Here is an 85,445-nt window from a genome sequence, read left to right as displayed (position 1 = left end):
AGATTCATGCACGTGTAGCAGTCCTCAACAGATTTACGGAATTAGGTCGACCAGTTACCCAAGTTACGCCTTAAATTTGGCTCAATTAGGGGCGCTTTGCATTTCAAATCTTTGTGCAACAAAGCCCAGTCGCACCTACAAAAATGATGATGCCACGTTTGGTCATCGCCAAATCTTTGAGAATAGGTGGCAGTTTCAAGTCATCCATGGTCGGGATTTTGGTTTCAATCCGACGCAGTACCATGCCCGGCTCATCACGTTGTTGGAATGCGCTGACACGGAAACGTGCTGTTTTTTCACGGTTGGTAATCGCAAAGTTACATTCACGGGTTTCGGCAAATTCCTTGCGCTGTTTTTCACTCATAATTGAGTTAAGCAGCTGACCGACAATTTCACCTGTAAGTTTACTTTTGGCTACAGGCACAATTTGTCCATGAATTTTCATGGAAGGTTCAACATCGGCTGTAATAAACAAGTCTGATGCTTGTTGCTGAATCATTAAATTCAGTAAATCATTAAAGTCCATCGCGTATCTCGAATTTTAAACTTATAAGAATGATTCAGGCTGTTTTGCAACCGTACGAGCCGTTTGTGGGCTAATCACACCGCGCGATACCAAGTTTTTCAAACTCTGGTCAAGGGTGGTCATACCGTAGTTGGCACCAGTCTGAATTGCCGAGTACATTTGAGCTACTTTGTTTTCACGAATCAGGTTACGCACTGCAGGAATACCAATCATGATTTCATGCGCAGCTACACGACCACCACCATTTTTCTTGAGCAGGGATTGTGAAATGACGGCTTGTAAAGATTCAGACAACATGGCACGTACCATGTCTTTTTCTTCGGCAGGGAATACGTCAATCACACGGTCAATGGTTTTTGCTGCAGAGGTGGTGTGTAGCGTACCAAATACCAAGTGACCCGTTTCAGCAGCAGTCAGTGCCAAACGAATGGTTTCTAAGTCACGCATCTCACCCACTAGAATAATGTCAGGGTCTTCACGCAGTGCCGAACGTAATGCTTCGTTAAAGCCATGCGTATCACGGTGTACTTCTCGTTGGTTAACCAAACATTTTTTAGATTGGTGTACAAATTCGATTGGGTCTTCGACGGTCAGAATATGGTCGTAGCGATTGTCATTAATAAAGTCAATCATCGCGGCAAGTGTGGTTGATTTACCTGAACCCGTTGGGCCTGTCACCAATACCAAACCACGTGGATATTCACAAATATCTTTAAAGATTTGTCCCATGCCTAAATCTTCAAGGGTCAAAACTTTAGAAGGAATGGTACGGAATACTGCACCTGCACCACGGTTTTGGTTAAATGCGTTCACACGGAAACGAGCCACGCCTGGGACTTCAAAAGAAAAGTCCGTTTCTAGATTTTCTTCATAATCACGACGTTGTTTATCATTCATAATGTCGTACACTAATTTGTGTACTTCTTTATGTTCTAATGCTGGTAAGTTAATTCGACGAACTTCACCATCCACACGAATCAGTGGTGGCATGCCCGCAGATAAGTGTAAATCCGAAGCGCCGTTTTTAGCGGAGAACGCCAATAATTCTGTAATATCCATGAAAGTCCCCGAGATCAATTAAATCTTAATTATTTTGATAGAATAATACGGCTTTCCATCAGCTTAACCAACTGTTAGTTGCTGGACAAGGTAAAAAAAGATGAATGAAATGAGAAATGCATCAATGAATAATCTGCAGCTTATGCGCACTCAGGTTTTGCAACAAATTCAACAGGCATGCCAGTTGGCACAGCGCGAGCCAAATACGGTGCAATTGTTGGCAGTGTCTAAGACTCATCCGAGTGAAGCCTTGCGTGAAATGTATGCGACAGGGCAGCGCGCTTTTGGCGAAAATTATTTGCAAGAAGCTTTGGATAAAATGCAGGCCCTGAGTGATTTAGAAATTGAATGGCACTTTATTGGGCATGTGCAGCGCAATAAAACCAAACATTTGGCAGAAAAATTTGCATGGGTGCATGGGGTAGATCGTTTGATTATTGCCGAGCGTTTATCGAATCAGCGCGATGCTCAACAAGTGCCCCTGAATATTTGTTTACAAGTAAATATTGATGCGCAAGACACGAAGGATGGTTGTCAGCCGAGCGAAGTTGCAGAATTAGTCCGACAGATCAGCCAATTACCGCATTTAAAACTACGCGGTTTGATGGTGATTCCTGCACCTGATCATCCTCAAGCTTTTCAAGATGCCAAACAATTGTTTGATGCAGTGAAAGCACAACATGCACAACCTGAAGATTGGGATACTTTGAGTATGGGGATGTCGGGCGATTTAAATGCCGCAATTGCAGCAGGTTCAACTATGGTACGGATTGGTACAGCATTGTTTGGCGCACGTGACTATTCCAAGGCTTAATTGCTAGATGAACAAAGAATCTGCCAAGATTTTGCAAACATTATCTTGTACGTTTTGGCTGACATGAAATGCGGAATTTTGCGGCTAGTGCTGAAGGTTGGATTTTCTTAATATGAACTTATCGGGAAACAGGGAGTTTCCTAAATAAGAAGAATAAGAAATAGAACAACACGGAAGTGCTTGGTACGACAGGAGTTATACCAAAAACTGAATCTAGAAAGCCTCGACAGGATGTCGAGGCTTTTTTAGTTATGTATGCTGTAAAGCTGTCAAAGTTTTGGCTTGTGTAGATTATTTTTAATAACCTTCACTATTTTTAGAAAGCGCCACTCCCGTCCAGTAAATAGGTGAAGTAGACATTCAAGATTTATTTTCTATCCAGATTCGAATACGGGCAATCAGTAAAAATAGCAAAAAACAGAACTGAAAGAAGCCTGTGAAAATGATGGTCCAACCGCTATTTCCAGGTGTTTTTCTTGCATCCAACTCAATGACTAAAGTGCAGACGGTGAGAATGATTTCAAAAATTAAAACCGCTTTAAAAACCCAAGGTTTAGGGAAACGTATTAACCATGTGAGAAAAATAATACTTAAACTGGGCAATACAGCAAAGAGAATAATCGTTTTTATATCCATAAAATTAAGTACTTAAAGTGTGGGTGATTTTAAAATAAATTCAATACAACTTCATGGAAGCCTAAAATCTGAAATCTCACAGTCATTTCAATAATTCTTCAATCGACAAATAATCTTCAGATTTTAGGCAGTATTGGCTTTAACCCACCACATTGACTTCACTTGCCCCTGCACCCACTGGTTTGACTTGAATTTGCACAGGAATTCGTTCGTGCATTTCCTGAATATGCGAAATCAGCACCACTTTACGTCCCTGACTTTGCAGATGGTCTAAGGCATTCATCACCATGTGCAAGGAAGTCGGGTCGAGAGTGCCAAAGCCTTCATCAATAAATAGCGATTCCAGTTTCATTGAGCCAGATGCCATATTGGCAATTGCCAGTGCCAAAGCTAAAGAAACCAAAAAGGTTTCGCCACCCGATAAAGACAGAACAGGGCGAATTTCACTGTTCATATCTAAATCAATAATCGCCAACCCCAAACTGTCAGGAATACGATGCAACTGATAACGCGAACTCAGTGGCAGCAATTGCTGATTGGCGTATTCCACCAAAATATCCAAGTGATGTTCTTGAGCAATTTTCTTAAATTTCGTACCTTCTTTATGCCCAATTAAATCGTAAATACGTCCCCAGCGGTATTCTTCAGCTTTGATACTTTCAATTTGAGTTTGATAGGTAGCAAAAATCCCTTGATTGGTGCTATTCAGGCGTAGCTGTGCCTCAATCTCATTATAGTTTTGCTGTTGTTTGGCTTTCTCTGTTTGCAGCGCTGCCAGTTGCGTGGTGACCTCGTCAAAACTCAGTTGTGGCTGTTGCTTTAAGTGTTTTTGATATTGCTCTTCCAATGTTTGCCAAGCCGTTTTAGCACTCTCCAAACTGTTTTGTTGTTGCTGCAGCATGTTGCGTATTTGCTGATGTTCGGCATAAGAAATCTGTAAACATTTATCAATGATGCTGGCTTGAAAATGCGTGTGTGTCGCTTGCCACGTTGCAATGTGTTGCTGACATTCAGTGTGTTGCTGCATGCGCTGTTGAATTCTACTATCCAAACCATGTTTTTGCAGTTGTAAGTCTTTTAACACCTGTTCTGCTTGATTAAGTACAGTTCGTTGTGTGCTAAGTGCAAGATTGAGTTGCTGTTGTTGCTGATCTAAAGCCTGCTGCCATTCTTGATAGGTCTGATATTCACATCCCGCATGAGTTCTTGTAAGCTGCTTAATTTGATCACGCAGCTCACTTCCTGCAGTTTTAATCTGCTGCAGTTGTAGGGTTTTCTCTGCATGTTGCTGTTGTAAAAATAGCAACTTTTCTTGCACTTGCTGCTGTTGTTGAGTCAGTTGTTCAATCGTTTTGCTCAGTTGAACTTGCTGCTGCTGCAAGTGATGACGTTGCTCTAACTGTTGTAAGGCATTTTGATAGTATTCAATCGGTTGATTGAGCCAAGCGTGTCTTTGTTCTGCATCTAAAAGCGACAAAATAGGCTGTAAACGCTGAGCGAGGTCTTGGCGTTGTTGAATAGCATATTTGAGTTGTTCTGCCTGCTGTGCAGCATTGCGCCATTGTTTCAGGGTATCGTTTGCTTGTTGAATACTCTGCTGCAAGTGTTGAGTGGATTGATGTGTTGTTGCCCAATGTTGCTGTACGTGTTCAATTTGCTTTGCAACAGGCAGCGCTGCATCCAAATCTAAAGATAAGGATGTTGCAAGCTGTTGCACCAATGTCTGTTGTTGTTCAAGTTGCTGTTGCAGTTCAAGACTGCGTTGTTGTTGTTGATGATAAGTTGCATCGTATTGACTGCGAGCACGCTCCAATTGTTGTAGCTGTTTTTGCGCATGCTCAAATTCAGTTTTGGCCTGCTGCAATTGCTGATCCTGCAATTGGTTTAAAGCGTCACTGAGTAAATTTTCATGCTGAATAAACGGATGTTCATGGCTGCCGCAGACCATACAGGCTTCATTCGGTTTTAATTGGGCACGTAAATCCTGCACACTTTGATGCTGCAATAAACGCTGCTGTTCAAAAATCTGCTGTAATTGTTGCAAGGCTTGTTCAGTAATTTGCACTTGCTGCTGTTGGGTTTGAATTTGAGTCTGTGTCTGCTGTTGCAGACTTAAAGTTTCTTGCTGACGCTGTTGTAACTGCTCAAATAGGGTGGTCTGTTGTTGCCATTGTTCAAGTGCCTGTTGCAAGCGCTCTAAAACATGCACACTCTTTAAAGCATGTTGTAATTGCTGTTGCTCTGCCGTGAGTTGCTGCTCAAGTTGTTCAGGATGTTGATATTGTTTTTCCCAAACCAACAGTTGTTGCTGTGTATGTTGTTGTTGCTCAATTAAAGTATCTAATGCAGATTGGAACAGCGTAGGGTTTTGCTGACGTAGCTGCTGTTCAAGCTGCAAATAATCTTGCAGACGTTGCAACGTAAGGGCTAAATTATCATCAAAATTTGCCCATGCCGCAGTCTGTTTGAATTGCTGTTGTAAATGTTGCTGTTGTTGTTGCTCGGTTGCAAGTTGAGTCGTCAGTTGCTTCAAATTATTTTGCACAGGCTGAATTTGCTGCTCTGCAAATAATTTTTGTGCAGCATCCAAAGCGGTATATTGTTGAAGTTTGCTAGAAATTTCATGTTGTAACTGTGCCGCAATTTCAAGTTGTGGTTTCAATTGTTCAACATGCTGCTGCCATGCCTGAAGGTCTTTTTCCGCTTGCTGTTGCTGACTAATCGCTTGCTGTTGTGCGTATTCCGCTTGTTGCAAGTTTGGTTCAAATTTCAAAAGCTGCTGATTCAGATTTTTTAGCTCGGTATCTGCTTGCTGACGCAAGACAAATTGCTCGCGGATGGTTTGAAATTCATCTAAATGTTTGAGCAATTGTTTTTGAGAGGCGAGTTTAAGATCGGCATCGACTTGAACATCATATATTTCTTTTTTAGCTTGGGTGCTGGCATAGAGTTCATGGCAATCTTTGTGCCATTTCACATCATTTTCATACAGTTTTTCGGTTTGGGTCAGCAAAGCTAATTGTTGACTTAGGTCATGTTGTTGGGTTTCTAAGTCTTTTAGTGTTTCATCGCTGAGGAGCACCACATGCCCCATGACATTTTCAAGATCTGTTCGCTTTTGTTTAATTTCACTAAATTTAACGGCTGCACGTTTACTGACTTCGGTAAAAATTTGCGAATTGGTTAAATATTCAAGTAAATCTGCCCGTTCATGGTCTTTGGCTTTTAAAAATGCCCCAACTTCCGATTGTGCCAATAATACTGCGCGTGTGAATTGCTCAAAACTAAGACCAATCAGTTGTTCTACAATCGGCGTAGCTTCAGAAATTTTTTGATTTAAAATCCGTTGTTCATCTAAGCAGGTGATGGCACGTCCAACTTTTAAGTTCCCATCCACTTTATTGTGCGCACGGCGAATTTGCCAACGTGCCGAATAGCGTTTTTGATCAAGCGCGATAAATTCAAGTTCTGCAAAGCCAGAAGTCGTACCACGACGTAAAATATGTTTAGAATCTTTTAAGGAAATTTCTTTGCCTGCGGTATCGGTCAGGCTGCCTGTTGCACCTTTCAAACGTGGAATTTCGTCATAAAGTGCCAAACACATGGCATCCAGCAAAGTCGATTTGCCTGCACCAGTTTTGCCCGTAATTGCAATTAAACCTGCCTGTGCCAGTGGCTCATCTTCAAAATTGATGACATGCGTGCCTGCCAAAGATGCCAAATTATTTAAACTTAAACGTAAAATTTTCATGGCAAATCCTTAAGCTTTATTCTGATCAAGTTCTTGTTGGGCTTCGGCCAAAAGCTGTAAAAAATCTTGGCTCACTTCTGGGTCAGGTTGATAGCCCATTTTTTCCCATAAATCTAAAAATAATTTTTCAGGCGTAGGCGGCTCTAAATCAATTTTTGATTGTTGCACGTTCGAGTTTTCACAGTTTTGAAAGCGTCGTGCAATGCGCAGTAAACGATAGCGGTTGGCAGGCAGTGCTTGTTCAATTTGTTGGCGTAAATCAATGGGTGGCGGGGCATCGCTGATATATTCAATTTCTAAAAAATGCCGTGCGCAAACTTCTGCAATTTCATCTTTTGGCAATTTATTCAGTTCGGTGATTAATTCAGAAAGTTCACAGCGAATCCGAAGCAGCTCTACCGTACGTGGAATAAGCAAGCTTTCATATTGGAAACGCTGTGCATCTGCCTGTAATGGATCAATCCTAACTTCAAGGACTTGGTGTTTATAATTCAGCTCGCTAAATGATAAAGGGATGGGTGAGCCGCTATAGCGAATGTGTGGCTGTCCGACCTGTTGCGGTTTGTGTAAGTGTCCGAGTGCGACATAGTCAATCACCTCATCAAACAGCGCAGTCGATAAGGCTTCTTCATTCCCCACTACAATTGGGCGTTCTGAGTCGGAAGTTTCGCCACCTTGCATGTGTGCATGTGACATTAAAATCAGGGCTTGATCGGGTTGTTTACGGGCTTTGGCTTCTGCAATCAGTTGTTGATGTAAGTAAGCAACCGCAGATTGATTGTCACTGCTATGTTCATTTAAACCTGTAATTTCTGCACTGCGTAAATAGGGCAGGGTCAGACACCATGCCACAATATTTTGCGCAGCGTCATAAATAGGCACTAGGAGTTTATCTAAATCTAATTTTTGCTCGGCTGTTTTACCAATCACGCCCACAGCTTTGGCGTTGAAGCGGTCTAAAAAGGGTTCAACTTGCTCAATGCGATACCCAGAGTCATGATTGCCTGCAATCATTAAGGTTTGCATGTGTGGAGCAAGCACATGCGCATCGGTAAGGAATTGATAGAGTTGTTTCTGAGCGCTCGAAGCAGGATTGACCACATCAAAAATATCGCCTGCTATGAGCAGGGCATTCGGCTGTTTGCTTTTAATTTGAGTTAAGAGCCAATTTAAAAATTCAGTATGTTCATATTCACGTTCATGGTGATGGAAAAATTGCCCCAAATGCCAATCAGACGTATGTAAAAAATGAACAGCCATGCGTGTTCCAATCTTGATGTTGAATTATGGGATAACTTAACATAACTGAGCGCAACACTGCGGCAAAAAACCAGTTTTCTGCTTTTAAAGCGACAATTTAGGTCGCAGAGATTTTAAAGAGAAGGGAAAGTAAAATCTGTCGTGATCTGTATAGAAAAATATAGAGAGTTAAAATACTGATGTTAGAAAGGCTAAAAAAAGACCTTAAAAAATAAAGACCGACGATTCGAGTGATGATGAAATCGTCGGTCAAAGAAAAACTTGCGATACAGTAAAGCTTTGGCTGCTGTTCAAAGCATGACTGTATGCGATTTATTGCTTTAGTCAGGTCACTGAAAATATTGTGGATGCCATACACATTAACGGTTGTTGTGACCTTGTAGCCTATATAACGTCAGGCTTTTGTATTCGGTTGACAATTTCATGAAAAAAAAATCAATTTTTTTTATACTAGGCTGAATCTTTTGTCTGAGTCATCTTTATGGTATCGCTAAGCCGTTATTTTATCTGGTTTTTCTTGTATTGCTTTGTGATGACCTGTATTTGTGGCGTATTGGCTGCATTATTACCTGCGGGTGTAGGCGGGATTTTAACTGCGGTGCCTTATTTGGTTGCCATGATTTTAGTGCTGTATAAGTTTTTAAAACAACAACGCCGTGCGCCGAATGACAAGGAACGCAAGACATTTACTTTAGGATTTAGCCTGATTTTTTGGGGCTATAACTTGGCGTTTTTATTATTAGGTTTGGCGATATTTTCTCGCCAAAACCCAAGCATTTGGCAAGATTTTTTACAGTATTTGCAACAGCCACAATTTATGAGTGTGGTGGTGATCATGTTCTTGTTGATCGCAATTCCATTGTATCTGCTGACCTATTGGTTTTATGGTAAACAGGCACAGCGTATGGCAGTTAAAATGTTTGGCTGATAAAAGAAGTTGTTAATATCTGATTTTCTTCAAATATACATGATCAGTTATGTGATGATGATTTGCTTAGACTTGAACATTCAGTCTAAATCACGTATAGCTAAAACTATATTTTTCATCATGCTGAGATTGGAAGATGCATAAACCTTTGGTACTGGTAACAGGGGCAAGTGGTTTTATTGGTTCACAATTGTTGCCGTTTTTATTGCAACAGGATTATCGGGTGGTGGGGCTAACCCGACAGCCCAATCGAGTATCCAAACATCCACAATTACGCTGGATTCAGCAGTTAGATGAACTCGACACCGACCAAATTGATTATGTGATTAATTTGGCGGGAGAAAGTATTGGGCAGGGCAGATGGACAGCAGCACGCAAACAAAAATTGCTTGATAGTCGAGTTCAGACCACACTGCACTTATATCAATATCTTGAAAAGCGCCGTATTTTCCCCAAGTGTATTATTTCAGGCTCGGCAGTGGGGTATTACGGAATTGACCCGCAGGAACAATGGTCAGCAGTATGTACCGAACACAGTGCAGCACAAGATATTTTTATGTCGCAGTTGTGCCAGCAATGGGAACAGGCTGCGTTAAGCTTCAGCCAGCAAAATACTAAAATTATGCGCTTGGGCGTGGTGTTTGGGCGCGGTGGTGGCATTTTACCGCAAATGTTATTATCAATTCGTTTAAATGCCGTCGGGCGGATTGGGCATGGACGGCAGCCTGTTGCATGGGTGCATATACAAGATGTTTTACAGGCCATTCACTGGTTAATGACGCAACCTGTAGACGCCAAAATTTTGAATGTGGTTGCACCTGAAAAAACCAGTCAGCAAGACTTTGCCGAAACCGCAGCTCGGCTTTTAAAACGTCGTCCATTTTTGGTGTTACCTGCTTTTGTCTTGCGTTGGTTATTGGGCGAGCAATCGCAATTGGTGCTGAATGGGCAATATGTTAAACCACAAGCGTTAGAACAAGCAGGCTATTGCTTTCAATATCCAAAACTTGAACAGGCGCTAGCGGCTTGTCTGGGTGCATCATCCTCTACTTAAACAGAGGATGCTGCTGAGTGTTATGCACAGATTGAGGTGGGCTGTAACTGCTTTGGATCATAAGCGGCAGGATCAACAATCGTTTCTTGCCCAAGCATGAGCTGTCTTAATAACTGCGCTGAAGCAGTGCCCATACATAAGCCATTACGGAAGTGTCCGAAATTCATCCATACATTATTTAGGCTTGGCACTTTGCCGATATACGGCACACCTGTAGGCGAGCCTGGACGTAAACCAGCCCATTGTTTCACAATGGGGAACTGTGCCAATTCAGGCACCATTTCAAAACAAGCCGTTAAAATATCTTGTTGGGTTTGCGGGTTTGGTGTGGTGTCAAAACCAACGTGACGCATACTGGAACCGCATAGCACATGCCCATCTTGACGTGGAATCAAGTACATCACCTTGTTCATGCACATGCTTGGCAACCATTGTGCAGGGGTTTTAAATAACACAATTTGCCCTTGTACAGGCTGTACAGGAATCTCTAAACCCAGTTGTGCCGCCCACTGCTGTGACCATGCACCTGTCGCAAGCACGATATGATCTGCACGATGCAAGCGACCATCGGCAGATTGAATGGCTTGAATACGATCTTCAGTGATCTGAAATTGCTGAATTGGGCAGTGTTCAAAAAATCGCACGCGCGGATGTTGTTTCAAATATTGCGTGAGCGATTGTAATAAACGCGGATTGCGCACATTGGCAAGTTGTGAGAAATACAGGGCTTGTTTAAATTTGGGATGGATATGCGGGTTAATTTGTTCGAGTTGTTCCCGATTCAGATATTCAGCTTGCTGCATCGGTTCATGATGACGTTCGGCATAATTTAAACCAATCTCAAAATCATCTTCATCAAAAATCAACATGCCTGTTTCATGGATTTCAAAATCAATGCCTGTAATAGGTTTGAGTTTTTCATTCCATGCTTGGTACTGCGGTTTGGCAAATTGGGCTAAGTCATTGACCGCTTGAGGATAACGCCACGGATACATGGGAGAAAGAATTCCACCACCTGCCCATGATGCCGCTTGTGCTGCTTGTTGTTGATCAAAAATACTGATAGAGCAGCCCTGCTCTACCAGTTCGAGTGCAGACAACAAACCGCTGATGCCTGCACCAATGATTGCGATGTGCATGAAAGTCGCCTGTTTATGCCATATCTTTAAGTTTGAGTGCTGCTTCTTCGGCAAAATATGTCCAAATACCATCTGCACCTGCACGGCGGCAACTCATTAGCGATTCAATAATCACACTGTCCGACAACCAGCCATTTTGAATCGCGGCAGCAAGCATGGCGTATTCACCACTCACTTGATAGACAAAGGTTGGCACACCAAAGTTATCTTTCACTTCACGTACAATGTCTAAATAAGGCATGCCTGGTTTTACAATCACCATGTCTGCACCTTCTTGAATATCCAGTGCAATTTCATGCAAGGCTTCGGCACGGTTGCCAATATCCATTTGATAATTGTATTTGTTGCCGCCTTTTAGGTTGCTGGCAGAACCGACTGCATCACGGAAAGGACCGTAAAAGCTAGAGGCATATTTGGCTGAATAAGCCATGATAGAGGTATAGATATGCCCGTTGCTTTCCAACGCCTGACGAATCGCACCAATACGGCCATCCATCATGTCACTTGGCGCAACCACATCTGCACCCGCTTCGGCATGGCTTAAAGCCTGTTTAATTAGACATTCAACCGTTTCATCATTCAGGACATAGCCTGTGTCATCAATAATGCCATCTTGACCATGAGTGGTGTACGGGTCGAGTGCGCCATCGGTAATAAGTACCATCTCTGGCAATTCTTTTTTCAGCAGGCGTAGTGTGTTTTGCACCAAGCCATCTTCACGCCATGCTGCTTCTGCGGTCAGGCTTTTGTCTTCTTGTGGTGTGACTGGAAATAATGCCAGTTTAGACACGCCCAACTGCATTAAACGCTCGGCTTTTTTGAGTAATAAGTCTGCCGATAAACGCTGAATATTCGGCATGCTTGGAATATCTTGGGTTTGATTTTGTCCCGGTAAAACAAATACAGGATAAATCAAGTGATCTGTGGTTAAGTGAGTTTCGCGAACCATGGCGCGTAATTGATCATTTTTACGGATACGACGCATACGAGTGGCAGGAAATGCAGGGCGATTGAACGTATAGGTCATAAAAATCTCACTGATCAGTATTAAACTAGACGACTATTGTAGCCCCTTAAATTTCATTTGGGCATACATTGGCTGTTTTTATTGTTGGTAAATTGAGTTGTTTGGACTTTTGGGCACGTTATGAGTAATGCAGAGAAAAATTGGACTGGGAATATACATTTAGGCGCGAAAGTCGATATTGATGTCGTGCTAAGACAATTGGTCAATGCATTTAATGGATCGCCATTTTTTCAACACAATGGCATGAGCATGCGTGTGGTAGATGGTCAAATTGAAGCCTATATTGAGATGCAACCGTATATGGTGGGCAACGTGGCTTTCCAAATTTTACATGGTGGTGTTGCTGCAACCATTTTGGACAGTGTGGGCGGTATTGTGGCAATGGGGGAGTTATATAAAAGAACTGAACCTGACGATTTGCCCGATACCATTAAAAAAGTCACCCGTTTGGCTACCATAGATATGCGAGTGGATTATTTAGCACCGGGACGCGGCAAGTATTTTATTGCCCGTGCGGAAACTTTGCGTTTAGGGCGTAAAGGCTGCACCATGCGTATGACGATGGTCAATGATGAAGATAAACCAATTGCAACGGCAATTGCGTCTTATGCCTATTAAAATCTAAGGTAGGGCGCGAACAATTGTGTTTTGCATAATTGGATGACTGTTTATTTTTGATTAGTTTATTGTTTTAAACATATAAGGAGTTGAGTGATCATCTCCTTTTTTTGTGTGCATGAAGAGTTTTTTGAATTGTGACAGTTTGTAGCGATTTAAGTTTTCTTTAAGTTTAGATTTCTATCTTGAGCATTGAGTTATTTTCTATCCAATGTGATGCACATGATCAAATTTAATTTTGATGCTCAATCATCCAGTCAAACGCATTTTCTGGATGCGAATTTTCATCAGAAAAAAAATAAAAAACAATTCAACGGGTATGCATCTGTAGCGCAGCCGTATAAACCACAAACGAACCCAAAACAGTTGAACCTAGAACAGCCACATTTAGATGTATTACACAGCTATGCCTCGGTGATTCAAGCACACACAACAGCACAACATTTAAATGTGACAACTGTGACCCAAGATGCTAGCGAACAACGCTTGGCATTAGAGCATTTTATTCGAGATAAATACCAAAAAGTCCATCAGGCATCCATAAATACTTTTTCAGATACCTTGTTTGCAGGCTATGTAAACCACGACATGCAAGTGGTGATTGGCATGCAACCATTGGGCGCAAACCAAGCCTTTTTGGAACAGTATTTAGGTGCACCCATTGAAACCATTTTAACCCAATTGAGCCAAGTGCCTGTAACGCGCGCGCAGATTGTTGAAATTGGCAACTTGGCAGCGCAAGACATGAGCAAAGCCAAATTGATGGTGGCTTTTTTGGTCTTTCACTTATCGCAGAACAATGTGTCGTGGGCAGTTTGCACAGGAACAGCAGCAGTGCGCTATGTGTTACAGCAAATGGGTTTGCATTTTCAGGTACTAGAAAAAGCCAACCCCGAAGCCTTGGGCGATGCACAGCATCAATGGGGCAGTTATTACCAACAGAAGCCTTATGTACTGGCGATTGACGTTGCAGCAGCGTTGGCGGTCACGCAACAGCAATATTGTTTTTATGCCTAAGGCCATGCAGAAAGGCGGAAATTGAAAGATGAATGAGTTATTTGAAAACCTGAATCACTATGCCCAAACAGACCCTGAGCGTGAAGCAATTGTGACGGCACAAACCACACTGAGTTATGCCACATTACAGCAACGGGTTGAGTTGCTCAGTGCAGAATTGGCAACTTATCAAGTACAGCGTTTGGCGTTGTGGGGTGTAAACCAGGCCGATTGGATTGTGGTCGATTTAGCCGCACGTAAAGCTGCAATGACAGTCATTCCTGTGCCATTATTTTTTACTGCTGCACAAGTGCAACATTTACTGCAAGACAGCCAAGCGGAGTTGCTGTGTATTTTGACGGATACTGCACAAAGCGATACTCCGTCCAATGTTAACTCGGCTATTGGAAATACTGCTATTCCAGAAGCTTTGTTGGAGATGATTGATGCAGTTCAGGCACAGGTTTTGCCACCATCAGATTTATATCAAGGGCAGTTGTTTCGTCTAAGCGTTGAAACAGCACAACCGCATTTATCCCCAAATTCTGCTGAGCAGCCTACAAAAATTACTTATACCTCGGGCAGTACGGGTACTCCCAAAGGTGTGTGTTTGGCAGAAGCCACCATTAATTCAATTACGTACTCTTTAAGTCAGGCATTGCAAAGCAGCCAGCTTGGGCGGCATTTGTGTCTAATTCCATTTGCAACATTGCTTGAAAATATCGCAGGCGTGTATGTGCCTTTTCACATGGGACGTGCAGTGGTGGTGGGTGAAGTCAGCCAGTTCGGTTTGCTGTCCAACCATGAGTTTGATGTTTCACGCTTTGTCGATGCCGTGCAGCAATATCGCATTGAAAGCGTGATTTTATTGCCGCAAATGCTCAAAGCGATTGTGGAATATATCCATCAACACGGCGATTTGGGCTTGCGCACTTTGAAGTTTATTGCCGTGGGTGGTGGCAAGGTGTCTGCAGATTTACTCAAGCAGTGTCAGCAATTCAATTTACCTGTTTATGAAGGTTATGGTCTGTCTGAATGTGCATCGGTCGTGAGTTTAAACCTGCCTGAAGCTCGCAGAATTGGCAGTGTTGGCCGCGTATTGCCGCATGTTCAAGTCGAAATTGCTGCCAATCAAGAAGTGGTGGTCAAGGGCAATGCCATGTTGGGATATATGCATGAACTTGGGCGTGAGCAGGATGCGGTATCAGCCGATATTCACACAGGCGATGCAGGTTATTTTGATGAAGATGGCTATTTATATATCACGGGGCGTATCAAGCAAATTATTGTCAGCAGTTTTGGGCGCAATATTTCACCAGAATGGGTTGAATCGAACAGTTTGAGTGAGCCTGAAATTCAACAGATTGCCGTGTTTGGTGAAGCGCAGCCGTCATTATCTGCAGTGATTTATGCCGAGGAACATCGTTCAGATGCGCAATTGGCAGCCGCGATTTATCGTGCCAATACCCGTATGCCTGATTATGCCCAAATTAAACACTGGTGCCGTGCTGAACAACCTTTTTCTTTAAATAATCAGATGTTAACCGATAACGGAAAATTGCGTAGAGCAGTCATTCAGCAACAGTATCAGACAGCTTTGGCACATCCTACAACGTATTAAATGGCTGATCTTGGAGATGTTTCACAGATAGACATACCTGTCAGTCATCAATAGAGATAGAGAGAAATCACATGAATATTGCACAACAGCAATTCAAACATTCCCCACAACAAATTAAAGATCGTTTGGTGGAACACGGTTGGGTTTTACTTAGAAATGAACATTATGATGTGAATGCGTTTAGTGGGCTGATGAGCAATATTTGCCAAAAGCTGACCTATGACCCTGCACGTGAAAATGTGACCCGACAATCGCAAAAAGTAGATGCAGGTACGCAGGCAATGGGGCTGCATATAGAAAATGGTTCAACCCCAATGCCGCCTGATATTATTGCTTTTTTTAGTGAAAAAAGTGCTTCGCGTGGTTCGCAGACCACCTTATGTGATGGACATGAGGTATGGAAAAAACTGCCTGATACACTGAAACAGAAATTTGCTGAACCGATGACCATCAGCCGTTACTTACCTAAAGTAATGTGGCAAAAGTATGTGGCAACTGCACTCAATATTGCCGATGCTGCACAGGTCGGGCAGCGGGAACTCGCTCATTTTATTGCGATGATTCCTAGACAACGGATTCGCCCTGCGCATGATGAAGGCGTACAGTACGATTTAAGCATGCCGATGATTCGCCATGACAATTTAAAAGCTGTGCCTGCCTTTGCCAATACCTTGTTGGGGCCTTCTTATAATTACGAAAAGCCGCGTTTTTACTTTGCCGATGGCAGCGAAATCCAAGCGGAATTATTGGAAGAGTTGGCAGAGCGATGCGAGCGTGAAACCTCAGAAATTGACTGGCAAGATGGTGATGTGGTGCTCATTGATAACAAGCGCTTTATGCATGGCAGACGTGAAATATTGGTGCCATTAGAAGATCGTAAACTCTATATTTGTATGGGCTTGGGACTGAATCTTGCATTTTTATAATTGAGTTGTATCGAATATCTTAAAATTGAGAGTATCTTTTATGTCAAATTTAACTGCGGTGATTTTCGGGGCAACAGGCGGGATTGGTCATGCGATTGCGCATCATTTTGCTGAAAAAGGCTTAAACTTAATTTTGGTTGGGCGTAAGCAAGACACCTTGCAACAACTAGAGCAAAGTCTGGCGCAGCAGTATCCTCAGTTGCAATTACACAGTCTGCGTTGTGATTTAATTGATGCCAGCAGTCGTCATGATTTTATTCAGGCACTTGCCGCATTAAAACAGCCGATTCATTACTATATTAACAATGCAGGCATGAATGATTTTCGTCTGTTTGCGCAGCAATCACAGGATACCATTGAGCAAATGATGTTGGTCAATGTGGCTTATCCGCTGCAACTGATTCAGGATGTGATTCCATATATGTCGGACAGTCAGCCGAGTCAGATCATCAATATTGGCTCGACTTTTGGCAGCATCGGCTATCCTGGCTATGTGAGTTATTGCGCCAGTAAGTTTGCCTTGCGTGGTGCAACTGAAGCGTTGGCGCGAGAGTATTGTCAGACTGCCATTCGTTTTAGATATTTCTCCCCACGCGCGACCAATACCAGTATGAATAATCCCGATGTGATTGAAATGAATATCAAAATGGGTACAAAAGTGGATTCACCTGAATTTGTGGCACAAGAACTGTATCAATTTTTACAAACAGACCGTCAATCCTATCAGGTCGGTTATCCTGAAAAAGTCTTTGTAAAACTTAATCAGTTGATGCCTAGCCGAGTCGCAGCTGCCATTCAAAAAGATTTAGACACCATTTATGAATATGCAGATCAAAGCAAAGCGTCCTTTATTCAGCAAACTTCCGCCTCATAAATGATATTTTTTTCGATAACGCCATAAGGTGGTTCGGCTAATGCCCAAGGCTTGTGCCACCAATTCAGTTTGCCCCTGATATTTTTCCAGTAAATCCTGCAGTGTGTCTTTATCTACTTTATTGTTGGTTTTGATGGGCAGCTCAATAGGTTGTGGCGTTGGGGGAGCTGTGGCGAGTTTCAAACTAGCATGCACAATTTCATCGGGTAAATCGTGTTGATCAATTTCCGTTTTACCTGCTGACATGGTCAATGCATACAGCAAGGTATTTTTTAATTCACGCACGTTGCCCGGCCAGTCGTAATTGATTAATACCTTCAGTGCTTGCTCGGTCAAATGTGGCGTGACCTGAAACTGGGCTTGTTGTTGCAAAATAAATGCTGCAATTTTAGGGATATCTTGTTTACGTTCACGTAGTGGTGGCACAAAAATTGGAATCACCCGTAAACGATAAAGTAAATCTTGGCGAAATCTGCCTAAACGCGCTTCTTCACGTAAAGCGCGATGGGTTGCGGTAATAATTCTGACATTCGATTTAATCGCTTTTTCACCGCCCAAAGGGGTGAATTCGCCCGTTTCTAATACTCGCAATAATTTGGCTTGCAGTTCCAGTGGAATTTCTGCAATTTCATCTAAAAATAAAGTACCACCTGCAGCACGTTCAAACACACCTTTATGCTCACGAATTGCGCCTGTAAATGCACCTTTCACATGCCCAAACAATTCACTTTCTAAAATATTGGCATTTAAAGCCGCGCAGTTAATCGCAATAAAGACTTGTGCATGCCGTTGGCTGCGTGCATGTACTGCTTGCGCCACCAACTCTTTACCACTACCAGATTCACCACGCACCAAAACAGGAAACTCAGTAATCGCTACCCGCTCAATAATGGAATACATATGCTGCATTTGTGGCGAATCACTATGGAAAAACTCCGCCAAACTATTTTGTGCTTGGGCAGATGGGGTGAGTGTTTGTGATGACACTGTTGCAACGCTAGGCTGCAGAAAGAATAAACATCCTGTGAAATCGGCTGTATGGACACGAATATTTAAGCTGTGGTAGTGCCATGCCTTAGCACTATTCGGGAGTTGCAGCAGACCTGTCTGTGGTTGTGATGCTGATTGTGATTGTAGTTTTAATTTCAATAATTGGTTTTTTAATGTTTTACCCGTAGCTGCAGAAACAGAAGCATCTTGTGCATATTCATAAATCCATGTTTGAGCAATGTCGTCATAAACATAGAGCAAACTGTCTGGACAAAGTTGTTGTAAATGAAACAAAAAGCTTTCAAGACTGGCTTGTTGTTCAAAGTCATGTATCGCATTCATGATGTTTCATCTTTTGTTTCATTATTGATTCAATTGAAACACAAAATGCAACAGATGTGAAACATGGAGGATGATCTAAATTAAACAATATCTCTTAATATATTGTATTTTATTAATATATTTAAAAGAGATTAAGTTGGCACTATATTTGCAAAATTAAGAATAACAAAATATAAAACTCAGTATCTATCTCATGATCTTTCATCAATTTTTTGAAGCTGACAGCTCGACCTATACTTACTTATTGGCATCTGAACAAACCCGTGAAGCGGTGCTGATTGACCCTGTAATTTCAGAGGTTGAGCAATATGCTGCTTTTCTAGAACAGCATGATTTGCAATTGGTGTATAGCTTAGATACGCACGTACACGCTGACCATATTACTGCTGCCAACGAACTCAGAACACGTTTTGGTTGTAAAACTGTATTACATCGTAATTCAGGTGTGGTGTGTGGCGATATTTTCATTACCGATGGCAGCGCCATTCGTGTGGGTGAATTGTTGATTGAAGCACGTTATACCCCGGGTCATACCAACGCCTGTACCAGCTATGTGGTCAATGGCATGGTATTCACTGGCGATGCGTTGTTAATTGATGGTTGTGGTCGTACTGATTTTCAGGAAGGCAACCCAGCGACTTTATATGACAGCATTCATCTACAAATTTTTAGCTTACCTGATGACACTTTGGTGTACCCAGGGCATGACTACAAAGGGCGTGTGTCTTCTACCGTTGGGCAGGAAAAACGCAATAACTCGCGTTTAGGACAAGGGCGCACCAAAGCGGAATTTATTACCCTCATGCAGAATTTAAACCTGCCTTATCCAAAACATATTGATGTGGCTTTGCCTGCCAACAAAGTTTGTGGCAAGTGATGTTTGCACAGCACAACATAGTGATGGAATAGGGGGAAATACGCATGTGGATGTTAATCCTAGAAGGCTTGGCGATTGGTACTTTGCTGGGTTTAACTGGGGCAGGGGGCGGTATTCTTGCCGTTCCTGCACTTATGGCAAGTCAGGGCTGGACTGTGGCGCAGGCTGCACCTGTCGGTTTATTGGCAGTCACTTTGGCGGCTTTGGTTGGCACAGTTGAAGGCTTGTTCAAACGTATTGTACGTTATCGTGCTGCATTGTGGATTGCCCTAATCAGTATTCCATCTGCGCGTTATGGGGTGCATTTGGCAGGTATTGTGCCGCCCATGTGGTTAACACTGGCGTTCAGTCTGGTCATGTTTATTGTGGCGTATCGTATTTTCTTTAATAAGGTCAACGACCAAACTAATCCACCGTGTAAGGTAAACCAAAACACAGGACGCTTAATTTGGAATGTTAAAACGGCGTCTTTGCTTGGTGGTGTGGGTGTAATTGCAGGCTTGCTGACGGGTTTGTTGGGTGTGGGCGGTGGTTTTATTATTGTGCCGTTATTGCGTAAATTTACCGATTTGGATATGCGCAGTATCGTCGCAACCTCTTTGATGATTATTTTCCTGATTGGTGGCGTGAGTATTTCAGCACACGTTTTAGATGGCTTTCAGTACCCAATGGCAGTCACCATCACCTTTGTTCTGGCGTGTATTGTCGGGATGTTACTTGGACGTACTTTGGTACATCGCATGAATAGCAATACTGTACAAAAGGTATTTGCTACAACAGTCATTGGTGTTGCGTTCTACCTCATTTATACAGCGATTATGGCTTAAGTCTAATATTTGGATACTAGGTTTTTACTTTGAACTGCAGTATTGTGAATAGGTAACGTATTGTTAAGTGTAAGAAAAAGCACTAGACCTAGACCAAATTAAAGATTAGCTTAGTTGTATAAGATGACAAGGAGCCAAGAATGAAAAAACATTTATTTTGTGTGGGTGTCGAGTTCCGCAAAGCATCCGATGAAACAGGCTCTTATGCGTATTTGACCGCATATTTAGGCGCAGATGACTTACATGAAGCGATTGATCGCGTTCAGAAACAACTGGAGCAAGAAGGCAATAAAGTATTGTTCGTTCGTGGTTGCTGGGTTGTCGATGCCGATTGTGATGATGGTTTCTGCCCAACTGAAGAAAGTAATGCTGCCTCTAAAGCAGACCTACTGTTCAACGATGAAATCTATTATGGCAAATTGCAGCAATGGTCAATCAACAATGGCTATGAATACTGAGTAAAATGTTGGCTGAATAAGATGCCGATGGGTTCAGTTTACTGACCTGTGAATATTTAAAAAACCGCGTTTGAATGATTTAAGCGCGGTTTTTTTATTCTTCATCAACCAAATGAACAAGTACATATTTTTCAAACCAGATCGGAAACTCTCCTTTAAAATCTGGATTAATGATCAATGTATCTCCGTTAGTCACTTCACAGATATAAGAAGCCATATTCTTGGTCGCATTACTTGAATTATCAAATAAATACGCTCGGTCAGATACTTCAATCGCATCAATCAACATGTGCATAGTGCGGAAATAGCGTTCACGGATTTTAATTTCTTCGACTGGATGACCACCATTTTTCACACGTTGTTTAACTCGGTCCACATTAATATCAGGGTCCTCAGTCGTCACAAAGTATAAATAGGTACGATAGCCTTGCGTTTTAGCATCTCGCAAAAACTCGATTTTACTCTCATGAGACATTACGGTTTCAAATGTAAATCCAACCTTAAGCGTAAGTAACTCTTTACGGATGACATCAAGAATTCGGGCTGCGAGGTAGGAATCAATCGTGTTCCCGCTTAAGTCGATTAAGCTTCCATCAATCACAGGATCTACTGAGAGGAGAGGACTTTTGCTTAGAGTACCATCTGCATTTTTTAGTGGTCGACTTGCTTGAGTAAGATAATCAACCAATATGTTTGCATTAATGCGTATATCAAATTGACTTAGATCAAGAATGGGTGTGGCTTTAAGATCGCGCTCAAGGTTGTCAGCATTCAAAAACAATTTAGATAAACGGCTATCTAAACCATTAATCATCGTACTTTTGCCCGATCCATTTGGACCCGCAAACATTCTGATTCGAGGTGTTTTTGGCAACATAAATTATTCTGCAGTAGCCTCTATGTTACGTTTTCTAATTTTAAAGGTTCTGCGACCATTAAACTGGCGGGCTAGATCAGGGTTCCGACCAGATAACTGTTTGATTAAAACTGGTTTGCCATTCGGGGTTTTGCTGACTAAGGCATCATTTTCCACATAAAGTACTCGATCACTGTGAGCTACTGCAATGAAGCGTTCACGCAAAACGTCAGCTGCAGCTGTAGCGATTTCACTTTCATTGGTTCGGTTTCTAGTTGACATATCTAAAACCTCTAGGTGATTAAGTTTCATGGTTAGCGCGTCAATTCTTGGATTAAGAATAAATTGCTCTATTTAATCAATATATGCGTATTTTGATTAAATTCCAAGAACAGTATGAAGCTAGTAAGTATTATATTTTTGCATTTCTGATGCTATCAGAATACCACATCAACCGTTTTTTAGCATTGTGTCGCATGTAACTTGAAATGCAGATATTTTATTGCTTTTGATATTGAGCTAAAACATCAGTTTCCAGCGCTGAAAACTTTAGAGCCTACTTAAAAGGACGTCCTTCGCCTTGTTCTTCATAAGTCACACCATCTCGAATGTGGTACAAGCGTTTAAAGGTAGGGATGATTTTATCGTCATGTGTGACTACAATAATTGCAGTTTGAAATTTTTCTGCCATTTCGTGTAATAAGCGAATCACGGTCATCGCGCGTACACTATCCAATGGTGCAGTGGGTTCATCGGCTAAAATCACAGGCGGTTGATTAATCAAACCACGTGCAATGGCGACACGCTGTTGTTCACCACCAGACAATTGCCCAGGCATGGCATGTACCCGATGCTGCACATCGAGCGCCGTTAAAATTTCCAATGCGCGGGCGCGGGCAATGTCATTGGCTACGCCTGCTAACATCGGCAGCAGCGCTACATTATCCAAAACATTTAAAAAAGGAATTAAGTACGGGGTTTGGAACATAAAACCAATTTTATCGCGGCGTAAGGCACTTAAGTCTTTGACTAACCAACGTTGATCAAAAATCACCTCATCGCCCAAAGTCATGCGTCCTTCGGTAGGATCAATCACGGCACCTAAACATTTGAGCAAGGTGCTTTTACCCGAACCTGAGGGGCCAATCAGCCCAACCACTTCACCGGGTGCAACCTGCATTTTGACATCTTTTAAGGCATAAAAGGCATTGTCACCTTGTCCAAAACGCTTTTTTAAACCTTCAATTAAAATGCCGTGTGTCATGTTATCCCCCAATTGCTTCGGCAGGGTCAATGCGCAGTGCCATCCGAATTGCAACCAAACTGGCTAACATGCAAATCAGCATCACCGCAATAAATCCAAAAATAGAATCTTGCGGAACCAATAAGACATATTTCGGGAAATATGGTGCGGCAAAGGTTGAACTGATTTTACCAACAGCAAACCCAATTAATCCAAGCGCGAGTGCTTGTTGCAAGATCATCCAAGCGATTGTGCGATTGCGTGTGCCAATTAATTTTAAGACCGCAATTTCACGAATTTTGTCCATAGTCAGGGTATAAATAATAAATGCCACAATCGCGGCGCTGACCAAGGCCAAAATCACCAAAAACATGGCAATTTGTTTGGCGGATGTGGCAATCATTTTGCTGATTAAAATGTGTTCCATCTGCGGGCGGGTATAGACTGTTAGTTGTTGCCAACGCTGAATATGTGCTGCTGTTTCTTCAGCTGAAGCACCTGCATTTAAACGGACTAAAATAGCATTCACATAACGGTTGCTACTTTGTGCATTGAGTACGCTTTCAAGCAAGTCAGGATAAGCAGGGCGGTTATAAATTGGGTTTACTGCAATTCGTCTACGGTCTTGTAAAATGGCAGCATTGTCCTTTTGGAATTGCGCCTGTTGTGCATCTTTCAGCGGAATAAAAATCATCGGGTCACCACCCGAAGACACCATGCGTCGGGTTAAACCCACCACGGTAAAGGTGTTACGACGGATTTTAATACGATCACCCAACTTTAATCCCGTACTCATGTCGGCTACGGCTTCATAGTGCCCGCGGGTCAATTGACGTCCTGCCAATAAATGTGGCGGCCACCCCAAGTTATTCCACGCATGTTCACCTGTTTGAATCCCGACCACCATCGAGCGAATATCTTTATCTTGATGATGCACTTGCATGGTTAAATAAGTAATATTTGAAGCATGCGCCACCCCGGGCATATTCATCACGCTGCGATATAAATCATCACGCACACTTGAAGGTTCTGCATAAGGGCCAAGTGTATCTTGCTGCACTACCCATAGGTCAGCACCACTGTTATTCAGCAGGGCTTTGGCATCATCTACCATGCCGCGATACACGCCAGCCATAATTAAGGTCACACCAATCAGCAAGCCGAGTCCAAAGCCAGTAAATACAAATTTACCCCATGAATGGAAAATATCACGACCTGCCAGACTAATCATTTAGCTGCTCCTGCAAGTTGCTTGACAACCCGTAAACGGTTTTTGGCATGTAGGGGTTTTTCACTATACAGCACCACTTGATCATTTTCGGATAAGCCTGCGAGCACTTGCACATCGCCCGCTAAATTTGAACGTCCTAATTGAACTTCAACAAATTGCGGCTTTTCGGCCACAACTTTCCACACGCCTACTTGGTTATTGATACGGTGAACTGCCGCATTGGGAATGGTTAAGCTGCGTGCCAATGGTGCGAGGCTGATGGTGACTTCTGCTAACTCACCCAAAGGCGGAAGAGGCGTTGGAGGTTGATTAAAAACCACTTTAGCTAAAATTTCTTCGGTAATGGCATCGGCACGAGGTTCTACCCATAACACATGACCTGCCAAAGCATTATTTTGCCGTGAACGTAAATGAATTTGAGCTGGTAAGTCAGCAGCTAAACCAATCGCACTGGATTGATCGAAACGGGCATTCATCCAAATGGAGTTAGGATCGACAATTTCTAGTACGGTTTGACCTGCTACCACCGTTGAACCCGGTTCTGCATAACGTGCAGTGACGACACCTGCAGCTGTGGCCACTAAATTTAAATTATCACGCTGTGCTTGTAAGGTATTCAGGTCTGCACGTGCTTTATTGAGTTCTTGTTGCATCGCGCTGAGTGCCGCCGTTGCCAAATCGAGCTCTTGTTGTTTAATGGCTAAAGATTCTTGGCTGGTGGCATTGATTTTAGCTAGTTGTTGATAACGATTGACTTGTTGCTGCGCAAAATTTTGACGGATTTGAGTGTCTTGTTGCTGAGCGGTAATTTTTTGGATTATCGCACGTTGAGCCAATAAACGATCTTCCAAATCGACAGGATCCATTTCGCCTAACAGTTGTCCTGCTTGTACGTTATCGCCAATATCTACTTTTAAGTTTTTTAAGCGACCTGCTGCAGTTGGGCCAATTTTATAGTTATAACGCGCTTCAACGGTAGCTATGCCAAACAGGCTAGGTTGAATGGATTGATATTTGGCTTGCGTGAGGGTGACGTTGACAGGGGCAAATGGGCCTGTGCGTAAGACTACGTAAATTAACAATAAAACCAAAGCTACAATGACCACAATCACGGAAATCGTTCGCTTGCCTAAGGGAAATACCTGCATGTGTACTCCGCATAATTTTTTATCAATTAAGGAGAATATAATCTATTTTGTTATTGTGCGGGAGAGTTATTCGGTTTGGGGGATGAAAGCGAAAAATGTTTGGAGATGAATAAACCGTCCAATAAAAAGGCTTAAATCCTAAAAGTGGATTTGAACCTAGATCGCTTGGTAATACCCCCATTTTTAATTGAATTAATGGGTAGAAAAGAGGGCGTTCAAAATTCTGTCGCTTGCGTTCTTGTTTGGTAATGATTGGATTATCGCCGTGTGAAATATCCTTGATAATTTCTCTCGCTTTTTTTCTTGCACCTGCACCCGATAAATCAGGATATGTACCAATGCCCAACCATGACCATTTGCCATCAGCTTTTTTATATCTGAATAGCCATGCTTTTTTACCATCAGGCTTTACACGGAAATATAAGCCATCGCCGTCTAGCTCCCGATATTCTTTTGATTCAGGCTCTAGGTTAGCTAGTACGGTATCTGATAAAGGTCTACGTTTTATTTCTGTTCTTTTCATGGCTTGTACACCAACGGATTCAATAAATCTTGCAATGTACATGGTGGTGTACACGGCGTATGTACACTGTAGCTAGTTATATTTAGTTATGTTTAGGCAAGAAAAAAGGCTCAATCCCTTTAGAATCAAGCCTTTATCTTTTAAAACTTGGCATGTTTTGCCATGTTTTGTTAGGTATATGGTGGAGGTGGCGGGAGTTGAACCCGCGTCCGCCAACACTACACTCGAGAATACTACATGCTTAGATATCGTCTATTGTTTTAACACTCTAAGACCCGACGAACAGGGTTCAAAGTGCGATCCTCTAAGTTTGGTATAAAGTCCCGAGGCTCAACTCTATACGGACTTGTGTGCGTGCGCTTCAGTCGGGTTCACTGACCACAAGTATTCAGTGAAGCGGACAAGCGGCCCTTAGGCAGCTAGAGCGTAAGATTCGTCGTTTGCGACTATTTTAATGCAAATTTGATTTACGAGAGAAAATGCGCTCTCGGCATGCATCTATGAGCTTCATCATCAGCGTCGAAGCCAATAACACCCCCATATCACAGCGCAATCATAGCATAGCTGGCAAAAATTACGATGTATTTTCTGCACAATTACACATTTCGATGCGCTTAGTTACATAATTGCGCTAATATTTTATTTTTCAAGTCAAACACAATAAAAAATATGAGTTATTTACTGGCACTCGATCAAGGCACATCTTCTAGTCGCGCCATCATCTTCAATGAACACGGACAAGTTCAGGCAACGGCACAACGAGAAACCCATATTCAGACCCCACATTCAGGTTGGGTGGAACAAGATGCCAAAGAAATCTGGTCAAATCAAATTGCAGTGGTGCAACAGGCATTGGCAACTGCAGATATTTTGGCCAAAGACATTTGCGCAATTGGAGTAACCAATCAACGTGAAACCACAGTAGTGTGGGATAAACGCACAGGCAAACCTCTAGCGCCCGCAATAATTTGGCAAGATCGTCGTGCTGCAGATTGGTGTCATCACCTGATTCAAAATAACCAGATGCAATTGATTCAACAAAAAACAGGTCTGCGTATCGATCCGTATTTTAGTGCAGGCAAACTGGTGTGGCTGCTTGAGCATGTCGATGGATTAAAAGCATTGGCACAGCAGGGGCATGTGGCTTTTGGCACCATCGACAGTTGGTTAATCTGGAATTTGACCCAAGGCGCAGAGCATGTCATTGAAGCGAGTAATGCTTCAAGAACGATGTTGATGAATTTACATCACCAAACTTGGGATGAAGAATTGCTGGAATTATTTCAAATTTCCGCATCAGTTTTACCTAAAATTATTGCATCCGACAGCTATATTGCAGATACCGCAACGGGTTTATTGGGGGCGAATATCCCAATTACAGGTATTTTAGGCGATCAGCAGGCGGCGTTGTTTGGGCAATCGTGCTTTGAAGTTGGTACAGCAAAAAATACCTACGGCACAGGCTGTTTTATGTTGTTTAATACAGGCAATCAGGTGCAATTTAGCCAAAATAAGTTACTCACTACTTTGGCGTGGCAATGTCAAAATCAAACCCATTTTGCCCTTGAAGGCAGTGTTTTTATGGCAGGTGCTGTAGTGCAATGGCTGCGCGATGGTTTGGGTATTATCCAAAAAAGCAGCGATGTGGAACAACTTGCCAATAGTGTAACTTCTAGCGATGGTGTAGTGCTAGTTCCTGCATTTACAGGGCTTGGTGCGCCACATTGGGACAGTGAAGCGCGAGCGCTTTTATGTGGAATGTCACGTGGCACCAACAAGGCACATATTGCCCGTGCTGCCTTGGAATCCATTGCATTTCAGGTGTCGGATGTACTCACTGCGATGCAATCCGATTTAGATCATCCACTGAAAGAGCTTCGAGTCGATGGTGGTGCTAGTCAAAATGATATGTTGATGCAATTCCAAGCCGATATTTTAAATGTGCCTGTGTTACGTCCTAAAATGTTGGAATCAACCGCTTGGGGAGCAGCAGCTATGGCAGGTTTAAAGGCGGGTGTATTTTCTGACTTATCTGAAATTTCAGCATCTTGGCAGTTAGATCGGGTATTTGAACCCCAAATGAATGAAGCAGAGCGTGCAGAACATTTAGCGCGTTGGCAACAAGCCTTAAAACGTGCTAAGTCAGACTTATAATCAGCGCTATTTCTAAAATAACGCTAAGTTGAAATAAATCTTTAAACCACAAGCCTCATCAGCAAAACTTTTGAGGCTTGTAGCTGTTTTTTCGTTACTTTGATCTTTTAGATTACGCCTTACATTGCCTCACGTTGAGCTTCATCTTCTAGATAACTTTCCAAAGAATCATCTAGTGCATAAAGCCATGGTGTGTGATGCGGTTTAGCCATTTTTCCTGTCATCACTGAGCGATAAACTTTATCTCTAAAGCCCATAATATTTTCTTTTTTATGCTTTTTCCATTGCATGAAAATATCGTGTACTGCATCAATATTGAAAGATGGATAGTCGGTCTGCGCAATCAGGCGTTTGATGTAATCCCCTTGAAAACGTGCAGATTGTTCATCGCTCATTAAGCGTTGTTCTTTTTCATGCAAGGTTTGGGTATGGCTTTGCATTTCCTCTATGCTTGGCAACGCAATTTTGCCCAAAATCACATCGCGGACAAACCATGCCTGCGCATCGAACATATTGAAGGTGTACCATTGATCTTGCATACCCAAATAGAACAAACGTGGATTCTTTTCCCAAACCACACCTTGATATAAACCTAGTGGATAAAGGCAGTTATGCGTTCTGAGGCGCAAGCCATCTTCAATAAACGGGAAGTGGTGTAAATAGCCCGTACATAAAATAATGGCATCAATTTTGGCCGATGTTCCATCACCAAAATAAGCAGTATTTTCATCTACACGCAGTAATTGTGGTTTTTCAGACCAGTTTTTGGGCCACTTAAAGCCCATGGCTTTACTGCGATAGCAACTGTAAATTTGTTTGGCGCCGTATTTATAACATTGCGAACCAATGTCTTCGGCAGAGTAGCTGCTGCCCACCAACAGCACTGATTTACCTTTAAATTCCAGTGCATCACGGAAATCATGCGCGTGTAAAATACGACCATGGAATTGATCAAAGCCTTCATAAACAGGGACACGCGGGGTAGAAAAGTGCCCAGAGGCCACCACAACATAATCAAACTGTTCTGAATAATGACGTTGCTGTGCGTAATCTTCGACATCAACCGTAAATTTTTGCGTCGCATCATCATAATGAATATGCTGAACGGCGGTATTAAAGCGGACTAAGTCTTTCACCTGTGCTTTTTCTGCACGACCTTGAATATAATCCCACAACACTGCGCGTGGCGGATAAGACGCGATTGGTTTTTTGAAGTGTTCATCAAAAGTATAATCGGCAAATTCTAGCGCTTCTTTAGGGCCATTTGACCATAAATAACGGTACATACTGCCGTGGACAGGTTCGCCATGTTCATCTATACCTGTGCGCCAAGTATAGTTCCAGAGTCCACCCCAATCATTTTGTTTTTCGAAACATACAATTTCAGGAACTTGTAGACCTTTGGCCTTTGCTGACTGAAACGCTCTTAATTGGGCCATGCCGCTTGGGCCAGCGCCAATAATTGCAATTCGATCCATTGCTATCTCCATTAGTTTTTGAGTTCTTAATTACTTCTCCAATTTTGAGTGACACAATTCAGGATTTTAAATATCCGCATTATAAAAATAAGCAAATACAATCCTAAATTTAGAGATCAAGTAGATCTTGTCAAAATAGGATGTGAATTAAAAAAATAGAAAAAATAAAACACACTAAAGACAGTAAAAATTGCTTAAGCAACTCATCTTTATAAAAAAATGTGTTTTACAAGAAGCATGATCTTATCATAATTTTTGATTAATTTTGGTTTTGCTTAGTTGTAAAAGTGAATTTAAAGTCATTGCTGTTGTTGTTTTGGTTTGATCAATTGGTATATTTTATTGATTTTTATAGAGAAAATAAGATGAAAATTTAAAGCTAATTTTTATCTCATTTTGCCCAATATAAAGGTGATTTTGATGAGATTGTTGCAAAATCTACAATGATATACAGAGGATTGAAAACTGAATCTTAGGCAACATTTTCAGAGAGCCATACCCGAAGTGGACTTCTAAAAATTAAAAGGATGCTGTGATTGATAGGTGTAATGAAAGTTTAGTTTTTATAAGCCATGAAAGCAGTAGCGTATTTATCAAGCTTTATCTAATGATTGAATGTGCTTTGCGTACATTCAATCATTAAAGTTTGTGGCGACTCAGTAATTAAAGTTTACGCCACACCTTATTTTCATCTTCTAAAGAGACAGTAAAGTTAAATTCGTCGTCTACGGTAACCAAGTAGGAGTTAGGATTAACCAATAAAACTTTTAAAATTGTACCTTGCTCGAATTCAATTGGTGCGCAGTTTTCTTTACGTAGAACAATAGGTTCAAGTAGCTCAATAGCAATGTTTTCTGTTGGAGATTCCATACCGCACCCTAAATGAGTTATTTTTAATCAACTGTATTATATAGTAAATTGATGAATAATCTACACAAAATCGTAAATTTGTGTCGGGTTTAAATATTTTGTACTTGAATTGTTGGTCAAAAAATCGCAATAAATTTGCCCAATACTTCATAATTTGACATTTTAAAAATATAAGAAATTGAAATTTGATGTAATTTCTTAGATGAATGGCAAATGAACAGCGCAGTAAAATATAGCCGATTGATGAAATTTACAGTTTTCAGTATAAAAATAAAATTATTGCTGAAAAAACAGCGTATAAAGTATAAAAGTTAAAGTATCCATTCACGCTTTTTTAAGTGGTGAAGGCACTGGATTTTACATTCCAATTTAAAAAATAAAGGCTTTTTGTCTGCATGTTTAAGTCATTTTTTCCAAATCCAAAGTGGTTTTTTATTTCATTGCTTGTTTGGTTCGCCATTAATCTGGCTTTGTGGTATTCAGGCGGTAGCGCATGGGGCAGTTGGATTGGCTTCCCACAAGGTTATGCCGAAGCAACATTACCCATTGATGTCAGTCGTTTTTGGTCACCTGCATTTTTATGGTTTTATTTCTGGTTTTTTGTATCAACCACTATTTTTGCCACCTTTTGGAAATTTAAATCTAATAACCCGTGGCAGCGTTGGTCGGTATGGGGATCGGCATTCATCCTGTTCAATATTTGGTTTGGGGTACAAGTCAATGTTGTGGTGAATGCTTGGTACAACCCATTTTATGACCTGATTCAAAAAATGCTCAGTAGTGGTGGTGGAGATGTCAATGAGCTCTATACAGGCGTGCTGACCTTTTTATACATCGCCATGGTGGCTGTGACCTTAATGGTTTTGAACTTGTTTTTTGTCAGTCACTATGTCTTCCGTTGGCGTACGGCAATGAATAATTATTACACCGCACATTGGGAAAAACTCAGACATATTGAAGGTGCATCACAGCGTATTCAAGAAGATACCATGCGTTTTGCCAGAACCATGGAAACTTTAGGGGTGAATTTAGTCGAAGCCCTAATGACTTTGTTGGCATTTTTACCTGTGCTGTTTAGTTTGTCTGTGCATGTCAAAGCCTTGCCTATAATTGGGGAAATTCCGTATGCCTTAGTGTGGGCGGCTGTTGGCTGGGCAGTATTTGGTACGGTGGTGTTGATGGTGGTGGGTGCAAAACTTCCAGGTTTGGAATTTAACAACCAAAAAGTCGAAGCTGCATATCGTAAAGAACTGGTTTATGGTGAAGATCATCCAGAACGTGCCGATCCGCTGAGTTTAAAAGAACTGTTTAGCAAGGTGCGCTTTAATTATTTCCGTCTATATTTCCACTACGCCTATTTTAACTTGGTGCGTATTTGGTATATGCAATTAGACAATATTTACGGCTTATTTGTGTTATTCCCAAGCATTGCCGCAGGGGCAATTACCTTGGGCTTGATGATGCAAATCGCCAACGTATTTGGCAAAGTCCGTGAGTCGTTCCAGTACCTCATCGCGTCTTGGCCGACTATTATTGAGCTCTTGTCTATTCATAAGCGTTTAAAAGCATTTGAATCGACCTTGGATCAATAGTTTTGATGGCGACATTCATAAGTGTTGTGGATGTCGCGTTCGAATGTTTAGAGTGGTGACTGCCAAATATAAATTGATCTGAACAGTTGTATAAAAATAATACTGGTGCTAGTGTTCAAAATCATAAAAAACTGTGATGAATTGGATTGTTTTATAAAAATATCAAACTTGATTCAAATAAAATTATGATTAATTAACTATAAAATCAAGGTGTTGTATTTGTTATTTTGCCCCAATTCATATATTTTCATTGATATAAAAACAATTGAGAATTGAGACGTGACCTGCAAAAAATTACTCTTGATTGGGGGAATTGGCAGCCTATTATTTGGTTGTGCAACAGTTGATCAATTTAGCCCAAATTCGGTGAAGCATTTTGCATCTGCACAAGAACTGATTGTTCAAAAAAACTTAAATCAGCCCAGTGGTGCTGCTAAAGAATATGTCTATTATTGGGGGCCACAGCGCAAAGATCAGCCTGCTGAATCTATGATTCCACGTAAATATATGGGCAGCTATTGTCAGTCACAAAATGGACGCTTAACGCTGGCCTATAAAAGCTCAATGAGTTTAGTCAAAAATGCATGGTCTAAAAAACTACTCAATACTTATCGAGATGTAAAACAGGGGATTGGGGCATACCGCTGTGTAGGTAGTCAGGGTGATAGTTGGATTGTCTCAATTGAGCCTGTGGCAGAGCGCCAGTCGGAACAGCGTGGTGAAGCGCGAGTGGTGAGTTTGGTCACTAAAATAATGTCTGAAGATGAAGCGCGACGTTTTTACCGAGCGGTTTCTACATCTGCAAAGACTGCACCTAAAGCAGCTCCAAGTAATCCAAAAACAACAAATGCAACTAAAGTTGCTGAAGTGAAAGAAAAACCTGAAGAGAAAAAAGAGCCTGTAGTTGCATCATTAAAAACAGCTTCACCACGTGTGGTTGAAACACCACAACAGCAACAGACACGTTTATATGTCGCTGCGCGTCGTGATTTAAATAGTGGGCGTAATCAGATTAATGCCTGTAATAATGCACAACGTGCTTATAACTATGGCAAGTTACAGGGCGCAGAGGGTACACGTATTTATACAGAATCTGGTATGTTGGTGGCACGTTGTTTAACGGGTGTTTCGAGTTATCGGAGTCGTTTTCCAAATTCAGATGCACAGGCAAAACGTATTTTGCAGAATTTAGCCAATAATTATAATCATGCAGGGGCTAAGAATATGTTAAGAGGCATGAAGTGAGGGTAATTCTCACTTGCAAAGCCAACTTTTAATTTTAAATTTTTAATTTTATGTAAATTTGTTTATGTCCACTATCAAAAATACGTTCGTCATAGTCAAAAATATTTGTATGACTTTTAATCAAATCAACAACTTTTTTAAAGCCATAGTTTCTGGGATCAAAGTCATTTTGTAAAAGTTTCCATTGCGATGTGAATGAAGAAGCAGGAATCCATTCAGTATCATGATTGTCAAAAATTTGTTTAATAATATGTAGTGGTAGTTTCTGCGCTGAAGTGGTGTTGTTTAAGACTTCAGTTTTACTAGAGGGTTGAGGATGCTGTTCTTTCTTCGTTTCAATCAAAGGGAGTTCTTTAATTTGAGGTTCTTCATATCCACTTAGGTTCTCGACATAGGTGAAGTGAGAACAAGCATTTCGGAAGGCTTCGGGCGTTTGTTTCTTGCCAAATCCATAAACGGTGGCCCCTTGCTCTTTAATGCGTATTGCTAAGGCTGTAAAGTCACTGTCACTTGATACAAGGCAGAAGCCATCAAAACGGTCTGTATAAAGTAAATCCATTGCATCAATAATCATAAAACCATCGGTTGCATTTTTACCTGTTGTATAAGCAAATTGCTGCATAGGTTTAATCGCTAAATTATTAATAGCTTGCTTCCAACTACCATTTTGACTGACAAAGTTACCATAAATACGTTTTACCGTTGCCTCACCGTATTGAGTGATCTCATTTAAAATATTTTCAATATCTTTTGCAGAAGCATTATCTGCATCAATTAATACTGCTAATTTTGCTGTTTTTTCTTCTGAAACATTAAAGATCGTTTTTAAAACCATTATTTTCTCTAAAAATAAAACCCTACACAAGGTAGGGTCTTTATCTCATAAAAACAAAGAATTAGTCAATTAATCAACCAATCATATTCTTCATCAATTTATTCACCTGTGTAGGGGAATCCGACAAACTTAATCTTTGGCTTTCCATGAGTACTTTATAGGGTTACTAGCCCCTTTTTTTCTGAACTTTTCAGGAATTCTTTTGCCTAAATACTTGGTCTGAAATTCTGGAGGTGCATTTTTCCCAGTGAACCCATATCTTTTTGAGCGTGTTTCGTGATTATAGACATCCTCACCCAACAGCATAAAGTTCGGGAAGTTTTCTTGTGTGGCTTCTAACCATTGTTCAGCCACAAATACGCCTTTGATCACACCTTGTACCGTGGCTAAAATTATTTTTGCTTTATTGGCTTCTGAAGGAGTAAGTTTCCATGCAAATCTAACTGCATCATATACGCCACGTTCTAAAGCAGTTCTATTAATTGAAATCAATAGAGCATCATCTGTAATTTCTACGGTTTCAGTTTGATATGCTGTAACAATTTCATGAATATTAGCTACTCCATATTCATTACTACCTTTGCCATTCATAATATTTGTTAGACCTGAATAAGCATCAATTAATGAAGCCTCAACAACTTCAGCCATATTTTTGCTTTCTAAAGCATGGCGATGAATAATATGGATAACATCTAAACCCGATAATTGAATATCTCTGATCTGTTTCATTTTTAAACTAAGAAGATCTTCTTCTGCATCTTTATCAGTTAGTAGCCCATTTACATGATCAAATATACGATTGTTAAGTCCACGACCGATGTAAAAGGTCGAACCATCTCTTGGATCGACTAATCGATAAACATACCATTTAAGATTTTCACAGACTTCTGGACTGAATTTTTCTATTTTCATTTTATTAACCGTAAAAAAACCCTACATAATGTAGGGTTTTTATCTCATAAAAACAACGAATTAGTCAATTAATCAACCAATCAATTTCTTCATCAACTCATTTACTTGTGCAGGGTTGGCTTTGCCTTTCGCAGCTTTCATTACCTGACCAACAAGACCGTTAAAGGCTTTCTCTTTACCAGATTTATACTCTTCAACCATCTTCTCGTTCGCAGCAAGTACGTCTTTAATAATTGCTTCAATTGCGCCTGTATCTGTTTCCTGCTTTAAGCCTTTTTCAGCAATGATTTCGTCCGCAGATTTGCCTTCTTCCCACATAAAGCCGAATACTTGCTTCGCGATCTTACCGTTAATTGTGTTGTCCACAATACGCGCGATCATACCGCCAAGTTTTTCCGCAGATACAGGAGAATCAGCCAAATCTAAGCCTGCTTTGTTCAAAGCACCTGAGAATTCACCCATTACCCAGTTTGCTGCAATTTTACCGTGTGCCGCACCACCTGCTGCAGCAACCACAGCTTCGTAAAATTCAGACATTTCACGAGTAAGCGTTAAAACGTGAGCATCGTATTCAGTCACAGCAAAGTCTGCTACAAAACGTGCACGACGTGCCGCAGGCAATTCAGGCATAGTGGCTTTAATTGCTTCAATTTGCGCATCTGGAATAACCACAGGCAACAAATCTGGATCAGGGAAGTAGCGGTAATCGTTCGCTTCTTCCTTCGAACGCATTGAACGCGTTTCCATCTTCACAGGGTCAAACAAACGTGTTTCCTGATCAATGGTGCCATCCCATTCCAAGATTTCCATTTGACGTTCAATTTCAACATTGATTGCCTGTTCAATGAAACGGAATGAGTTCAGGTTTTTCAATTCACAACGTGTACCGAAAGGTTGTCCCGGACGGCGTAATGACACGTTACAGTCGGCACGGAATGAACCTTCAGCCATGTTACCGTCAGAAATACCTAACCAACGTACCAGTGTATGAATCGCTTTAATATAAGCTACGGCTTCTTCAACCGAACGCATATCGGGTTCAGATACAATTTCAAGCAAAGGCGTACCTGCACGGTTGAGGTCAATACCTGACATGCCTTCAAATTGATCATGAATCGACTTACCCGCATCTTCTTCAAGGTGTGCACGGGTTACGCCAATGCGTTTGGTCGTGCCATCTTCAAGTTGGATGTCGATATGACCCAAACCGACAATGGGGTTGTCCATCTGGCTAATTTGGTAGCCTTTAGGCGAGTCAGGGTAGAAGTAGTTTTTACGCGCAAACACAGACGCTTGGTCGATGTAGGCATCAATACCCAAACCAAAACGGATTGCCAAATCCACCACTTCTTTATTCAGCACAGGCAAGACGCCCGGCATAGCTAAATCAACAAGGCTGGCTTGCGTATTTGGGTCTTGACCAAATTCGGTTGATGAACCTGAGAAAATTTTAGAATTGGTTGCAAGCTGAGTATGAATCTCAATACCAATCACGACTTCCCAACCATCAATCAGGTTTGATTTTGGTTTAGCAGTATTCTTCGCCATTATGCGTTCTCCTCAGCAATTGCAGCGCGTTGAGTATGCCAATCGGTCGCTTGTTGATACTGATGTACCACAGATAACAGTTGTGATTCAGACCAGTAATTGCCAATCAATTGTAAACCTACAGGCAAGTGATCTTGGTCAAAACCAACAGGCGCACTAATTGCAGGTAAGCCCGCTAAGTTCACCGCGATGGTGTAAATATCACCCAAATACATTTCAACAGGGTCTAAAGACGCGCCAATTTTGTAGGCAGTTGTTGGTGCAGTTGGTGCTGCAATCACATCGACCTGTTCAAAGGCTTTTAAGAAGTCTTGCTGAATTAAACGACGGACTTTTTGTGCTTTCACGTAGTATGCATCGTAATAACCCGCAGAAAGAGCATACGTACCAATCAAGATACGACGTTGCACTTCTGCACCAAAACCTTCAGAACGTGAACGTTTGTAGAGGTCTAAAATATCTTGAGGATTTTCTGCGCGGTAGCCGTAACGTACACCATCGTAACGAGAAAGGTTGGACGATGCTTCTGCAGGGGCAATCAGATAGTAAGTTGGCACGTAGCTTTCAGTCATGTTGAGGTCAATCTCAACCAATACTGCGCCCAATTCTTCTAATTTTTTTAGTGATTCTTCAACACGTGCTTTCACCGCAGCATCTAAACCAGCCACATTGAAGTATTGTTTCGGAATACCAATGCGTAAGCCTTTGAGCGTTGTTGCATTCAGGTTCGCCACATAATCTTCAACCGCTTTATCCATAGAGGTTGAGTCTTTGGCGTCATGACCTGCCATTACATTCATTAAATATGCGCAGTCTTCTGCAGAGCGTGCCATTGGGCCTGCCTGATCTAAAGATGATGCATAAGCGATGATGCCGTAACGTGAAACACGTCCGTAAGTTGGTTTGAGACCAGTCAAACCACAGAAAGACGCAGGCTGACGGATTGAACCACCTGTATCTGTACCTGTAGCAAATGGTGCAAGGTCAGCCGCCACGACAGCAGCAGAACCACCTGACGAACCACCCGGTACATGGTCAAGTGCCCATGGGTTTTTGGTCGCGCCATAGAACGAACTTTCAGAGGTTGAACCCATTGCGAATTCGTCCATGTTCACTTTACCCAAAGTGACCAAACCTGCATTTTTACCTTGTGCCACCACAGTTGCGTCATAAGGCGAGATAAAATTGTCCAGCATTTTTGAACCCGCAGAGGTTTTAATGCCTTGGGTACAAAAAATATCTTTATGTGCAACAGGAATACCTGTCAGTGCTGTCGCTTGACCCGCCTGACGTAATGCATCGGCTGCATCCGCCTGTGCCAGTGCTACTTCATTGGTCACGGTGACATAAGAGCGCACTTGCGGATCAATTTTGGCAATACGTTTTAAATAATGTTCTGTTAGTTCGCGAGAGGAGAATTTGGCTGCCGCTAAACCCTCAGAGATTTCACGAATCGATAAGCGATGTAAATCTGTCATGAGAAAAATTCTTTTACCTTTTTATGAAGTCAAAATGTAACAGCCGAATAAATTATTCAATCACACGTGGAACAAGGTACAAGCCATCCTGAACTGCAGGGGCAACAGCTTGATATTGCTCACGATGATTCTGTTCGGTTACGACGTCTTCACGTAATGGTTGAGGGTGGTCAAATGGGCTTTTTAAAGGCTCAACGTCATCGGTATTTATGCCTTTTAAGCTTTCCATCATGCCTAAAATTTTATTTAGACTTTGAGCATACTCAGCAGATTGCGTATCATTGAGTTTAAGACGAGCAAGATGGGCAATTGCTGAAACTGTTTGTGCATTTAAATCTGCAGAATGCTGAGCATCCGAGGTAGACATAACATCACCTAAAATCAGTATTAATAAAAAATTTCAAAATATCGTGCGTTATAATAAGCGATTGACTTGTTCAACGCACCACATTTAGTTAAAGTTGCCAACTTGCGTCCACATAAAGTTTAATCGAGAACGACTCCGTGATTCTAAAACGACTAATTGGCTTGTTTTCGCCAGACCTAGCCATTGATTTAGGTACAGCAAATACACTTATTTATGCGCCAGGACGAGGCATTATATTAAATGAACCGACAGTTGTGGCAATTCGTCACAGCGGTTCACAGAAAATTGTTGCCGCAGTCGGACTTGATGCCAAACAAATGTTGGGTCGTACCCCTGCAAACATTTCTGCAATTCGCCCAATGAAAGATGGTGTCATCGCTGATTTTGAAGTGACTGAAACCATGCTGAACCAATTTATTGGCAAAGTGCATGAAAAACGTTTATTCCCACCTGCACCGCGTGTAGTGGTGTGTGTACCATGCAAATCTACTTTGGTAGAGCGCCGTGCCATTCGTGAAGCCGTGTTTAATGCGGGCGCACGTGATGTACGTTTAATTGAAGAGCCAATGGCAGCAGCAATTGGTGCAGGTATGCCTGTCGAGCAAGCTTGTGGCTCAATGGTGGTAGATGTTGGTGGTGGCACGACAGAAATCGCGATTATTTCATTACAAGGTTGTGTTTATTCAGATTCATTGCGTATTGGTGGCGATGTGTTTGATGAGCAAATCATTAACTACGTGCGCAAGGCACATGGTTGTGTGATTGGTGAAACCACAGCAGAAACTATTAAGAAAGAAGTTGGCATGGCATTGCCAGATGAAGGTGCTAAACCACTGGAAATTGAAGTGCGTGGTCGTAACTTGGCAGAAGGTGTGCCACGTGCCATTACTGTAACTTCTGATGAAATTACCCAAGCCATTTCTGATCCGTTACAAAGCATTGTATCGGCAGTAAAATCTGCACTGGAACAAACTCCACCAGAACTTTCTTCCGATATTGCAGAGCGTGGAATTGTGCTCACCGGTGGCGGTGCGTTATTGCGTAACCTAGACAAGCTTTTGGCACAGGAAACTGGCTTGCCTGTGGTAGTCGCAGAAGAACCATTAACTTGCGTTACCCGTGGTGGTGGCAAGGTCTTGGAATTCTTTGATAATCCAAACCACGATATGTTATTTGTTGGCTAATACATAGGATTCGGCGGTGCAAACAAATCTGTTTTCCAGACAACCGCCATCTTTTCGCTCTTTTATAATTGCGGTCATTACTTGCTTGGTCATCCTGTTCTTTAACTGGCGTGTCCCGCATGTAATTCAACCTGCACGTGATGTTTTGTATGCGGCATATAATCCAATTTATGCCCTTGCAAGCTATCCTGTATTGTCGCGAGAATGGCTAAGTCAACAAAGTAAGTCTGAGGCTCAATTGCGTCGTGAAAATACCGCGATGCAGGCAGAGCTATTACAGGCTCAAGTCCGTTTGCAAAAATTGTCTGAACTCTCTGCAGAAAATACCCGCCTGCGTGGTCTACTCGATACGCCTCTAATCATTGATGGACGCATGGAAATTGCTGAAGTAATTGGTACCGATGCCGATCCTTTGCGCCACATTATTGTGATTAACCGTGGTTCACAAAATCAGCTCAAAGTCGGGCAAACCGTTTTGGATGATAAAGGCATTATGGGGCAGATCATTGCTGTGTATCCACACAGTAGCCGTGTCATGTTGCTTTCTGACAAAGAACACTCACTTTCAGTGCGTTTGGAACATACAGGCATGCGAGCCATTGTGTCGGGTACGGGCGATTTAGGGCGTTTGAAAATGGAATATGTACCGACCAGTGCCAATATTCAGGTTGGAGAGAAAGTCTATAGCTCAGGCTTGGGCGAGCATTTCCCTGCAGGATATTTGGTTGGAAGCATTGCCAAAATCAGCCGACATAATTCTGGTGAGTTTGCACAAATTGATGTGATGCCTGCAGCACAATTGGCGGGTGGTCATCATGTGGTGGTGCTGTTCTCAGAATCTTTAGCGAAGGAGCAGCCAAATGCCAATCGCTAAAATTGGACAAACCCGACTCGGACAAAACAAGAATAAAGATCCACTATTTCCGATTATTTTTTCTGTAATTGCTGCATCTGTACTCATGGTGTATCCGCTGTCTTATACAGGCTCGGGTTGGCGACCATTGTTTATGTTGATGGTGACCTTGTTTTGGGTGCTTGGGCAACCAACTTGGTGTGGTATTTGGTTTGCCTTTGGTACAGGCTTGTTTGCAGACTTGCTCCTCGATGCACCTTTGGGCATGAATGCCTTGAGTTTTGTGGTGATTACTTTTGTGGCGCGTTTCCTGACTCGTGAGCGCCGTATTATGACGTTTGCGAATTTATGGGTCATTAGTGTAATCGCAATTTTGGCTCACCTCGCCCTGATTTGGGTGATGCAAGTCATGGGTGGGATTCAGTTCCCATTTGCCCGTCATTGGCAACCTTTGCTGAGTAGTATTTTGCTCTGGCCTGTGCTGTATTATTTCTTGCGAAAATGGCGCATTTAATTCTTGCCTCAAGTTCACCGCGCCGTCGGGAACTCCTGCAACAGCTTGGGCTGGAATTTGAAATTTACAGTCCAGACATCGATGAATCTATTTTAGCGGGCGAAGATGTTGCCGCGTATGTTGAGCGGTTGGCATGTGCCAAAGCCGATGCGGTTTTACGGCTATTTCCTGATGCTATTGTGATTGCTGCCGATACCAGTCTAGGCGTAGATGGGCAGATTTTGGGCAAGCCAGAATCCAAAGCACATGCCTTTGCCATTTGGTCACAACTTTCTGGTCGAAAACATGATGTTTTTTCAGGGGTTTGTGTGCGTACAAAACAGAAAAAATCCAGTATAGTGGTACGTACACAGGTTGAATTTCAATCGCTTAGCCTAGATGATATGGAAAGCTACTGGGCAACAGGTGAGCCGATTGGAAAAGCGGGTGCTTATGCGATTCAGGGCATCGCAGCACGTTATATTCCGCGTATTGAGGGCAGTTATAGCAATGTTGTCGGCCTGCCACTCTATGAAACCGTACAGTTATTACAGACAGTTAAGGCACTAAATTAACTGCTGCACAAAAATTTTTATAATGTTTTGAGTTTTATTATGTCTGACGAGTTGTTGATTAACGTCACACCGATGGAGTGTCGGGTGGCGTTAATTCAAAACGGCACGGTCAATGAACTATTCGTTGAGCGTACAGCCAAGCGTGGTTTGGTGGGCAATATTTATAAAGGCAAAGTGGTGCGCGTGCTGCCAGGCATGCAAGCCGCTTTTGTCGATATTGGTTTATCGCGTACTGCTTTTTTGCATATCAATGACATGATTTGGCCGCGCAGCCAACCTACACCGAATGTCTTTGAATTATTGCAGCCTGGGCAAATTCTAACCGTGCAAGTGATGAAAGATATGCTCGGTACTAAAGGCGCACGACTGAGCACTGATCTTTCCATTCCTTCGCGTTATTTGGTTCTAATGCCGTATGGCAGTCATATTGGCGTATCACAACGCATTGAATCGAGTGAAGAACGTGAGCGTCTACGCGGGATCATTGAAACCATTCAGGCTGAGCATAAATTACCAGGCTCAGTGATTGTACGCACAGCAGCCGAAGGCGTCGATGAAGCGGCCTTAGTGCAAGATATGTGTTACTTGGCAAAATTGTGGGAATACATTCAGCGTAAACAAAAAAGCATTGCTGTGCCTTCTTTGATTTTTGAAGAGTTGCCGTTACCGCAACGCGTAATTCGTGATTTGGCGAATGATAACACCGCCAAAATTTATGTCGATTCTCGTGAAATTCACGCCAAATTAAAAGAATTTGTGGATGAGTTTGTGCCCAATATGCACAATCGCCTGATTTATTACCCAGGCGAGCGCCCACTGTTCGATTTATACAATGTCGAAGAAGATATTCAAAAAGCGTTGCAAACCCGTGTGGCATTAAAGTCAGGCGGTTATCTGATGATTGATCAGACCGAAGCCATGACCACCATTGATGTGAATACGGGTTCTTATGTCGGTGGTCGGACTTTAGAAGACACTGTTTTTAAAACCAATATGGAAGCCACACAGGTCATTGCCCGCCAGTTACGTTTGCGTAATTTGGGTGGCATCATCATTATCGACTTCATTGATATGCAAGAAGTACAGCATCGTGATGAAGTCTTGAGTCAGTTTGAGCGTATGCTTGAACGAGATCATGCCAAGACCAAAATTACCCAAGTGTCTGAACTGGGCTTGGTCGAGATGACCCGTAAACGCACCCGTGAATCATTAGAACATTTACTTTGTGAAGCCTGTCCAACTTGTCAGGGACGGGGATATGTCAAAACAGCAGAGTCAGTATGTTACGAAATTTTTCGAGAAATTTTAAGATACGCACGCGCATTTGAATCACAACGTGGCTTTACTGTCGTTGCGCACCCATCGGTGATTGACCGATTGTTAACTGCCGAAGCGCCAGCAGTGGCGGATTTAGAGCACTTTGTCAGCCGTGTGATTAAATTTCAGGTGGAAAATTTATATACGCAAGAGCAATACGATATCATTTTGAGCTGAAATTGTAACAGGATATCGCTAAACAGTTGTTACATCTGAAATTTTACTTTTTTGAGTGAATTCTCAATACTAAGCATACAGAGTAGCCAAAGCCGAACATCTCCCTCGGTTTAGCAAATGAGGTATGTCATGGGTATGAGTAAAGTTGTGATTCAAAAGAGTTTAAAAGTATTAGATCGTAAAGTGACACATAACGGTTATATTGTGGATGAGCAAGGTAAAGAAACTCAAATTACCACCGCAATGGTTAGCGCGGTTTGTCAGCAATTATTAAAACAGTGTCGTACTATTCAAAAATAAGGGGCAGCAATTGCCCCTTAATTGATTCTATTGAATTATTTTTCTGATGGATTGACGTATCAATCCACGATTTTATTGACCCCTTCAGGCGCATCAATAATCTGTTCAAAACGCTGAATTTCATCTTCCAAGTGTTGCAATAAGTTTTGCATTTTCGGTAAGGCATGACGACAAGCAGTTAAACCAACTTCTAATTTGTCTAAATAGCTGGTCATGGTAATGTTTAAAGCTTGTCCATCTAACACGATTGAAGCAGGGTATAGTGCATCTAGCTTTGCACCATTCCAATACAAAGGTTCACGTGGGCCAGGTACATTGGAAATCACCAAGTTAAAGGCCTGACGCTTTGGCATAATGCCTGACAAAATATTTAAACCAGCAGCGCCGTAAACAAAAGCACTATAGTTCATAATTTGATTGGCATTCATGCGCTTAAAACGCTGCTTGGCATTTTGTACACTGCGGCGCACAATTTTTAAACGCTCAAGCGGATCTTCTTTGTGCGTACCCAAGTTGGCTAAAATCATGGTGATTCGATTAGATACTTCAGAATCGTCATCACGAATAGAGGCAGGCACCATCGCAATTAAAGGTTTTTTCGGTAAAGCATATTGGCTGAGTAAGTACTCACGCAATGCGCCTGAGCAAATTGCCAGTACCACATCATTAATGGTTACGCCCAAAGCTTTAGCAATGCGATGCAAACGTGCAAACTCAAAAGATTGCGCGGCAAAACGACGTGAGGCGCTCACACGTTGGTTTAAGATGGTGCTTGGTGCTTGGAAGCTAGAAACATAATCGGGGTTACGTCCCATATCTTTAGCAACGGTTTGTGATACTTCATAAACTGCGCGAGGGGTTGCTTCAACATGACCTTTAACCCCACCAAAAATTTTCTTTAAACGGCTGACTTTCGGTTCTTTCAGACGTTTAGTACGTGGGCCTTCCACACACCAAGGCGGTACAATTCTTTTTGCATTTTCGTCATGCGATAGGGATTTTTCCACCAAACGCATGCCTGCAATACCATCTACCATAGCATGATGAATTTTAAAGAACATCGCAAAACGATTATCTTCAATACCTTCAATAATATGGCAAGTCCATAAAGGTTTGGCGCGATCAATCAGTGAACTGTGTTCTTGTGAAATATACGTTAATAATTCACGAATGCGACCTGGTTTTGGCAAGGCAATATGACGGAAGTGATGATCGAGATCGAACTCTTCATCTTCATCCCAAAATAGACCATTGAGCTTATTGTTAAATGGTGCAATAGGCATCGACTTTGAATTGCGAATATCGGCAACCAAGTCTTGAATAAAAGTGTCTGGCGCATGTTCTGGAATTTGGAATAAGAATAATCCACCCACATGCATGGGCTGTTGACGTTTTTCGAGTGATAGGAAAATAAAATCAATAGGGTGTAATGGACGCATATTGTGGATTGCCTCACTGCAATTTCTACGCTTGTTCTTATCTGAACAAGGTTTTTAGAGTTATATAAGATTTAATTCAGTATATCTTTTTTATCAAACAAATATAGTGATTTTTGCGCCATCGCAAGTCAATAAAAATCACAGTAAAACTGTGATTTTTATTGTAGTAATAGATGTGTTATTTTAAATTTCCAGCATGTAGACCGCATTCTTTGTGTGTTGCTTCTTCCCACCACCAACGCCCTTCGCGTTCATGTTGGTTCGGAAGAACAGGGCGGGTGCAAGGTTCACAGCCAATTGAAATAAAACCTTTTTCATGCAAACGATTGTATGGAATTTCCATCATGCGAATGTAATTCCACACGTCACTACTTGACCAGTTTGCCAGTGGATTGTATTTGATTAATTGCTTGTTAGGGCCTGAAAATCCTGCATCTGCTTGTACGACAGGAATATCTTGGCGTGTACCTGGACTTTGGTCTTTACGTTGACCTGTAATCCAGCCATCTAGTGTTGCCAGTTTTTTACGTAAAGGTTGAACTTTACGAATCCCACAACATTCTTGATGCCCATCTTCAAAAAAGCTAAATAAGCCTTTTTCTTGAACCAATTGTTGCACTGCTTCAGTTTCAGGAAAGCAAATTTCGATCTCAATATTATAATATTTGCGTACAGTTTCTAAAAATTGATAGGTTTCAGGATGCAAACGTCCTGTATCTAAACTAAATACACGAAATGGCACACCTAAATTGGATGCCATATCAATCAGCACTACATCCTCCGCACCTGAAAATGAAATCGCGACTTCGCCTTGCTGACTTAAGGCAAGTTTTAAAATGTCACTCGGTGATTTATCGGCATATTCAGTCGCGAGTGCATCAACAATGTCTATGGTGGGAATGGTGTGCATAAGTCTTCCTGCAGTCGGCTTGAGGGCTAATCTTTGTTCTTGAGCGGATTATTTTAATGGAATTCCTAAAAAGGTCTTATCACTAAAAAATAAATGCTTATGAATGAAATAGATTTAAAAAAGAACAAGGCAAATAACAAATCTTCGGCTATGATAGGGAAAAATTTTTACAGGTATTTTGGGAGAACCCATGGAAATCGTATGTCTTGATCTTGAAGGTGTGTTAGTTCCAGAAATTTGGATCAACTTTGCTAAAAAAACTGGCATTAAAGAACTTGAAGCAACTACACGTGATATTCCTGACTACGATGTGTTGATGACTCAGCGTTTAAATATTCTAAAACAGCATGGCTTGGGTTTGAATGATATTCAGGCCGTGATTGCGGATATGGGGCCATTCCCTGGCGCGAAAGAGTTTGTCGAGTGGGTGAGCACACACTTCCAATTGATTATTCTTTCAGATACGTTCTATGAATTTGCACATCCGTTGATGAAGCAATTGGGTTGGCCAACAATTTTCTGCCACAAGTTAGAATCAGATGAAAATGGCATGATTACCGCTTATAAATTGCGTCAACCTGATCAAAAACGTCAGGCTGTTAAAGCCTTACACGGTTTAAATTTCCGTGTAATTGCTGCAGGTGATTCATATAACGATACCACAATGCTAGGTGAAGCGGATCATGGTTTCTTATTTGATGCACCTGAGAATGTGATTGCAGAATTCCCACAATTCCCTGCAATTAATGGTTATGAAGCATTAAAAGAAGCAATTCGTGGTGCTTCGGTACGTGATATTCCAGCTTAATCTGAATATAACAAAGGGCATCATTTGATGCCCTTTGTTTTTTATGTGATATTAACTGTGCATTGATTTAGAATCGGTAGCCAATTTTTAAGCCATAACCCAATGCGTAGTTGTCGGTAAACTCACCCACAATATTACCACCCGTTTGAGCGTGAGCATCACCCAACCAAAAATATTTTACCCCAGCTTGAATAAAATAGTTTTCTGCTGGGCTATATTGACCACCTAAGCCAACACTCCAATAACCTTCTGTTGGACCTAAAGTGGTGACAGGGTTACCCGCACCAGAGTCATAACCTACAGAAGCATAGCCAGACCATTGATTGTTGAATTTACGTCCTACTCCGACTGTTGCAGACCACTGGTCATCTGAATAGTCGATGAGGTTGTTGCCACCCGAACGAGCAAATAATGCTTTTGGAGTGACAGCAAATTGATCCCAGTGCACCCAGCGAATATTTGCAAAAGCTAAGGTATTGGCTGCAATGCCTGTCTGAAAATCTAGATTAACAGATTGTGGCGTAGTTGCATCTAAACTAGCATTACTTAAGTTAACAGTTGTGCCTGCTGGTACGATAACATTAGGTGCAATCGGAGTGGCTTGTGCAAACGTGTAACTTTCATCACTTTTAGCTTTATGCTTGATTTCTGAGCGATAAGTTACTGATGCTTTAAGTGCAATTTCGGGGATTTGATAAGCAAAGCCTGCAAGCCAACCAAAAGCCTCTTCTTCATGTACTTTAATATTGTAACCACTTAAAACTTTTGAAGGGTCTTTAGGGGAGATGTATGCACGACCTCGTAAATTAATATCTGCTTCTACTGTCTGCCAAACTGGTCCAGCGTAGAAATTCCAGTTTTCTGTAGGTTGGTAACCAATTAAAGCGGTAAGATTGTGTGTTTCAACTTCAACTTTTGTGCCTTCAATTCCATTAGTAAACATGCTCTGTTCTAGGCTATACATCGCATCTGCACCAAATGGCTGGTCATATAAAAGACCTAAAGAAATTTGTTCAGTCGCTTGTACTTTAATTGCAGCGGAAGGGAAGTAATAATCTTCAGCCATATCGCTGACGTTATTTTTTATAAGATCTTTTCCTTTAACTGTTGGATCTAAAACTGAAATACCTGCTTCTGCATAATTGCCTGATTGTAAAAATGCAGCAATAGATTGACCAGAACGGTCTAAACCAGCAGCAAGCGCAGGTGTAAGTGGGAGAGTGCTAAGTAAAATAGCCGAATAAATTCTATTGAGCTTCATGGTCGTTCCCTGATGCTTTATGTAACAAAAAGTGCAGGAAAAGTAACACATTTGAAAAAAGAGTAAATGCTCAATTTCGCAGAATAAATGAACTGAATAAGTTATAAATAGCAGTTGATTAGAGTAAAAGTACTATTTTAAAGTCTTAAGTAAATGAATTTTATTAAATAATTTATTAGGGTGATGTTTGGGTAAATATGAGTTTAATTGCTTTAAATTTAAACATTAGTTAACACTTGTATAAAAACGAGTAGTTTTAAGTGCAAAAAAAGCCACCCCCGAAGGGTGGCTCTTTTGAAAAAAAATTGAATTAGAAGCGGTAACCGATTTTTAAACCGTATGCCCATGCATCGTTGTCTTCAAACTCTGCAACATAATCAGAACCGCCTGCTTGAGCACCTGTTTGGGCTTTAGCATCACCCAACATGAAGTATTTTACACCACCTGCAATAAAGTAGTTTGGTGCAGGTGAGTATTGAACCCCTAGACCCACGTTCCAATAACCTTCAGTAGGACCAAGAGTTGATACAGGGTTACCTGCGCCAGAATCCCAACCTACAGATACGTTGCCAGCCCATTGGTCATTTAATTTACGACCTACACCTACGTTTGCAGACCATTGGTCATCTGAATATTCTACAAGAGAAAAACCATTTGGACGCTTAACTAAAGGACCAACAGCTTCTGCAGCTTTACCAAACTTATACGGTGTGATTGAGAAATCTTTCCAGTTCACCCAGCGTACATTTGCAAATGCCACAGTATTTGCCATGATGCCTGTTTGGAAGTCTAAGTTCACCGATTGTGGTGTTGTAATTTTAGTTTTACCTTCAGCTGTGTTAGCTGCTGAAAACTTTGTTACTGCTTGGCCAATTCCTGCGATTTGTTGTGGTGTTAAACCTAAACTTGGTAGTTGACCAGCAAGACCTGGTAATGCAGCTGCTAAAGGAGTAGCTAGACTTAAGTTTTCATTGGCAACGAATTCATGATCAATTTCAGAGCGGTAAGTGACTGAAGCTTTTAATGCAATTTCAGGAATTTGAAATGCTGCACCAGCTAACCAACCTGCAGCAGAGTCTTCTTTAATGTCTGCATCGTATCCATTAAAAACGCTGTAAGCTGAGCCGCGTAGTTTTACATTACCTTTAATGGTTTGATATACACCACCACCATAAATATTAAAATTCTCAGTTGGTTGGAAGCCAAAAATCATAGAAATGTTTTGTGTATCAACTTCAACTGAAGTACTGCCTGTAGTAGCGCCGCCAATAGCTGTTGTTATAATTGGTAGTGTACTTAGTACTCGATCTGTTGGTGCAGCAACAAAAACATTATTACCTGAATATTCGGCATCAGCACCAAAGGGTTGGTCGTAAAGCAGACCAAAAGAGAAGTTATCAGTAAGTTGGAATTTTAGTGCGGCACTTGGGAAATAGTAATCGCCCGCCATATCACCAATTTGACGATTTGTTGTGCTTGTGCCAGCTTCCTGTCCAGATACATCTGGATCTAATACAGAAATACCTGCTTCAAAATAGTTACCCGGTTGTAAGAATGCAGAGATTGACTGACCTGAACGATCTAGAGCAGCGGCAAATGCCCCGGTCATTGGTACAGTTGCTAAAATCATTGCTGTGCTTAGTGCTTTTAATTTCATTATACATTTCCCTTGGGCTATAAAGTCTTTTATGACAGTTTTTGTTGATGCTTTATGCTTTCATCTAGGATGATTTCGGCTTGTGCAAACCGAGACCATTTGTTACTCCATGTGACAAAAATATCACAATTAAAATAAGAGTAAATGCTCTAGAAAAAACTAATCAGTATAAAAAACACGCTGAATAGAGTATTTGTTCTAATTGGTATGGGTTTTTAGCTTGTTAGTCATTGAAATTAAATAATAAAATTTAAAAATCAATCTCTTGTTTAAATGTTTTTAATTGGTTAAAAAAAATACTTTTTTATCAAAACTCATTTTGTTGCAAGGCATATCTTGCAACAAAATGGGGTGCATTAACGTGTGGTTTTTCCAAGCTTTGCCAATAAAATAACAGGAATAAGACCGACCAATACAATTAGCAAGGCAGCCACAGCACCATCTTCATAGGTTCCTCTAGAAGCTTCTGCATACAATTGGGTAGCGAGTGTTTCCATATTTAGAGGACGGAGCAATAAAGTTGCTGGCAGCTCTTTCATGCAGTCTACAAAAATTAATAAAGCTGCAGAAATAATGGCAGGACGTAATAATGGCAAGTGCACACGCCATAAAATCGCAAAGCTGTTTTGTCCTAAATTACGTGCAGCATCATCAAAAACACCATGAATACGGTTATAGCCTGACTCAATGCCGCCCACCGAAATAGCTAAAAAACGCACAGCGTAAGCATAAATGAGGGTAAAACTAGTACCGAGAAATAATAAACCTGTGTGTATCCCTAATTTAAATTCTAAAAAGTCGGCAATGGCATGATCAATTTTGCCCAAAGCTAGCATGAGACCAATCGCTAAAACGGTTCCTGGAATAGCATAGCCTAAACTGGCAATGCGGCTAAACCAGCTGTGTTTGCTAAAACGTGCCGCACTGACAATAAAGAAACCAATCAAAATGGTGACGATGGTGGCAAGGCTGGCAAGGATTAGTGTGTTGATTGAGGCTTGGATTAGGAAATCTGAAAAGCCTGCATATTGAATGCGTTTGTAAGATTCTACAAGTAAGTGACTGGTGGGAATTAAAAAGCCAATACAAACAGGAATTAAGCCCAAGCCTAATAACACAAGCGCTTTAAGCCCTTTGACCGATTGTGCAGGCATTAAACGGCTGCGTTGAGCCGAGTTCATATAGCGCTGTTTACGTCGTCCTAAACGCTCTACTAAAACTAATAGAGTAATGATCATCAACATGAAAATGGCAATTTGCGCTGCGCCTGCCAAGTCGGATTGATTGGTCCAGGTTGAATAAATCGACAAAGTTAAGGTTTTAATACCTAAAAATTCTGTTGCGCCAATATCATTAATGGTTTCCATTAAAACCAGACTGGTACCCACAGCAATGGCAGGACGTGCCAGTGGAATCGCAACCCGTAAAAACACTTGATCGGGTTTTAATCCTAAGGTACGTGCCACTTCAATTAAACTGGCCGATTGCATCAGAAACATCGCACGAGTGCTTAAATACACATAGGGATACAGCACAAAGCTCAATAAGAAGATGCCGCCCCAAACAGTACGAATATTAGGAAACCAAAACTGTTGTAATTCTAAATTAAACCCATCGCGCAGGATGCTTTGCACAGGACCGATAGGATGCAAAATGTCGATATAGCTATACGCAATAATATAAGTCGGTACGGCTAAAGGCAGCAGTAAGGCCCAATCTAAAAATGCCCGTCCACGAAATTGATACGCCGTTACAATCCACGCACTGCCCGTACCAAGCAGGATGGTAAAAATCCCCACACCCAACAATAAAATTCCTGTTTCTGCCAACGTGTGTGGAATCACATAACGCAGCAGATGTCCCCAAATTTCACTATCGCCTTGTAATGCTGTCCAAATTAAAGCGAGCACAGGTAAACAGGCGAGTAGTGTCAATAACCCACTGAGCGAAAATAAAAAATTAAATTTATTTTTAAGCATTGCAATAGAGGTACTAAATAAGGGGAGGGAACAGCTGAGCATCTTACAGTGCAAAGCGCTGCACTGTAAGATAAAAGCAGAAAATTTTAGCGGTTAAACTGGACTTTATCGACCAATAAGTTTGCAGCTTTACGGTGACGTGCAATATCGCTTAAACGAATCGAATCGATATTGAGTTTACCGAAGCTAGCAATAATCGGGTCAATTTTTACCCCAGGTTTGACTGGGTATTCAAAGCCGTTTTGTGCGTAGATGGCTTGTGCATGATCTGAAGCTAAAAACTCAAGCAGTTGCACGGCTTCTTTGCGGTTTGGTGCATGTTTTGAAACCACTGCACCCGATACGTTGACATGCGTTCCACCATTTTTAAAACGCGGAAGTACCACGTTAATGGCATTGCCCCAGCGTTTTTGTTCCGCGTCACCTGTACGCATAGTGCCGACATAATAGGTGTTGGCAACGCCAATATCACAAATTTTACCTAAAATATCACGCGCCACATCTCGGTCACCACCACTTGCTGGGCGTGCTAAATTGGCTTTCACGCCACGCAACCAAGTTTCGGCTTGTTTTTCACCATGATGGGCAATATACGCTGCAATTAAAGCAGTGTTATATGGATGGTTGCCTGAACGAATACAGATTTTATTTTTCCATTTTGGATTGGCTAAATCTTCATAAGTAATCGCATTAAGCGGTGTACGGTCTTTAGAGGCGTAGACTGCACGTGCACGCATCGACAAAGCATACCAATGACCATTGGCAGCTCGTAAATTGGCAGGAATTGCGCTATTTAAGGTTTTAGAACTTACGCGCTGGGTTAAACCACTTTCTACTAAATCAACCAAATTGCCAAAATCTACAGTCAGCATCACATCGGCAGGAGAACGACGACCTTCTGCTTTTACACGTTCCAATAAACCATCTTTAATAAAAACCGTATTGACTTTTACCCCAGTTTTTTGGGTAAATTCGGTTAATAAGGTTTGAATCAGCACAGGTTCGCGCGTGGTGTATAAATTGACTTCCGCTGCTTGTGCGACACTTGCACCAAATGCAAGTAAACCTGTAACAAGCAATGATAAATTAGACAGTGGTTTCATGCAGTATTCCTAATTAAAAATTTAAACCTGAACAGCAGCTTGAGTAGAAGATGAAGCAGTGGGTGATTGTTCATCAGACGCCAAGAAATAACAGCTGTTTAAATTGACAGAAACATAGACTTGTTCAGCGGGCTGAATATCTTGAAGATGACTGACTTGCGCCAAAAGAGTGAGATCGTGATCGCGTAGTTTTAGACGCAGTTGTTGCGCATGTCCCATAAAACTGGATGACACAACGCTTGCGGGCAACGCATTTTCACTTGGTGTTTGGCTGACACGCAAGTGATGCGGACGGAAGCAGCAGACCAGTGAATCTTGAGCGGTGGTATGTTCTGGCAAATCAATCTTGCCAAATACGGTATGAATTTCTTGGTGATCGATTTGCGCTGGGATTTCATTCAATGCGGAAAAATAGCGTGCAGCAAACAAGGTTTTAGGCTGTAAATAAAGTTGTTTCGGTGAACCAATTTGAATAATTTGCCCTTGATGCATCAAAATAATTTGATCGGCAATTTGCAATGCTTCTTCTGGGTCATGTGTCACGATAACCGTAGTCGTTACAGTTTGTTTGAGGAGTTGAATGGTATTTTGACGAATTTGATCACGCAGACGATGATCCAAATTTGAAAAAGGTTCATCCATCAACAAAACTTGCGGTTCTGGTGCTAAGGCACGTGCTAAGGCAACGCGTTGTTGTTCGCCGCCCGAAAGTGTATATGGATAGCTGTCTTGATGATGCAACATGGAAACATGCGCTAAAGCTTGTTTGGCAATGGTTTCCCGCTGCGCTTTGGGAAATTTCTTTAAGCCAAACATAACATTGTCTAACACACTTAAATGTGGGAAAAGTGCGTAATCCTGAAACACTAAACCAATATGGCGTGCTTCCGCAGGAATCTGTGCTTGCTCACTCCACAAGGTATTTTGTTCCAGTTGGATTGTGCCGCTGCTTGGTGTTTCCAAGCCTGCAATCAGACGTAGCATTGTGGTTTTGCCGCAGCCTGAATGACCTAATAAACACACAATTTGTCCACTCATCGCTGACCATGTTGCTTGTTGCACTGCAAAACGCGAACCAAACTTTTTACTGAGCTGTTGGATCGTCAAGACATTGGCAGGTTGAGCAGCGTACGCATTCATAGTTTATTCACACGACAAATTTTGTGCTCAAATGATAACTAAGAATTCTTCTCATGTAGAGTCTTTTTATCATTTAGAATGTAAATGATGTAGCTTTTGCTACAAAAAAGTTGAAATATCAACTGAAAAGAATGGGTTGGAATTTAAATTATTTTAAGTGCAGCACTTTATTTATGGGCTATTAAAAGGGGGGGCTTAAAAGCAAAAAGTTACTGCCGAAGCAATAACTTTTTAATTTTTAGAAATCTGTACTATGCGTACTATGCAAATTAAGGTTTTTTCGCATTAAGCACTCTAAATAAAATGTACATCAAGACCACCCATAGAGGAATCATAATGACTGATTCTTTAAAGCCTTGTGTCCACATAATATAAAGTACCACTGCAATAAACGCTAAAACCAAATAGTTGCTAAATGGTGACCATAGCGCAGGGAACTTAGTTGGAATCGCTAATTTTTTCAGTGTGCTGGTAAATTTAAGGTGAGTCAAACTGATCATCGCCCAGTTTAAAACCAATGCACCCACAACAATATACATGAGGTGGCTTAAAGCTTCTTCGGGTACAAAGTAGTTCAACAATACACAGCCGAAAATTAATACCGCAGAGAATAATACTGCTGGAATTGGCACACCTTGTTTATTCACTTTTAGGAAAATTTTTGGTGCGTTACCTTGTTTGGCCAAACCAAACAGCATACGGCTGTTGGCATACATCCCACTGTTATACACAGAAAGTGCCGCAGTCAAAATCACGAAATTCAGTAAGTGCGCTGCCCATTCAATGCCCATTTGACTAAAAATCATTACGAATGGACTTTTATCTAAACCACCTAAATCTAACTGATTCCAAGGCACTAAAGACAATAGAATGGTGAGTGAACCGATATAGAAAATTAGAATACGGAACACCACTTGGTTAATGGCTTTAGGAATGGTTTTTTCAGGATCTTGCGCTTCTGCGGCAGCCATACCAATCAACTCAATGCCGCCAAAGGCAAACATGAGGAATGCAAGCATGAAGAACAGACCTTCAAAGCCATTCGGGAAGAACCCCCCATGCGCCCAAAGGTTGCTGAATGATGCGGTTGAATTGGCATCTGCAGAAAGTAAGAGATATAAACCAAACACAATCATCGAAACCACAGCAGCGACTTTAATGATTGCTAGCCAGAATTCTGACTCACCATAGAACTTTACATTGCCCAAGTTAATAATGGTAATCACAATGAAAAAGAACAGTGCCGAAGTCCAAGCAGGAATATGCGGCCACCAGTAGTTAATATATTTGGCAACTGCGGTGAGTTCTGCCATTGCCACCAAAATATACAAAATCCAGTAGTTCCAACCTGCTAAAAAGCCAGGGAATTTACCTGCATATTTATAGGCAAAGTGACTGAATGATCCTGCAACGGGCTCATGAACAATCATTTCCCCCAATTGGCGCATAATTAAAAATGCAATAAGACCACCAATGGCGTAACCCAAAATAATAGAAGGGCCAGCAGATTGGATGACCTGCGCGGAACCTAAGAATAAGCCTGTACCAATTGCTCCACCCATGGCAATCAATTGAATATGGCGGTTCTTTAAGCCACGCTGAAGTTGTGAAGACTCGTTGTTCAAAGTATTCAGCCCGACAAGGAAAAAGTGACAAGATTGTAATAGATCAAATTTCATTAGCCTAGTAGCTAGACAATAATGAAATAAATTTATGATAAATATTAAAATATTTTATGGTTTTTATTTGTATAAAAGATAAGTGAATCAATATATTAATTTTATTTTTGCCTTATAAATCAAGATGACTGGTTAGGGTAAAATTTACCAAATGTTGTTTTTTTATACTTAAGTCAAGACCGCGATACCTTTTGAATAAAAACCGTTATGATGCAAAAGGGTCTTTTTATATGGCCATAACAATCAAAAAACAAGGGAATAAAATTCATGCGTTTTGCACCACAAGTTAAAATTCCAGCGACTTATATGCGCGGCGGTACCAGTAAAGGCGTATTTTTTAAACTTGATGATTTACCTGCAGCGGCACAGCAGCCAGGCAAAATTAGAGATCAAATTTTATTACGTGTGATTGGCAGTCCAGACCCTTATGCCAAACAAATTGATGGAATGGGTGGTGCAAGCTCGAGTACCAGTAAAACCGTAATTTTAGCCAAAAGCACTCAACCCGATCACGATGTCGATTATTTGTTTGGGCAAGTTTCGATTGATCAGCCATTTGTAGATTGGAGTGGCAACTGCGGTAACTTAACGGCTGCAGTCGGTGCATTTGCGATCAGCAATGGCTTGGTTGATGCCAGTAAAATTCCAGAAAATGGCATTTGTACCGTACGTATTTGGCAGAAAAATATTGAAAAAACCATTATTGCGCATGTTCCAATGACGCATGGTCAGGTGCAGGAAACGGGTGATTTTGAGTTGGATGGCGTGACTTTTCCTGCCGCAGAAGTACAAATTGAATTCTTAGACCCTGCCGATGATGGCGAAGAAGGTGGGGCAATGTTCCCAACTGGAAATGTGGTGGACACTTTGCATGTGCCAGATATTGGAACATTCCAAGCGACCTTTATTAATGCGGGTATTCCAACAATTTTCCTAAATGCAGAAGAAATTGGTTATACAGGCACAGAACTGCAAGATGCAATCAATGGTGATGCACAAGCTTTGGCACGTTTTGAAACCATTCGCGCTTATGGTGCTAAACAAATGGGGCTGATTCAGGAAATTGCTGAAGCTGAAAAACGTCAGCATACGCCAAAAATTGCCTTTGTTTCTGCGCCAAAAAGTTATGTATCTTCAAGTGGTAAACAAATTCAGGCTGAGGACACCGATTTATTGGTACGTGCATTGTCGATGGGTAAATTACACCATGCCATGATGGGCACAGCAGCAGTCGCGATTGGTACAGCCGCAGCTATTCCGGGAACATTGGTCAACTTGGCTGCGGGCGGGGGTGAGCGTGAAGCTGTACGTTTTGGACATCCATCAGGTACGCTTCGTGTGGGTGCGCAAGCCGTGCAGGAAAATGGACAATGGCAAGTCAAAAAAGCTGTGATGAGCCGTAGTGCACGTGTATTAATGGAAGGTTGGGTGCGTGTACCTGCGGAAACATTAGAATAAGTTTTGCTTCGAACAGACCCTAGTTAACTAAATGCAGCCTCTATTTCGATAGGGGCTTATTTATGGCTGAAATGTTATATCAGTTCAGTTAAGGCTTAAAAAACTTTGAATTACAGGTACAATGCTGCAACACAGGCAGCTTACTGCTTATTAGACATGAACCAACAACTCGAGGCGAATGTGTCATCACTTCACGATTTACAGGCGCATGCATTAACCGCAGCCCAACAACGTATTCAGCAAGACTTGCTTACCGCTTTAGAGGCTTTTGCATTGCCAGAACCGTTAAAGTCTGCCGTGCATCATGCCGTCATGTTGGGTGGTAAGCGTGTTCGTCCTGCCTTGTGTTATGCCACCGCAGCGTTAAGACCGAATCAGAACTTTGCTGCGGTACGCCGCGCTGCGGTTGCGATTGAACTAATTCACTGCTACTCATTGGCACATGATGATTTGCCATGTATGGACAATGACTTGTTGCGTCGTGGGCAACCAACTTGCCATGCGGCGTATGGTGAAGATACTGCATTGTTGGCAGGCGACATTTTACAGTCGATGGCATTTGAAATTTTAGGCAGTCGTTTGTTTGATCAGGCTGTTGCAGTAGATCAAGGCATTGTGCTCAAANACTTTGGAAAATATCCACCGTAATAAAACAGGGGCGTTAATTTCTGCAGCGGTGATGATGGCAGCTGTGACCGTGTTTGATGGACGAGATAAAGCGATTCCGCAATTGCGTGAATATGCACAGGCGATTGGTTTAGCCTTTCAGGTACAAGACGATATTTTAGATATTATTTCGGATACTGAAGTACTAGGTAAAACTGCAGGGAAAGATGAACAAGTTGAAAAATCGACCTATCCTGCACTCATGGGCTTGGAAAAAGCACAAGCTTATGCACAAGAATTGCACGATCAAGCCTTTGCTGCGTTGGCATATTTTAAAACTGATACCGTCTTAGAGTTACAGCAAATTTCCGAGTTTTTATTGTCACGTAAAAGCTAAATTATTCTAGATGGAGGGCTTGTGGCTCTCAATACTCAAAAGCGAGCAGATGCTCGCTTTTTTGTGCTTTATGAAAGTGTTGGCTGTTTTAAGCAACACACTTTAATGCAGATTCTATACGGCTTTATTCTTGTAGCGTTGCATCAGGTGGTAAAATTGCTTTGCCTTGTTTTAAGCTGTCTAAAGCCTCGCGGTTAAAATCTACCAACAAAGAATTATTTTGTGGATCAATCGCATAACGGCTAATTAATTTTTGATCGCCTTGTAAGGTTTCAAGGCGGTATTCATCTGCAATATTCATAATGCCGTCTAAATTAATGGTGGCAGATGCTTTGTCTTGGCGAAATAACTCGTAAATATCACGCAGGTCAAAAATTGCATTTTGTGCGTCAGGATGTTTTTCAAAATAATTTTGCAAATGACGAATAAATAATTGCGCAAACATAAAGTAATTTGGTTTGTGGGTATAGTCTAAGCTCATGTGTTTACTCCTTATTATTCAAATTTTTAATGCTTACTAGGAATAGCACACTCTGGGTGAAAAATTAAAGAAACTCAGGGTCTAAGTTGCAAAAACTACACAAAATTTTGTGCGGCTTAAACTAAGCTGAAACCTGAAGTTGCGATGATCTCTCTATAAATTTAAAAACTTTGCAACGAACCGCTCAATTGGTGTTTTGGAAAAAATAATCACAACTGACTTATCTATTTGTTAAAGCGATTAAGAGCCCTACGGAGTAGTGGAATTCTAAAATATCAAGTATTTGAATAAAAAATCATCCGAAAGACTAAGACTTATGAACTAGCAAGTGAAATCATAAATCAGGTACAATTGGCGTGATTAATTTTGTGTTTGGTGTATTTGAAGGCCAATACATACATTCTTTGTTAATAAATAGGCCTGCCAGGAGTTATCCCCGCATGAGTGCCATTACTCCATACGAATGGGCAATTATTGCCTTCGTGATCGGCGTTACATTTTTATGCGTCTTTATGCTAACCGTTCCTTTACTCCTTGGGGGTAAATCATGGGGGCGTGCGAAGCAAGAGCAGTTTGAGTCGGGTGTTGTAGGTGCTGGTGGAGCACGTATCCGCTTATCTGCAAAGTTCTATTTGGTTGCAATTTTCTTCGTTGTTTTCGACTTAGAAGCACTTTATCTATACGCATGGGCAGCTTCTGTTCGTGAAGTAGGTTGGGTGGGCTTTGCAACGGCTGCTGTATTTATTTTAGTTTTACTCGTTGGCTTAATTTATGAATTATCAACTGGTGCGCTGAACTGGGCTCCATCTGATAAGCTTAAAGCAGCAGGGATTAAACCTAAAATTGGTTCGCCAAATATGGATCTTGCAGAAATCACACGCTTTAACTCAATTGAAGAATTGGTAACGGACCCTACCGGTCAAATTCCAGCTCAATCCTCTGGTCGTGTAAAAAAATCTGCGACTACCTCATCTGACAAGGAGTAACTCGGGATGAAATATACCTTAACCCGTGCGAATCCCGATGCTGATCAATATCCACTTCAAGAGCGTCAGATCGTAACCGATCCGCTTGAAGAAGAAGTGAATAAAAATGTGTTCATGACTCGTTTAGAGGACTTGGCACATACAGCAGTAAACTGGGGACGTAAGAACTCAGTTTGGCCGTTTAACTTTGGTACATCGTGCTGCTACGTAGAGTATGCAACTACCTTAACAGGTGTGCATGACTTGTCACGTTTTGGTGCAGAAGTTATTCGTGCTTCACCGCGTCAGGCAGACTTGATGATTGTTGCAGGTACGTGTTTTGTGAAAATGGCACCTGTAATTCAACGTTTGTACGAGCAAATGCTTGAGCCTAAGTGGGTAATCTCAATGGGCGCATGTGCAAACTCAGGTGGTATGTACGACATTTATTCAGTTGTGCAAGGTGTGGATAAAATCATTCCTGTGGATGTGTACATTCCGGGTTGCCCACCACGTCCTGAAGCATTAATCCAAGCATTGATGTTATTACAAGACCAAATTCAATTAGAGCGTCGTCCGTTGTCTGCGGTGATTGGTGATGATCTTAAGCCAGTATATAAGCCGAAGATGATGCCAGAACGTGACCGTAAGAATGCGCAGCGTATTGCGGTGAAAAACTTACGCTCTATGGATGAAATTAAATAATTTAAACGTACAAATATTGATGCACCCGACGGGTGTAGTTGTCGTTTAGGTTGACTGAATTTGTATTAAATAGGAAGCCAAGCCAATGGCTGAAACTGACATTGCTATGCCAGAATCAACAGCAGTTGATTCACGCCCAGCATTTGCAATTGTAGAAGAGCTCAAAACCAAATTTGGTGAGAACTTCTATGTGCAAACGACTTTTGAAGATTTTCCAACAGTCTGGGTTGAGCGCGCACGTGTACAAGAAGTTTTAATGTTCTTGCGTACAGTGTCACGTCCATACGTGATGTTGTTCGACTTGTCTGCGGTAGATGAGCGTTTGCGTACTCACCGCGATGGTCTACCTGCGTCTGACTTTACTGTGTTCTATCACTTGTTATCGCTAGAGCGTAACACGGACATTCGTATTAAAGTTGCGTTGAATGAGAGTGATCTCAATATTCCAACAGCAACCAACATTTGGCCAAATGCCAACTGGTACGAGCGTGAAGCTTACGATATGTTTGGTATCAACTTCGAAGGGCATCCAATGCTTCGTCGTATCTTGTTGCCAACATATTGGGAAGGTCATCCGTTACGCAAAGAGTATTCTGCACGTGCAACGGAATATACACCGTATATGCAGAACCAAGCCAAACAAGACTTCGAGCAAGAACACCTTCGCTTTGTGCCTGAAGATTGGGGCTTAAAGCGCGGTAATAAAGACGAAGACTTCATGTTCCTGAACTTGGGTCCTAACCACCCATCTGCGCACGGTGCGTTCCGTGTAATTTTGCAGTTGGATGGTGAAGAAGTGAAAGACTGTGTGCCAGATATCGGCTATCACCACCGTGGTGTGGAAAAGATGGCTGAGCGTCAAACTTGGCATTCATTCATTCCTTATACAGACCGTGTGGACTACTTGGGTGGTTGTGCGCAAAACATGCCGTATGTCATGGGTGTGGAACAACTGGCAGGCATTACTGTGCCAGACCGCGCACAATGTATCCGTGTCATGATGTCGGAATTGTTCCGTATCAATAACCACTTATTGTTCATTGGTACTGCAATTCAGGATGCGGGCGGTATGACCCCTGTATTCTATATGTTCGCAGACCGTCAAAAAATCTACGATGCGATTGAAGCTATTACGGGTTACCGTATGCATCCAGCATGGTTCCGTATCGGTGGTACCGCACACGACTTACCAAACAACTGGCAACACCTGATTCGTGAAATCTTAGAGTGGATGCCAAAACGTATGAACGAATACTACACTGCGGCATTACGCAACTCGGTATTCATGGGTCGTACGCAAGGCGTAGCGCAGTATGATGCGAAATCTGCCTTGGCTTGGGGTGTGACAGGTACTGGTTTACGTGCAACAGGTATCGACTTTGACGTGCGTAAATACCGTCCATACAGTGGTTATGAAAACTATGACTTCGAAGTACCTGTAGAGTACGAAGGCGATGCTTACGCTCGTGTACTGGTTCACTTCCGTGAAATCGAAGAGTCATTGAAAATCATCAAACAATGTCTAGATAACATGCCATCTGGTCCATATAAAGCAGACCATCCATTGGCTGTTCCACCACCAAAAGACAAGACATTACAAGATATTGAAACCCTGATTACGCACTTCTTAAGCGTGTCTTGGGGTCCTGTAATGCCTGCTGGTGAAGCATCTGTAATGGCAGAAGTGGTGAAAGGTGCATCGAATTACTACTTGACTTCAGATAAGTCAACGATGAGTTACCGTACCCGTATTCGTACACCAACTTTCACGCATTTACAGCAAATGCCTTCTGTGATTAACGGCAGTCTGGTATCTGACTTAATCATTTATTTAGCGACCATTGACGTCGTAATGGCAGACGTGGATCGCTAAGGGGTAAACGCATTATGATGATTTTGACTGATAAAAAGCCACGTGTGAATGTTGAAGGGATTTTGACTGCGGAAGAAATCCATGAAATTGAACATCACATTGGTCATTATCCGTACCCACGTGCAGCATCTTTAGATGCCTTGAAGTGTGTACAGCGCCGTAATGGCTGGGTAGATGATGCGCAGTTAAATGCGATTGCACAGCTTCTAACCATCAGCGTTGCTGATTTAGAAGGTGTTGCAACATTCTATAACCGTATTTATCGCCAGCCTGTAGGTCGTCACGTGATTTTATTGTGTGACTCGATTGCATGCTTCCTGATGGGTGCAGAAACACTGGCAGAAGCATTCCAGCGTGAATTAGGCATTCAGTTTGGTCAAACGACTGCAGATGGTCGTTTCACGTTATTGCCAATTTGCTGTTTAGGAAATTGCGATAAGGGCCCAACCTTGATGATTGATGAAGATACTCACGGTTTAGTTGAGGTGACATCGGTGCAACAGTTATTGGAGAAGTATGTATGAATACCGAACCAAGACCAATTTATGGTGACGGTAACCCAGAAACGCATCCATTAACTTGGCGTTTAAGCAAGCAAGAGCACGTGCGTAATGCAGATGATTACGAAGCACTAGAAGGCTATGCAGGCTTTAAGAAAGCGATTTCTATGCCGCCTAAAGATGTGCTTGAAGTCATTAAAGCTGCGACAGTAAAAGGTCGTGGTGGTGCAGGCTTCCCAGCAGGGATCAAATGGTCACTGATGGCGCCAAACGACAATTCAGGTCCACGTTACCTGATTTGTAATGCCGATGAGATGGAACCGGGTACTTTCAAAGACCGTTTGTTGATGGAAAAACTTCCACACCAACTGATTGAAGGTATGCTGATTGCTGCGTACACGCTTGAAGCTACCCACGGCTATATCTTTATTCGTGGCGAATACATCGAAGCTGCACAGTACTTAAATGAAGCGATTGAGCAAATTCGTGCCAAAGGTTATTTGGGCGAAAACATTTTAGGTACTAACTGGGGCTTTGAGCTATACGTGCATACAGGCGCAGGTCGTTATATCTGTGGTGAAGAAACCGCATTGATTAACTCGCTTGAAGGTCGCCGTGCAAACCCACGTACTAAACCACCATTCCCGCAAGTTGCAGGGGCATGGGGTCGTCCAACGATTGTCAACAACGTAGAAACCTATAACAACTTACCTGCAATCATGTTACGTGGTGCAGAGTGGTATATCGGTTTATCTGCAGGCAAATCGAAAGATCCTGGCACAAAAATTTACGGTGCGTCAGGTAAAGTGAAATTCCCTGGCCTATGGGAACTTCCATTTGGTACGACTGCACGTGAAGTGATTGAAGACTATGCGGGTGGCATGCGTGATGGCTTGAAGCTAAAAGCATGGTTACCAGGTGGTGCATCTACTGACTTCTTGGCAGCAGAACACATTGACTTGCCAATGGATGCAGAAAGCATCATGAAGGCAGGTTCACGTTTAGGTACGTGTTTGCTTATGGTGGTCGATGAAACCCAGTGTATGGTTTCTGCAACCCGTAACTTAGAAGAATTCTTTGCGCGCGAATCATGTGGTTTCTGTACCCCATGTCGTGATGGTTTACCGTGGGCTGTAAAAGCACTCAAAGCAATTGAAAATGGCGAAGGGAAAGAAGAAGACATTCAACATCTTCAAGAACTCACCAAAAAATTGTGGATTGGTAAGACCTTCTGTGCTCACGCACCAGGTGCGATGGAGCCATTAATGGGCGCACTCAAATATTTCCGTGGCGAGTTTGAAGCAAAAGTGGCAAATAGCCGTCCTGCTGCTCAAGCTAGCAACGTAGAACAAGCTTAAGGAATTCGACTATGGCTACAATTCATGTCGATGGAAAATCGTACGAAGTCAATGGCTCGGAAAACTTGCTGCAAGCATGTTTGAGCCTTGGGATCGACATTCCGTACTTTTGTTGGCATCCATCCTTAGGTTCTGTCGGTTCTTGCCGTCAATGTGCCGTGACCCAATATGCGAACCCTGAAGATACTCGTGGTCGCTTGGTGATGTCATGTATGACACCTGCTGCTGACAATACCTATATCTCGATTGAAGACAAGGAAGCAACTGAGTTCCGTGCTTCAATTGTAGAGTTCTTGATGACCAACCACCCACACGACTGTCCAGTCTGTGAAGAAGGTGGTCACTGTCATTTACAAGATATGACTGTAATGACACAGCACGATCGTCGTCGTTACCGCTTTACTAAACGTACTCACTATAACCAAGAGCTTGGTTCGTTCATCGCGCATGAAATGAACCGTTGTATCGCGTGTTATCGTTGCGTGCGTTACTACAAAGACTATGCAGGCGGTACAGACTTTGGTGTCTATGCCAACGCATCACGTGTTTACTTTGGTCGTCCTGAATCGGGTACTTTGGAATCTGAATTCTCAGGTAACTTGACTGAAGTCTGTCCAACAGGTGTATTCACCGACAAAACTCACTCTGCGCGTTATAACCGTAAGTGGGACATGCAGTATGCGCCTAGCGTATGCCAAGGCTGTTCTTCAGGTTGTAACATCTCTCCAGGTGAGCGTTATGGCGAATTGCGTCGTGTAGAAAACCGCTTTAACGGTGAAGTCAACCAATACTTCCTATGCGATAAAGGTCGATTCGGTACAGGTTATGTGAACCGTGAAGATCGTCCACGTCAGCCTCAGTTCCGTAACGGTGCGAGCGTAGAAACCGTTTCTGTAGATGCTGCACTTGATACGATTATTGCCAAAGTTCAAGGCAAAAAAGTTTTGGGTATTGGTTCACCGCGTGCATCGCTTGAATCAAACTTTGCTTTGCGTGAGTTGGTTGGCCAAGACAACTACTCAACAGGTTTATCGCAAAAAGAGCAAAACTTGGTTGAACTTGCAGCTTCAATCATGCAAACCGAAGGGATTTACAACCCGGGTATGCGTGAAATTGAAGACTACGATGCTGTGTTAATTTTGGGTGAAGATTTAACCCAAACTGCACCACGTATGGCGTTGTCTGTTCGTCAAGCGGCGAAAAACAAAGCCAAAGAAATGGCGGCAGAGCGTCGTACGCCAGATTGGTTGGCTGAACCTGTGCAACGTATTGCGCAAGATGCAAAATCACCAATTTACATTTTGGCTGCAACGCAAACTCGTTTAGCTGATGTCGCAACAGGTGAAGTGGTTGCTTCTCCAAATGATATCGCACGTTTAGGTTTTGCTATTGCTGCTGCGGTTGCAGGTGACGTGATCACAGGTTTAGATGACGATGCGAAAGCATTTGCACAAACCATTGCTGACACGTTAAAAGCTGCGAAAAAACCATTGGTGATTTCAGGTACAAGCTTACTAGACGCTGCCATTATGGAAGCGGCTGCACAAGTGGCACAAAACTTGGGTGAAAACGCAGGTTTAAGCTTAACTGTGCCAGAAGTGAACTCAATGGGCTTGGCTATTTTTGGTGGTCAAAGCTTAGAGCAAGCATTTGCGCAAGATTACGATGCTGTGATTGTGGTTGAAAATGACTTATATCGTCGTTTACCTGCAGTACAAGTCGATGCAGCTTTAGCGAAAGCACAAGATGTCATCGTGCTAGATCATGCTGAAACCGCAACTGTGCAAAAAGCCAATATCGTACTTTCTGCAGCAAGCTTCGCGGAAGGTGATGGTACGGTGGTGAGTCAGGAAGGTCGTGCACAACGCTTCTTCCAAGTTTATGACCCAAGCTACTACAAACCTGAATTGGCGATTAAAGAATCTTGGCGCTGGTTACACGCACTTGAAACAGGCTTAAAAGGCAAAGCAATTGCTTGGACTGTTTTAGATGACGTGATTGAATCTGTAGTGAAGAATGTTCCAGCACTTGAAGCAATTCAAGATGTTGCACCAGATGCAGGTTTCCGTGTACATGGCTTAAAAGTTGCGCGTGAACCACGTCGTTACTCAGGTCGTACCGCTATGCGTGCACCGTTATCCATTCACGAACCAAAACAACCTGTCGATGTAGATTCAGCATTAACTTTCTCTATGGAAGGTTATGTTGGTAACCAAACACCATCGGCACTTGTACCATTTGCATGGTCTGCAGGTTGGAACTCACCACAAGCTTGGAACAAATTCCAAGACAATGTGGGCGGTCACTTAAAAGGTGGTGATTCAGGCATTCGTTTATTCGATCGCTTAGCAAAACGTCCTGCACGTAGCTATGTGGCACCAGCACCTGTGCTAGCTAATCCTGAAAGCTTCCGTTTAATTCCAATGCATCACATTTTTGCATCGGGTGAATTTACGGTGAAAACACCTGCAATGGAAACGCGTATTCCTGAAGCTGTATTTGCTGTAGGCACTCAAGATGCGCAGCGTTTGAATGTACAAGATGGTCAAACAATTACCGTACAAGCAGGTGAAACGTCTATCGTACTGCCAGTACAAGTGATTGAATATTTACCTACAGGTTATATTGGCTACCCAATTGGTCTTGCACCAACGGTATCTCTTGCAGAGCCTGTTTCAGTCGCGGTAGGAGTGTAATTCATGCAACAAGAATTAATCCGTCAGACGCCGCTGTGGGCTGAGAATTGGCCAATTGCCTATTCAGTCATTCAAGCGATTGTCATCTTACTGGTTGTAGTATTGATTGCTGCGCTCATGTCTTTTATTGAGCGTCGTTTACTGGGCTTATGGCAAGACCGTTATGGTCCGAACCGTGTAGGTCCAGGTGGTATGTTCCAGATTGTAGCCGACATGCTTAAAATCATGTTCAAAGAAGACTGGACACCTAAATTTGCCGACAAACTAACCTTCCGTATGGCACCAGCAGTTGCAATGGCAACTGCGGTACTGTCGTTCATGGTTATTCCTGTATCACCTTATTTAGGTGTTGCAGACATGAGCATTGGCCTGTTGTTCTTTATGGCAATGGCTGGTATTGCAGTCTATGCGGTGTTATTTGGTGGTTGGTCATCAAACAACAAATACGCATTGCTTGGTGGTCTACGTTCAGCAGCTCAAACCATTTCGTATGAAGTGTTCTTGGGTATTTCACTTATGGGTGTGGTTGCAATTGCAGGCTCATTCAACATGCGTGAAATTGTTGAAGCGCAACGTGATGTTTGGTTTGTGATTCCACAATTCTTAGGTTTCTTGATTTTCGTGGTTGCTGGTGTTGCGGTAACACACCGTCACCCATTTGACCAACCAGAAGCAGAACAAGAATTGGCAGAAGGTTATCACGTAGAATATGGCGGTATGAAATGGGGTATGTTCTTCGTTGCAGAATATGTCAACGTGGTACTGATCTCTGCGCTTATCGTGACTTTATTCTTCGGTGGATGGCTTGCGCCGTTTAACCTTGAAATTCCATTCATTCCAGCAGCTTTCTGGTTCATTATCAAAACAGCATTCTTTGTAATGATGTTTGTCTTGGCACGTGGTTCTTTAATGCGTCCACGTTATGACCAAGTGATGAACTTTGGTTGGAAAATTTGCTTGCCATTGGCGCTTGTTAACCTTTTGGTAACTGGTGCTGTGATTCTTATGAATCATTCGGCCTAAGACAGCAGGGAGAACAATATGTTTAAGTTTCTAGCTGGGTTTGGGTCAATTGTACGTTCACTGTGGATGGTTTTCTCACACGTGACACGTAAACGTGACACCATTTTGTATCCGGAAGTACCAGCCGAAGAAATTGTACCTCCACGCTTCCGTGGTCGTATTGTGTTAACACGCGATCCAGATGGCGAAGAGCGTTGTGTAGCATGTAACCTCTGTGCAGTTGCTTGTCCAGTAGGTTGTATTTCACTGCAAAAAGCAGAACAGGAAGATGGTCGTTGGTACCCAGAGTTTTTCCGTATCAACTTCTCACGCTGTATTTTCTGCGGTATGTGTGAAGAAGCATGCCCAACGACTGCAATTCAGTTAACACCTGACTTCGAGTTAGGTGAATATGTGCGTCAAGACTTGGTGTATGAGAAAGAACACTTACTCATTTCAGGTCCTGGTAAATATCCTGACTACAACTTCTACCGTGTAACGGGTATGGCTGTTACAGGTAAAGACAAAGGTCAAGCGCAACGTGAAAGCGCACCTATTGATGTACGGAGTCTATTACCATGATGTGGCCGTTTTACTTGATGGCACTCGTGGCCATTGTTTCTACGGTTCGTGTAGTGACTAACGCGAACCCAGTACATGCTTTATTAAGCTTGATCGTGTCATTACTTGCGGTTGCAGGCATGTTCATGATCGTGGGTGCACCATTTGCTGGTGCCTTGGAAATCATTGTTTATGCGGGTGCGATCATGGTCTTGTTCGTATTCGTGGTGATGATGCTCAACCTTGGTCAGCAAACTGTTGAGCAAGAGCGTAAATGGTTGACTTCATCAACTTGGGCATACCCAGCTTTGATGAGCTTCCTAATTGGTTTGGTTTTAGTGTGGTCATTAAGCTCAGACTACACTGCACCAAGCGCGCTTATGGGCACCGAAATGGTGGGTCCAAAAGCAGTGGGTCAAGCACTCTTTACTCAGTACTTATTGTTGGTTGAAGTTGCCGCAATGTTATTACTTGCAGCTTTGGTTGCAGGCTTCCACATCGGTAAACGTGAACCAAGTGCAGAAGAGGAAAAAGAATAATGGGCAACATCCCTTTAGAACATGGTTTGATTGTCGCGACCATTCTTTTTGCACTCGGTTTTTACGGTGTGATGGTGCGACGCAACCTACTATTTATTTTAATGGGCCTTGAAATCATGATGAACGCTGCGGCATTGGCGTTTGTCTTGGCTGGTAGTGCATGGGTACAACCAGATGGTCAGATCATGTTTATCTTGATCTTGACACTTGCTGCGGCAGAGGCGTGTATCGGTCTTGCGATCGTCCTTCAGTTCTATCATCGCTTCCATCATTTGGATGTGGATGCTGCTAGTGAGATGCGCGGATGAGTTATTTATATCTAACAGTATTGTTTCCGCTCATTGGTTTTATCCTTTTAGCGGCAGGGCGTAACAACTTACCTGAAAAAGTTGCTGCGATTATTGGCGTAGGTTCAGTGGGTCTGTCTGCATTATTTGCGCTAATTGCAGGCATGGACTTTGTGAACAACGGTTCGGTTGCAACGACTCAACATTTATGGTCTTGGTTCAATGTGGGTGGTTTTGCACCTGCGTTTAGCTTGCACTTAGACGGTTTATCTTTGCTCATGCTGGGCATGATTACAGGCGTGGGTTTCTTAATTCACATCTTTGCATCATGGTATATGCGTGGTGAAGAAGACTTTGCACGTTTCTTCTCTTACTTCAACTTGTTCGTTGCGAGCATGTTGTTGTTGGTACTTGGCGATAACTTGGCGTTATTGTTCCTAGGTTGGGAAGGTGTAGGTTTGTGCTCTTACTTGCTGATTGGTTATTACTACCAAAACCCTGCAAACGGTTTTGCAGCAATCAAAGCATTTACCGTAACACGTGTGGGTGACGTTTTCCTACTGATCGCGTTGTTCTTGTTGTATCAACAATTTGGTACGTTGAACACACAATACATCGTAGAAAATGCAGCCAATGTAATGACTCAAAGCTCGTCGATCACCATTTGGACAGCGTTAATGTTGTTCTTGGGTGCTGCGGGTAAATCTGCACAAATTCCGTTGCAAACTTGGTTAGCCGATGCGATGGCAGGTCCTACACCTGTATCTGCATTAATCCACGCTGCAACCATGGTAACTGCGGGTGTTTACTTATGCTGCCGTATGTTCAGCGTATTTGAACTTGCACCTGAAGTGATGTTATTCATTTCAATTACAGGTGCTGTGACCTTGCTAGTTGCTGGTTTTGCAGCATTGGTTCAAACCGACATCAAACGTATTTTGGCTTACTCAACTATGAGTCAGCTGGGTTATATGTTTATGGCAGTTGGTGCAGAAGCATACCAAGCGGGTCTATTCCACATGTTAACTCACGCATTCTTCAAGGCATTATTATTCTTGTCTTCTGGTGCGGTGATTTTGGCTTACCATCACGAACAAAACATTTTCAAAATGGGTGGCTTGTTCTACAAGAACAAATTCCTGTTTGCATGTTTCGCGATTGGTGGCGGTGCATTGGCAGCGATTCCATTCTTGACCATTGGTTTCTTCTCAAAAGACGCTATTTTGGCAGCAGTTTGGACGCAAAGTCATATCGCAGGTATTCCGCTATATAACACCTTATATTGGGTGGGTGTAGCAGGTGCATTCTTAACGTCAATTTATACATTCCGCTTAATTTGGGTTGTATTCTTTGGTAAAGAAAACACACCGTATCACGAGATCAAAGGCGCAACTTACTGGTTCCCATTGGCAGTGCTTGCAGCACTTTCAACTGGTTTAGCGATTGTATTAAAAGCGCCAGTGATGAGCATTCTTGATGCTGCAAAAATCCCAGCATTTGTGATTCCTGAAGCATTAGAAGCAGGTGCACATGGTGCAGAGTATGTTGCAATTGGCGTGGCTTTGGCTGGTTTAGCTGTAGGCGTGGTGTTATTTGCCTTTGCTTACAACGCTGTAAAAGGTTTCGCGCAAACTTCATTGGGTGCGGGTCTTGCCAATATTTGCCGTAATGCACTTGGTTTCGATGCGTTGTATGACATCGTATTTGTAAAACCATACTTGCTGATTGCCAAACTATTAGGTCGTGATCCAGTGGATGGTATGTGGTTAGTACTGCCTGCACTGGTGAAAGGTGGTCATAGCTTCACAAGTTCACGTCAAACTGGTTCATTACGTGAGTACGCATCGAGTATGGCACTTGGTGTGGTGGTCTTACTAATGATCTTGATCGTGATTCAGGTCGTGGGGAAATAAGATGGATACTCCAAACAATTTAATTCTACCCGCGCTGATCCTTGTTCCGTTCATTGCAGGTTTTATTTGCTGGTTGGTCGATAAACTCGACGATAAATTACCGCGTTATATTGCTTTAGTGGGCATGCTCGTTACTTTGGGCTTAACTGTCGCATTGTGGCAAGGTGCTAGCTATAACTATGAATTAGGCGCTCAAGTTCCAACTTGGTCGGCTGAATTTATGCTGCCTTGGATTCAAACCCTAGGCATCAACATTCACTTAGCGTTGGATGGCTTATCTTTACTCATGGTGGGTTTAACTGCATTACTGGGTATTTTAGCGGTAGGCTGTTCATTTGGTGAGATTCAAAAGAACGTCGGTTTCTTCCACCTTAACCTTTTATGGTCTTTGGGTGGGGTAATTGGCGTATTCCTTGCGATTGACTTGTTCCTGTTCTTCTTCTTCTGGGAGATGATGCTTGTACCAATCTACTTCCTGATTGCGTTATGGGGTCATAAAGGTTCAAATGGTCGTTCACGTGTTTACGCTGCAACCAAATTCTTTATCTACACGCAAGTTGCTGGTTTAATCATGTTGATTGGTATCTTAGGTCTAGTGATCTATGGATACATGATGTCAGGTACTATTTCATTCAACTACAACTATTTATTGGCTGTAGCGAATACACTTGACGCACAATTACCAGCAGTCGCTTATGCCTTCATGATCTGTTTATTCATCGGTTTTGCGGTAAAACTTCCAGTTTTCCCATTACACGGTTGGTTACCAGATGCACACGCACAAGCGCCTACAGCGGGTTCTGTCGACCTTGCAGGTATTTTGATTAAAACTGCGGCATACGGTTTATTACGTTTCGTGATTCCATTCTTCCCAGCGGCTTCTGCTCAGTTTGCAGACATCGCCATTATTTTGGGTTTAATTGGTGTGTTCTACGGCGCGTGGTGTGCTTTCCAGCAAACCGATATGAAGCGTTTACTTGCCTATACCTCAATTTCGCACATGGGCTTCGTATTACTTGCAATTTATGCAGGTAATATCCTGACTTACCAAGGCTTAATGATCATGATGTTGGCACATGGCTTGTCATCTGCTGCATTGTTCATTATGTGTGGTCAAATTTACGAGCGCGTACATACACGTGACATGCGTTTAATGGGCGGTATTCGTGGTCAATTCCAATACCTTTCATTCTTCCTGATGTTCTTTGTGGCAGCGTTAGTTGGTATTCCTGGTTTAGGTAACTTTATTGGTGAATTCCTGATTTTAATGGGTTCATTTGAACAGTTCCCAGCCTTCACAATTATTGCGGCAATCAGTTTAGTTTTTGCAGGTGTTTACGGTTTAATCCTGATTCACAAAGCCTTATTTGGTGTACCAAATGAAGAGCAAAAACAACACTATGCAAATCCGTTAAAAGATTTAAATGCACGTGAAGTTGTGATTCTTTCAATTTGTGCGCTGGGTCTAGTATGGCTTGGTCTGTATCCACAAACCTTCCTTGATATTTCAAATTCAAGTATGGCGTGGTTAGCAAATAGCTACATCCCAGTTCAAGAAGTAGTTGAAGTTACACAAGAAGTAACAGCTCAACTCGAAAATGTGGAGATCCAATAAGCCATGAACTTCACAATGTCATTTTCTGAGCTTATGCCTTTAGCTCCTGTGATGATCGTGGCTTTAACTGCGATTATCGTGATGATCCTTACTGCAATTAAGCGTAACCATAACTTAATTGCTACAGCATCAGTGGTGGGCTTGAACCTCGCTGCTGCTTACCTTTTACTCATGATGTTTGGCGGGAATTTTGCTCCTGCCAGCGTGATGGGCATGTTTATGATTGATCCGTTCACCTTGTTATATCAACTGGTGATTCTGATCGCTGCATTGGCATGTTCTACTTTGTCACATGCGTATATTGAAACGTATAAAGACAACCGCGAAGAACTCTACATCTTAATGTTGTGTTCAGTGGCGGGCGCTATGTTGATGGTGTCAAGTTCGCACTATGCATCGTTCTTCATTAGCCTTGAATTAATGTCAATTCCTTTGTATGGCTTATTGGCATATACCCACCAGCGTTCTAAATCTTTAGAAGCGGGCGTGAAGTACTTGGTATTGTCTGCAACTGCATCAGCAATGTTGCTTATGGGTATGGCGTACATTTATGCGTACACAGGTTCATTGTCGTTCTATGACTCTGTTCAAGCATTAATGCAAAACATCCAACAGCCATTGGTGATTTTAGGTCTAGGCTTAATTGTCTTTGCTGTGGCATTTAAACTGTCTTTGGCACCATTCCACAAATGGACACCAGACGTTTATGACGGTGCGCCTGCACCAATCGCAACCTTCCTTGCGACTGCAGCGAAAGTAGCAACCATTGGTTTGTTCGTGCGTTACATTTTGGGTTCAGGTGCAATCCTGATCGACTCGATTGTGACCATCTTGACCATTATTGCCGTGCTTTCAATTTTGGTAGGTAACTTCCTTGCTGTACGTCAAGTGAACTTGAAACGTATTTTGGCTTACTCATCAATTGCACACTTTGGTTATTTGTTGATTGGTTTAATCAGCATGACTTATGCAAGCTTGGGTAATGTCAGCGTTTATGTGATTACCTATGTCTTGACGACTATTGGTGCGTTCGGTGCGGTGGCATTAATGTCTAGCCCATACAACAACGTAGCAGAAGCAGAAAGCTTGGCTGACTACCGTGGTTTGTTCTGGCGTCGTCCAGTATTGACTGCTGTATTAACCGTGATGATGCTTTCTCTTGCAGGTATTCCATTAACTGCAGGCTTCATTGGTAAGTTCTTGGTGGTGATGGCTGCGGTAACGACTCAGCACTGGTTCTTAGCTGCGATGATCATCGTGGGTTCAGGTATTGGTTTGTACTACTACTTGCGCGTTATGGTGGTGATGTATATGACACCGCCAGACGAACCAAAAATGGATGCTGTCGATCATTGGGGTCAAAAAGTGGGCGGTATTATGGTATTGGCTGCAGCTTTAGCGGTATTGGTGATTGGTGTTTATCCAGACCCAATTATCAAAATTGCACTTGAAGCTGAAATTTTGTCACCCATCCATTTCATGCTGTCACAGCAATAATTTGAAAGAAGTTTAACTTTCAGTCAAAAAGCCTTCATAAATTGAGGGCTTTTTGGTTTATATACACAATAAAAACAGCATATAATAAAAGGATATTTGCTTTTCTTTCCTTTTAGGTGTTCTCCCGTGGCTATTCATGAAATCCGTCATCCACTTATTCGTCATAAATTGGGGTTATTACGTCGTGCAGACATCAGCACCAAAAACTTCCGTGAATTGGCACAAGAAGTCACCATGTTGCTGACTTATGAAGCGACCAAAGATTTGCCTATGGTCGAGCACGAAATTGCGGGTTGGAATGGTGCAGTCACTGTAGACCGTATTGCGGGTAAAAAAATTACGGTTGTGCCTATTTTACGTGCAGGTATTGGCATGTTAGATGGTTTCTTAAACTTGATTCCAAGTGCCAAAGTGTCTGTACTTGGCTTGGAACGTGATGAAGAAACTTTAGAAGCGCGTACGTACTACAAAAAATTAGTACCAGATGTACAAAACCGTATTGCGATGATTATTGACCCTATGCTTGCCACAGGTTCATCTTTAGTGGCAGCGATTGATTTGCTCAAAGCCAGTGGTTGTAAAGACATTCGTGTGATGGTTTTGGTTGCAGCGCCAGAAGGCATTCAACGTGTAGAAGCCGCGCATCCAGATGTGGTGATCTTTACTGCATCGGTAGATGAAGGTTTAAACCAAGATGGTTATATTGTGCCTGGCTTGGGTGATGCAGGCGATAAAATTTTTGGTTCAGTGCAAAAAGATTAAGCCGAATGTCGGTGAAAAAGAGGCATTAACTGCCTCTTTTTTATATACTCATATAAAGTGCAGCTCGTAAAAGGTTAAGCCATGAAATCTGAACAATATCAAGGGAAAATCAAACAATATAATGCCGAAAAAGGCTATGGATTTATTGCCGCACCTGAAGGTGAAGTGTTTTTCCATATCTCGGATTTTCCTGCGGCTGAAGGCGAGCCAAAGCGCAATGATCGCGTTAAATTTAATGTGGTTCAAAATGGTGATCGTTATAAAGCCATTAATATTGAACCTGTAGAAGATAAATCCAAAAAAGCAAAAAAAGCCAAAGCGGTTGCTGCGAATACGTCGATTACGTCTGCATTGTTATCAAACTTAAAGCGTTAGTTTTAAATGTTTTCATGCACAGAAAAGAGGCATTCTCGCCTCTTTTTTTGTACAATAATCAAAAATTAACGTGAAAAGAGTAATTTATGTTTTTAGAAGGGAAAATAAAAACTTATAACGAAGAACGAGGCTTTGGTTTTATTCAAATAGAAGGAGAGCCAAAAGATTTGTTTTTTCATATTAAAGATTTTCCCAATAAAAATATTCCACTAAAAGTGGGAGAAAATCTAAAATTTCGTAAAGTAGAAGAAAATGGCAAGTTCAAAGCAGATAATATTGTCCGTCTAGATATTAAGGTTGCAGTCGAAAGGCATACACCTCAATCAAGGGCAATTCATACGACAAAGCAGAATCATAAAAGACAGCAGAAGTCTGAAAATAACTCATCCAATTTTGTTACTTATATTGGTATATTGATTATATTCGGCTTGGCTTATGCAGTATTTAATAAGTACCAAGCTTGGCAAAATAGTCAGCCTGAAGCTTTATCAGTACAAAAAGTAGTAGAAGTTCCAGTTGTCGAACAGAACTTTACTTGTGATGGGCGTGAGCACTGTAGTCAAATGACGTCTTACGAAGAAGCGTTATTCTTTATACGAAATTGTCCAAATACTAAAATGGACGGTGATGGTGACGGCATACCATGTGAGAGTCAGTTTTAATTGTTAAAAAAGAGTACCTTGATTGGTACTCCTATGAATTATTTCGCGTCGCAAAATTTCATAAATGCCCTTAAACCAGGCCCTTGGTATTTCTGACGATGCACCAACATGAATAACGGGCGCGTCAGTTGCCAGAAAGGTGTATCCAAAATTACCAATTGACCTTTTTCTAGTAAAGGTTCAATCGCCAATCGTGAAATACACGACATACCAATTCCACCTGCGACAATTTTTAAAATCGCTTCGTTATGACCCAAAGTTAAACGAATATTGGCATCAGGCAGGTCTTTTAAAATTGCATTGTCAAACACTTCACGGGTACCTGAACCTTCTTCACGTAAAATCCACTCGGCGTCTTCAAAATCTGCGATACTTAAAGCACGGTTTAACTGCGCTAAAGGATGACTTGGTGCACAGCACACTGCAAGTTCATCATCACGCCAATGAATACATTGGAGTTGGGGTAAGTGACAAGAGCCTTCTATCAAGGCTAAATCTAGCTGAAACTGATTCACAGCTTCAATCATTTGGCGGGTATTGCCCACTTGTAATTGTAAATGCGCCTGTGGTTGAATTTGCAAAAAGTCTGCCATTAAATCAGGCATCAAATAGTCACTAATGGTGAGAGTTGCGCCTAAACGCAAATCGATGCTTTGCAGCTCACCTTTAGCGGCTTGCTCAAATGCTTCACAACGCCCCAAAATTTCTAAGGCTTGTGGCAATAAAAAACGACCTAAATCGTTCAGCTGTAGGCGCTTACCCAAACGGTCAAACAGTGGAGCGCCTAAGCCATCTTCCAAATCTGCTAAGGCCATGCTTGCAGCACTTTGGGTGAGTTTAACGGCATCACTGGCTTTGGTTACTGTCCCTTCTTGGGCAACTGCTACAAAAACCGCCAACTGGCGTAAAGTCATGCGCATGAATCAAGCCTTAACATTTAAAAAATATTCATAAATTACCCCAACATGCTAACATGAGCACAGTCTTTCATGCCACGCTCAAATCATGTCAATTGAAAAATTTACTTTAGAAAAAGTGCTTTCGGTTCATCGTTGGACCAACACCTTGTTTAGCTTCACCATGACCCGACCTGCGCATTTTAAATTTACCGCAGGGCAGTTTGCACGTATCGGGTTAAAAGTGGGCGATGAATTGGTAGTACGTGCTTATTCGGTGGTGTCATCACCCTTTGATGAAACTTTAGAGTTTTTCTCGATTGTCGTGCCAGATGGTGCATTTACTTCTAACTTGCAGCACCTTCAAGTGGGCGATGAGCTGTACTTGGAAAAAATCCCTTATGGTTTTTTGACCTTGGCGCGTTATCAGTTGCCTGCGCCACACGATTTATGGTTGTTGGCCACAGGTACAGGTCTTGCACCGTTTTTATCCATGCTGCAAGATTTTGAAACGTGGACAAAATATCAATATATTTATTTGGTTTATAGCGTGCGTACCGAAGCTGAATTGGCTTATGTCGATAAAATTCACGAGATTGCCGAAACTTTTGGCGAAGGGCATTCGGGCTTTAAATTTATCCCAATTATCACCCGTGACCCTCAAGCTGCTTTGCATGATCGTTTACCTGTATTAATTGCTAATGGCGAATTGGAACAGGCTGCAGGCAGTGTACTCAACCCTGAAACCAGCCATGTGATGTTATGCGGTAACCCTGCCATGGTCGATGACACCAAAGAAGCCTTAAAAGCGCGTGGTTTAAGCATGAACCGCCGCGGGGAAGGTAATATTGCAGTTGAAAATTATTGGTGAGGATGTGATACAACTATTCAAATATCAACTGTTCAAATATATAGCCAGCGCAGGGCTGATGTTTATAGTCGCACAAACCGTACAGGCTGAAACGGTGGAAACTCAGGTTGCTGTGCAAGATCACGTACTCATTTATGATGGGCCACTTAGCCCTGAAGCCAACGCACGTGCAGCGGAATTACTTAAACAGTCAGATAAAATTGATACCTTAAAAATCAACAGTCGGGGTGGCGAGATCGGCTTAGGTATTGATTTGGGCAATTTGGTCTTTGACCATCAACTTAATGTAGAAGTTGCGCAGTATTGCTTTTCTTCTTGTGCCAATTATGTGTTTCCTACGGGCAAAGTAAAATATTTAAACTTGCGTAGTCAGTTGGGTTGGCATGGTGGCAGTTTGCAAAAAATGCAATTTGAAAGTGCCGAAATGGAACAAATGTATAATGAATATATTGGCCCAATCCGTGCAAAGGAAACCGCTTTTTTTCAGAAAATTAAAGTTCAGCAAAGCTCAACCATTGCAGGGCAGACTCCTGAATATGAAAAATATCAAGCGCTATACATCTAACAAAATGCGAAGTTTTGGCATAGATCAGGTGCGTTTTAAGCAGGTTTTGTGGCTGCCTAAATCGAGTTTTGAAAATAAATGTATTTTCACAATTCGCTAAAAATTGGTTGTTGAGGTGATCTTCACCATTCATATAAAAACCTCATCTACAACGCTGCAGATGAGGTTTTTGCTTGGTGCGATTCAATTTTGAAAGCAACTTTTGAACGCAATGCTTGAAAGTGACTCTTCAAAGAAATTAGTGCACAAACATATCCATATATTCGCGGATTTCCTGAATCGCGCTATCGACATCGCTACTTAGCCAAGTCGGTTCAAAAAAACCTGCATAATGCTCTAAGCGCTCTTGAGGAACCACCAAACGCACAGGACATTCTTCTTCAAGTAAGCGCCACGGTAAAATTGGCACTTCATTATCCAGAAATGCAGCAATGTTGCGAATATCAATGATCATAGCATTTACACAATCTGGAAATGGCATGACCGAAAATTCTTCGGTACGACGACGGAAATATTCCAAATCGCCCCATTTGAGCAGATAGCTGGGCTTGCTAAATTCAATAATACCAATGAGATGCCCATCACGGGTATAGTGCAAGGCACATTGATGAGTGACGTCAGTGTCAAGATCAAGCGATACACTTTGTTGACGATACGCCATAAAGTTCAAAGTACACAAAAAAACGGTACGTGATTATAGCGCATTTCCCCGTGAGAGGCAGCTTTGTCGATATTGGGCAACATAGGTGGTACTTGAGGTATATTACATCTTTTCACCATCTTGCTATGTATTGTCACACAATAAGCGTGAGGAGCTTGTTAGTATGAAAATTCATCAGATAAATACATAAGTGAGGGGAACATGCCGCATGATTTCAATAAACCACCTCATGTAAACTCAGCTGAAGACATTAAGCGAAAAAAACGTATTCCAGTCTATATGCTTCTACTGGTGGGAATCTTTTTATTGGCATTGCTGATTTACATGATGGCGGATCGCAATCCGAGTCCGAGCGAAGCACCTCCTGGACATCCTAATCCAACCGTACAACAAGCAACGCCAAATAGCACGACAACGGGCACAGCTGGAGATGAAGCACGTGCAGAGGACAGCAATACTGCAACAGCAACAGATCGGTAGTTTAGCCTAAGCGTCAAAAAATCGTATTTACAAATTCAGCCTTGCCTAGATGCAGGGCTTTTTTGTGGATTTTCGCAAGGTTTATTATCCCTCCTTTGTAGAATTGTTGCGATTCTGCATCCCAAGGTTGAATAAAAAATATGCAAATTCTATGGTGAATAGAGCTTTACTCAATAATTTGAATCGATAAAAAGCAGTTTTGCGCTGTAGTGCAAACAAAAAAATGAAGCTAAACACCATGAGGATTAAATAAGATGAATGATTACTTAAATGACAACCTACATGGTAGAGGTTTTGAAGCCATGTATTATTGGGAGCAATTTCAGCCGATTCTGGCGGCTGTTGCAATATTGCTGATAGGATGGGTTGTGGCGTTACTCGTGGCTGGAGGGGTTAAAAAAGTCCTGCAAAAATTGGGTACGGATCATAAACTATCAAATGCAACGGGGCATCGTTCAAATATTGAACTGATTGTGTCACGTGTCGTGTTTTGGGTGATTTTAATTATTGCGGTCATTGGTGCGCTGAATGTGTTGAATCTGACCAGTGTCAGTGGGCCATTCAGTAATATGATTCAGCAGTTCTTATTGTTTATTCCTTCTTTACTGGCTGCTGTTGCTGTTGGTTTTATTGGTTGGATTTTGGCAAATCTGGTTAAAGTGGGGATGCAAAAACTGTTGGCACGTACTCAGTTGGATGAAAAACTCAGTGCCGATGTCGGTGTGAGTGGTTTAAGTCAAAATATCAGTGAAATTGTTTATTGGCTGATTTTATTGCTGTTCTTGCCAATTGTGCTGTCAATTTTAGGCTTAAACGGTCTGTTGTTCCCTGTGCAAAACATGGTGAATGAAGTTGTGCTGTATTTACCGAACATCTTCATTGCAGGCGTGATTGTTTTTGTCGGATACATTCTGGCAAAAATTGTTCGTGGCATTGTCGAAGGTTTATTAGGCAGCCTGAATATTCAACAGCATGCTGAAAAAGTTGGCATTTTTAAAAATTCAAATTTACCTAAATTACTCGGTTCGTTTGTTTTCGCCTTGGTGATCATCACAGCCTTGATTATTGGTTTTGAGGCACTTGGAATTGAAGCCATTTCGCAGCCTGCGACAGCCATGCTGTATGAAATTATGAATGCGATCCCGCATATTATTGCGGCAGGTCTGATTCTTATTTTGGCTTATGTGGTGTCGCGTTTTGTAGCCAATATTGTGGTGGAAGTGGTTGCAGGTACAGGAGTCGATGATATTCCTGCCAAACTCGACTTACAGCGCTTTTTAGGTACGACTAAAATTTCATGTGTAGTCGGTTATCTGATTGTATTCTTTACCATGCTATTTGCGGTATCTGAAGCGGCGAACCGTTTGGGCTTTGATCAAGTCAGCGGCTTGATTGCCATGTTTATCCAGTTTGGTGCAGATATCCTGTTGGGTGCTGTCATTTTGGTGGTGGGTTTCTGGCTCGCGAATTTGGTCGCCAAAGTGGTACAGCGCGGTGAATATAACAGCTCACGTTGGTTGGCAAACTTAGTCCGTATTTTAATTATGGGCTTGGTGGTTGCCATGGGCTTACGCGCGATGGGTATTGCAGACTCGATTGTGAACTTGGCTTTTGGTTTAACCCTCGGTTCTGTTGCAGTGGCTTTCGCACTTGCCTTTGGTTTAGGTGGTCGTCAACCTGCAGAGCGTGTGTTAACTGATTTGATTGATAAAGCTAAACGTGAGGCAAATCAACCGAATCCTTTGCACAAGACAGAAACGGCAACGTCAGCATCAAGTGTGATGACACCTATTGTATCTGAGCAGCCGCAAGCGTCTGTAAGTGATGTGACTACAACACCTGAAGCGGCAACTGATCATGCAGTGCCAGATACGTTAAGGGTTGATCCTGAACATCCACCAGTCAACAACCCATTTGGTTCGACAGGTGAGGCTGAACCAGATGTCGATGAACATCCAAAAAATGACCCGAAATAACCTGTTCAAATTTTGATTTGAATCGCTAAGATGATCGACCAATCACCGTATTGGTCGATTTCTTTTCGGTATTCATTAAAAAAGAGGAAACGATAATGTCCAAATCAGCACCTAATAAGTTTTTTGCCCCAATCGTGATTGCTGGCATCACCATCGGCTTTTTTGTTGCAGCCTATAAATTTGTTTTTGCCAAGCCAGAAGCCACCGCAAAACCAACTGAAAATGTTGAGAAAAATCATCCAAAAGAGGATAGACCAAGCTCTTAAATTATGTTAAAAATTAATCAACTTTGGCAGGAATGAGCCAAAGACTGATTTGGATAAATCAGATCAATAGCTTGGAAAGCTTGATGAGGGTTTAAGGGAAAAATAAAAAACTTGGGTTTTAACCAAGCTGAAATATTTGAGTCTTAAAATTCGCGCAAGGATGACAATAATGAGAGAAATCAATATGCTAAACAAATTACGTATCAGTTTAAAAGTTCAAGTGGCAAATTCGTTACCTATGCATCAACAAAATGCTGTGCTTAAAATGCAGCAAACTGAATCACGTTTGGCAAATACGCCAAAATTGGTATTATTTCGTACCGATTATTTAGAATAAAATAACAGGATTCACGTATTGCTAAGTCTTTATAGTACGTGACGGTGTTAAAGAAAAAGCCAGTTTAGAAAAAACTGGCTTTTGTCATTTTGCAATTTGATCGGCAAGATCAATATTATTCTGTTTAGACTAGAATCATTTTTATCACATTCATTTGTTTGCATGTTTCATCTAAAAGCAAACTTAAACATACTCCGATGCTGCATGTGCAGATGACCACGCCCATTGGAAATTATAGCCGCCCAAATGTCCCGTTACATCTAAAACTTCCCCAACAAAATACAAGCCTTTTTGTTTTTTACTTTCCATAGTTTTAGAGGAAACTTCTTGGGTATCGACTCCGCCTAAAGTGACTTCGGCAGTACGATAACCTTCTGTGCCTGATGGTTTGACTTCAAAGGCATTTAAACGTGCTGCAATCTGTTCTAGCTTTTCATCACTGATATTGCCAATTGCCGTTTCAGAGAGTGCAGGCCAAATCAGTTGCTGTAATTCAGCCACTACACTTTTTGGCAAATGTTCGCTGAGCAAGGTGCGCAGTAAAACTTTAGGACTGCTTTGCTTTTTATTTTTAAAAAAGTCATAGAGTTCTAAGTAAGGTAAAAAGTTAATTTTAAAACTTTGTCCGACATCCCAATAATTAGAAAGCTGTAAGGCACTCGGCCCACTCAAACCGCGATGGGTGAATAGCAATGCTTCGGTAAAACTAGTCAATGAATTTGATAAAGTCGCATCCACCGCATTACCGCTTAAACGTGTAGTGACTTCTTTAAAGCTGTCTGAGAAGGTAAAAGGCACTAAACCTGCACGGGTCGGGTAAACACGATGACCAAATTGTTTGGCAATTTCATAGCCAATTCCAGAGCCACCTAAAGTTGGAATAGATAAACCGCCAGTTGCTACGACCACAGCGCTTGCTTGGAAATAACCCAAAGTCGTTGCAATTTGAAAACCTTGATCATCTACCGCATTCACGGCTTTGACTTCACAATTGGTTTGAATATCGACCAATTTGGTTTTTTCACATTCGGCTAAGAGCATGGCTAAAATTTCTTTAGCGCCGTTTAAAGTGAATAATTGTCCGTGTTTGCGTTCTTCATATTCAATGCCGTATTCGCAGACTAAACCAATAAAATCCCAATTGGTATAACGGGTGAGTGCAGAAATGACAAAGTGTGGATTATGTGAAATATAATGGTTTGGCTCGACTTCTAAGTTGGTAAAGTTACATTTACCACCACCCGACATCAGAATTTTTTTGCCCACTTTATTGGCTTTTTCTAGCACCAATACTTTACGACCACGTTGTGCTGCCATGTAAGCAGTCATCAGCCCCGATGCACCCGCACCTAATACCAAAACATCATATTGATTTGCAGTTGCCATGTTGCACCGAGTGAAATATTAAAGCGCTTTATTATAGACTTTATCGTTTGTCCTTGCTGTTTTTTTGCATTTGAATTGTGGTTGAGATGTTTATCTTTTTTAATAAAACATGAGGAATTTATCATCAAATAGACCATCGTTGTGTTGCACTCAGTTCGTGTGTGTTGCATTAACCTATCTGTTAAGACTTGTCCTACAATATAATTTTAAAATGAATAAGCCTACAATTAAACTTTATCGTACCACCCATTTGTCTTCATATAACTGAGCGCATCAATCGAGGAAATATTGCCATTTGGTTGGATCCAGAACTAGGCATTAGTCTGCACAATCAAAAGGCAAAAGCGACGAAAACAAACAAACTTCGACGCAGCCATCAAATACTTTCTAATTAAATCCTTGAAGTTGGGTTGAAACTAAGATGCATTGCATCAAATGATCAGGAGATAAACTCAGCGCAAGTCGCTTTAATTGTCAAGTCAATGAAATGTTCGTACCTGTAGCAGTCCTCAACAGATTTACGCTATTAGGTCGAACACTTACCCAAGTTACGCCTTAAATTTGGCTGAATTCGGGGCGCTTTGCCTTTCAAATCTTTGTGCAAAAAAGCCTGTTGAATTAGGCAGGTGCAATATGCCTGCCTTGTAAACCACCACTATGAATGAGCAAAATATGTTCGCCTGTATTAAATTCGCCACGTTGTATCATGTGACTTAATCCAAACAACATTTTGCCTGTATAAATTTGCTCGAGTGGAATTGCATGTTCTTTTTCAAACGCTCGAATAAAGGCTAATAATTCAGGCGTGGTTTTGGCATAGCCACCACAGCAAAATTCTTCTGTAATTTGCCAATTTTTTTTGCTGGTAAGTTGTTGCACTTCCTGCGTTAAAAAATCTCCCTTTAATGCAGAAAAACCCAAAATTTGTTGATTTGGATGACTTGCTTCAATCAAGCCTGTAATTGTGCCACCTGTACCAACGGCACAACAAATCAGATTAAACTGATGTAAATCATCGGCATTTAAAATTTCCTGACACCCCTGAATTGCAAATGCGTTAGTGCCGCCCTCAGGTAAAATATAGGCATCGGGATATTCATGCTGTAAAAACTGTAAGAATTCGGGATGGTTTTTCTGTCGATACATTTCACGTGAAACGAATCGAAATTGCATCCCCATTTTATGAGCTAAAGCCAAAGTTGAGTTATAAGGGCGTTCTGCCAACTCTTCACCACGGATGATTGCTGTGCTTTTCCAACCAAACAGCTGAGCGGCAAAAGCGGTTGCAGCAATATGATTTGAATATGCGCCACCAAAAGTCAGAACGTGTTGATAACCCTGTGCTTGCGCAGCTAAAAAATTATATTTTAGTTTGTAAAACTTATTGCCCGAAATATAGGGATGAACTAAATCGAGGCGCTTTATCCATAGCTCACGACCATAAAAATCAATACGTTGTAAAGGAACTTCTTGGGCGATGTTATTGAACATACAGATCAGCAATAAGATTAAACACATCATTATAAATGGCACGGTACCAAACACAATGAAGTTACATTCTGAATGAATGCTATGCTCGAACGATATATTTAAGAATAGGAGAAAAAACATCTCATTCTTTTCTCATCAATGGTGTTCTGTAATGTTTGGTGTGATTTTGGATCTTTCTGGATGTGATGCCGTAAGTGTGCAAAAAAGCAAAATTAAAAAAATGGAATCCCGCGGCATCATTATGGTGAGCATGCCTATAATATGAACTTGATTATCAATTTCTTAGAGCATCTAGTAGGAAAAAGGGCAATAAATAATTTGATCAAATAGTACAACCATGCAGTAAAAATTGTAAAATAATAGAATCGATTTTGTTGTGTCGGGTGTTGGTTTTGGAATCCTTGCTTATATTAGGTTCAATTGCGGCAGCATTAATGCTAGGTGCAATGAGTCCTGGGCCTACCTTTATTTATGTGGCAAAAAATTCCATAGCCATTTCACGTAAGCATGGTTTATTTACGGCTTTAGGCACGGGTACGGGTGCCGCAATTTTTGGTTTATTGGCGGTAATGGGGTTGCAGGCTATTTTATTGGCAGTGCCTTCAGCATATTTTCTGCTTAAAATTTGTGGTGGTTTATATTTGTTGTTTTTGGCTTATAAAATTGTGAAGCATGCCAAAGCGCCTATTCAAACCAATCTTGCTGATGGGCAGCAAATGTCGCTTCGTCGTGCGTTTACCACAGGTTTAATTACGCAGTTATCTAACCCTAAAATTGCAATTGTCTTGGCGAGTATTTTTACGGCTTTATTGCCTAAAGAAATACCGAACTATTTTTATGTGGTACTGCCAATTCTGTGTTTTTTTATTGATGCAGGTTGGTGTTCATTGGTTGCAGTGGCTTTGTCTGCAGAAAAACCGCGTCAGGCTTATATTAAGTTTAAGGCTATTTTTGACCGTGCAGCAGGGGCAGTGATGACAGTGCTTGGGTTAAAGCTGATTTTTGGGATGAAGTGACTAATATATGTAGAGTGCCTTCATTCAAACCTTCTCCTAAAGGGCATAGGTATCTACACAATTTCCATGTTTTGCGTTAAATTGAAGAGCATGCTCTTCAATTTTAACATCTCTCGCTTAGATCAGCGCCTTGTCAAACGTTACAACAACCTTGTTCAGTTCAATATGAA

At 41.9% G+C, this 85,445-nt stretch carries 77 protein-coding genes, 1 other RNA gene and 3 pseudogenes; 46 read left to right on the top strand and 35 right to left on the bottom strand.

Features of this window, described 5'->3' with window-relative positions; genetic code table 11:
* Window positions 1–124: 124 nt before the first annotated feature.
* Window positions 125–526, bottom strand: a pseudogene (locus AC07E5_RS08965) (type IV pili twitching motility protein PilT); the annotation flags it as partial.
* A 21-nt stretch (window positions 527–547) separates the two neighbouring features.
* Window positions 548–1,585 (bottom strand): type IV pilus twitching motility protein PilT, encoded by a 1,038-nt coding sequence (locus AC07E5_RS08960; RefSeq protein ID WP_019838292.1) that lies wholly within the window; start codon window positions 1,583–1,585, stop codon window positions 548–550.
* A 124-nt stretch (window positions 1,586–1,709) separates the two neighbouring features.
* Here AC07E5_RS08960 and AC07E5_RS08955 point away from each other — a divergent pair, with 124 nt between their 5' ends.
* The gene (locus AC07E5_RS08955; protein WP_131261727.1) at window positions 1,710–2,399 is read left to right on the top strand and encodes a YggS family pyridoxal phosphate-dependent enzyme; all 690 of its coding nucleotides are present in this window, start codon (window positions 1,710–1,712) and stop codon (window positions 2,397–2,399) included.
* A 360-nt stretch (window positions 2,400–2,759) separates the two neighbouring features.
* Here AC07E5_RS08955 and AC07E5_RS08950 read toward each other — a convergent pair whose 3' ends face one another.
* The 3 genes from AC07E5_RS08950 to AC07E5_RS08940 form a co-directional block, all read right to left on the bottom strand.
* Window positions 2,760–3,035, bottom strand: a complete 276-nt coding sequence (locus AC07E5_RS08950; RefSeq protein ID WP_004975329.1) for a hypothetical protein — start codon at window positions 3,033–3,035, stop codon at window positions 2,760–2,762.
* A gap of 139 nt (window positions 3,036–3,174) precedes the next feature.
* The gene (locus AC07E5_RS08945; protein WP_253132183.1) at window positions 3,175–6,786 is read right to left on the bottom strand and encodes an AAA family ATPase; all 3,612 of its coding nucleotides are present in this window, start codon (window positions 6,784–6,786) and stop codon (window positions 3,175–3,177) included.
* Between the two features lie 9 nt (window positions 6,787–6,795).
* The gene (locus AC07E5_RS08940) at window positions 6,796–8,046 is read right to left on the bottom strand and encodes an exonuclease SbcCD subunit D (protein ID WP_154320420.1); all 1,251 of its coding nucleotides are present in this window, start codon (window positions 8,044–8,046) and stop codon (window positions 6,796–6,798) included.
* A gap of 481 nt (window positions 8,047–8,527) precedes the next feature.
* Between AC07E5_RS08940 and AC07E5_RS08935 the strand changes: the two genes are divergently transcribed.
* Window positions 8,528–8,974 (top strand): ABZJ_00895 family protein, encoded by a 447-nt coding sequence (locus tag AC07E5_RS08935; RefSeq protein ID WP_004975337.1) that lies wholly within the window; start codon window positions 8,528–8,530, stop codon window positions 8,972–8,974.
* Between the two features lie 136 nt (window positions 8,975–9,110).
* Entirely contained in the window at window positions 9,111–10,028 is a 918-nt protein-coding gene (locus AC07E5_RS08930; RefSeq protein WP_253132185.1) for a TIGR01777 family oxidoreductase, read from the top strand.
* A 20-nt stretch (window positions 10,029–10,048) separates the two neighbouring features.
* Here the strand turns inward: AC07E5_RS08930 and thiO are convergent, their stop codons facing one another.
* Together thiO and hemB are read right to left on the bottom strand one after the other, a co-directional pair.
* Window positions 10,049–11,167 carry a glycine oxidase ThiO gene (gene thiO, locus AC07E5_RS08925; protein WP_180038162.1) on the bottom strand — a complete coding sequence of 373 codons (1,119 nt, stop codon included), beginning with the start codon at window positions 11,165–11,167 and terminating at the stop codon, window positions 10,049–10,051.
* A 13-nt stretch (window positions 11,168–11,180) separates the two neighbouring features.
* On the bottom strand, window positions 11,181–12,194 hold the full coding sequence (gene hemB, locus AC07E5_RS08920) for a porphobilinogen synthase (RefSeq protein WP_004975342.1): 1,014 nt from the start codon (window positions 12,192–12,194) through the stop codon (window positions 11,181–11,183).
* 120 nt (window positions 12,195–12,314) lie between these two features.
* Between hemB and AC07E5_RS08915 the strand changes: the two genes are divergently transcribed.
* The 5 genes from AC07E5_RS08915 to AC07E5_RS08895 all read left to right on the top strand — a co-directional run bounded on the left by AC07E5_RS08915 (window position 12,315) and on the right by AC07E5_RS08895 (window position 17,229).
* Complete coding sequence (locus AC07E5_RS08915; RefSeq protein ID WP_180038158.1) at window positions 12,315–12,812, top strand: thioesterase family protein; 498 nt, start codon at window positions 12,315–12,317, stop codon at window positions 12,810–12,812.
* A gap of 222 nt (window positions 12,813–13,034) precedes the next feature.
* Window positions 13,035–13,829: a thermostable hemolysin gene (locus AC07E5_RS08910; protein ID WP_253132187.1), complete on the top strand. Its 795-nt coding sequence runs from the start codon at window positions 13,035–13,037 to the stop codon at window positions 13,827–13,829.
* Between the two features lie 28 nt (window positions 13,830–13,857).
* Entirely contained in the window at window positions 13,858–15,429 is a 1,572-nt protein-coding gene (locus AC07E5_RS08905; protein WP_253132189.1) for an AMP-binding protein, read from the top strand.
* Between the two features lie 71 nt (window positions 15,430–15,500).
* Window positions 15,501–16,355 (top strand): TauD/TfdA family dioxygenase, encoded by an 855-nt coding sequence (locus tag AC07E5_RS08900; RefSeq protein WP_253132191.1) that lies wholly within the window; start codon window positions 15,501–15,503, stop codon window positions 16,353–16,355.
* 40 nt (window positions 16,356–16,395) lie between these two features.
* Window positions 16,396–17,229, top strand: coding sequence for an SDR family oxidoreductase (locus tag AC07E5_RS08895; RefSeq protein WP_096902277.1), 834 nt, complete (start codon window positions 16,396–16,398; stop codon window positions 17,227–17,229).
* Here AC07E5_RS08895 and AC07E5_RS08890 read toward each other — a convergent pair.
* Entirely contained in the window at window positions 17,224–18,561 is a 1,338-nt protein-coding gene (locus AC07E5_RS08890; RefSeq protein WP_154320425.1) for a sigma-54 interaction domain-containing protein, read from the bottom strand. The two genes, AC07E5_RS08895 and AC07E5_RS08890, sit on opposite strands and share 6 nt — an antisense overlap.
* Window positions 18,562–18,754: 193 nt before the next feature.
* On the opposite strand from AC07E5_RS08890, the gene AC07E5_RS08885 reads away from it, so the two are divergent.
* From AC07E5_RS08885 to AC07E5_RS08875, 3 genes are all read left to right on the top strand, one after another.
* The gene (locus AC07E5_RS08885) at window positions 18,755–19,438 is read left to right on the top strand and encodes an MBL fold metallo-hydrolase (RefSeq protein WP_136144181.1); all 684 of its coding nucleotides are present in this window, start codon (window positions 18,755–18,757) and stop codon (window positions 19,436–19,438) included.
* Window positions 19,439–19,482: 44 nt separating this feature from the next.
* Window positions 19,483–20,265: a sulfite exporter TauE/SafE family protein gene (locus tag AC07E5_RS08880; protein ID WP_104852390.1), complete on the top strand. Its 783-nt coding sequence runs from the start codon at window positions 19,483–19,485 to the stop codon at window positions 20,263–20,265.
* 140 nt (window positions 20,266–20,405) lie between these two features.
* A complete protein-coding gene (locus AC07E5_RS08875; protein WP_004975369.1) occupies window positions 20,406–20,723 on the top strand; it encodes a hypothetical protein in 318 nt (105 codons plus the stop codon).
* A 94-nt stretch (window positions 20,724–20,817) separates the two neighbouring features.
* Here AC07E5_RS08875 and AC07E5_RS08870 read toward each other — a convergent pair whose 3' ends face one another.
* The 7 genes and pseudogenes from AC07E5_RS08870 to ssrA form a co-directional block, all read right to left on the bottom strand.
* Complete coding sequence (locus AC07E5_RS08870) at window positions 20,818–21,600, bottom strand: ATPase (RefSeq protein ID WP_225543583.1); 783 nt, start codon at window positions 21,598–21,600, stop codon at window positions 20,818–20,820.
* A 3-nt stretch (window positions 21,601–21,603) separates the two neighbouring features.
* Entirely contained in the window at window positions 21,604–21,861 is a 258-nt protein-coding gene (locus AC07E5_RS08865; protein WP_004975373.1) for a hypothetical protein, read from the bottom strand.
* Window positions 21,862–22,135: 274 nt separating this feature from the next.
* Window positions 22,136–22,843: an ABC transporter ATP-binding protein gene (locus tag AC07E5_RS08860; protein WP_096902281.1), complete on the bottom strand. Its 708-nt coding sequence runs from the start codon at window positions 22,841–22,843 to the stop codon at window positions 22,136–22,138.
* 1 nt (window position 22,844) lies between these two features.
* A complete protein-coding gene (locus AC07E5_RS08855; RefSeq protein ID WP_136144179.1) occupies window positions 22,845–24,053 on the bottom strand; it encodes an ABC transporter permease in 1,209 nt (402 codons plus the stop codon).
* Entirely contained in the window at window positions 24,050–25,201 is a 1,152-nt protein-coding gene (locus AC07E5_RS08850; RefSeq protein WP_154320428.1) for an efflux RND transporter periplasmic adaptor subunit, read from the bottom strand. The genes AC07E5_RS08855 and AC07E5_RS08850 overlap by 4 nt, the downstream gene beginning before the upstream one ends.
* Before the next feature lie 211 nt (window positions 25,202–25,412).
* A pseudogene (locus AC07E5_RS08845) lies at window positions 25,413–25,724 on the bottom strand (Arm DNA-binding domain-containing protein); the annotation flags it as partial.
* A 179-nt stretch (window positions 25,725–25,903) separates the two neighbouring features.
* Window positions 25,904–26,263: a transfer-messenger RNA gene (gene ssrA / locus AC07E5_RS08840) on the bottom strand.
* A 130-nt stretch (window positions 26,264–26,393) separates the two neighbouring features.
* Between ssrA and glpK the strand changes: the two genes are divergently transcribed.
* On the top strand, window positions 26,394–27,878 hold the full coding sequence (gene glpK / locus AC07E5_RS08835) for a glycerol kinase GlpK (protein WP_498625267.1): 1,485 nt from the start codon (window positions 26,394–26,396) through the stop codon (window positions 27,876–27,878).
* A gap of 119 nt (window positions 27,879–27,997) precedes the next feature.
* Here the strand turns inward: glpK and AC07E5_RS08830 are convergent, their stop codons facing one another.
* Both AC07E5_RS08830 and AC07E5_RS08825 read right to left on the bottom strand, forming a co-directional pair.
* Entirely contained in the window at window positions 27,998–29,356 is a 1,359-nt protein-coding gene (locus tag AC07E5_RS08830) for a trimethylamine monooxygenase (protein WP_136144449.1), read from the bottom strand.
* 663 nt (window positions 29,357–30,019) lie between these two features.
* A complete protein-coding gene (locus tag AC07E5_RS08825; RefSeq protein ID WP_004975391.1) occupies window positions 30,020–30,226 on the bottom strand; it encodes a hypothetical protein in 207 nt (68 codons plus the stop codon).
* Between the two features lie 395 nt (window positions 30,227–30,621).
* Here AC07E5_RS08825 and sbmA point away from each other — a divergent pair, with 395 nt between their 5' ends.
* Window positions 30,622–31,818, top strand: coding sequence for a peptide antibiotic transporter SbmA (gene sbmA, locus AC07E5_RS08820; RefSeq protein WP_179991304.1), 1,197 nt, complete (start codon window positions 30,622–30,624; stop codon window positions 31,816–31,818).
* A 279-nt stretch (window positions 31,819–32,097) separates the two neighbouring features.
* A complete protein-coding gene (locus AC07E5_RS08815) occupies window positions 32,098–33,063 on the top strand; it encodes a hypothetical protein (protein WP_498625265.1) in 966 nt (321 codons plus the stop codon).
* Between the two features lie 34 nt (window positions 33,064–33,097).
* On the opposite strand, the gene AC07E5_RS08810 is transcribed toward AC07E5_RS08815, so the two are convergent.
* From AC07E5_RS08810 to gatC, 5 genes are all read right to left on the bottom strand, one after another.
* Window positions 33,098–33,898, bottom strand: coding sequence for an NYN domain-containing protein (locus AC07E5_RS08810; protein WP_019838361.1), 801 nt, complete (start codon window positions 33,896–33,898; stop codon window positions 33,098–33,100).
* Between the two features lie 129 nt (window positions 33,899–34,027).
* Window positions 34,028–34,810 carry an LEM-3-like GIY-YIG domain-containing protein gene (locus AC07E5_RS08805; protein ID WP_019838362.1) on the bottom strand — a complete coding sequence of 261 codons (783 nt, stop codon included), beginning with the start codon at window positions 34,808–34,810 and terminating at the stop codon, window positions 34,028–34,030.
* A gap of 72 nt (window positions 34,811–34,882) precedes the next feature.
* On the bottom strand, window positions 34,883–36,358 hold the full coding sequence (gatB, locus tag AC07E5_RS08800) for an Asp-tRNA(Asn)/Glu-tRNA(Gln) amidotransferase subunit GatB (RefSeq protein WP_179988605.1): 1,476 nt from the start codon (window positions 36,356–36,358) through the stop codon (window positions 34,883–34,885).
* Window positions 36,358–37,836, bottom strand: a complete 1,479-nt coding sequence (gene gatA, locus AC07E5_RS08795; RefSeq protein WP_004975402.1) for an Asp-tRNA(Asn)/Glu-tRNA(Gln) amidotransferase subunit GatA — start codon at window positions 37,834–37,836, stop codon at window positions 36,358–36,360. The genes gatB and gatA overlap by 1 nt, the downstream gene beginning before the upstream one ends.
* A gap of 52 nt (window positions 37,837–37,888) precedes the next feature.
* The gene (gene gatC, locus AC07E5_RS08790; RefSeq protein ID WP_004975405.1) at window positions 37,889–38,203 is read right to left on the bottom strand and encodes an Asp-tRNA(Asn)/Glu-tRNA(Gln) amidotransferase subunit GatC; all 315 of its coding nucleotides are present in this window, start codon (window positions 38,201–38,203) and stop codon (window positions 37,889–37,891) included.
* Between the two features lie 137 nt (window positions 38,204–38,340).
* Between gatC and AC07E5_RS08785 the strand changes: the two genes are divergently transcribed.
* The 6 genes from AC07E5_RS08785 to AC07E5_RS08760 all read left to right on the top strand — a co-directional run bounded on the left by AC07E5_RS08785 (window position 38,341) and on the right by AC07E5_RS08760 (window position 43,102).
* The gene (locus AC07E5_RS08785) at window positions 38,341–39,387 is read left to right on the top strand and encodes a rod shape-determining protein (RefSeq protein ID WP_004975408.1); all 1,047 of its coding nucleotides are present in this window, start codon (window positions 38,341–38,343) and stop codon (window positions 39,385–39,387) included.
* Window positions 39,388–39,403: 16 nt separating this feature from the next.
* Window positions 39,404–40,261, top strand: coding sequence for a rod shape-determining protein MreC (gene mreC, locus AC07E5_RS08780; protein WP_167846190.1), 858 nt, complete (start codon window positions 39,404–39,406; stop codon window positions 40,259–40,261).
* Window positions 40,248–40,754 (top strand): rod shape-determining protein MreD, encoded by a 507-nt coding sequence (mreD, locus tag AC07E5_RS08775; protein WP_154320436.1) that lies wholly within the window; start codon window positions 40,248–40,250, stop codon window positions 40,752–40,754. The genes mreC and mreD overlap by 14 nt, the downstream gene beginning before the upstream one ends.
* A complete protein-coding gene (locus AC07E5_RS08770; RefSeq protein ID WP_004975413.1) occupies window positions 40,742–41,308 on the top strand; it encodes a Maf-like protein in 567 nt (188 codons plus the stop codon). Before mreD ends, AC07E5_RS08770 begins: the two co-directional genes overlap by 13 nt.
* Before the next feature lie 39 nt (window positions 41,309–41,347).
* Window positions 41,348–42,802, top strand: a complete 1,455-nt coding sequence (gene rng / locus AC07E5_RS08765) for a ribonuclease G (protein WP_317097549.1) — start codon at window positions 41,348–41,350, stop codon at window positions 42,800–42,802.
* 129 nt (window positions 42,803–42,931) lie between these two features.
* The gene (locus AC07E5_RS08760; RefSeq protein WP_004975418.1) at window positions 42,932–43,102 is read left to right on the top strand and encodes a PA1571 family protein; all 171 of its coding nucleotides are present in this window, start codon (window positions 42,932–42,934) and stop codon (window positions 43,100–43,102) included.
* Between the two features lie 59 nt (window positions 43,103–43,161).
* Here the strand turns inward: AC07E5_RS08760 and AC07E5_RS08755 are convergent, their stop codons facing one another.
* A complete protein-coding gene (locus AC07E5_RS08755; protein WP_498625260.1) occupies window positions 43,162–44,541 on the bottom strand; it encodes a WS/DGAT/MGAT family O-acyltransferase in 1,380 nt (459 codons plus the stop codon).
* Window positions 44,542–44,719: 178 nt separating this feature from the next.
* Window positions 44,720–45,451 (bottom strand): phosphoadenylyl-sulfate reductase, encoded by a 732-nt coding sequence (locus AC07E5_RS08750; RefSeq protein WP_303364051.1) that lies wholly within the window; start codon window positions 45,449–45,451, stop codon window positions 44,720–44,722.
* A gap of 190 nt (window positions 45,452–45,641) precedes the next feature.
* Here AC07E5_RS08750 and thrH point away from each other — a divergent pair, with 190 nt between their 5' ends.
* Entirely contained in the window at window positions 45,642–46,259 is a 618-nt protein-coding gene (gene thrH / locus AC07E5_RS08745; RefSeq protein ID WP_131261537.1) for a bifunctional phosphoserine phosphatase/homoserine phosphotransferase ThrH, read from the top strand.
* Window positions 46,260–46,326: 67 nt separating this feature from the next.
* On the opposite strand, the gene AC07E5_RS08740 is transcribed toward thrH, so the two are convergent.
* The 6 genes from AC07E5_RS08740 to AC07E5_RS08715 form a co-directional block, all read right to left on the bottom strand.
* Window positions 46,327–47,520: an OmpP1/FadL family transporter gene (locus AC07E5_RS08740; protein WP_498625257.1), complete on the bottom strand. Its 1,194-nt coding sequence runs from the start codon at window positions 47,518–47,520 to the stop codon at window positions 46,327–46,329.
* Window positions 47,521–47,830: 310 nt separating this feature from the next.
* Window positions 47,831–49,177: an OmpP1/FadL family transporter gene (locus AC07E5_RS08735; RefSeq protein WP_498625255.1), complete on the bottom strand. Its 1,347-nt coding sequence runs from the start codon at window positions 49,175–49,177 to the stop codon at window positions 47,831–47,833.
* A 356-nt stretch (window positions 49,178–49,533) separates the two neighbouring features.
* A complete protein-coding gene (locus AC07E5_RS08730; RefSeq protein WP_498625253.1) occupies window positions 49,534–51,156 on the bottom strand; it encodes an ABC transporter permease in 1,623 nt (540 codons plus the stop codon).
* An 86-nt stretch (window positions 51,157–51,242) separates the two neighbouring features.
* Window positions 51,243–52,259 (bottom strand): extracellular solute-binding protein, encoded by a 1,017-nt coding sequence (locus tag AC07E5_RS08725; RefSeq protein WP_136143844.1) that lies wholly within the window; start codon window positions 52,257–52,259, stop codon window positions 51,243–51,245.
* A gap of 21 nt (window positions 52,260–52,280) precedes the next feature.
* Complete coding sequence (locus tag AC07E5_RS08720) at window positions 52,281–53,399, bottom strand: ABC transporter ATP-binding protein (protein ID WP_136143843.1); 1,119 nt, start codon at window positions 53,397–53,399, stop codon at window positions 52,281–52,283.
* Window positions 53,400–53,668: 269 nt separating this feature from the next.
* A complete protein-coding gene (locus AC07E5_RS08715) occupies window positions 53,669–55,024 on the bottom strand; it encodes an amino acid permease (protein ID WP_178867000.1) in 1,356 nt (451 codons plus the stop codon).
* A gap of 321 nt (window positions 55,025–55,345) precedes the next feature.
* On the opposite strand from AC07E5_RS08715, the gene prpF reads away from it, so the two are divergent.
* Together prpF and AC07E5_RS08705 are read left to right on the top strand one after the other, a co-directional pair.
* The gene (gene prpF, locus AC07E5_RS08710; protein ID WP_131261531.1) at window positions 55,346–56,536 is read left to right on the top strand and encodes a 2-methylaconitate cis-trans isomerase PrpF; all 1,191 of its coding nucleotides are present in this window, start codon (window positions 55,346–55,348) and stop codon (window positions 56,534–56,536) included.
* A gap of 180 nt (window positions 56,537–56,716) precedes the next feature.
* Window positions 56,717–57,539 (top strand): annotated as a pseudogene (locus tag AC07E5_RS08705) (polyprenyl synthetase family protein).
* Between the two features lie 124 nt (window positions 57,540–57,663).
* Here AC07E5_RS08705 and AC07E5_RS08700 read toward each other — a convergent pair.
* The gene (locus AC07E5_RS08700) at window positions 57,664–58,020 is read right to left on the bottom strand and encodes a hypothetical protein (protein WP_096901797.1); all 357 of its coding nucleotides are present in this window, start codon (window positions 58,018–58,020) and stop codon (window positions 57,664–57,666) included.
* A gap of 440 nt (window positions 58,021–58,460) precedes the next feature.
* Here AC07E5_RS08700 and ndhC point away from each other — a divergent pair, with 440 nt between their 5' ends.
* From ndhC to AC07E5_RS08620, 16 genes are all read left to right on the top strand, one after another.
* Complete coding sequence (gene ndhC / locus AC07E5_RS08695; protein WP_317097542.1) at window positions 58,461–59,006, top strand: NADH-quinone oxidoreductase subunit A; 546 nt, start codon at window positions 58,461–58,463, stop codon at window positions 59,004–59,006.
* Window positions 59,007–59,012: 6 nt separating this feature from the next.
* Window positions 59,013–59,690 (top strand): NuoB/complex I 20 kDa subunit family protein, encoded by a 678-nt coding sequence (locus AC07E5_RS08690; RefSeq protein ID WP_004975447.1) that lies wholly within the window; start codon window positions 59,013–59,015, stop codon window positions 59,688–59,690.
* An 85-nt stretch (window positions 59,691–59,775) separates the two neighbouring features.
* Window positions 59,776–61,563, top strand: a complete 1,788-nt coding sequence (gene nuoC / locus AC07E5_RS08685; RefSeq protein WP_004975450.1) for an NADH-quinone oxidoreductase subunit C/D — start codon at window positions 59,776–59,778, stop codon at window positions 61,561–61,563.
* Window positions 61,564–61,577: 14 nt separating this feature from the next.
* A complete protein-coding gene (gene nuoE / locus AC07E5_RS08680; RefSeq protein ID WP_004975451.1) occupies window positions 61,578–62,087 on the top strand; it encodes an NADH-quinone oxidoreductase subunit NuoE in 510 nt (169 codons plus the stop codon).
* On the top strand, window positions 62,084–63,421 hold the full coding sequence (nuoF, locus tag AC07E5_RS08675) for an NADH-quinone oxidoreductase subunit NuoF (RefSeq protein ID WP_004975453.1): 1,338 nt from the start codon (window positions 62,084–62,086) through the stop codon (window positions 63,419–63,421). The genes nuoE and nuoF overlap by 4 nt, the downstream gene beginning before the upstream one ends.
* Before the next feature lie 11 nt (window positions 63,422–63,432).
* The gene (gene nuoG / locus AC07E5_RS08670; protein WP_317097541.1) at window positions 63,433–66,117 is read left to right on the top strand and encodes an NADH-quinone oxidoreductase subunit NuoG; all 2,685 of its coding nucleotides are present in this window, start codon (window positions 63,433–63,435) and stop codon (window positions 66,115–66,117) included.
* 3 nt (window positions 66,118–66,120) lie between these two features.
* On the top strand, window positions 66,121–67,140 hold the full coding sequence (nuoH, locus tag AC07E5_RS08665) for an NADH-quinone oxidoreductase subunit NuoH (protein WP_004975457.1): 1,020 nt from the start codon (window positions 66,121–66,123) through the stop codon (window positions 67,138–67,140).
* Between the two features lie 18 nt (window positions 67,141–67,158).
* The gene (nuoI, locus tag AC07E5_RS08660) at window positions 67,159–67,701 is read left to right on the top strand and encodes an NADH-quinone oxidoreductase subunit NuoI (protein WP_004975460.1); all 543 of its coding nucleotides are present in this window, start codon (window positions 67,159–67,161) and stop codon (window positions 67,699–67,701) included.
* Complete coding sequence (gene nuoJ / locus AC07E5_RS08655) at window positions 67,701–68,219, top strand: NADH-quinone oxidoreductase subunit J (protein ID WP_171062597.1); 519 nt, start codon at window positions 67,701–67,703, stop codon at window positions 68,217–68,219. The genes nuoI and nuoJ overlap by 1 nt, the downstream gene beginning before the upstream one ends.
* The gene (gene nuoK, locus AC07E5_RS08650; protein ID WP_004975463.1) at window positions 68,219–68,527 is read left to right on the top strand and encodes an NADH-quinone oxidoreductase subunit NuoK; all 309 of its coding nucleotides are present in this window, start codon (window positions 68,219–68,221) and stop codon (window positions 68,525–68,527) included. The genes nuoJ and nuoK overlap by 1 nt, the downstream gene beginning before the upstream one ends.
* Window positions 68,524–70,419, top strand: coding sequence for an NADH-quinone oxidoreductase subunit L (gene nuoL, locus AC07E5_RS08645; protein WP_498625248.1), 1,896 nt, complete (start codon window positions 68,524–68,526; stop codon window positions 70,417–70,419). The genes nuoK and nuoL overlap by 4 nt, the downstream gene beginning before the upstream one ends.
* A gap of 1 nt (window position 70,420) precedes the next feature.
* Window positions 70,421–72,034: an NADH-quinone oxidoreductase subunit M gene (gene nuoM / locus AC07E5_RS08640; protein ID WP_498625247.1), complete on the top strand. Its 1,614-nt coding sequence runs from the start codon at window positions 70,421–70,423 to the stop codon at window positions 72,032–72,034.
* Between the two features lie 3 nt (window positions 72,035–72,037).
* The gene (nuoN, locus tag AC07E5_RS08635; protein ID WP_498625246.1) at window positions 72,038–73,531 is read left to right on the top strand and encodes an NADH-quinone oxidoreductase subunit NuoN; all 1,494 of its coding nucleotides are present in this window, start codon (window positions 72,038–72,040) and stop codon (window positions 73,529–73,531) included.
* A gap of 126 nt (window positions 73,532–73,657) precedes the next feature.
* Complete coding sequence (gene upp / locus AC07E5_RS08630; RefSeq protein WP_004975475.1) at window positions 73,658–74,293, top strand: uracil phosphoribosyltransferase; 636 nt, start codon at window positions 73,658–73,660, stop codon at window positions 74,291–74,293.
* An 81-nt stretch (window positions 74,294–74,374) separates the two neighbouring features.
* Complete coding sequence (locus tag AC07E5_RS08625; protein WP_004975478.1) at window positions 74,375–74,668, top strand: cold-shock protein; 294 nt, start codon at window positions 74,375–74,377, stop codon at window positions 74,666–74,668.
* Between the two features lie 86 nt (window positions 74,669–74,754).
* Entirely contained in the window at window positions 74,755–75,330 is a 576-nt protein-coding gene (locus AC07E5_RS08620; protein WP_230245209.1) for a cold shock domain-containing protein, read from the top strand.
* Between the two features lie 38 nt (window positions 75,331–75,368).
* Here the strand turns inward: AC07E5_RS08620 and gigC are convergent, their stop codons facing one another.
* Window positions 75,369–76,250 (bottom strand): LysR family transcriptional regulator GigC, encoded by an 882-nt coding sequence (gene gigC, locus AC07E5_RS08615; protein ID WP_019837525.1) that lies wholly within the window; start codon window positions 76,248–76,250, stop codon window positions 75,369–75,371.
* A gap of 85 nt (window positions 76,251–76,335) precedes the next feature.
* Here gigC and AC07E5_RS08610 point away from each other — a divergent pair, with 85 nt between their 5' ends.
* Both AC07E5_RS08610 and AC07E5_RS08605 read left to right on the top strand, forming a co-directional pair.
* Window positions 76,336–77,097, top strand: coding sequence for a ferredoxin--NADP reductase (locus AC07E5_RS08610; RefSeq protein WP_253132217.1), 762 nt, complete (start codon window positions 76,336–76,338; stop codon window positions 77,095–77,097).
* Between the two features lie 4 nt (window positions 77,098–77,101).
* The gene (locus AC07E5_RS08605; protein WP_498625242.1) at window positions 77,102–77,662 is read left to right on the top strand and encodes a hypothetical protein; all 561 of its coding nucleotides are present in this window, start codon (window positions 77,102–77,104) and stop codon (window positions 77,660–77,662) included.
* 238 nt (window positions 77,663–77,900) lie between these two features.
* Here the strand turns inward: AC07E5_RS08605 and AC07E5_RS08600 are convergent, their stop codons facing one another.
* Window positions 77,901–78,323 (bottom strand): hypothetical protein, encoded by a 423-nt coding sequence (locus tag AC07E5_RS08600; protein WP_004975486.1) that lies wholly within the window; start codon window positions 78,321–78,323, stop codon window positions 77,901–77,903.
* A gap of 201 nt (window positions 78,324–78,524) precedes the next feature.
* Here AC07E5_RS08600 and AC07E5_RS08595 point away from each other — a divergent pair, with 201 nt between their 5' ends.
* The 4 genes from AC07E5_RS08595 to AC07E5_RS08580 all read left to right on the top strand — a co-directional run bounded on the left by AC07E5_RS08595 (window position 78,525) and on the right by AC07E5_RS08580 (window position 81,382).
* On the top strand, window positions 78,525–78,803 hold the full coding sequence (locus tag AC07E5_RS08595; protein WP_004975487.1) for a hypothetical protein: 279 nt from the start codon (window positions 78,525–78,527) through the stop codon (window positions 78,801–78,803).
* Window positions 78,804–79,057: 254 nt separating this feature from the next.
* Entirely contained in the window at window positions 79,058–80,779 is a 1,722-nt protein-coding gene (locus AC07E5_RS08590) for a mechanosensitive ion channel (RefSeq protein WP_253132221.1), read from the top strand.
* A gap of 95 nt (window positions 80,780–80,874) precedes the next feature.
* Complete coding sequence (locus AC07E5_RS08585; RefSeq protein WP_178868287.1) at window positions 80,875–81,045, top strand: hypothetical protein; 171 nt, start codon at window positions 80,875–80,877, stop codon at window positions 81,043–81,045.
* A 169-nt stretch (window positions 81,046–81,214) separates the two neighbouring features.
* Window positions 81,215–81,382, top strand: coding sequence for a hypothetical protein (locus AC07E5_RS08580; protein ID WP_004975492.1), 168 nt, complete (start codon window positions 81,215–81,217; stop codon window positions 81,380–81,382).
* Window positions 81,383–81,565: 183 nt separating this feature from the next.
* On the opposite strand, the gene AC07E5_RS08575 is transcribed toward AC07E5_RS08580, so the two are convergent.
* Complete coding sequence (locus AC07E5_RS08575) at window positions 81,566–82,768, bottom strand: BaiN/RdsA family NAD(P)/FAD-dependent oxidoreductase (protein WP_180079851.1); 1,203 nt, start codon at window positions 82,766–82,768, stop codon at window positions 81,566–81,568.
* A 618-nt stretch (window positions 82,769–83,386) separates the two neighbouring features.
* Window positions 83,387–84,259 carry a 1-aminocyclopropane-1-carboxylate deaminase/D-cysteine desulfhydrase gene (locus AC07E5_RS08570; protein ID WP_026438340.1) on the bottom strand — a complete coding sequence of 291 codons (873 nt, stop codon included), beginning with the start codon at window positions 84,257–84,259 and terminating at the stop codon, window positions 83,387–83,389.
* Between the two features lie 392 nt (window positions 84,260–84,651).
* On the opposite strand from AC07E5_RS08570, the gene AC07E5_RS08565 reads away from it, so the two are divergent.
* Complete coding sequence (locus tag AC07E5_RS08565; RefSeq protein ID WP_253116234.1) at window positions 84,652–85,275, top strand: LysE family translocator; 624 nt, start codon at window positions 84,652–84,654, stop codon at window positions 85,273–85,275.
* Window positions 85,276–85,445 lie beyond the last annotated feature (170 nt).

This window comes from Acinetobacter seohaensis, assembly GCF_056431365.1.
This window is presented reverse-complemented; position numbering and strand designations above follow the sequence as displayed.

Bases quoted from the DNA above. Each gene is read 5' to 3' on its own strand.
- thrH (WP_131261537.1), top strand. From the start codon at position 45,642: ATGGAAATCGTATGTCTTGATCTTGAAGGTGTGTTAGTTCCAGAAATT.
- hemB (WP_004975342.1), bottom strand. From the start codon at position 12,194: ATGACCTATACGTTCAATCGCCCTGCATTTCCTGCCACTCGTATGCGT.
- AC07E5_RS08625 (WP_004975478.1), top strand. From the start codon at position 74,375: ATGAAATCTGAACAATATCAAGGGAAAATCAAACAATATAATGCCGAA.
- AC07E5_RS08910 (WP_253132187.1), top strand. From the start codon at position 13,035: ATGATCAAATTTAATTTTGATGCTCAATCATCCAGTCAAACGCATTTT.
- nuoL (WP_498625248.1), top strand. From the start codon at position 68,524: ATGAGTTATTTATATCTAACAGTATTGTTTCCGCTCATTGGTTTTATC.
- AC07E5_RS08865 (WP_004975373.1), bottom strand. From the start codon at position 21,861: ATGTCAACTAGAAACCGAACCAATGAAAGTGAAATCGCTACAGCTGCA.
- AC07E5_RS08875 (WP_004975369.1), top strand. From the start codon at position 20,406: ATGAAAAAACATTTATTTTGTGTGGGTGTCGAGTTCCGCAAAGCATCC.
- AC07E5_RS08935 (WP_004975337.1), top strand. From the start codon at position 8,528: ATGGTATCGCTAAGCCGTTATTTTATCTGGTTTTTCTTGTATTGCTTT.
- AC07E5_RS08735 (WP_498625255.1), bottom strand. From the start codon at position 49,177: ATGAAATTAAAAGCACTAAGCACAGCAATGATTTTAGCAACTGTACCA.
- AC07E5_RS08895 (WP_096902277.1), top strand. From the start codon at position 16,396: ATGTCAAATTTAACTGCGGTGATTTTCGGGGCAACAGGCGGGATTGGT.
- nuoJ (WP_171062597.1), top strand. From the start codon at position 67,701: ATGTGGCCGTTTTACTTGATGGCACTCGTGGCCATTGTTTCTACGGTT.
- nuoI (WP_004975460.1), top strand. From the start codon at position 67,159: ATGTTTAAGTTTCTAGCTGGGTTTGGGTCAATTGTACGTTCACTGTGG.
- AC07E5_RS08725 (WP_136143844.1), bottom strand. From the start codon at position 52,259: ATGAAACCACTGTCTAATTTATCATTGCTTGTTACAGGTTTACTTGCA.
- AC07E5_RS08740 (WP_498625257.1), bottom strand. From the start codon at position 47,520: ATGAAGCTCAATAGAATTTATTCGGCTATTTTACTTAGCACTCTCCCA.
- AC07E5_RS08905 (WP_253132189.1), top strand. From the start codon at position 13,858: ATGAATGAGTTATTTGAAAACCTGAATCACTATGCCCAAACAGACCCT.
- AC07E5_RS08590 (WP_253132221.1), top strand. From the start codon at position 79,058: ATGAATGATTACTTAAATGACAACCTACATGGTAGAGGTTTTGAAGCC.
- nuoE (WP_004975451.1), top strand. From the start codon at position 61,578: ATGATGATTTTGACTGATAAAAAGCCACGTGTGAATGTTGAAGGGATT.
- AC07E5_RS08580 (WP_004975492.1), top strand. From the start codon at position 81,215: ATGAGAGAAATCAATATGCTAAACAAATTACGTATCAGTTTAAAAGTT.
- ndhC (WP_317097542.1), top strand. From the start codon at position 58,461: ATGAGTGCCATTACTCCATACGAATGGGCAATTATTGCCTTCGTGATC.
- AC07E5_RS08950 (WP_004975329.1), bottom strand. From the start codon at position 3,035: ATGGATATAAAAACGATTATTCTCTTTGCTGTATTGCCCAGTTTAAGT.
- nuoG (WP_317097541.1), top strand. From the start codon at position 63,433: ATGGCTACAATTCATGTCGATGGAAAATCGTACGAAGTCAATGGCTCG.
- prpF (WP_131261531.1), top strand. From the start codon at position 55,346: ATGCGTTTTGCACCACAAGTTAAAATTCCAGCGACTTATATGCGCGGC.
- AC07E5_RS08750 (WP_303364051.1), bottom strand. From the start codon at position 45,451: ATGCACACCATTCCCACCATAGACATTGTTGATGCACTCGCGACTGAA.
- sbmA (WP_179991304.1), top strand. From the start codon at position 30,622: ATGTTTAAGTCATTTTTTCCAAATCCAAAGTGGTTTTTTATTTCATTG.
- AC07E5_RS08960 (WP_019838292.1), bottom strand. From the start codon at position 1,585: ATGGATATTACAGAATTATTGGCGTTCTCCGCTAAAAACGGCGCTTCG.
- gatC (WP_004975405.1), bottom strand. From the start codon at position 38,203: ATGTCTACCTCGGATGCTCAGCATTCTGCAGATTTAAATGCACAAACA.
- AC07E5_RS08690 (WP_004975447.1), top strand. From the start codon at position 59,013: ATGAAATATACCTTAACCCGTGCGAATCCCGATGCTGATCAATATCCA.
- AC07E5_RS08885 (WP_136144181.1), top strand. From the start codon at position 18,755: ATGATCTTTCATCAATTTTTTGAAGCTGACAGCTCGACCTATACTTAC.
- AC07E5_RS08620 (WP_230245209.1), top strand. From the start codon at position 74,755: ATGTTTTTAGAAGGGAAAATAAAAACTTATAACGAAGAACGAGGCTTT.
- AC07E5_RS08600 (WP_004975486.1), bottom strand. From the start codon at position 78,323: ATGGCGTATCGTCAACAAAGTGTATCGCTTGATCTTGACACTGACGTC.
- AC07E5_RS08770 (WP_004975413.1), top strand. From the start codon at position 40,742: ATGGCGCATTTAATTCTTGCCTCAAGTTCACCGCGCCGTCGGGAACTC.
- rng (WP_317097549.1), top strand. From the start codon at position 41,348: ATGTCTGACGAGTTGTTGATTAACGTCACACCGATGGAGTGTCGGGTG.
- AC07E5_RS08940 (WP_154320420.1), bottom strand. From the start codon at position 8,046: ATGGCTGTTCATTTTTTACATACGTCTGATTGGCATTTGGGGCAATTT.
- AC07E5_RS08900 (WP_253132191.1), top strand. From the start codon at position 15,501: ATGAATATTGCACAACAGCAATTCAAACATTCCCCACAACAAATTAAA.
- thiO (WP_180038162.1), bottom strand. From the start codon at position 11,167: ATGCACATCGCAATCATTGGTGCAGGCATCAGCGGTTTGTTGTCTGCA.
- AC07E5_RS08870 (WP_225543583.1), bottom strand. From the start codon at position 21,600: ATGTTGCCAAAAACACCTCGAATCAGAATGTTTGCGGGTCCAAATGGA.
- AC07E5_RS08730 (WP_498625253.1), bottom strand. From the start codon at position 51,156: ATGCTTAAAAATAAATTTAATTTTTTATTTTCGCTCAGTGGGTTATTG.
- glpK (WP_498625267.1), top strand. From the start codon at position 26,394: ATGAGTTATTTACTGGCACTCGATCAAGGCACATCTTCTAGTCGCGCC.
- AC07E5_RS08955 (WP_131261727.1), top strand. From the start codon at position 1,710: ATGAATAATCTGCAGCTTATGCGCACTCAGGTTTTGCAACAAATTCAA.
- AC07E5_RS08860 (WP_096902281.1), bottom strand. From the start codon at position 22,843: ATGACACACGGCATTTTAATTGAAGGTTTAAAAAAGCGTTTTGGACAA.
- AC07E5_RS08930 (WP_253132185.1), top strand. From the start codon at position 9,111: ATGCATAAACCTTTGGTACTGGTAACAGGGGCAAGTGGTTTTATTGGT.
- AC07E5_RS08890 (WP_154320425.1), bottom strand. From the start codon at position 18,561: ATGAATGCGATACATGACTTTGAACAACAAGCCAGTCTTGAAAGCTTT.
- AC07E5_RS08830 (WP_136144449.1), bottom strand. From the start codon at position 29,356: ATGGATCGAATTGCAATTATTGGCGCTGGCCCAAGCGGCATGGCCCAA.
- AC07E5_RS08720 (WP_136143843.1), bottom strand. From the start codon at position 53,399: ATGAATGCGTACGCTGCTCAACCTGCCAATGTCTTGACGATCCAACAG.
- AC07E5_RS08755 (WP_498625260.1), bottom strand. From the start codon at position 44,541: ATGCGTCCATTACACCCTATTGATTTTATTTTCCTATCACTCGAAAAA.
- AC07E5_RS08850 (WP_154320428.1), bottom strand. From the start codon at position 25,201: ATGCAGGTATTTCCCTTAGGCAAGCGAACGATTTCCGTGATTGTGGTC.
- AC07E5_RS08855 (WP_136144179.1), bottom strand. From the start codon at position 24,053: ATGATTAGTCTGGCAGGTCGTGATATTTTCCATTCATGGGGTAAATTT.
- gatB (WP_179988605.1), bottom strand. From the start codon at position 36,358: ATGGCGAAGAATACTGCTAAACCAAAATCAAACCTGATTGATGGTTGG.
- gatA (WP_004975402.1), bottom strand. From the start codon at position 37,836: ATGACAGATTTACATCGCTTATCGATTCGTGAAATCTCTGAGGGTTTA.
- nuoM (WP_498625247.1), top strand. From the start codon at position 70,421: ATGGATACTCCAAACAATTTAATTCTACCCGCGCTGATCCTTGTTCCG.
- AC07E5_RS08810 (WP_019838361.1), bottom strand. From the start codon at position 33,898: ATGGTTTTAAAAACGATCTTTAATGTTTCAGAAGAAAAAACAGCAAAA.
- AC07E5_RS08825 (WP_004975391.1), bottom strand. From the start codon at position 30,226: ATGGAATCTCCAACAGAAAACATTGCTATTGAGCTACTTGAACCTATT.
- nuoF (WP_004975453.1), top strand. From the start codon at position 62,084: ATGAATACCGAACCAAGACCAATTTATGGTGACGGTAACCCAGAAACG.
- AC07E5_RS08575 (WP_180079851.1), bottom strand. From the start codon at position 82,768: ATGGCAACTGCAAATCAATATGATGTTTTGGTATTAGGTGCGGGTGCA.
- AC07E5_RS08880 (WP_104852390.1), top strand. From the start codon at position 19,483: ATGTGGATGTTAATCCTAGAAGGCTTGGCGATTGGTACTTTGCTGGGT.
- nuoN (WP_498625246.1), top strand. From the start codon at position 72,038: ATGAACTTCACAATGTCATTTTCTGAGCTTATGCCTTTAGCTCCTGTG.
- nuoH (WP_004975457.1), top strand. From the start codon at position 66,121: ATGCAACAAGAATTAATCCGTCAGACGCCGCTGTGGGCTGAGAATTGG.
- AC07E5_RS08585 (WP_178868287.1), top strand. From the start codon at position 80,875: ATGTCCAAATCAGCACCTAATAAGTTTTTTGCCCCAATCGTGATTGCT.
- AC07E5_RS08700 (WP_096901797.1), bottom strand. From the start codon at position 58,020: ATGAGCTTAGACTATACCCACAAACCAAATTACTTTATGTTTGCGCAA.
- AC07E5_RS08915 (WP_180038158.1), top strand. From the start codon at position 12,315: ATGAGTAATGCAGAGAAAAATTGGACTGGGAATATACATTTAGGCGCG.
- nuoC (WP_004975450.1), top strand. From the start codon at position 59,776: ATGGCTGAAACTGACATTGCTATGCCAGAATCAACAGCAGTTGATTCA.
- AC07E5_RS08945 (WP_253132183.1), bottom strand. From the start codon at position 6,786: ATGAAAATTTTACGTTTAAGTTTAAATAATTTGGCATCTTTGGCAGGC.
- AC07E5_RS08595 (WP_004975487.1), top strand. From the start codon at position 78,525: ATGCCGCATGATTTCAATAAACCACCTCATGTAAACTCAGCTGAAGAC.
- gigC (WP_019837525.1), bottom strand. From the start codon at position 76,250: ATGCGCATGACTTTACGCCAGTTGGCGGTTTTTGTAGCAGTTGCCCAA.
- AC07E5_RS08760 (WP_004975418.1), top strand. From the start codon at position 42,932: ATGGGTATGAGTAAAGTTGTGATTCAAAAGAGTTTAAAAGTATTAGAT.
- AC07E5_RS08805 (WP_019838362.1), bottom strand. From the start codon at position 34,810: ATGAAAATAGAAAAATTCAGTCCAGAAGTCTGTGAAAATCTTAAATGG.
- mreD (WP_154320436.1), top strand. From the start codon at position 40,248: ATGCCAATCGCTAAAATTGGACAAACCCGACTCGGACAAAACAAGAAT.
- AC07E5_RS08610 (WP_253132217.1), top strand. From the start codon at position 76,336: ATGTCAATTGAAAAATTTACTTTAGAAAAAGTGCTTTCGGTTCATCGT.
- nuoK (WP_004975463.1), top strand. From the start codon at position 68,219: ATGGGCAACATCCCTTTAGAACATGGTTTGATTGTCGCGACCATTCTT.
- AC07E5_RS08570 (WP_026438340.1), bottom strand. From the start codon at position 84,259: ATGTTCAATAACATCGCCCAAGAAGTTCCTTTACAACGTATTGATTTT.